The organism is Mesorhizobium liriopis (assembly GCF_024053505.1).
GTDB lineage: Bacteria > Pseudomonadota > Alphaproteobacteria > Rhizobiales > Rhizobiaceae > Mesorhizobium_B > Mesorhizobium_B liriopis.
Map to the genome: position 1 here is coordinate 506,024 of NZ_JAMXQS010000001.1, position 114,407 is coordinate 620,430.

The 114,407-nt window shown below is 64.2% G+C and carries 104 protein-coding genes, 3 tRNA genes and 1 pseudogene (2 of these 108 running past the window's edge); 62 read left to right on the forward strand and 46 right to left on the reverse strand.

The annotated features are described in order from the left end of the window. The 17 genes from NGM99_RS02410 to NGM99_RS02490 all read left to right on the forward strand — a co-directional run. On the forward strand, positions 1-240 hold the end of the coding sequence (locus NGM99_RS02410) for a DUF2460 domain-containing protein (protein WP_252815556.1). 405 nt of this gene lie to the left of the window's left edge; the window shows 240 of its 645 coding nt (coding positions 406-645); the start codon falls outside the window, past its left edge; it ends in the stop codon at positions 238-240. Then, complete coding sequence (locus NGM99_RS02415) at positions 237-1,064, forward strand: phage/gene transfer agent baseplate hub protein (protein WP_252815558.1); 828 nt, start codon at positions 237-239, stop codon at positions 1,062-1,064. The genes NGM99_RS02410 and NGM99_RS02415 overlap by 4 nt, the downstream gene beginning before the upstream one ends. A 47-nt stretch (positions 1,065-1,111) precedes the next feature. Next, entirely contained in the window at positions 1,112-1,537 is a 426-nt protein-coding gene (locus NGM99_RS02420) for an NlpC/P60 family protein (RefSeq protein WP_252815560.1), read from the forward strand. 26 nt (positions 1,538-1,563) lie between these two features. After that, complete coding sequence (locus NGM99_RS02425; protein ID WP_252815562.1) at positions 1,564-5,457, forward strand: baseplate multidomain protein megatron; 3,894 nt, start codon at positions 1,564-1,566, stop codon at positions 5,455-5,457. A 22-nt stretch (positions 5,458-5,479) separates the two neighbouring features. Then, complete coding sequence (locus tag NGM99_RS02430; RefSeq protein ID WP_252815564.1) at positions 5,480-5,686, forward strand: hypothetical protein; 207 nt, start codon at positions 5,480-5,482, stop codon at positions 5,684-5,686. Positions 5,687-5,779: 93 nt separating this feature from the next. After that, complete coding sequence (locus NGM99_RS02435) at positions 5,780-6,067, forward strand: hypothetical protein (RefSeq protein ID WP_252815566.1); 288 nt, start codon at positions 5,780-5,782, stop codon at positions 6,065-6,067. A 42-nt stretch (positions 6,068-6,109) separates the two neighbouring features. Further along, positions 6,110-6,775: a response regulator transcription factor gene (locus NGM99_RS02440; RefSeq protein WP_252815568.1), complete on the forward strand. Its 666-nt coding sequence runs from the start codon at positions 6,110-6,112 to the stop codon at positions 6,773-6,775. Between the two features lies 1 nt (position 6,776). Continuing rightward, a complete protein-coding gene (locus NGM99_RS02445) occupies positions 6,777-8,186 on the forward strand; it encodes an ATP-binding protein (protein ID WP_252815570.1) in 1,410 nt (469 codons plus the stop codon). Positions 8,187-8,274: 88 nt separating this feature from the next. After that, a complete protein-coding gene (locus NGM99_RS02450) occupies positions 8,275-8,706 on the forward strand; it encodes an RT0821/Lpp0805 family surface protein (protein WP_252815572.1) in 432 nt (143 codons plus the stop codon). A gap of 80 nt (positions 8,707-8,786) precedes the next feature. Further along, entirely contained in the window at positions 8,787-9,905 is a 1,119-nt protein-coding gene (gene ccmI / locus NGM99_RS02455) for a c-type cytochrome biogenesis protein CcmI (RefSeq protein ID WP_252815574.1), read from the forward strand. Further along, on the forward strand, positions 9,902-10,336 hold the full coding sequence (ccmE, locus tag NGM99_RS02460; RefSeq protein ID WP_252815576.1) for a cytochrome c maturation protein CcmE: 435 nt from the start codon (positions 9,902-9,904) through the stop codon (positions 10,334-10,336). The genes ccmI and ccmE overlap by 4 nt, the downstream gene beginning before the upstream one ends. Before the next feature lies 1 nt (position 10,337). Further along, positions 10,338-12,326: a heme lyase CcmF/NrfE family subunit gene (locus NGM99_RS02465; protein WP_252815579.1), complete on the forward strand. Its 1,989-nt coding sequence runs from the start codon at positions 10,338-10,340 to the stop codon at positions 12,324-12,326. Beyond that, a complete protein-coding gene (locus tag NGM99_RS02470) occupies positions 12,323-12,787 on the forward strand; it encodes a cytochrome c-type biogenesis protein (protein ID WP_252815581.1) in 465 nt (154 codons plus the stop codon). The genes NGM99_RS02465 and NGM99_RS02470 overlap by 4 nt, the downstream gene beginning before the upstream one ends. Before the next feature lie 122 nt (positions 12,788-12,909). Next, positions 12,910-14,433 (forward strand): DegQ family serine endoprotease, encoded by a 1,524-nt coding sequence (locus NGM99_RS02475; protein ID WP_252815583.1) that lies wholly within the window; start codon positions 12,910-12,912, stop codon positions 14,431-14,433. A 254-nt stretch (positions 14,434-14,687) separates the two neighbouring features. Continuing rightward, positions 14,688-15,362, forward strand: a complete 675-nt coding sequence (locus NGM99_RS02480) for a response regulator transcription factor (RefSeq protein WP_252815593.1) — start codon at positions 14,688-14,690, stop codon at positions 15,360-15,362. A gap of 5 nt (positions 15,363-15,367) precedes the next feature. Continuing rightward, positions 15,368-16,801, forward strand: coding sequence for a sensor histidine kinase (locus tag NGM99_RS02485; protein WP_252815595.1), 1,434 nt, complete (start codon positions 15,368-15,370; stop codon positions 16,799-16,801). Further along, complete coding sequence (locus NGM99_RS02490) at positions 16,798-19,725, forward strand: bifunctional [glutamine synthetase] adenylyltransferase/[glutamine synthetase]-adenylyl-L-tyrosine phosphorylase (RefSeq protein ID WP_252815597.1); 2,928 nt, start codon at positions 16,798-16,800, stop codon at positions 19,723-19,725. The genes NGM99_RS02485 and NGM99_RS02490 overlap by 4 nt, the downstream gene beginning before the upstream one ends. A 7-nt stretch (positions 19,726-19,732) precedes the next feature. Here the strand turns inward: NGM99_RS02490 and NGM99_RS02495 are convergent, their stop codons facing one another. Both NGM99_RS02495 and pepN read right to left on the reverse strand, forming a co-directional pair. Continuing rightward, complete coding sequence (locus NGM99_RS02495; protein ID WP_252815599.1) at positions 19,733-22,069, reverse strand: PAS domain-containing sensor histidine kinase; 2,337 nt, start codon at positions 22,067-22,069, stop codon at positions 19,733-19,735. Positions 22,070-22,304: 235 nt separating this feature from the next. After that, a complete protein-coding gene (pepN, locus tag NGM99_RS02500; protein ID WP_252815601.1) occupies positions 22,305-24,950 on the reverse strand; it encodes an aminopeptidase N in 2,646 nt (881 codons plus the stop codon). A gap of 196 nt (positions 24,951-25,146) precedes the next feature. On the opposite strand from pepN, the gene NGM99_RS02505 reads away from it, so the two are divergent. Beyond that, complete coding sequence (locus tag NGM99_RS02505; protein WP_252815603.1) at positions 25,147-26,085, forward strand: DMT family transporter; 939 nt, start codon at positions 25,147-25,149, stop codon at positions 26,083-26,085. Between the two features lie 2 nt (positions 26,086-26,087). Here NGM99_RS02505 and NGM99_RS02510 read toward each other — a convergent pair whose 3' ends face one another. Together NGM99_RS02510 and NGM99_RS02515 are read right to left on the reverse strand one after the other, a co-directional pair. Next, positions 26,088-26,933: a uracil-DNA glycosylase gene (locus NGM99_RS02510; RefSeq protein ID WP_252815606.1), complete on the reverse strand. Its 846-nt coding sequence runs from the start codon at positions 26,931-26,933 to the stop codon at positions 26,088-26,090. A gap of 37 nt (positions 26,934-26,970) precedes the next feature. Next, positions 26,971-27,570 carry a hypothetical protein gene (locus NGM99_RS02515; RefSeq protein ID WP_435371369.1) on the reverse strand — a complete coding sequence of 200 codons (600 nt, stop codon included), beginning with the start codon at positions 27,568-27,570 and terminating at the stop codon, positions 26,971-26,973. A 14-nt stretch (positions 27,571-27,584) separates the two neighbouring features. On the opposite strand from NGM99_RS02515, the gene NGM99_RS21565 reads away from it, so the two are divergent. The 3 genes from NGM99_RS21565 (at position 27,585) to NGM99_RS02525 (ending at position 30,238) form a co-directional block, all read left to right on the forward strand. Continuing rightward, entirely contained in the window at positions 27,585-27,719 is a 135-nt protein-coding gene (locus NGM99_RS21565) for a hypothetical protein (RefSeq protein ID WP_289852293.1), read from the forward strand. A gap of 113 nt (positions 27,720-27,832) precedes the next feature. Next, on the forward strand, positions 27,833-29,548 hold the full coding sequence (locus NGM99_RS02520) for an electron transfer flavoprotein-ubiquinone oxidoreductase (RefSeq protein ID WP_252815610.1): 1,716 nt from the start codon (positions 27,833-27,835) through the stop codon (positions 29,546-29,548). A 96-nt stretch (positions 29,549-29,644) separates the two neighbouring features. Then, positions 29,645-30,238, forward strand: a complete 594-nt coding sequence (locus NGM99_RS02525) for a DUF922 domain-containing protein (RefSeq protein WP_252815612.1) — start codon at positions 29,645-29,647, stop codon at positions 30,236-30,238. A 21-nt stretch (positions 30,239-30,259) separates the two neighbouring features. Here NGM99_RS02525 and NGM99_RS02530 read toward each other — a convergent pair whose 3' ends face one another. The 3 genes from NGM99_RS02530 to NGM99_RS02540 all read right to left on the reverse strand — a co-directional run bounded on the left by NGM99_RS02530 (position 30,260) and on the right by NGM99_RS02540 (position 32,474). Further along, complete coding sequence (locus NGM99_RS02530) at positions 30,260-31,762, reverse strand: AMP nucleosidase (protein WP_252815614.1); 1,503 nt, start codon at positions 31,760-31,762, stop codon at positions 30,260-30,262. 50 nt (positions 31,763-31,812) lie between these two features. Then, the gene (locus tag NGM99_RS02535) at positions 31,813-31,983 is read right to left on the reverse strand and encodes a hypothetical protein (protein WP_252815616.1); all 171 of its coding nucleotides are present in this window, start codon (positions 31,981-31,983) and stop codon (positions 31,813-31,815) included. Between the two features lie 149 nt (positions 31,984-32,132). Beyond that, entirely contained in the window at positions 32,133-32,474 is a 342-nt protein-coding gene (locus NGM99_RS02540) for a DUF2147 domain-containing protein (protein WP_252815618.1), read from the reverse strand. A gap of 325 nt (positions 32,475-32,799) precedes the next feature. On the opposite strand from NGM99_RS02540, the gene NGM99_RS02545 reads away from it, so the two are divergent. Further along, positions 32,800-33,066, forward strand: coding sequence for an SEL1-like repeat protein (locus NGM99_RS02545; RefSeq protein ID WP_252815619.1), 267 nt, complete (start codon positions 32,800-32,802; stop codon positions 33,064-33,066). 187 nt (positions 33,067-33,253) lie between these two features. Here NGM99_RS02545 and NGM99_RS02550 read toward each other — a convergent pair whose 3' ends face one another. Continuing rightward, positions 33,254-33,538, reverse strand: a complete 285-nt coding sequence (locus NGM99_RS02550) for a hypothetical protein (RefSeq protein WP_252815621.1) — start codon at positions 33,536-33,538, stop codon at positions 33,254-33,256. A gap of 305 nt (positions 33,539-33,843) precedes the next feature. On the opposite strand from NGM99_RS02550, the gene NGM99_RS02555 reads away from it, so the two are divergent. Together NGM99_RS02555 and NGM99_RS02560 are read left to right on the forward strand one after the other, a co-directional pair. Further along, a tRNA-Ser gene (locus NGM99_RS02555) sits at positions 33,844-33,933 on the forward strand. Positions 33,934-34,395: 462 nt separating this feature from the next. After that, positions 34,396-35,547: a porin gene (locus NGM99_RS02560; protein ID WP_252815623.1), complete on the forward strand. Its 1,152-nt coding sequence runs from the start codon at positions 34,396-34,398 to the stop codon at positions 35,545-35,547. A gap of 416 nt (positions 35,548-35,963) precedes the next feature. On the opposite strand, the gene NGM99_RS02565 is transcribed toward NGM99_RS02560, so the two are convergent. Continuing rightward, a complete protein-coding gene (locus NGM99_RS02565; RefSeq protein WP_252815625.1) occupies positions 35,964-37,991 on the reverse strand; it encodes a lytic transglycosylase domain-containing protein in 2,028 nt (675 codons plus the stop codon). Positions 37,992-38,221: 230 nt separating this feature from the next. Here NGM99_RS02565 and dapA point away from each other — a divergent pair, with 230 nt between their 5' ends. Together dapA and smpB are read left to right on the forward strand one after the other, a co-directional pair. Beyond that, positions 38,222-39,103, forward strand: coding sequence for a 4-hydroxy-tetrahydrodipicolinate synthase (dapA, locus tag NGM99_RS02570; protein WP_252815627.1), 882 nt, complete (start codon positions 38,222-38,224; stop codon positions 39,101-39,103). A 26-nt stretch (positions 39,104-39,129) separates the two neighbouring features. Beyond that, positions 39,130-39,603, forward strand: a complete 474-nt coding sequence (gene smpB, locus NGM99_RS02575; RefSeq protein WP_252815628.1) for an SsrA-binding protein SmpB — start codon at positions 39,130-39,132, stop codon at positions 39,601-39,603. Here smpB and NGM99_RS02580 read toward each other — a convergent pair. Further along, positions 39,600-40,262, reverse strand: coding sequence for a uracil-DNA glycosylase (locus NGM99_RS02580; RefSeq protein WP_252815629.1), 663 nt, complete (start codon positions 40,260-40,262; stop codon positions 39,600-39,602). The two genes, smpB and NGM99_RS02580, sit on opposite strands and share 4 nt — an antisense overlap. Further along, positions 40,259-40,846: a LabA-like NYN domain-containing protein gene (locus tag NGM99_RS02585; RefSeq protein WP_252815630.1), complete on the reverse strand. Its 588-nt coding sequence runs from the start codon at positions 40,844-40,846 to the stop codon at positions 40,259-40,261. The genes NGM99_RS02580 and NGM99_RS02585 overlap by 4 nt, the downstream gene beginning before the upstream one ends. Before the next feature lie 197 nt (positions 40,847-41,043). On the opposite strand from NGM99_RS02585, the gene rpoZ reads away from it, so the two are divergent. The 11 genes from rpoZ to NGM99_RS02640 all read left to right on the forward strand — a co-directional run bounded on the left by rpoZ (position 41,044) and on the right by NGM99_RS02640 (position 51,593). Further along, positions 41,044-41,436 carry a DNA-directed RNA polymerase subunit omega gene (gene rpoZ / locus NGM99_RS02590; protein WP_252815631.1) on the forward strand — a complete coding sequence of 131 codons (393 nt, stop codon included), beginning with the start codon at positions 41,044-41,046 and terminating at the stop codon, positions 41,434-41,436. A gap of 170 nt (positions 41,437-41,606) precedes the next feature. After that, positions 41,607-43,850 carry a RelA/SpoT family protein gene (locus tag NGM99_RS02595; RefSeq protein ID WP_252815632.1) on the forward strand — a complete coding sequence of 748 codons (2,244 nt, stop codon included), beginning with the start codon at positions 41,607-41,609 and terminating at the stop codon, positions 43,848-43,850. Positions 43,851-43,858: 8 nt separating this feature from the next. Then, complete coding sequence (gene pyrE, locus NGM99_RS02600; protein WP_252815633.1) at positions 43,859-44,437, forward strand: orotate phosphoribosyltransferase; 579 nt, start codon at positions 43,859-43,861, stop codon at positions 44,435-44,437. Then, entirely contained in the window at positions 44,437-44,835 is a 399-nt protein-coding gene (acpS, locus tag NGM99_RS02605; protein WP_252815634.1) for a holo-ACP synthase, read from the forward strand. Before pyrE ends, acpS begins: the two co-directional genes overlap by 1 nt. 106 nt (positions 44,836-44,941) lie before the next feature. Continuing rightward, on the forward strand, positions 44,942-45,691 hold the full coding sequence (gene lepB, locus NGM99_RS02610) for a signal peptidase I (protein ID WP_252815635.1): 750 nt from the start codon (positions 44,942-44,944) through the stop codon (positions 45,689-45,691). Between the two features lie 3 nt (positions 45,692-45,694). Then, complete coding sequence (rnc, locus tag NGM99_RS02615; RefSeq protein WP_252815636.1) at positions 45,695-46,423, forward strand: ribonuclease III; 729 nt, start codon at positions 45,695-45,697, stop codon at positions 46,421-46,423. Beyond that, entirely contained in the window at positions 46,420-47,346 is a 927-nt protein-coding gene (gene era / locus NGM99_RS02620; protein ID WP_252815637.1) for a GTPase Era, read from the forward strand. The genes rnc and era overlap by 4 nt, the downstream gene beginning before the upstream one ends. A gap of 15 nt (positions 47,347-47,361) precedes the next feature. After that, complete coding sequence (gene recO, locus NGM99_RS02625) at positions 47,362-48,102, forward strand: DNA repair protein RecO (RefSeq protein ID WP_252815638.1); 741 nt, start codon at positions 47,362-47,364, stop codon at positions 48,100-48,102. 95 nt (positions 48,103-48,197) lie between these two features. Further along, the gene (locus NGM99_RS02630) at positions 48,198-48,860 is read left to right on the forward strand and encodes a YiaD family glycine zipper/OmpA-like lipoprotein (protein WP_252815639.1); all 663 of its coding nucleotides are present in this window, start codon (positions 48,198-48,200) and stop codon (positions 48,858-48,860) included. Positions 48,861-49,267: 407 nt separating this feature from the next. Further along, positions 49,268-49,582 carry a hypothetical protein gene (locus tag NGM99_RS02635; RefSeq protein WP_252815653.1) on the forward strand — a complete coding sequence of 105 codons (315 nt, stop codon included), beginning with the start codon at positions 49,268-49,270 and terminating at the stop codon, positions 49,580-49,582. Positions 49,583-49,712: 130 nt separating this feature from the next. Then, the gene (locus NGM99_RS02640) at positions 49,713-51,593 is read left to right on the forward strand and encodes a L,D-transpeptidase family protein (protein ID WP_252815655.1); all 1,881 of its coding nucleotides are present in this window, start codon (positions 49,713-49,715) and stop codon (positions 51,591-51,593) included. A 150-nt stretch (positions 51,594-51,743) separates the two neighbouring features. Here NGM99_RS02640 and NGM99_RS02645 read toward each other — a convergent pair. Continuing rightward, positions 51,744-51,818 (reverse strand) — tRNA-Val (locus tag NGM99_RS02645). A 58-nt stretch (positions 51,819-51,876) separates the two neighbouring features. Further along, complete coding sequence (locus tag NGM99_RS02650) at positions 51,877-52,578, reverse strand: HAD family hydrolase (RefSeq protein WP_252815663.1); 702 nt, start codon at positions 52,576-52,578, stop codon at positions 51,877-51,879. Positions 52,579-52,707: 129 nt separating this feature from the next. On the opposite strand from NGM99_RS02650, the gene rpiA reads away from it, so the two are divergent. The 3 genes from rpiA to gor all read left to right on the forward strand — a co-directional run bounded on the left by rpiA (position 52,708) and on the right by gor (position 55,477). Beyond that, the gene (rpiA, locus tag NGM99_RS02655; RefSeq protein ID WP_252815665.1) at positions 52,708-53,406 is read left to right on the forward strand and encodes a ribose-5-phosphate isomerase RpiA; all 699 of its coding nucleotides are present in this window, start codon (positions 52,708-52,710) and stop codon (positions 53,404-53,406) included. A 16-nt stretch (positions 53,407-53,422) separates the two neighbouring features. After that, positions 53,423-54,004, forward strand: coding sequence for a DUF2059 domain-containing protein (locus NGM99_RS02660; protein WP_252815666.1), 582 nt, complete (start codon positions 53,423-53,425; stop codon positions 54,002-54,004). 78 nt (positions 54,005-54,082) lie between these two features. Beyond that, positions 54,083-55,477: a glutathione-disulfide reductase gene (gene gor, locus NGM99_RS02665; RefSeq protein WP_252815668.1), complete on the forward strand. Its 1,395-nt coding sequence runs from the start codon at positions 54,083-54,085 to the stop codon at positions 55,475-55,477. Between the two features lie 3 nt (positions 55,478-55,480). Here the strand turns inward: gor and NGM99_RS02670 are convergent, their stop codons facing one another. Both NGM99_RS02670 and NGM99_RS02675 read right to left on the reverse strand, forming a co-directional pair. After that, positions 55,481-55,828, reverse strand: coding sequence for a DUF3140 domain-containing protein (locus tag NGM99_RS02670; protein WP_252815670.1), 348 nt, complete (start codon positions 55,826-55,828; stop codon positions 55,481-55,483). After that, the gene (locus NGM99_RS02675; RefSeq protein ID WP_252815672.1) at positions 55,828-56,136 is read right to left on the reverse strand and encodes a plasmid stabilization protein; all 309 of its coding nucleotides are present in this window, start codon (positions 56,134-56,136) and stop codon (positions 55,828-55,830) included. Before NGM99_RS02675 ends, NGM99_RS02670 begins: the two co-directional genes overlap by 1 nt. 80 nt (positions 56,137-56,216) lie before the next feature. On the opposite strand from NGM99_RS02675, the gene NGM99_RS02680 reads away from it, so the two are divergent. Continuing rightward, on the forward strand, positions 56,217-56,582 hold the full coding sequence (locus NGM99_RS02680) for a GFA family protein (RefSeq protein WP_252815674.1): 366 nt from the start codon (positions 56,217-56,219) through the stop codon (positions 56,580-56,582). Between the two features lie 66 nt (positions 56,583-56,648). After that, positions 56,649-57,320 (forward strand): carbonic anhydrase, encoded by a 672-nt coding sequence (locus NGM99_RS02685; RefSeq protein WP_252815676.1) that lies wholly within the window; start codon positions 56,649-56,651, stop codon positions 57,318-57,320. Between the two features lie 68 nt (positions 57,321-57,388). Here NGM99_RS02685 and NGM99_RS02690 read toward each other — a convergent pair whose 3' ends face one another. After that, entirely contained in the window at positions 57,389-57,697 is a 309-nt protein-coding gene (locus NGM99_RS02690; RefSeq protein ID WP_252815678.1) for a DUF1236 domain-containing protein, read from the reverse strand. A gap of 301 nt (positions 57,698-57,998) precedes the next feature. Here NGM99_RS02690 and NGM99_RS02695 point away from each other — a divergent pair, with 301 nt between their 5' ends. Beyond that, the gene (locus NGM99_RS02695; RefSeq protein WP_252815680.1) at positions 57,999-59,033 is read left to right on the forward strand and encodes a glycoside hydrolase family 25 protein; all 1,035 of its coding nucleotides are present in this window, start codon (positions 57,999-58,001) and stop codon (positions 59,031-59,033) included. Positions 59,034-59,158: 125 nt separating this feature from the next. On the opposite strand, the gene NGM99_RS02700 is transcribed toward NGM99_RS02695, so the two are convergent. The 9 genes from NGM99_RS02700 to wrbA form a co-directional block, all read right to left on the reverse strand. Beyond that, the gene (locus NGM99_RS02700; RefSeq protein ID WP_252815682.1) at positions 59,159-60,865 is read right to left on the reverse strand and encodes a methyl-accepting chemotaxis protein; all 1,707 of its coding nucleotides are present in this window, start codon (positions 60,863-60,865) and stop codon (positions 59,159-59,161) included. A 594-nt stretch (positions 60,866-61,459) separates the two neighbouring features. After that, positions 61,460-62,416, reverse strand: coding sequence for a nucleoside hydrolase (locus tag NGM99_RS02705; protein ID WP_252815684.1), 957 nt, complete (start codon positions 62,414-62,416; stop codon positions 61,460-61,462). A 173-nt stretch (positions 62,417-62,589) separates the two neighbouring features. Beyond that, positions 62,590-63,663, reverse strand: a complete 1,074-nt coding sequence (locus tag NGM99_RS02710) for an ABC transporter ATP-binding protein (protein ID WP_252815686.1) — start codon at positions 63,661-63,663, stop codon at positions 62,590-62,592. Further along, entirely contained in the window at positions 63,660-65,228 is a 1,569-nt protein-coding gene (locus NGM99_RS02715; protein ID WP_252815688.1) for an ABC transporter permease, read from the reverse strand. The genes NGM99_RS02710 and NGM99_RS02715 overlap by 4 nt, the downstream gene beginning before the upstream one ends. Before the next feature lie 108 nt (positions 65,229-65,336). Continuing rightward, on the reverse strand, positions 65,337-66,350 hold the full coding sequence (locus NGM99_RS02720) for an iron ABC transporter substrate-binding protein (protein ID WP_252815690.1): 1,014 nt from the start codon (positions 66,348-66,350) through the stop codon (positions 65,337-65,339). Between the two features lie 217 nt (positions 66,351-66,567). Continuing rightward, on the reverse strand, positions 66,568-68,001 hold the full coding sequence (locus NGM99_RS02725) for an NAD(P)(+) transhydrogenase (Re/Si-specific) subunit beta (protein WP_252815691.1): 1,434 nt from the start codon (positions 67,999-68,001) through the stop codon (positions 66,568-66,570). A 16-nt stretch (positions 68,002-68,017) separates the two neighbouring features. After that, a complete protein-coding gene (locus NGM99_RS02730; RefSeq protein ID WP_252815692.1) occupies positions 68,018-69,586 on the reverse strand; it encodes a Re/Si-specific NAD(P)(+) transhydrogenase subunit alpha in 1,569 nt (522 codons plus the stop codon). Between the two features lie 173 nt (positions 69,587-69,759). Beyond that, positions 69,760-70,668, reverse strand: coding sequence for a myo-inosose-2 dehydratase (gene iolE, locus NGM99_RS02735; protein WP_252815695.1), 909 nt, complete (start codon positions 70,666-70,668; stop codon positions 69,760-69,762). Between the two features lie 225 nt (positions 70,669-70,893). Next, positions 70,894-71,493 carry an NAD(P)H:quinone oxidoreductase type IV gene (wrbA, locus tag NGM99_RS02740; RefSeq protein ID WP_252815698.1) on the reverse strand — a complete coding sequence of 200 codons (600 nt, stop codon included), beginning with the start codon at positions 71,491-71,493 and terminating at the stop codon, positions 70,894-70,896. A gap of 165 nt (positions 71,494-71,658) precedes the next feature. Between wrbA and NGM99_RS02745 the strand changes: the two genes are divergently transcribed. Continuing rightward, positions 71,659-72,399 carry a competence/damage-inducible protein A gene (locus tag NGM99_RS02745; protein WP_252815699.1) on the forward strand — a complete coding sequence of 247 codons (741 nt, stop codon included), beginning with the start codon at positions 71,659-71,661 and terminating at the stop codon, positions 72,397-72,399. On the opposite strand, the gene NGM99_RS02750 is transcribed toward NGM99_RS02745, so the two are convergent. Both NGM99_RS02750 and NGM99_RS02755 read right to left on the reverse strand, forming a co-directional pair. Then, a complete protein-coding gene (locus tag NGM99_RS02750) occupies positions 72,383-73,447 on the reverse strand; it encodes a DUF2156 domain-containing protein (protein WP_252815701.1) in 1,065 nt (354 codons plus the stop codon). The genes NGM99_RS02745 and NGM99_RS02750 overlap by 17 nt on opposite strands. Continuing rightward, positions 73,444-74,133, reverse strand: a complete 690-nt coding sequence (locus tag NGM99_RS02755; RefSeq protein WP_252815704.1) for a class I SAM-dependent methyltransferase — start codon at positions 74,131-74,133, stop codon at positions 73,444-73,446. The genes NGM99_RS02750 and NGM99_RS02755 overlap by 4 nt, the downstream gene beginning before the upstream one ends. 132 nt (positions 74,134-74,265) lie before the next feature. On the opposite strand from NGM99_RS02755, the gene NGM99_RS02760 reads away from it, so the two are divergent. Beyond that, on the forward strand, positions 74,266-75,522 hold the full coding sequence (locus NGM99_RS02760; RefSeq protein ID WP_252815706.1) for an FAD-dependent oxidoreductase: 1,257 nt from the start codon (positions 74,266-74,268) through the stop codon (positions 75,520-75,522). 9 nt (positions 75,523-75,531) lie between these two features. Here NGM99_RS02760 and NGM99_RS02765 read toward each other — a convergent pair whose 3' ends face one another. Together NGM99_RS02765 and NGM99_RS02770 are read right to left on the reverse strand one after the other, a co-directional pair. Further along, a complete protein-coding gene (locus NGM99_RS02765; protein WP_252815708.1) occupies positions 75,532-76,884 on the reverse strand; it encodes an LLM class flavin-dependent oxidoreductase in 1,353 nt (450 codons plus the stop codon). Positions 76,885-77,067: 183 nt separating this feature from the next. Continuing rightward, on the reverse strand, positions 77,068-78,114 hold the full coding sequence (locus NGM99_RS02770; RefSeq protein WP_252815710.1) for a zinc-dependent alcohol dehydrogenase family protein: 1,047 nt from the start codon (positions 78,112-78,114) through the stop codon (positions 77,068-77,070). Positions 78,115-78,312: 198 nt separating this feature from the next. Here NGM99_RS02770 and gpt point away from each other — a divergent pair, with 198 nt between their 5' ends. The 4 genes and pseudogenes from gpt (at position 78,313) to NGM99_RS02790 (ending at position 83,613) form a co-directional block, all read left to right on the forward strand. Beyond that, complete coding sequence (gpt, locus tag NGM99_RS02775) at positions 78,313-78,810, forward strand: xanthine phosphoribosyltransferase (RefSeq protein ID WP_252815712.1); 498 nt, start codon at positions 78,313-78,315, stop codon at positions 78,808-78,810. A gap of 614 nt (positions 78,811-79,424) precedes the next feature. Next, positions 79,425-83,198 (forward strand): vitamin B12-dependent ribonucleotide reductase, encoded by a 3,774-nt coding sequence (locus NGM99_RS02780; RefSeq protein ID WP_252815714.1) that lies wholly within the window; start codon positions 79,425-79,427, stop codon positions 83,196-83,198. A 3-nt stretch (positions 83,199-83,201) separates the two neighbouring features. Further along, a pseudogene (locus NGM99_RS02785) lies at positions 83,202-83,405 on the forward strand (type II toxin-antitoxin system HicA family toxin). Between the two features lies 1 nt (position 83,406). Continuing rightward, complete coding sequence (locus NGM99_RS02790; RefSeq protein ID WP_252815716.1) at positions 83,407-83,613, forward strand: type II toxin-antitoxin system HicB family antitoxin; 207 nt, start codon at positions 83,407-83,409, stop codon at positions 83,611-83,613. 3 nt (positions 83,614-83,616) lie between these two features. Here the strand turns inward: NGM99_RS02790 and NGM99_RS02795 are convergent, their stop codons facing one another. From NGM99_RS02795 to NGM99_RS02825, 8 genes are all read right to left on the reverse strand, one after another. Further along, positions 83,617-84,405, reverse strand: coding sequence for a DUF8758 domain-containing protein (locus NGM99_RS02795; RefSeq protein WP_252815718.1), 789 nt, complete (start codon positions 84,403-84,405; stop codon positions 83,617-83,619). Then, entirely contained in the window at positions 84,406-84,870 is a 465-nt protein-coding gene (locus NGM99_RS21685; protein WP_353937362.1) for a DUF488 domain-containing protein, read from the reverse strand. 238 nt (positions 84,871-85,108) lie between these two features. Further along, positions 85,109-85,194: transfer RNA gene (locus NGM99_RS02800), tRNA-Leu, on the reverse strand. Between the two features lie 51 nt (positions 85,195-85,245). After that, positions 85,246-85,704 carry a YbaK/EbsC family protein gene (locus NGM99_RS02805; protein WP_252815719.1) on the reverse strand — a complete coding sequence of 153 codons (459 nt, stop codon included), beginning with the start codon at positions 85,702-85,704 and terminating at the stop codon, positions 85,246-85,248. Positions 85,705-85,815: 111 nt separating this feature from the next. Then, complete coding sequence (locus NGM99_RS02810; RefSeq protein WP_252815721.1) at positions 85,816-87,324, reverse strand: tripartite tricarboxylate transporter permease; 1,509 nt, start codon at positions 87,322-87,324, stop codon at positions 85,816-85,818. An 11-nt stretch (positions 87,325-87,335) separates the two neighbouring features. After that, positions 87,336-87,848, reverse strand: a complete 513-nt coding sequence (locus NGM99_RS02815; RefSeq protein WP_252815723.1) for a tripartite tricarboxylate transporter TctB family protein — start codon at positions 87,846-87,848, stop codon at positions 87,336-87,338. A 139-nt stretch (positions 87,849-87,987) separates the two neighbouring features. Next, positions 87,988-88,965: a tripartite tricarboxylate transporter substrate binding protein BugD gene (locus NGM99_RS02820; protein WP_252815725.1), complete on the reverse strand. Its 978-nt coding sequence runs from the start codon at positions 88,963-88,965 to the stop codon at positions 87,988-87,990. Between the two features lie 476 nt (positions 88,966-89,441). After that, positions 89,442-90,611 carry an alpha/beta hydrolase gene (locus NGM99_RS02825; RefSeq protein WP_252815857.1) on the reverse strand — a complete coding sequence of 390 codons (1,170 nt, stop codon included), beginning with the start codon at positions 90,609-90,611 and terminating at the stop codon, positions 89,442-89,444. A gap of 115 nt (positions 90,612-90,726) precedes the next feature. Between NGM99_RS02825 and ilvA the strand changes: the two genes are divergently transcribed. Then, on the forward strand, positions 90,727-91,983 hold the full coding sequence (ilvA, locus tag NGM99_RS02830) for a threonine ammonia-lyase IlvA (protein ID WP_252815727.1): 1,257 nt from the start codon (positions 90,727-90,729) through the stop codon (positions 91,981-91,983). Positions 91,984-92,058: 75 nt separating this feature from the next. On the opposite strand, the gene NGM99_RS02835 is transcribed toward ilvA, so the two are convergent. From NGM99_RS02835 to NGM99_RS02855, 5 genes are all read right to left on the reverse strand, one after another. After that, a complete protein-coding gene (locus NGM99_RS02835) occupies positions 92,059-92,634 on the reverse strand; it encodes a GNAT family N-acetyltransferase (protein ID WP_252815729.1) in 576 nt (191 codons plus the stop codon). Further along, positions 92,631-93,494 (reverse strand): 3-mercaptopyruvate sulfurtransferase, encoded by an 864-nt coding sequence (sseA, locus tag NGM99_RS02840; protein WP_252815731.1) that lies wholly within the window; start codon positions 93,492-93,494, stop codon positions 92,631-92,633. The genes NGM99_RS02835 and sseA overlap by 4 nt, the downstream gene beginning before the upstream one ends. 9 nt (positions 93,495-93,503) lie before the next feature. Further along, complete coding sequence (locus NGM99_RS02845) at positions 93,504-94,247, reverse strand: alanyl-tRNA editing protein (RefSeq protein ID WP_252815733.1); 744 nt, start codon at positions 94,245-94,247, stop codon at positions 93,504-93,506. Then, complete coding sequence (locus NGM99_RS02850) at positions 94,244-95,296, reverse strand: cysteine synthase A (protein ID WP_252815734.1); 1,053 nt, start codon at positions 95,294-95,296, stop codon at positions 94,244-94,246. The genes NGM99_RS02845 and NGM99_RS02850 overlap by 4 nt, the downstream gene beginning before the upstream one ends. 186 nt (positions 95,297-95,482) lie before the next feature. Then, the gene (locus NGM99_RS02855; RefSeq protein ID WP_252815736.1) at positions 95,483-96,922 is read right to left on the reverse strand and encodes a DEAD/DEAH box helicase; all 1,440 of its coding nucleotides are present in this window, start codon (positions 96,920-96,922) and stop codon (positions 95,483-95,485) included. A gap of 627 nt (positions 96,923-97,549) precedes the next feature. Here NGM99_RS02855 and NGM99_RS02860 point away from each other — a divergent pair. After that, positions 97,550-98,017 (forward strand): DUF1203 domain-containing protein, encoded by a 468-nt coding sequence (locus NGM99_RS02860; RefSeq protein WP_252815737.1) that lies wholly within the window; start codon positions 97,550-97,552, stop codon positions 98,015-98,017. Positions 98,018-98,087: 70 nt separating this feature from the next. After that, positions 98,088-98,912 carry an alpha/beta fold hydrolase gene (locus NGM99_RS02865; RefSeq protein ID WP_252815739.1) on the forward strand — a complete coding sequence of 275 codons (825 nt, stop codon included), beginning with the start codon at positions 98,088-98,090 and terminating at the stop codon, positions 98,910-98,912. A gap of 54 nt (positions 98,913-98,966) precedes the next feature. Here NGM99_RS02865 and ald read toward each other — a convergent pair whose 3' ends face one another. After that, positions 98,967-100,082: an alanine dehydrogenase gene (gene ald / locus NGM99_RS02870; protein WP_252815740.1), complete on the reverse strand. Its 1,116-nt coding sequence runs from the start codon at positions 100,080-100,082 to the stop codon at positions 98,967-98,969. A gap of 158 nt (positions 100,083-100,240) precedes the next feature. Here ald and NGM99_RS02875 point away from each other — a divergent pair, with 158 nt between their 5' ends. Further along, on the forward strand, positions 100,241-100,708 hold the full coding sequence (locus tag NGM99_RS02875) for an Lrp/AsnC family transcriptional regulator (protein WP_252815742.1): 468 nt from the start codon (positions 100,241-100,243) through the stop codon (positions 100,706-100,708). Between the two features lie 133 nt (positions 100,709-100,841). After that, the gene (locus NGM99_RS02880) at positions 100,842-102,815 is read left to right on the forward strand and encodes a bifunctional 2',3'-cyclic-nucleotide 2'-phosphodiesterase/3'-nucleotidase (protein ID WP_252815744.1); all 1,974 of its coding nucleotides are present in this window, start codon (positions 100,842-100,844) and stop codon (positions 102,813-102,815) included. 84 nt (positions 102,816-102,899) lie between these two features. Here the strand turns inward: NGM99_RS02880 and tyrS are convergent, their stop codons facing one another. Further along, on the reverse strand, positions 102,900-104,144 hold the full coding sequence (tyrS, locus tag NGM99_RS02885) for a tyrosine--tRNA ligase (protein ID WP_252815746.1): 1,245 nt from the start codon (positions 104,142-104,144) through the stop codon (positions 102,900-102,902). Positions 104,145-104,210: 66 nt separating this feature from the next. Here tyrS and NGM99_RS02890 point away from each other — a divergent pair, with 66 nt between their 5' ends. Both NGM99_RS02890 and NGM99_RS02895 read left to right on the forward strand, forming a co-directional pair. Continuing rightward, positions 104,211-105,326 (forward strand): anhydro-N-acetylmuramic acid kinase, encoded by a 1,116-nt coding sequence (locus NGM99_RS02890; protein ID WP_252815748.1) that lies wholly within the window; start codon positions 104,211-104,213, stop codon positions 105,324-105,326. Between the two features lie 85 nt (positions 105,327-105,411). After that, positions 105,412-106,767, forward strand: a complete 1,356-nt coding sequence (locus NGM99_RS02895; RefSeq protein ID WP_252815750.1) for an esterase-like activity of phytase family protein — start codon at positions 105,412-105,414, stop codon at positions 106,765-106,767. A 54-nt stretch (positions 106,768-106,821) separates the two neighbouring features. On the opposite strand, the gene NGM99_RS02900 is transcribed toward NGM99_RS02895, so the two are convergent. Beyond that, complete coding sequence (locus NGM99_RS02900) at positions 106,822-107,016, reverse strand: YegP family protein (protein WP_252815752.1); 195 nt, start codon at positions 107,014-107,016, stop codon at positions 106,822-106,824. 88 nt (positions 107,017-107,104) lie between these two features. Further along, complete coding sequence (locus NGM99_RS02905) at positions 107,105-107,779, reverse strand: alpha/beta hydrolase (RefSeq protein ID WP_252815754.1); 675 nt, start codon at positions 107,777-107,779, stop codon at positions 107,105-107,107. Positions 107,780-107,999: 220 nt separating this feature from the next. Between NGM99_RS02905 and NGM99_RS02910 the strand changes: the two genes are divergently transcribed. The 6 genes from NGM99_RS02910 to NGM99_RS02935 form a co-directional block, all read left to right on the forward strand. Continuing rightward, on the forward strand, positions 108,000-109,157 hold the full coding sequence (locus NGM99_RS02910) for a cysteine desulfurase family protein (protein WP_252815756.1): 1,158 nt from the start codon (positions 108,000-108,002) through the stop codon (positions 109,155-109,157). 146 nt (positions 109,158-109,303) lie between these two features. Further along, the gene (gene sufB, locus NGM99_RS02915) at positions 109,304-110,839 is read left to right on the forward strand and encodes a Fe-S cluster assembly protein SufB (RefSeq protein WP_252815758.1); all 1,536 of its coding nucleotides are present in this window, start codon (positions 109,304-109,306) and stop codon (positions 110,837-110,839) included. A 39-nt stretch (positions 110,840-110,878) separates the two neighbouring features. Further along, a complete protein-coding gene (gene sufC / locus NGM99_RS02920) occupies positions 110,879-111,634 on the forward strand; it encodes a Fe-S cluster assembly ATPase SufC (RefSeq protein WP_252815760.1) in 756 nt (251 codons plus the stop codon). Then, complete coding sequence (gene sufD / locus NGM99_RS02925; RefSeq protein WP_252815859.1) at positions 111,606-112,919, forward strand: Fe-S cluster assembly protein SufD; 1,314 nt, start codon at positions 111,606-111,608, stop codon at positions 112,917-112,919. The genes sufC and sufD overlap by 29 nt, the downstream gene beginning before the upstream one ends. After that, complete coding sequence (locus NGM99_RS02930) at positions 112,912-113,301, forward strand: VOC family protein (RefSeq protein ID WP_252815762.1); 390 nt, start codon at positions 112,912-112,914, stop codon at positions 113,299-113,301. Before sufD ends, NGM99_RS02930 begins: the two co-directional genes overlap by 8 nt. Positions 113,302-113,442: 141 nt before the next feature. Further along, positions 113,443-114,407, forward strand: the 5' portion of a protein-coding gene (locus tag NGM99_RS02935) for a cysteine desulfurase (protein WP_252815765.1). 289 nt of this gene lie beyond the right edge of the window; 965 of the gene's 1,254 nt are visible here — the first part of the coding sequence; it begins with the start codon at positions 113,443-113,445; its stop codon lies beyond the right edge, outside the window.

Genomic DNA, 114,407 nt, shown 5'->3' on the forward strand with positions numbered 1-114,407 from the left:
GGGACGGTCAAGGTTGCGGTCGCTGGCGTCGAGAAGAGCGGCGCGGCGTTCACGCTGGATGCGGAGGCGGGCGCGGTCGTGTTTGCGGCCGGGCATGTGCCCTTGGCAGGACAGGTGGTGACGGCGGGCTTCGAGTTCGACGTGCCGGTGCGCTTCGACACGGAGCGGCTGGAGGCCAGCCTGACGGCGTTCAAGGCCGGCCAGGTGCCTGCCGTTCCGCTGGTCGAGGTGCAGGCATGATGCGGTTCCCGGAGACGTTCAGGGCGTCGCTGGCGGCCCCGGTAACGACGCTCTGCCATTGCTGGAGGGTCGAGCGGCGCGATGGCGTCGTGTTCGGGTTCACGGACCATGACCGTGCGCTGGAATGGGGCGGCGTGAGCTTTGCGCCGGAAAGCGGGTTTTCGGCAAGCGAGGCGAAGAGTTCGCTGGGGTTCGGGGCGAGCCGGGCCGAGGTCGAGGGCGCGCTGTCGTCTCTGGCGATCAGCGAGGCGGATATCGATGCCGGGCTTTATGACGGGGCGCGGGTCGAGACGTTTCTGGTGAACTGGCAGGAGCCCGGTGAGCATGGGCTGCTGCGGGTGGCGCATATCGGGCGGATCGTGCGCAGCGATGGAAGCTTCGTCGCGGAACTGGAAAGCCCGATGCGGGCGCTGGACCAGCCGAAAGGGCGGTTCGTGACGCGGACTTGCGACGCCGAATTGGGGGACGTGCGCTGCAAGGTCGGACTGGATGGCGACGCCTATCGTGCCGAAAGCACGGTGCTGGCGGTGGAGCCGATGGGGACCGTGCACCTTTCCGGGCTTGGCAGTTTCGAGGCCGGTTGGTTCGCTTACGGGACCGTGCGTTGGGGGGAGAAGAGATCGGCGCGGGTGCGGGAGCATCGGGGTGGAGACGGGTTCGCAACGCTTGTCTTGGAAAGGGGCACGTCCGGTTTGCCGGAAGCGGGCGATGCGGTCGTTGTCACGGCGGGGTGCGACAAGAGTTTCGGCACCTGCAAGGGGAAGTTCGGCAATGGACTGAACTTTCGCGGCTTTCCGCATCTGCCGGGCAATGACCGGGCCTAAGAATATGTTTCGGAAGGTGCCGTTTTCGACGGCGGGGCGCTGGTGCCATGAGCGCGGATCGGGTCGTGGCCGAGGCGATGAGCTGCGTAGGCACGCCTTATCGGCATCAGGGGCGGCGCAAGGGCGTGGGCTGTGACTGTCTGGGGCTGGTGCTGGGCGTCTGGCCGGCGGTGCAAGCGCAAGAGCCGCCGGAGCCGGGGCCTTATGCCATGGATTGGGCCGAGACCGGGGGCGCCGAGCGGATGCTCGACGCGGCACGGCTGCATCTGCGCGAGGTGCCGCCCGCGGAACGTGCGGCGGGGCATGTCGTCCTGTTCCGCTGGCGGCGGCATCTGCCGGCGCAGCATGCGGGCATTCTCCTTTCCGACGAGCGCTTCATCCATGCCTATCAGGGACATGCGGTGACGGTGTCGCCGCTTGGGCCGCACTGGTCGCGGCGCATCGCGGGCGTGTTCGCTTTCCCGTCCGATTAAACCTTTAAAAACCGAGCGGAGAACGCATGGCGACCATCATCTTGCAGGCCGCCGGTGCCTATCTCGGTGGGGCTCTGGGCGCGACGGGTGCCGCGATCGGCACGGCGGCGGGCGCACTTGCGGGCTATGCGGTGGACCGCGCGCTGCTTTCAGGCACGAAGCGGATCGAGGGTCCGCGACTGAGTGCGCAGAAGCCCTTCACGGCCGAGGAGGGGGCCGCCCTGCCGCGCGTTTACGGTTCGGTGCGGCTGAGCGGCACGCTGATTTGGGCGACGCGCTTCGAGGAAACGCGTGAAACGCGCCGGCAGGGCGGCAAAGGCGGGGGCGCCAAGGTTTCGGAATACTCCTATTTCGGCAATGCTGCTTTTGCCCTGTGCGAGGGGCCGATCGCGGGCGTGCGGCGGATTTGGGCGGACGGCAAGGAGATCGACCGCGAAAGCGTCGAGTTGCGCGTGCATGTGGGCAGCGAGACGCAAGCACCCGATCCGCTGATCGAAGTGAAGCAGGGCGCGGGCAATGCGCCGGCCTATCGCGGCACGGCGACGGTGGTGATCGAGCGGCTGGCGCTTGGAGCATACGGCAACCGCCTGCCGCAGATGCAGTTCGAGGTGCTGCGGCCGGTCGGGCTGCTGCACGAGCGCCTGCGCGCGGTGGCGCTGATTCCGGGTTCCACGGAGTACGGGCTCTCGCCGAAGCTCGTGACGCAGACCCTGCGGCCGGGCGAGACCGAGGCGGTGAACCGGCATGTGATGCATGCCGACACGGACCTCGCGGCGTCGCTCGACGAGTTGCAGATGCTATGTCCGAACCTCATGCATGTCGCGCTGGTAGTATCGTGGTTCGGCGACGATCTGCGGGCCGATCAGTGCCGCATCAGGCCGGGCGTGACGGATCGGGGGGCGCGCGGGTTTTCGGCAGACTGGTCGGTGTCGGGTGTGTCGCGAAGCGCCGCGCATGAGGTGAGCCGGCATCGCGGCAGCGCGGCCTATGGCGGAACGCCTTCCGACGAGAGCGTGGTGGCGGCGATCCGCGAGATCCGCTCGCGCGGGCTGAAGGTGACGCTTTATCCGTTCGTGATGATGGATGTGCCGGAGGGCAACGGGTTGCCCGATCCATATGGCGGGGCGGAGCAGGCGGCCTATCCTTGGCGCGGGCGGATCACGGTCAATCCGGCCCCGGGGCGCAGCGGGAGCCCGGACCGGACGGCAGCGGTGCGCGAGCTCGTTTCGGCGTTTTGCGGGGCGACGCGCGTTGCCGATTTCGATGTGTCGGATGATGCGGTTCGTTTCGGCGGCGGCAGCGAGGATTGGGGCTACCGCAGGCTGATCCTGCATTATGCGCATCTGGCCGAGGCTGCGGGCGGGGTGGATGCGTTTCTGGTCGGCTCGCAGCTGCGCGGGCTTTCGACGCTGCGCTCGGGCCCGCGTGCGTTTCCGTTCGTGGAAGAGCTTTGCAGGCTGGCGGGCGAGTGCCGCGCGGTCCTCGGGCCCGAGACGGCCATTACCTATGGCGCGGATTGGAGCGAGTATTTCGGGCATCAGCCGGCGGATGGCAGCGGGGACGTGCTGTTTCATCTCGACCCGCTCTGGTCGCATCCGGCGATCAGCGCGGTGGGCATCGACAACTATATGCCGCTCAGCGATTGGCGCGACGAGGACTATGCGGGTGGCAACCCGGATGGGGCACTCTCGCCTTCTGACGCTGGCGCGCTGCGGCGGGCGATCGCGGGCGGCGAAGGGTATGACTGGTTCTACACGAGTGCGGCGCACCGCGCAGCGCGCTTGCGCACGCCGATCACGGATGGGGCTTACGGCAAACCGTGGGTCTATCGTCCGAAGGATCTGTCGGGGTGGTGGAGCAATCTTCACCACGACCGGATCGGCGGTGTCGAGCATGCGGCGCCGACTGCCTGGCAACCGGGTTCGAAGCCGATCTGGCTGACGGAACTGGGCTGCCCGGCAGCCGACAAGGGCGCGAACCAGCCCAACGTGTTTCCCGATCCGAAATCGGCTGAAAGCGCGCGGCCATTTTTTTCGAATGGCGGGCGGTCGGACCTCGTGCAGCGGCGCTTTCTGGACGCGCATCTGGGCTGGTGGGATGCGGCGGATGAGGACTTCGAGGGTGCGGCTAATCCGGTTTCACCGATCTATGGCGGGCGGATGCTCGACGCGGAACGAATCTATGCCTGGGCATGGGATGCGCGGCCGTTTCCGGCCTTTCCGTTGAACGGCGACTATTGGGGCGACAGTGCGAACTGGCAGGCCGGGCACTGGCTGAACGGGCGCGTGGAGGCGCCGGCGCTGGGCGATCTGATCAGTGCCGTGCTGGCGGATCACGGCTTGCCGAGGGCGCGCAGTGAAGGCGTGGAAGGCAGCGTTCAGGGCTATCTGGTGGAGCCGGGCTCGGCGCGCGATGCGCTGGAGCCGCTGGTGGAGTTGTTCGATCTGTCGGTCACCGAAGGATCGGATGGCATCGAGGTCAGGGGCGGCGTACCTTCGGAGAGGCTTTCTGTCGCGGCCGGCGAGATCGTCGTCGAGGACGATGCGGCGGTGATGGTGGCGAGCCGCGAGGCGGACGGCGATCTGCCCGCCGAGGTGCTGCTGAATTTTCAGGACCTGCTGAAGGACTATCAGGGTTCGACGGTGCGGAGCATCCGCATGGGTGCGCCGGGGCGACGGCAGCAGGTGCTGAGCCTGCCGGTCGTGCTCGACCCCGGTGCGGCCGAGGCCATCGCCGAGGATTGGTTGCGCGGCCAATGGAGCAAGCGCGACGAACTGCGCTTTTCGCTCGCCCCGCAGGTTCCGATCGGACCGGGGGTAGTGATCGACGGCTTGGGGGGACCGTTGGTGGTGACGGATGTCGAGAGTGGATTGGTCCAGCGGGTAACAGCGCGGCGGCAAGCCGGTGCGATACCCGCACCCTGGCGAGGCGATGGTGTTGCAGGCGTGAGGGTTGCGACAATGCCTGCGGTCGGCACGCCGCATTTCCTCCTGCTCGACCTGCCATCGCTCTCGAGCGCGCAGCAGCCGGAAAGCCGTTTGCAGGTAGCACTCTACCAGAAGCCTTGGCGGAGCCAGACGGTTTCGGTTTCACCAGGCGAGAGCGGGTTCGAGGTTCGCACTCAGGTCGGACGGCAGGCCAATGTCGGGAGGCTGGTTTCCGCGCTGGCACCGGGCGTTTCGGGCCGATTTTCCCGAGGGAGCGCGCTCGAAGTCGAACTGTTTGCGGGCGAGGCAGCCAATGTTGCGATTCCGAACCTGTTGAACGGGGCGAATGTCGCCGCGGTTCGCAGTGCGAACGGGGCTTGGGAGGTTCTGCAATTCGGCGTGGCGGAAGAGATATCTGCCGGCACTTTCCGTCTCTCGACGCTTCTACGTGGGCAGCTCGGAACCGAGGACGCGATGATGGCGGGGTGCCCGGAGGGCGCCGATGTCGTGCTTCTCGACGATGCCGTGGTGCCGGCTGGGCTGCGGGCGACGGAACTGGGCTTGCAGCTCAACTGGCGCGCGACGCCATCGGGTGCCGATCTTTCGGCGCAGAATTCGGCGAGCGCGACAGGACCGGGCGGGGTTCGAGCGAGGCTGCCATTGTCTCCAGTGCATCTGCGCGCCGAGAAAGCGGCGGGTGGGATTTGCTTCTCCTGGACGAGGCGGGGAAGGCTGGATGCCGATGGCTGGGAGGGCCCGGATATCCCGCTGGGTGAGCAGCGCGAAATCTATCAGGCCGTTCTTGCGGGGCCGGCGGGCGTGATCGCGTCAGCCGAAGTGCGGGAGCAGGCATGGCTTTGCGAGAGCCAATTGCTCGAAGACGCGGACGTCGACGGGGAAACCGTCTCACTGAGCGTCCGCCAGGGCAGCGATGCTGTCGGCTGGGGCCTGCCCGCGAGCCGCAGTTTCGCGGTTCAAGAACTTATCATTTGATGACATGATGGAGTATGAGAGCATGCAGGACACCAAGCCTTGGTATCTGTCGCGGACGATCTGGGCGTCCGTGGTTACGGTGATGATGGCGCTGGCAGGATATCTGAACCTGCCCGTTCAGGACGGCGACCACGCGCTGGTGACCGAAGCGCTGTTCCAGATCGTATCGGCGCTGGCCGGGCTGACTGGAATCGCGGGACGTCTTTTGGCGCGGGACCGGATCGGCTAGAAGGCACTGGAAGTCGTCCCCATTTATGGGGGCAATGAGAGGGTTTAGGCAATGTTCATTGGACGTTCAGTTGGTCCGCTCTAGAACCGCTTCATGACGATCTTCCGCCCAACAACACGCTGGCTTTCAGGCTTTGCCGCCCTCGCGGCGGGTGTGCTGGTGTGCTCGGCGCCGGCTCGGGCGGAAGATCCCTCGCGGCAGATCGCGCAGGTGGATTGCTACTCGGTCGGCCTGCAGATCGCGCAGGAGAACGGCGGGCAACTGGCGCGCGCCGCTTCCGTGTCGCGGGGCGAGGACCGGGTCTGCATCATCGTCGTTCTCGTGCCCGGCAAGGATGGCGAGCGACCGCGCCGCGCCGAGTTCGAGGTGCCCGCGAAATGACGGCTGCTCTCAGCAGAACGTTCTGAGGAGCAGAGGGACACGATGCGCATTCTGGTTGTCGAAGACGACAAGAACCTCAACCGACAGATTTCCGACGCCCTGACCGATGCGGGCTATGTCGTAGACAAGGCCTTCGACGGTGAGGAGGGGCACTTTCTCGGCGACACGGAGCCTTACGACGCCGTGGTGCTCGACATCGGTCTGCCGCAGATGGACGGCATCAGCGTGATCGAGCGCTGGCGTCGCGCCGGGCGCAAGATGCCGGTGCTGATGCTCACCGCGCGCGACCGCTGGAGCGACAAGGTGGCCGGCATCGATGCGGGTGCGGACGATTATGTCGCGAAGCCCTTCCACATCGAGGAGGTGCTGGCGCGCCTGCGGGCTCTGATCCGCCGTGCGGCGGGGCATGCCTCGTCTGAACTCGTCTGCGGACCGCTGCGGCTCGATACCAAGAGTTCCAAGGCCGATCTCAACGGCGCGCCCCTGAAACTGACCTCGCACGAGTTCCGGTTGCTGGCCTACCTGATGCACCACATGGACGAGGTCGTGTCGCGCACGGAGCTGGTCGAGCATCTCTACGATCAGGACTTCGACCGCGATTCCAACACGATCGAGGTTTTTGTCGGCCGTTTGCGCAAGAAGATGGGCATCGACATCATCGAGACGGTGCGCGGCATGGGTTATCGCATGCGGGCGCCGCAGGCCTGACTTGACCATCCTCGAAGCGAAGGGGACACGAGGCTGGGTGGGCAACTTGTTCCGCTCGGTGGCGGCACGCGTTGTGGCGTTCTCCACCGTCTGGGCGGTGCTGGCGCTGGTGGTGATTTCGACCGTGATCGCCTCGCTCTACCGCGATGTGAGCGAGCGCGGCTTTCAAAGCCTTCTATCGGCACATCTGTTCAATTTGATCGGCTCGGTCGGCGTTTCTGAGAACGGGGTGCTGACGGGCAGTCCCGACCTGGGTGACCTGCGCTTCGCCGAGCCGCGTTCGGGATGGTACTGGTCGGTCGAGCCGGTGGGCGGTGGCATGATCGGCGAGCGGCGTTCGCTTTCGATGACGGCTGCCATTCCCGCGCCGCCCGAGAGCGAGGTGCCGTTCGACAGCGGCTTCACGCGAACCTATCGCGCCAAGGGCTTGAACGGCGAGGATTTGCAGGTTCTCGAAAACGAGTTCGTGCTCGACAGCCAGGACCGTGTCGCGCGGTTTCGCGTGATGGGGAATCATTCGGAGCTCGAATCGGAGATCGACGATTTCGAGCGGCAGTTGCTCACCTATCTCGGCATTTTCGGCTTCGGCATGATCGCCATCAATGCCTTTGCCATTCTCCTGGGGCTGCGACCGCTGATCAAGGTTCGCGCGGCACTGGCGACGGTGCGTGAAGGCACAGCATCGCGCCTGGATGGGCGTTTTCCGACCGAGATCGAACCTTTGGTGAGCGAAACCAATGCGCTGATCGACAGCAATCGCCGCATCGTGGAACGGGCGCGCACGCAGGTGGGCAATCTCGCGCATTCGCTGAAGACGCCGCTGGCGGTGCTGCTCAACGAAGGGCGGCAGATCGGCGGCGAGAAGGGCCAGCTGATTTCCGACCAGTCGAGCGCGATGCAGCGGCAGGTAGAATACTATCTTCAGCGCGCGCGGATGGCGGCGCAGCGGGAAACCACGGTGTTCCGTACGCCGGTGACGACCTCGATCGCGCGCATGGGACGCGTCATCGAAAAACTCTATCCCGACATCACGCTGGAAACCGTTCTACCTCCCGAGGAAGTGCTGTTCGCAGGCGAAAGGGAAGACCTGGAAGAGCTGGCAGGCAACCTGCTGGAAAATGGCGCCAAATGGGGCCGCAAGCGGTTGCGCGTTTCGGTAACGCCGATCAGGGACATCCCGGGCGAGGGGCGCTTCGAACTCGTGATCGAGGATGATGGGCCCGGCATTCCCGATGAGAAAACGCGCGAAGCGCTGATCCGCGGGCGGCGTCTGGACGAAACCAAGCCCGGCAGCGGTTTGGGGCTCGCCATCGTGACCGAACTCGTCAAGGAATATGCCGGCGAACTGTCGCTGGCGCGTTCCGATCTCGGCGGTCTGAAAGCCACAGTGCGTCTGCGAAGTGTGGATTGAGCGGCATAGAAGCTTGCGGCCGTAATGAAATCGGCTCTAGAGGATTCGCTCATCCACGGCATTATGACCAGCAGCCAAAGGGCGCACCGTGTCGCGAGCCTTCTCGAAAATTTCAGCTTCTCTTCTGGCGATCTCGCTTCTGGCCGGATGCTCGACCTTGGGCGGCAAGGAAGCATCCGTGGCGCCGGAAGGACCACAGCCGCTGACGCGCGACGCAATCATCGCGGCGCTGAATGGCGGTCTTGTCGGCGGACGCATCGGCACTGGCCTGAGCGACGGTGAAAAGCGCAAGGCGCTCGAGGCCGAGTATCGGGCGCTTGAGAACACGCCGAGCGGCCAACGCGTGGCATGGGCCGGCGACGGCTCGGGTCGTCGCGGCGAGGTGGTGGCCGCGCAACCCTATCGCGTCGGTTCGCAGGATTGCCGGCAATACAGCCAGACCGTCTTCACGCCGGCGGGATCGCAGACCGCGCGCGGCACGGCATGCCGCGACACCGGTGGAAGCTGGGAGCTTCTTTAGAGCACCCTCCTAAGGTCGTCATTCCGCCGCATGCCGAGCCCATTGGCAGCATTTGACGCTGCCTTTATGTGTTGGGCACCATGGTTTTCTGGTTCATCGCAGCCCTTTTGACGCTTGGAGCGAGCCTCGCCGTCCTGCTGCCGCTGTCGTCGCGCGCGGAGGCGGATGAAACGGACGCGGCCTATGATATCCAGGTCTATCGCGATCAGCTGGCCGAGGTTGACCGCGATCTTGCGCGTGGCACGATCAGCGCCGGCGACGCGGCAGAGGCCAAAGCTGAAATCGGCCGGCGCATCCTGCGGGTCGATCAGGAGGCAAAGGCCGAGAAAGGATTCGCCCGGTTTCGCGCATCGCGCTTGGTGGCTGCGGCGGCCGTGCTGTTCGTTCCAGTCTTCTCCTGGGGCGTCTACGCTGCCGTCGGCTCGCCCGATCTTCCTTCCGAGCCGCTCGAAGCACGGCTCACGAAACCGCCGGCGCAGAGCTCCGTGGACGAACTTGTCGCGCGCGCCGAGCGCCAGCTTCGCGCCAATCCAGAGGACGGCAAGGGCTGGGAGACGATCGCACCGGTCTATCTGAGGCTCGATCGCTTCGAGCAGGCGGAGACAGCCTTCGAACAATCAATTCGCCTGCTGGGTCCGAACAGCAGCCGCGAGCTGGGGCTGGCGGAAGCGATGGTAGGCGCGGCGCGCGGGCAGATTTCGGAAGAAGCCCGAGCAGCTTACCAGCGTGTGCTGGCACTCGATCCTCGGAATGCGCGGGCGCAGTTCCGGTTGGCGACCGCCTCGCTGCAGGCCGGCCGAAGCGATGAGGCGGCCGCAGGCTGGAACGCGATGCTTCAGACGCTGCCGCAGGGCTCGCCCTGGCGCGATGCCGCGCAGCAGGCGCTTGGCGCTCTTCAGCAACCGGCGCGTCCCGGTCCGACACAGCAGGATATCGCCGCGGCCGAAACCATGTCGGCGGCGGATCGCGGCCAGATGGTGGAAGGCATGGTCGCTTCGCTCGACCAGAAGCTTAGCGAGCAGCCGAACGACCTCGACGGTTGGCTGCGGCTGGTGCGGTCTTATGCGGTGCTCGGGCGCAGCAGTGATGCGGGTGCCGCTCTGCAGCGCGCCAATGTGGCGCTGAAGGGCAATGCGGACGCGGAGCGGCAATTGGCGCTTCTGGCGCAATCGCTCAATCTTCTGGTGGCCCAGCCATGACTCGTAAAGGCAAGCGGATCACGGTCATTGCTGGCGGGGCTATGTTTCTGACGGCGGCGGCGAGCCTCACCGTCTATGCCCTCGGCCAGCGGGCGTCCTACTTCTTCATGCCGACCGAATTGCAGGCAGCCCAGCTCGATCCGGGCCAGCGCATCCGGCTCGGTGGACTGGTGGAGACCGGCACGATCAAACATGGCGCGAGCACGGACGTGTTTTTCTCGGTGACCGACAATGAACGCTCGGTGCCCGTTTCCTTTCACGGCATCCTGCCCGACCTTTTCCGTGAGGGGCAGGGCGTCATTACCGAAGGAACGCTGGGGGCCGATGGCGTCTTCGTGGCCGACAGTGTGCTCGCCAAGCACGACGAGACCTACATGCCCAAGGAAGTCGCCGACGGACTGAAGGCCAAGGGCGTGTGGAAGGCCGAGTGAGATGAGCGTCGAAGCCGGCCATTTCGCGCTCGTTCTGGCGTTTGCCCTGGCGCTGATCCAATCGACGGTGCCGCTTCTCGGCACGCGCTGGAACGATCGGCGCATGATGGCGGCAAGCGGTCCGGTGGCCATCACCGGTTTCGTGCTGACGCTGATCGCTTTTGCTGCGCTGACGCTGGCCTATGCGCAGTCCGACTTCTCGCTGCAGAACGTCTATGAAAACTCGCACTCGCTGAAGCCCATGATCTTCAAGCTGAGCGGCGTCTGGGGCAACCATGAGGGCTCGATGCTTCTCTGGGTGCTGATCCTGACACTGTTCGGTGCGGCGGTCGCGGCCTTCGGCGAGAACCTGCCGCCGAGCCTGAAGGCCAATGTGCTGGCCGTGCAGGGCATGATCGGCGCGGCCTTCTTCCTGTTCATTCTCGTCACCTCCAATCCCTTCGCGCGGCTCGACCCGGCCCCGATCGAGGGGCAGGACCTCAATCCTGTCCTTCAGGATATCGGCCTCGCCATCCACCCGCCGCTTCTGTACCTCGGCTATGTCGGCTTCTCTGTCTGCTTCTCGTTTGCAGTCGCAGCGTTGATCGAGGGTCGGATCGATGCGGCATGGGCGCGCTGGGTGCGGCCCTGGACCCTGGCGGCGTGGGTGTTCCTGACCGGCGGCATCGCGATGGGGTCCTACTGGGCCTATTACGAGCTGGGTTGGGGCGGCTTCTGGTTCTGGGACCCGGTAGAGAACGCGTCCTTCATGCCCTGGCTCGCCGGCACGGCGCTGCTTCACTCCGCACTCGTGATGGAAAAGCGTTCGGCCCTGAAGGTCTGGACGATCCTGCTGGCCATTCTCACCTTCTCGCTTTCGCTGCTCGGCACATTCCTCGTGCGTTCGGGTGTGCTGACATCGGTCCACGCTTTCGCGACCGATCCGACGCGCGGTGTCTTCATTCTGGGAATCCTGTCGGTCTTTGTCGGCGGCTCGCTGGCGCTCTTCGCCTTTCGCGCGTCGGCTTTGACGACGGGTGGGCTGTTTCATCCGATCTCGCGCGAGGGATCGCTGGTTCTGAACAATCTGTTCCTGACGACTGCGACCGCGACCGTTCTGATCGGCACGCTCTACCCCTTGGCGCTGGAAGCCGTGACGGGCACCAAGATTTCGGTCGGCGCGCCGTTCTTCAATCTCACCTTCGGCCTCATCATCTTTCCGCTGCTTCTGCTCGTGCCTTTCGGCACGATGCTGGCGTGGAAACGGGGCGATGCACTGGCGGCGGCACAGCGCCTGTTGGGCGCGGCCGCGCTGGCGCTCGGTGCCATGCTGGTGACCGGGCTCGTTTCTGAGCCGCGTTCGATTTTTGCCGTGGTCGGCATCGGCATCGGCGTTTGGCTGCTGGCCGGCGTCGCGACCGATCTCGCTTTGCGGGCCGGTCTGCCGCGCGCGGGGTTCGGCACGGCCTTGCATCGTGTTGCCGGGTTGCCGCGCTCCGCCATCGGCACGATGCTCGCCCATGCCGGATTGGGCGTCACCGTGCTAGGGCTCGTCGGCGCGCTGGCTTTCGGGCGTGAGGCGGTGGTTGCCGTGAAGCCCGGCGAACAGGTTGCGGTGGGTGCCTACACCATGCGGTTCGAGGGCCTGTCCTCCGAGCCCGGCCCGAATTTTTCCTCGCGGATCGCACGCTTCTCCCTGCTCGATGCGGCGGGAAGCCCACACGCCACGATCGCATCCGCCAAGCGCTTTTATCCCGTGCGCCGCATGCCGACGACCGAGGCTGGCATCCGCACCATGTGGCTCGGCCAGCTCTATGTCTCGATCGGCGAGGAGAGGGCGGATGGCGCGCTGGTGGTGCATGCGTGGTGGAAGCCGCTGGTGACGCTGATCTGGGGCGGGGCCCTGCTGATGATGGCCGGCGGCACGCTTTCCCTGCTCGATCGCCGGCTTCGCGTCGGCGCACCCTCTCGCCGTGCGCGACCGGTTGCGGCACCGGTGCCGGCTGAATGAGACTGCGGACGGCATTCCTGCTGACTGGCCTGTGGCTGGCCTCGGCCGTTCCGGGCCTCGCCGTGCAGCCGGACGAAATCCTGGCCGACCCCGCGATGGAAACGCGCGCCCGCCAACTGTCGGCGCAACTTCGCTGCATGGTGTGTCAGAACCAGTCCATCGACGATTCCGATGCAGACCTCGCGCGCGACCTGCGCATTCTGGTGCGTGATCGCCTGAAGGCCGGCGACAGCGACGGGGCCGTGCTCGACTATGTGGTCTCGCGCTATGGCGAGTTCGTGTTGCTTAAGCCGCGCTGGAACTGGCGCAACGCGGCGCTCTGGGCGACGCCGGTGGTGATCCTTGTCCTCGGCGCAAGCTTTCTGCTTGCCTCCGCGCATCAACGGAAGGCCGCGAAGTCTCAAGGGCTGAACGCCGACGAGCGGACAAGGTTGGACGAAATCCTCGGGCGCGATGCGTGACGGCTCTTTTTCGATCCTTACGAAAGTTTCATCTGCCGGCCATCCTCATGTAATGTGAAGCTTCCTATCTCTGTCGGCGAAGGGTGATTGAGAGCACCCTGTTTCGTAAGGACAGAGCCACAATGAGCACGTCTCCCAACTCTTTGCGCACCCGTAGCCGTCTGATGGCTGCGGCTGCGTCCGTCGCCATCGCGGGCGCCATCGGCGTCGGTGCGGTGACATCCGGCGCGCTGCCCGTGCAGGCCGAGCCGGTTCGCGTCCAAGGCAACCTGAATGTTCCGAGCTTCGCCGATGTGGTGGACCGCGTGTCGCCCGCAGTCGTCAGCGTCCGCGTCGAGTCGCGCGCCACGCCCGCTTCCGACGATGGCAATCAGCTCGGTCAGGGCCTCGACCAGCTGCCCGACAACCACCCGCTGAAGCGCTTCTTCCGCGAGTTCGGTGGGCCGAACGGCCAGGATCGCCAGCAGGGCCGTCGCCCCCAGCAGCGCGCCGAGCGCACCCAGTCGCAGGGCTCGGGCTTCTTCATCTCCGAGGACGGCTACATCGTCACCAACAACCACGTCGTCGATGGCGGCACGACCTTCACCGTCGTGACCAACAAGGGCGACGAACTGACCGCCAAGCTGATCGGCACCGACCCGCGCACCGACCTCGCGCTGCTCAAGGTCGAGGCTAAGGAGAAGTTCACCTATGTGGACTTCGCAGATGACAGCAAGGTTCGCGTCGGCGACTGGGTCATGGCCGTCGGCAACCCGTTCGGCCTCGGTGGCACCGTGACCGCCGGCATCGTTTCGGCCCGTGGCCGTGACATCGGTGCAGGGCCCTATGACGACTTCCTCCAGATCGATGCTGCCGTGAACCGCGGCAATTCGGGGGGTCCGGCCTTCAACCTGAACGGCGAAGTGGTCGGCGTGAACACGGCGATCTTCTCGCCTTCGGGCGGCAATGTCGGCATCGCCTTCGCGATCCCCGCTTCGACGGTGAAGGAGGTGATCTCCGATCTCCGTCAGAACGGTTCGGTGCAGCGCGGCTGGCTGGGTGTTCAGATCCAGCCCGTGGACAAGGACATCGCCGACTCGCTCGGCCTCGCCGACGCCAAGGGCGCGCTGGTGAACGAACCTCAGGAAGGCAGCCCGGCGCTCAAGGCAGGCATCAAGACCGGTGACGTGATCACCAAGGTCGACGGCAAGGATGTTTCCGGCCCGCGTGACCTCGCCAAGCAGATCGCCGCGATCTCGCCCGACAAGCCGGTCGATCTGACGATCTGGCGCGACGGCAAGGAGCAGGTTGTGAAGGTGGATCTCGGCACCATGCCGAACACCGACAAGCAGGCGTCGAACAGCCGCGATAGCGGCCCGGCGCAGGCTGAACCGACCTCGCTCGCCGATCTCGGTCTCACCGTGACGCGCGCCGATGACGGCCGTGGCCTTGTGGTGACCGATGTCGATCCCGACAGCGCGGCTTCCGAGCGCGGCATCCAGCCGGGCGACGTGATTACCGCGGTCAACTCGAACGAGGTCAACGGAACCTCCGACGTGACCCGCGCCATCGCCGATGCCGAGAAGTCCGGCCGCAAGGCCGTTCTGATGCAGGTCCAGCGCGACGATGCGAGCCGCTTCGTGGCCTTGCCGGTGGACAAGGGCTGATCCCCTCACGCCCTCACACTGGCCCAACGCTTCCGGGCAAGATCATGTCCCCTCTCTCCCATCTTGCCCGGAAGCTTCATTCCCTTCTCCCCGACAGCGGCCTTCCGCACCCCCGTCCTGCCGTCGGAGAGATCCGCAACCCGGCGCATCCGTCCAGAGTCGCACCGGGTGTCGGCGGCGGCAGGCTCCCATCGCCTGCCGCCGATTTTCCTGCCTTGTCCGCCTCGGACGGACATGAGCATAAAGCGGGTGCGATGAAGATTCTCGTGATCGAAGACGACCGCGAAGCGGCCGAATATCTGCAGAAGGCCTTTTCCGAGGCCGGGCACACCGTGCATCTGGCGGGTGACGGCGACAGCGGCTTCGCCTTTGCCGAAAGCGGCGACTACGACGTTCTGGTCGTGGACCGCATGCTGCCGCGCCGCGACGGGCTTTCCGTGATTTCCGGCCTGCGGGCAAAAAGCGTCGCGACGCCTGTGCTCATTCTATCCGCGCTTGGCGAAGTCGATGACCGCGTGACGGGTCTGCGGGCCGGTGGCGACGACTACCTTACCAAGCCCTATGCCTTCACCGAACTTCTGGCCCGCGTGGAAGCGCTGGACCGCCGCTCTTCGCCGCGCGAGCAGGAAACGGTGCACAAGGTCGGCGATCTCGAACTCGACCGCCTGTCGCATTCCGTGCGCCGCGCCGGGCGCGACATCATCCTCCAGCCGCGCGAGTTCCGCCTGCTCGAATATCTGATGCGCCACGCGGGACAGGTGGTGACGCGCACCATGCTGCTCGAAAACGTCTGGGACTACCATTTCGACCCGCAGACCAATGTGATCGACGTCCACGTCTCGCGCCTGCGCGGCAAGATCGAGAAGGGGTTCGATGGCCCGCTGCTGCACACCGTTCGCGGCGCGGGCTACATCCTGAAAGCGTCCTGACGCCCATGGCGCTTCCCGCCATCATGCGCACCACGGCGGCGCGGCTTTCCGCGCTTTACGTGGTCCTCTTCAGCGTCTGCGCGCTGATCCTCGTGCTCTACATGACATCGATGTCCGAGCGGATGCTGACGGCGCAGACGCAGAGCACCATCAATGAGGAAATGGCGAGTCTCGGCCGCGCCTATCAGCGGGGAGGCCTGCCGACCCTGGTGCGCCTGGTCTCCATCCGCTCGCGTCAGCCGGGCGCCAACCTTTATTTGATCGCCGATCGCAACGGCGACATCCTCGCGGGCAACGTCCAGAACCTGAACCCTTCGATCCTGGGCAATGAGGGTTGGACGGAGGTGCCCTTCGCCTATCAGAGCTTCGCAGAAAACGGGGAGGCGGCGCAGCAGACGGCGGCCGATACGACTTCACCGCGCGACGCCATCGCGCTCGTTCTGCGCCTGCCGAACAGCATGACGGTGATGGTCGGCCGCGACCTGGGCGAGCCGAAGCGCTTCCGCACGGTGGTGCAGCGGGCGCTGATGGTTTCGCTCGGCACCATGGTGCTGGCGGCATTCCTGATCTGGCTGGTGGTCGGCCGGCGGGCTCTACGCCGCATCGACGAGCTTTCGGGGGCCAGTCGGCGCATCATCGGCGGCGATCTTGCCCAGCGCCTCCCGGTAGCCGGCACGGGCGACGAGTTCGACCGGCTGTCCGAAAGCCTGAATGCGATGATCGTGCGCATCGCGCAGCTGAACGAGGGTTTGAAGCAGGTTTCCGACAACATCGCGCATGATCTCAAGACGCCGCTGACGCGCCTGCGCAACCGTGCTGAGGCAGCACTCGCCGACGACGCTTCGCCGGAAGCACGGCGCGAGGCCTTGGAAAGCACGATCCAGGGCTCCGAGCAGTTGATCCGCACCTTCAATTCGATCCTGATGATCTCACGGCTGGAGGCGGGCCAGACCACGGTCGAGCCCTTCGTGCCGGTCGATCTGGCGGCGTCGGTTCTGGACGTGATCGACCTTTACGAGCCGGCGGCCGAGGAGGCCGGTGTCACGCTTTCGTCGGCGGTTGAGGCGGCCGTCTCCGTCAGCGGAAACCGCGAACTGATCGGCCAGGCTCTTGCGAACCTCATCGATAATGCCATCAAATATTCTCGCGCGGGCGAGGATCGGAAGGCCGAGGTTTCGGTTTCCGTTCGCAAGCAAGGGGAGGATGTGGTGATCGAAGTGGCCGACAACGGACCCGGCATTCCCGATGCGATCGACCGCGAACGCGCGAAAGAGCGCTTCGTGCGTCTGGACAAGAGTCGCTCACTGCCCGGTTCCGGCCTTGGTCTCTCGATCGCGCGGGCGGTGATGCTGTTTCACGGCGGGCGTCTGGACTTGCAGGCGAACAATCCCGGCCTGCGCGCCGCGATGGTGTTTCCGCATCCGAAGGAGGCCGCGTGAGCGGAGACGGAGGCGAGGCTCGGCCACGGGTGGAGTTGAAGCCGCTCGATCGATCTAATGCCGACCGCCTTCTGCGCGAGCTGGTCGAGGCGGCGGAGGCGAAGGAGGCGGTGGTCGCAGCCATGCTCGGGAAGCGGCCCGATCTTGCCCGCTGGCTCGCCGCCGTTTTCGACCTGTCGCCGCATCTTTTCAACACCGCGCGCAAACAACCCGCCGTGCTCCGCGCTTGGCTCGACGGAACGGCCGACGCGCGGTTGGATCAGCTCGAGAACCTGGCGCTGCAAGTCGCATTTCAGCCCGATGCCAGCGAGGCGTCTGTGATGCGCGAGCTGCGGCAGCTCAAGGCCGAAAGCCAGTTTCTCGTCGCGCTTCGCGACCTGTCCGGCGAGGCGGATGCGGAAGAAACCGTTCGCCGCCTGAGCCTCTTCGCGGAAGCCGCCGTGAGCGGTGCCGTCGATTTCCTGCTGCGCGACGCGCACCGGCAGAACAAGCTCAAGCTGCCTGACCCGGACAAGCCCTCCGAAGGATCGGGCCTGATCGTACTCGGCATGGGCAAGCTCGGCGGGCACGAGCTGAATTTTTCTTCCGACATCGACCTTATCGTCTTTTTCGAGCCGCACGCGCCGGCCGTACCCGACCCTTACGAAGCGGCGGATGTCTTCGCGCGCATCACGCGCCGGCTGGTGCGTATTCTTCAGGATCGCACCGAGCACGGTTATGTCTTTCGCACCGATTTGCGGCTGCGCCCCGATCCCGGCTCGACGCCGCTTGCGATCCCGGTCGAGGCGGCGCTGATCTATTACGAGGGCAGGGGGCAGAACTGGGAGCGTGCGGCGATGATCAAGGCGCGTCCCGTCGCGGGCGACCGCGCCGCCGGCCAGCGCTTCCTCAACGAACTTCGCCCTTATGTCTGGCGCAAGCATCTCGATTACGCGGCCATCGCCGACGTGCACTCGATCAAGCGCCAGATCCATGCGCATCGCGGCTTGGGCGCCATTGCCGTCGAAGGCCATAATGTGAAGCTCGGACGTGGTGGCATTCGCGAGATCGAGTTCTTCGTGCAGACCCAGCAGCTGATCGCCGGCGGACGCTTTCCCGAACTGCGCGGCAAGCAGACCGTGCCGATGCTCCATGAACTCGCCGCGCGCGGCTGGATCACGCCCGGTGCCGCCGAGGCGCTGGCCCACGACTACTGGTTCCTCCGCCGTGTCGAGCACGCGATCCAGATGGTGGCGGATGAGCAGAGCCACAGCCTTCCCGAAGACGACGCGGGCGTCGAGCGCATCGCTCACATGCTGGGCTTCGGAAGCCGTGATACGTTCGCCGAGCGCTTTCAGCGCACTCTAGGCGAGGTCGAGCATCACTATGCCGAACTTTTCGAAACCGCGCCGGAGCTTTCCTCCGGCATCGGGAACCTCGTCTTCACGGGGGAAGGCGACGACCCGGACACGTTGCAAACGCTGTCGTCGCTCGGCTTCAAACGCCCGGGCGATATCGCGCGCATCGTGCGCACCTGGCATTTCGGTCGCTACAAGGCGGTGCAATCCGCCGAAGCGCGCGAGCGGTTGACCGAACTGACGCCCGCCCTTCTGCGCGCCTTCGGTGCCACGGGGCGCGCCGATGAGACGGCGGTCGCATTCGACGCCTTTCTCGCTGGACTGCCGGCCGGCATCCAGCTTTTCTCGCTGCTGCAATCCAACCAGTCGCTGCTTCAGCTTCTCGTCACCACACTGAGCGCCGCGCCACGTCTTGCCGGCATCATCACGCGCCGCCCTCACGTGTTCGACGCGATGCTCGACCCCGCGCTGCTGAATGAACTGCCCGACCGCGCCTATCTGGCGGAGCGCCTCGACGCGTTCATGAGCGGCGTGCGCAGCCATGAAGAGAAGCTCGACCGCCTGCGCATCTTCACCGCCGAGCAGAAGTTCCTCATCGGCATGCGCCTGCTCGCAGGCGTGATCGATGCAAGGCGGGCAGGCGAACATTTTTCGGACCTTGCCGATCTCGTGATCGCCTTTGCGCTCGATGCCGTGACTGACGAGTTCGCGCTTCGCCATGGGTGTGTGGCGAGGGGCAGGGTGGCCCTTCTCGGCATGGGCAAGCTCGGCAGCCGCGAACTGACGGCCGGCTCCGATATCGACCTCATCCTGCTCTACGATCACGACCACGAGGCGCTGGAATCGGATGGGGCAAAGGGACTTGCGCCCGCCCATTACTACGCGCGTCTCACCCAACGCCTGATAGCCGCCCTTTCCGCGCCGACTGCCGAAGGCGTTCTTTACGAGATCGATCTGCGCCTGCGCCCGTCAGGCAACAAGGGACCCGTCGCCGTGCCGATCGATGCCTTCTCGCGCTATCAGCGCAGCGAGGCCTGGACGTGGGAGCACATGGCGCTGACGCGCGCGCGGCCGGTTGCGGGCGACGCATCGCTCTGCGCGCAATTGGATGCGGAGGTTGTCGCCATCGTCGCATCGCCGCGCGATACGAAGAAGGTTCGCAAGGACGCTGCCGAGATGCGCCGCATCCTGCTCGAAGAAAAGCCGCCGCGCGACCTTTGGGATATCAAGCTTGCTGCCGGCGGCCTCGTCGATCTGGAATTCATCGCACAGGTCGGGAAGCTTGTGGGGGAAGCGACAGGGGAAGGGCGGGTCAGTTCGACAGGCTTGGCGCTGTCCCGCCTTTCGCCCGAATTCGCCCCGGTCGACGTCCGGGAACAACTGGCGGAGGCTTTCGCGTTCTACAACACGCTGAGCCAGCTCACCCGCCTCTGTCTGACCGAGCCGCTGGACCCGAAGGATGTGCCGGTCGGCCTGATGGAGCGCCTGCTTGGCGCCACGCACAGCCCTGACAGAAACCACCTCGAAGCACGGTTGAAAGAAACGCAGCAGGCGGTCGCCCGGCACTTCCGGGCCCTGATCGGCTGAGCGGCGCTTACGCCGCCTCTTTCATCACACGCTCCGCGCGGCGGAACGCGGGGAGGCGGACGGACACGATGGTGCCCACGCCTTCCGTCGAGCGGATCTTGAGCGCGCCACCGTGGAGCTCGGCGAGCGAGCGCGAGATGGCGAGGCCGAGACCCGAGCCGGTATGGCTCTTGCTGAACTGGTTCTGCACCTGCTCGAAGGGCCGTCCGAGCTTGTTGAGCGCGCTTTTCGGAATGCCGCAGCCGGTATCCTCGATGGAGAGCATCATGGAGCGCGCGACTTTCCGCGCCCGCACCGTGATGTGCCCGCCCTGGTCGGTGAACTTCACCGCGTTGGAAAGCAGGTTGATGACGATCTGCTTGATCGCGCGGCGATCGGCGAAGACCTGCATCTCGTCGGAAATGTTGGTTTCCACCGTGATCCGCTTTTCGGCCGCTTGAAGCGCGACCACACGCACCGTCTCGTTGATCAGCGGGCAGAGATCGACCTCTTCCTGCTCCATCACGAACTGGCCCGCCTCGATCTTCGACATATCGAGAATGTCGTTGATGACGCCCAGCAGATATTCGCCGCTCGACTGGATGTCGCGCACATATTCGTCGTAGCGCGGGCTTCCGACGGGACCGAAAAGCTGCGAGCTCATCACTTCCGAAAAGCCGATTATGGCGTTGAGCGGCGTCCTTAGCTCATGGCTCATATTGGCGAGGAATTCGGACTTGGCGCGGTTGGCGGCCTCGGCGCGCTCGGTTTCCGCCAGATATTTCGTGTTCATCACGCCAAGTTCGCGGGCGCGCTCTTCTTCGGCGCGGCGGGCGAGGCTGAGATCGTGGATGGTCGCCATCAGACGGCGTTCGCTGTCCACCAGCTTTTCCTGATGCTGCTTGATCTGCGTGATGTCGGTGCCCACCGCCACGATGCCGCCGTCGCGCGTCTTGAGTTCGTTGACCTGCAGCCAGCGGCCGTCCGCATGCTGGCGTTCGAAGGTCGCGCCGCCGCGCGGACCATTGGCGTTGGCAAGGCGGCGCTCGGAAACGAAGGCGCGCATGTTCTGTTCGAGCACCGCGCGCGGCGTGCCGGGCATCACGTCGCGGTCGGAAAGGCCGCTATCCTGCTGGAACTTCGAGTTGCACATCACCAGCCGGTCCTGCGCATCCCACAGCACGAAGGATTCGGTGATGTTCTCGATGGCCGTGCGCAGGCGCATGTCCGAGGCTTCGGAGCGAAGCGCGAGGTTCTGCTGTTCGCTCACATCCACCGCGATGCCGATCAGGTGGATTTCATGTGCGTTCGGGTCGACGATCTGCGCGCGGGCGCGCATCCAGACCCATTGGCCGTCCGCACGGCGCATGCGGAAGATCTGGTCGATGTGATCGACTTCGCGCGCCACGATCTGGTTGGCAAGCGCGAAGAGGTCGCCATCCTCCGGGTGAATGATTTCGGCCACTTCGCCGAATGACAGCATCTGCTCGCTCGCCTCGTAGCCGAGCAGATCGTACATGGAGGGCGACCAGTACATCTTGCCGCGCACCATGTCCCAGTCCCAAAGGCCGCAGCGGCCGCGCAGGAGTGCCAGTTCGATGCGCTGATGGGCTTCGAGATAGATGCGGTCCGCCGTCTGCGCCCGCGAGGCCTGGCAGAAATAGGCGTAAAGGATGACGGCGAGCACCGAGGCGGTGAGTGCGAACAGCACGATGTTGAGCGACACCGCGCGGCGCCACTCGGCGAAGATGGCATCCTGCGGCACGAGTGCTGCCGCAGCCAAACCGCGGTCGGCGGTGAAATCGAGTGCGGCGAGCCACGTCTCGCCGCCGATCTGCACGTCGAGCACCCCGGCGCCCTTGCCGAAGAGGAAAAGCGGCTGCCCGTCAGCCACGAACTGATCGACGGGTTTCACCTGCCAGCCAGCGGCGTCGTGGCTTGCGGCCAGCACATTCAGCTTGTCATCGGTGAGGAGCAACACGTGATCCTTGCCGAGCAGGCCGAGCGAGCTTGTGGTGCTCAGGAGCTCACTGGCCTTGGCGGGCCGCAGGCCATCGCTGTCCACCACATCGTCGAGAGACGCCACGAGGCTCTGTACGGCCAAGCCGAGCGTGGTGCGGGCGGTCTGGTCGGCCTCGTCATGGGCGCTGACCAGGGTCATCGTGCGGGTAGCCGCGACGATCAGCAGGAAGATCAGGACAAGGGCAGGGATGGAGCGGCGGAAGATCGGTTCGGCTGCCAGAAGGCGCTTGTATGCCGGCTGCGCGATGATACGCGCATTGCCTGCCAAACCTCTGCGGGAAGCCCATTTGCCTTTGGCAAAAGCTCTCCCGCCGGGCGCGATCCACGCGTCCGCCTTGGCCATACGAGGGCCCCCTTCCCCGAATGAAGAATGAAAGTGATTCGACACCGCACATCCGAATCAAGGTTAAGAAACCAGACCCGATTCCGCTTGTCCAGCATCCACAGAAAAACTTGGGGCGCGTGTTGCTGTTTTATCAAATGGGGTAGGGCGGCGGTTTGATACTGCAAGACGGGTAGTCAGGAATTTATCTGATTTTCCGCAGGCTTATCGCAGCGAATCGATTCAGCACATGACGCTACGCGAGGGTGCGCTCCACGATATCGCGCACATCCGTCGAAAGGTTCTCCACAGCGGCAATGTGCAGAAGTGCTTCACGCGCTTTCGCTTGACGCTGGGGTTCGACCGATCGCCACGAGCGCAGCGCCGTCGCGAGCCGAGCAGCGAGTTGCGGGTTCTTTTGCTGCAGATCGATCACCACATCCGCGAGCAATCGATAGCCGGCGCCATCGGGCCGGTGAAAGCCGGTCTGGTTCCCGCTCGCGAAACTCCCGACAAGCGCGCGCACGCGGTTCGGGTTGTTGCCGGAATAGGCGGGGTGAGCCGTCAACGCGCGAACCCTGTCGACGGTCGAGGCACCCGGGACCATGGCCTGGATCGTGAACCATTTGTCCATGGCGAGCGGGTTGTCGCCAAAGCGCGCCTCGAATGCTTCGAGCGCTTGCTCGGCTTGTTCCGTGCCTGAGTGGCGATGAGCGAGTACGCTCAGGCCGGCGGCGCGATCCGTCATATTGGATGCACTGGTGAAATGCGCTGCCGCCCGCTCCTTACCGCCGGGCAGCGTTGCAAGATAGTCCAGGAGCGTATTGCGCAAGGCCCGGCGCCCAGCACTCGCCGCGTCGGGCGAAAACGGGCCCATGTCGGCAAGAGAGTCGTACACTGGCGCGAGCCGTTCGCCATTGGCCTGGGCTATGGCGAAGACCAGCCCGTTGCGGGCCGCGTGAACCGTGTCCGGGTCGATGTTCGATCCGATCTCGCGCGCGATATCGGCTTCCGACGGCAGGGACAGCGTCAGAGCGCGGAATGCCGCTTCGAGTTTCCCGTCTGTCGCGATGTCGCCTGCGAGCTGCAGAAGATCCGCGGGCCATTCTAAGGGCTTCTGCCCGCGCGAGCGACGGGAACCGTCGATCAGGGCGTCGGAAACGAGTTTGGTGAAAGCCTGCCAGCGCGAGAACGGGTCGCTGTCGTTGCGGGCAAGAAAGAGCTGGTCCTCGCGCTTCTGCTCGAGTGTCAGCGTGACGGGCGCCGAGAAGCCACGGTTGAGCGAAAGTGCCGGGCGCTCGTTCAAGCCTGAGAACCGGATCACATGCCGCCGCTTGCGCAAATGGATCACGCCGTTCTCGACAGTCGCGCCCTCGGCGGAGCGGTAGGTCACGTCCCGGCCATCCGTGCCCACGAGCCCGAAGGCGAGGGGGATATGCATCAGCCGCTTGCGGGTTTCGCCGGGTGTGGGCGGCACCGACTGCTCGATCTCGACAACCAGCTCACCGCGCTTGGGATCGTGGTTCGAGGTAACCGCAATGCTGGGCGTGCCCGCCTGATGATACCAGAGCGCGAACTGCGACAAGTCGCGGCCCGACACCTCTTCGAAGACTGTGATGAAATCCTCGATCGTCGCCGCGTCGCCGTCGTGACGCGCGAAATAAAGGTCCATGCCGAGCCGGAAATCGTCGGGGCCGAGAATGGTGCGGATCATGCGCACCACTTCCGATCCCTTTTCGTAGACGGTGGCCGTGTAGAAGTTGTTGATCTCGCGATAGCGGCGCGGGCGCACCGGATGGGCGAGCGGCCCTTGATCCTCGGGAAACTGGTGCGCGCGGAGCGTTCGCACATCGGCGATGCGCTCGACCGCGCGCGAGCGCTGGTCGGCCGAGAACTCATGATCGCGATAAACCGTCAGCCCTTCCTTCAGGCAGAGCTGGAACCAGTCGCGGCAAGTGATTCTATTGCCGGTCCAATTGTGGAAATATTCGTGGGCGATGATCGCCTCGATATTGGCGAAATCCGTGTCGGTCGCCGTTTCCTCGTCGGCCAGCACATATTTGTCATTGAAGATGTTGAGGCCCTTGTTCTCCATCGCCCCCATGTTGAAGTCGGATACGGCGACGATGTTGAACACGTCCAGATCGTATTCGCGACCGAACACCTCTTCGTCCCAGCGCATGGAACGGCGCAGCGCATCCATGGCATAGCCTGCCCGGTTCTCCTTGCCGTGCTCGACATAGATGCCGAGTTCGACCGGGCGGCCCGACATTGTGGTGAACCTGTCTCGCACCACGCCGAGATCGCCTGCCACGAGCGCGAAGAGGTACGACGGTTTTGGAAACGGGTCGTGCCAGACGGCATAGTGCCGTCCGCCGCCGAGATCACCGTTTTCGACAGGATTTCCATTCGACAGAAGCAGCGGCGCTTCGCTCTTCTTCGCCTCAATCCGAACCGTGTAGACCGAGAGCACATCCGGCCGGTCGAGATAGTACGTGATCCGGCGGAAGCCTTCCGCCTCGCATTGCGTGCAGTAATTGCCGCCTGAACGATAAAGCCCCATCAGCGTCGTGTTGCGCGAGGGCACGATGCGGGTGACGAGTTCCAGCGTAAAGCGGCCGCTCGCGGGCGGGGCCTTCAGTTCGAAGCGGTCGGGTGCGGCAGTGAAAGCGTCTGCCCCAAGCAATGCGCCATCCAGCCTCGCTTCGATCAGCTCGAGTTCATCGCCATCCAGCACCAGAGGCGCGTCGGCCCGCGTGTCGTCAGCCCGCTCGAAGAGCAGCTTGGCACGAACAACTGTCGCATCTGGCTCAAGTTCGAAGGTCAGATGCGATTCCGGTATACGGAACGGGCTCGGCCGGTAGTCTTCCAACCGGAAAACGCGGTTCTTCTCCTGGCGCATCAAGCTGCAATTCTCCGGCACGCAAGTGGCGCCGACACTGTTCCGGCGCAGGTTCGAAGGCGTCTAGCGCGTTTCACCCCTCGACAAAACCGCGCGTCGGCGTAATTGAGCACCGTCTCCCATCCCTGCCGAGCGTTGCGCGAAAGACCCGCGCTGCCAAGCGCTCTCCTTGCCGGGTCCGAAGAGGAAAAGGCTTTTGCCCAGACCAGCATCCCGTAGCGGTCCGCTATGGGGCATTACGCTCAAGATCGTTTCCGTTCTCGCTTTCGTGGGCATGCAATCCTGCCTCAAATATGCCGGCCCTCTGCCGCCGGGGCAGCTGGTCTTCTTCCGCTCCTTCTTCGCCGTCTTCCCGATCGTCGCAGTGCTGGCATGGCAGGGTAAGCTGTCGGGCGCCCTGAAAACCGACCATCCGATTTCTCACATCATGCGTGGCGGTGTCGGCGTCGTTTCCATGTGGCTGGGCTTCTACTCGCTCACGCTCCTTCCGCTGCCCGAATGGATCGCGCTCGGCTACGCGCAGCCGCTGATCATCGTGGTCGTGGGCGCGCTCTTCCTGGGCGAAACCGTTCGCATCTACCGCTGGAGCGCGGTGGCGGTCGGCTTCATCGGTGTTCTGGTGATCTCATGGCCGAAGCTCACGCTGCTTTCGGGCGGCACCGGTCTGGAGTCGAGCGAGACCATCGGTGTCATCGTGAGCCTGAGCGCCGCGGCGATCTCGGCCTGCGCGATCACGCTCGTGCGAAGGCTCGTGCAGACCGAGCGCACCGCGACCATCGTGCTCTGGTTCTCACTCAGCGCCTCCGCCGCCTCGCTGCTGACACTGCCTTTCGGCTGGCAGGCGCTCCAGCCTTGGCAGGCGGCAGTCCTCGTTCTCGGCGGCTTCTTCGGCGGGGCAGGGCAGATGCTGATGACGGAGGCCTATCGTCACGCCGATCTCTCCACAGTGGCGCCTTTCGAATACACCTCGATCCTGATCGGCATCGCGGTGGCCTTCGTCCTGTTCGGCGAGGTGCCCACCCTCTATGTCATCATCGGCAGCGCCATCGTGATCCTGTCGGGCCTCGTCATCATCTGGCGCGAGCGCAAATTGAACGTGCCGCAGCTGAAGGCGCGGGAAATCTCGCCGAAGTGAGGCTACTCGCCGCGTAGCTTGGCGCTGACTTCGAGAAAGTCGCGCCAGGCAAGCCGCTTATGCGCCGGCGTGCGCAGCAGATAGGCCGGATGCAGCGTCGGCATCAGCGGGATCTCGACGCCGCCCGGCGTCGTATAGGTTTTCCAGTTCCCGCGCAGCCGGAGGATGCCTTCCGCGGCACCGAGCAGCACCTTGGCGGAAGACCCACCGAGGGCCACCAGAACCTTGGGCGCGGCCAGCTCGATCTGGCGCTCGATGAAGGGCCGGCAGATTTCGGTTTCCTGCGGCGTTGGCGTGCGATTGCCCGGCGGGCGCCAAGGCAGGACGTTGGCGACATAAGCGGATGTGCGGTCGATGCCGATGGCCGCCAGCATGCGGTCGAGCAATTGCCCCGAGCGTCCGACGAAAGGCAGGCCCTCGATGTCCTCGTCGCGTCCCGGCGCTTCGCCGATCAGCATGAGATCGGCGGCCGGATTGCCGTCGGAAAAGACGATGTTCTTGGCCGTGAATTTGAGGTTGCAGCCATTGAATTCTTCCATCGCCGCCTTCAGCGCGTCGAGCGTCTGGGCGTTGGCCGCCTGCTCCCGCGCGAGCGCCGCCTGGCCCTCGTCGGGAACGCTGGGGCGTGAAACGGGCCGCGAGGGTGCCGGCTGCGATGGCGCCTTCAGCGGCGCGCGGGCCTGTTTCTCGAAGAGCGACGTCTGCGGGGGCTCCGGCTCGGCACGCACCGGCTCGGGCTCGTTGAAGCGGTCCAGCGGTACGTCCGCAAGCGCGTCCGTCACCCCCGCATCCTTGTAGAAGGACAGCAGGCTCAACAGATCGTCCCGGCTCATCTCCGCGGCTGACATCGTGCCTATGTCCGTCTCTCCGCGGTCGATTGCAAGATCAGGAGAACGGAATACGCGGGTCCTGAGCGAGATAGAAGGTCGCGCGCGGCGTGAAATACGTGATCAGGAAGTCGAAGCCGGCTGCCCTGGCCGGATCGACCTTGCCTTCGCTGAAGAGCAGGCGATCATAGGGCTCGAAGTCGCGGCTGTGGTGGCGAAACGCGCTCGAAGCCACGCTGGCGCTTTCCGTGCGGCGCTGATCGAAGGAGAGGCCGTCGCCGAACGTGCTCGGCACGCCGAAACGCTCCTGCAATTCGAACTCGAATTCCAGCCAGGCCTGCCCGCTGCCGTTTCGCGTTTCGAGGTGAAGCGATATGAAGCCGTTGGCACTGAGCCCCGGGCGGCCGAACGGCTGGAGGGGGCCGACCGCTCGGATCACGATCGTCACCGGGCTTGCGGAATGAAGCGTCTGCCGGATGACGACAGGGTCTGCCCGCGTGCCGATGCCGCTCACGCTCCAGATGGTGAACCCGCCGAGCTCGTCGGAAAACGAATAAGCGCCGGCGGTCCATTCATGCCGCGCCGAACGCACCTCGTCGCTTCGCGCGATCGGCACGATGCCGAGGGTGGCCGCGAGCACCGGCAAAACCGACCGCATTGAAGGCAGAGCGATTGGGCCGCACCGCATGGCACGGTCACTATGCCGCAGCGAAGGCGCTGGCGTCTCGTGAAATTGCGGGCTTGCATATTGACCTTCATGTGATCGCCGAGACATCGGCGCCCGTCGATGACGGCAGGCTGCTGTGAGATGTCGCTTAGGCGTATAACAAAGGAACTGCTTTCGCTTATTCCATCGATAAGCAGGCAAACGGAATTCAAGTGGAAGGGCGCGAGGCCGAAATGGCACTTGCGTATCGTGGATGACCGACATTGAACGCGAGAGCATGGAATTCGACGTTGTGATCGTGGGAGCTGGGCCTGCGGGTTTGGCGGCTGCGATCCGGCTCAAGCAGCTTGATCCCGACCTGTCGGTTGTGGTCTTGGAAAAGGGCGGCGAGGTTGGCGCGCATATCGTGTCGGGTGCGGTGGTCGATCCGATTGCGGTGGATCGTTTGCTGCCCGGCTGGCGTGAGGAAGAGGATCATCCCTTCAAGACGCCGGTGACGGACGACCAGTTCCTGTTTCTGGGTCATTCCGGCGCGCTCCGCCTGCCCAATTTCCTGATGCCGCCCTTGATGAGCAATCACGGCAACTTCGTCGTGAGCCTGGGCAATGTGTGCCGCTGGCTGGCGGGACACGCCGAGGCGCTGGGGGTGGAGATCTATCCGGGCTTTGCAGGCGCTGAGCTCGTCTACAACGAGGAGGGTGCCGTCACCGGCGTGATCACCGGCGACATGGGCGTGGAGCGCTCGGGCGAAGAGGGGCCGTCATTCACGCCGGGCATGGCGTTGATGGGCAAATATGTGCTGGTGGGTGAGGGCGCGCGTGGCTCGCTCGCCAAGAAGCTGATCGCGCGCTACGGGCTCGACAAGAACTGCGAGCCGGCGAAGTTCGGCATCGGCCTCAAGGAAGTGTGGCAGATCGATCCGACGAAGCACAAGGCCGGTCTCGTCCAGCATTCGTTCGGCTGGCCGCTCGATGGCCGCACGGGCGGCGGCTCGTTTCTCTACCACCTCGAAGGGGGCTTGGTGTCGGTGGGCTTTGTTGTCCACCTCAACTACAAGAACCCCTATCTCTCGCCCTTCGAAGAGTTCCAGCGCTTCAAGGACCACCCGGCCGTGCGCGCGGTCTTCGAAGGCGGCAAGCGCATCTCTTATGGCGCGCGTGCGATCACCGAAGGCGGCTACCAGTCGGTGCCCAGGCTCGTCTTCCCCGGGGGTGCCTTGATCGGCTGTTCGGCGGGCTTCGTGAACGTGCCGCGCATCAAGGGCTCGCACAATGCGATGCTGTCGGGCATGCAGGCGGCCGAGACCGTGGTGGCAGCCTTGGCGCAAGGCCGCACCAATGACGAGCTCACCGCTTATGAAGAAGGCTGGCGCCAAAGCGACATCGGCCGCGACCTCGAGCGCGTGCGCAACGTCAAGCCGCTCTGGTCCAGGTTCGGCACGCTTCTGGGCATCGGCTTGGGCGGTCTCGACATGTGGACCAACCAGCTCTTCGGCTTCTCGTTCTTCGGCACGCTCGGCCACGGCAAGCCCGACTATGCGGCTCTCGAGCCTGCGGAGAAGCACAAGCGCATCCATTACCCCAAGCCCGACGGCAAGGTGACCTTCGACCGTTTGTCGTCCGTCTTCTTGTCCTCGACCAACCACGAGGAGAACCAGCCGGTTCACCTTCAGGTCAGGGACATGGAATTGCAGAAGCGGTCCGAATACGAAGTCTTTGCCGGGCCTTCCACGCGCTACTGCCCGGCAGGCGTTTATGAATGGGTGGACAAGGACGGCAACGGGCTCACCGGCGGCCCGCTCTCGCCCGAGAAGGGCGCGGATGTCTCCCATCATGCCGCAGATGCGCGCTTCGTGATCAACGCGCAGAACTGCGTGCACTGCAAAACCTGCGACATCAAGGACCCCAACCAGAACATCAACTGGGTCCCACCCCAGGGCGGCGAAGGGCCGGTCTACGCGAATATGTAAAAAGTTACCGCCAAGTGGCCGCTCGGTAGTTGTCACATGCTTGCCAGCAAAGCACCTCTATGATCCTCTTGCTTCAAAAGAACCAAGGGGACTTCAATGAACAAAGTTGCGCTGGCAGTGGCGCTGGGGGCGGGTGTTGTTCTGGCCGCTCCCGCTCAGGCCGACACCAAAGTCGAAACCAAGACGAAGACCTATAGTATCTCCGGCAAGACCGGTGAGGCTCTGGTCGCGGCGATGGATCGCAAGGGACCACGCCAAGGTTTCACCACCCGCGCCATCGCACAGACCAAGTATACCGTCGGCTGGAAGTTCGAGTGGGAGACCCGGAACGGATCATGCCGCCTGGCGAAGGCCGATGGCCTTCTCAACATGACCTATACCTACCCGAAGATCGCCAACGATGTTTCGCCCGACCTGCAGCGTCGCTGGTCGAAGTTCTTTTCCGGCGTGAAGACGCATGAGGAGCATCATGGCGCGCTTGCGCAGCAGATGATGCGCACAGCCGAGAAATCCCTGATCGGTCTGTCGAGCCGGGACGACCCGAAATGCAAGAAGACCCTCGCTGCCGCCCAGCGCAAGATCAGCGCCGTCTATGCAAAATATGAGGCGCAGCAGGTCCGCTTCGACAAGGTCGAACATCGGGAAGGCGGCAATGTGCACCACCTGATCGGCGGACTGGTCCGCGACTAGCGCGGGCCTTCCGTTACCCGTTTATTGGAAAGCGGTTTCTGAGAAGGAGCGCAGCTTGCGCGAGTGCAACCGCTCCGGCGGCATCTCGGCCAGTTTCTCGACGGCGCGGATGCCGATCGCGAGATGCTGGTTGACCTGCCGCTTGTAGAAGTCGGTCGCCATGCCCGGCAGCTTCAGTTCCCCATGCAACGGCTTGTCGGACACGCAGAGAAGCGTCCCGTAGGGCACCCGGAAGCGGAAGCCGTTGGCCGCGATCGTGGCCGACTCCATGTCGAGCGCGATGGCGCGTGACTGCGAAAGCCGCTGCACCGGTCCGCGCTGCTCGCGCAGCTCCCAGTTCCGGTTGTCGATGGTCGCCACCGTACCCGTGCGCATGATGCGCTTGAGATCGTAGCCCGACAGCCCGGTGATTTCCGCCACCGCCTCCTGAAGCGCCACCTGAACCTCGGCCAGAGGCGGGATCGGCACCCACACGGGCAGGTCGTCATCCAGCACGTGGTCTTCACGCACATAGGCATGCGCCAGCACATAGTCGCCGAGCGCCTGCGTGTTCCGCAAACCGGCGCAGTGACCAAGCATCAGCCACGCATGCGGACGCAGCACCGCGATATGGTCGGTGATGGTCTTCGCGTTGGAGGGGCCGACGCCGATATTGACCATGGTGATGCCGCCCGAATCCGGCTTCACGAGGTGATAGGCCGGCATCTGAGGCATGCGCCCCGGCGTGGCCCCCTGTTCGGGACGCGTGCTGCCGGCCTGTGTGATCATGTTGCCGGGCTCGATGAAGGCCGAGTAGCCCTTGCCGCCCTCTGCCATCAGGTCGCGTGCGTAAAGGCAGAACTCGTCGATATAGAAGCCGTAATTGGTGAACAGCACGAAGTTCTGGAAATGCTTCGGGCTGGTCGCGGTGTAGTGGCTGAGGCGATGCAGGGAATAATCGATGCGCTGCGCGGTGAATGGCGCCAGGGGCATCGGCTCGCCCGCCATCGCTTCGAACGTGCCGTTGGCGATATGGTCGTCGGTGCCCTTGAGATCCGGCACATCGAAGATGTCACGCAGTGGCCGGTCGAGCCGCTCCGCGATCGCGCCATCGACCGATGCGCCTTCCAGGAAGGCGAAATGCAGCGGAATCGGCGTTTCCGATTCGCTGACGGTGATCGAGACGCCATGGTTGCGCATGATCAGCCGAAGCTGGTCGAGCAGGTAATTCTCGAAGAGGTCCGGCCGCGTGACCGTCGTCGCATAGATACCGGGCGCCGGCATGTGGCCATAGGCAAGACGCGAATCGACATTGGTATAGGAAACGCTTGCGACGCTGACTTCGGGGTAGAACGCGCGAAACCGCCGATGCGGCTGCGCCCCGTCCCGCAACGACTCGAACGCATCGCGCAAGAAGCCGGTGTTGCGATCATAGAGAGCCTTCAGCGCAGCGACGGCTTCTGCCGCATCGGTGAAGGTCTGGCGGGGGAAAGTCTCGGGTGTGACGATCGTTTCGATCGCTGTCGGATAAATACGCTTGTCCATGAGCCTTTATAAAGAAGCTCCGTGACAGCCGCGAGAGGGTCGGAGCGTTTTCAGGTCAGAGGCGTGCGCTTGACGCAATCGCCCGGCAGGCGGCTTTCACATGTTACCTCGCCCACCACCCAATGGTGCCGGCTGCGCGCATTGCGTTCGACGATCATCGACAAGGCGACACCGAAGAGCGCGGTGATCAAGCAGACGATGGTGAAGCGACGGGCGAGCATGGTTCGATCCGCTGAGAACGACGCCACTTTCTCGCCACGGAACTGAACTCGCTCTGATTCCCTCGTTCATCTGGCGTTCATGTTGTGGCCGCAGGCGAGGCTCGTAGCGACTTGCCCGCCTCGCAAACCAGACCGCTGGCAAGCTCGCCTCAGAGCCGTGACCAGTTCTCGTTTCGGCAGATGAGCCCACCGAGCACGCAGCCGCCCAGCTTCAGGTTGTTTCCGCTCAGGCTGGCTTTGCCGGAATAGGTCTTGTCGTTGGTCGGATCGGTGATTTCGCCCGCATAGGCGTTCTCACCGCTCGTCGAGAATGTGCCGATCTTCTTGCCGGCATGCTTGCCACTCTTGAGCACGATGCAAAACGCGCCGCCGCAGCTCGCGATGGCGGCCGTCGCGCCGCTCGTGGTGCGCCAGTTTCCTTCGATCGGGTCGGCATGGGCGAATGTCGCGGAAAGCAGCAGTCCGGCGGCGAGGGTGAAGATACGGGTCATGATGGTTCTCCTCCAGATCCGGCAACAGGCTAAAGCGGATCAGGCCCGCTTGGAAGAAGTCGCCTCCGCGAAAACACGGTAAGCGCGGCGTAAACGGCGGCACCAAGCATTCGAGGCGAATTTTACTCGAAGTCTAAGGTGAGCAAGGGGTGCGGTGCTTAACGAAAACTGAGCTTAACCTCCGCTTCATTGTTTGTTTTCAGTGAGTTAAGCACGGCGTTTAAGCCGGTGTTCAACCCGGTCGGGCATTCTCTGCCTATCGGAAACATCAGACTGCCAAGCAAAAAGGCGGCGGGTTTCCCGAGACAGGACAGGGAAAACAGCAATGGCACGTTTCGAAATTCTCGGACTTGATCACGGCGCTTCCGGCTCGGTCGCGCAAGCCGATATCCTGCTCGAACTGGGCATGATGTATGCGACGGGGCGCGACTGCGCGGTCGATCTCGTCTCGGCCCACAAATGGTTCAACATCGCCGCCATCAAGGGATCGTCCCGCGCAGCGGAACTCCGGGCTGAACTGTCGGCGACCATGAACAAGGGCGACATCGCCCGCGCTCTTAAAGAAGCACGCGACTGGATGACCGTTCACTAAGCTCAAGACGTGGGCTCGGAACTCCGGGCCGAGCGATCAGACCCATGGAACTCGTGAGGCGCGAGCAACCATGCGGCAATGCCGGGAAGAGGCTCCAAACTCTCTGGCAGGATAGATGAGATCGAAGCGAACAAACGAAAACGGCGGGCCTAGGCCCGCCGCATGGGAACTGTCTGCGGAGCAGAAGTTACATCTTGTTGTTTGCGGCGTTGAACGCGTCGCAGAAATTCGAATGTTGGGTGTTGGTGTTCTTGCATTCGTTGGAGATGGCTTCGCGGTCCTCCGACTTCAGGTTCTGCATGGCGGCCGAGAACTCGTCACCGGTCTTCATCGTCTTCATCTCAGAGTCGCTGTAGAACGAGCCCATCATCGTGGCGTCGTCCAGGCGCGGCGAACCGGTGGAGGATTGAGCGAAAGCGCTGCCGGAGATCGCAATGGCGACCGCGGCAATGGAGAGCATTTTGAGCTTCATGGCGATTCCTTCCTACATCCATTCTTGAACGATCGGCTTTGTCGCGATCGACAAACGAACGTGGGCTGAGAATCAAAGTTCCTCGACGTCGGTGTTCGTCGAACAAGTTTCCGCTTAGCGTCCGAATATTAGGATCGACACCTCGGCGCGCCCATTTTGGATCTCGTTGCGCCGACTGGTCAAAGCAGAAGGGATTCAGTCCTTTCGCATGCCCCTCCGTCACGCCTCGATCGAGAGCGAACGAAAACGAATCCTTGCAATGGCGGCTTGTGTCGCGCCCTCTTTGCGTTTAGCAGGGTGCCACCGGAGAGGTGGCCGAGTGGTCGAAGGCGCGCCCCTGCTAAGGGCGTAGAGGTGCAAGCTTCTCGAGGGTTCGAATCCCTTCCTCTCCGCCACGCAGCACAATCTCCTTCCAGTCATATCGCGATGATGCCCGAGCCGTTCGGCTGAGCGCCGGCTACGCTTAAGGATTCGTCGTGGCTCCGGCGCGATGGCTGTCTAATTGCGCAGTGCAATATCCGGGTGGCAGCACGATCGATGCGCTTCTTGTGGGTTGTTCTGGCTCGTTCCTTGGCTCCGGAGGCTGAAGCTTGAGCCAAACTTGCTTTAAATCTTAATGCTTTCCTAAGCCCTTCGCGAAAACGTGGCTTTTGCGCAACACGGATTTTCCAACCCCCCTCTGAGGGCCCCCCGAACGGTTGATTGCGATTGAACCGGCCAACCGCGCTGGTAAGTGTGGATCACGAAAGAGGGGCGGTGGCCCGCATCTTTTTCGAGAAGGGGATGGGGCAGGGAAAGCTGTCCTTCAGCAAGTGAAATCCCAGACCCGCTTTGAAACTTTGACTGGAGGTCAGAAAATGAACATCAAGAGCCTGCTCCTCGGCTCAGCTGCAGCTCTGGTTGCAGTTTCGGGTGCGCGCGCTGCTGACGCAGTGGTCGTGGCCGAGCCGGAGCCCATGGAATACGTTCGCGTTTGCGACGTTTACGGCACCGGTTACTTCTACATCCCCGGCACCGAGACCTGCCTGCGCGTCGGCGGCTATGTCCGTTTCGACATCAACGGCGGTGACCTGCTCGCTGGCCAGAGCGACACCTACAACACCAACGCCCGCTTCTCGCTCCAGGTTTCGACCGCTTCGGAGACCGAGCTCGGCACGCTGCGCACCTACGTTGAGACGCGTTTCAACTACGGCAACGGCGGCAACGACTCGGCCGGCATCCGCTTCAACGCTGCTGATCCGTTCGATGCGACCGACGACACGGGCGTTTCGCTCAACTTCGCCTGGATCCAGCTCGGTGGCTTCCGCGTCGGTAAGGACGAGTCGCTCTTCACCACGTTCCCCGGCTACGCTGGCAACGTGATCAAGGACGACCAGGTCGTTCCGTTCGGCCCGTATGACACGAACCTCATCTCCTACACCGCCGATTTCGGCAACGGCTTCTCGGCTGCAGTGTCGGTTGAAGAAGGCAATGGTTCGGACGAGATCGACTCCTACGTTCCGCACGTGGTTGGTGGTCTGAAGTACACCGGCGGCTGGGGTGGCATCACCGGCGTCGCCGCTTACGACGCCAACAACGAAGAATTCGCTGGCAAGGTCCGCGTTGACTTCACCGTCAACGACGCCTTCTCGCTCTTCGTGATGGGCGGCTACAAGACCGACGACGGCGACGTGGAAGGCGATCAGTTCGACTTCAACGACGGCTCGAACTTCTACGGCAACTGGCGTGGTGGTGACGACGATCAGGCTAACGGCGGTGACGGCTTCGCTGTCTGGGCTGGCGCTTCCTACGTCCTGACCCCGCAGGCCACGATCAACGGCCAGGTCTCGTATGACGAAGGCGAAGCCTTCCAGGCCAACCTGAACGTGTCGTACGAAGTCGTTCCGGGCTTCAAGATCACGCCTGAAGTCGTGTACGCCAACTACGGCAGCGACACCGACCCGCGTCGTGGCAGCAGCGACGACGACAACGAGTTCGGTGGCGTTCTCCGCTTCCAGCGCTCGTTCTAATCGAACGTTCGTTTAAAACAGAAAGCCCGGTGAGCAATCACCGGGCTTTTTGCTTTTGTGAGGATGATGTGCCTGACTGAAAACTGTTCGCCGAGCCGAGTGGCGGCGTGTTGTGTTCTTTCGAGCAAGCAGTGAGGGCGAGCGGCCAGCCGGCTCTCGTCGCCCACGCTAAGGTGGCCGGTCGTGATCGGCGCTCCGGCAACCTCAACAGCGTATATATCTCTCGAGAATCGAGCGCGCCGAGCGACCGTGATGGGTCGATGGCTTCAACTATTCTGTGGCTGAGTTGTCGGCAGTCATGCCCTCGATGACGGACGGGACTCATTCTTGGGACAGTCTCGACATCGAAAGCCCGACTATTCCCTTGATCGACAAGAAGCCGGTGGCCATTGGCAGATTCTGGCTTCCAGCCTCCGTTAGCCTTGTCGCCCCGAAACGAGATCTCGGCCGATATCCGCCTTGCCGGTCAGCTGCAATTTGTAGACCTGATAGTTTTCCATCACGCGCTGCACGTAAGCGCGCGTTTCTCCGTAGGGAATCCGCTCGATCCAATCCACGATCGCATCCAGATCTTGGCCGCGCGGATCGCCATACTTTCGAAGCCACCCGCGAACACGGCCGGGGCCGGCATTGTAGCTGGCGAAGGTGAGAATATAGGAGCCGCCGAAACGATCGAGTTGCTCCTGCAGGTATGCCGCGCCCAATGTCGCGTTGTAGCTCGGATCGGTCGTCAGGCGTGCCACCGCGAAAGGCAGGCCGGCCTTCAGCGCCACCTGTTTGGCCGTACTCGGCATGAGCTGAAGCAGCCCCTGTGCGCCGGCACCCGAAACGGCACCCGTGTTGAACTCGCTTTCCTGCCGCGCGATGGCGTAGGCCAAGGCCTTGCCCGCTGCCGTCACATCGGCGGTTTCAGGAATGGCACCGAGCGGGTGGGTGAGGGCACCGATCTCGAGGCCGCGTGCGGCACCGGCCTTGGCGATTCGCAAACCAAGGAAGTGATTACCCTCGCTTTCCGCCATGCCGGCGAGCAGCGCCAGATCGTTCGGATTCCCGATCTCGTCCGCCAGCCCGCGATAGAGCGCGTTCGCTAGCCGTGCTGAGCCGGCACTTTGAAGCCGCTCGATGGCACGGACGGGATCACGCTGTGAAAACTTTGAACGCTCTTCCGCGGATGGCGAGAGTGAGGGAAGCGCCGAGGGGCCCGTGCCAAGCTTCTCTGCTGCCAGCTGCCCGTAGAAGGTCGTGCCGAAGCCGGCGGCGCGCCGGTAGAGTTCGGTGCTGGTCGTGCTCCCGCTCGCCTCGGCTGCGCGTCCCATCCAGTAATAGGCGCGCGACAGGGAAATAGCGCCCGAGACGTTCGGCGCGATCCGCTCGAAATGGGTGGCCGCGAGTTTCGCGTCGTGAAGCCCGCGCAGCGCGTACCAGCCGGCATGAAACTCGGCGTCCGCAATATTGGCAGGGCTCTCGGCGGCATGAACGGCAACGAGACGGTAGGCCGTTTTGAAATCGCCGAGATCGACCAGTTCGCGCGAAAGCACCCGGCGTTCGATCCACCATGCATCGGGATCGACCAGGGCCGCAACGTCGGTCGGCGCCTGAAGCATCACCTGCGCGGCCGCTTCGTCCTTTCCCTGGCGACGCAAAAGCCGCGCCTTGGCGAACATGAACCCCGCGCCGCGTTGCGCGACAGGCACCGCGTCGAGCAGGGCGGATGCGTTCCTGTCGCTGCGCAGCACCGCGCCCCACGCCTCGGCGAGTGGCTCCGCATCGGCAAGCGAGGCGACGCGCAGGGCAGAATTGACGCGCTCCGCATAAAGCATGCGCTCCAAGCGCAGTCGATGATCGATCGGCTGAAGGACCGCGCCGAATTCCTTGAGGATCTGCGCTTCCTGTGGTGCTTCGAGCTTCGCGGTGCGCCAGTATGGCGAGAGCAGTTTTCGCGCCTGATCGGCTTTGCCGAGCGTCAAATAGGCGCGAGTCAGAAGAATCGTGCCCTCGTAAGTCTCAGGCTTTGTCGCGCCCAGAGTGGCGACCACATATGCGGCGTCGGGGCGTTCGCGAAAAAGCGCACGCTCGCTGTTGCGCTTGAACGTATCGGCACCCGGCCAGTCCGGCAGGCTCCGCGCCGCGTCCGCGATCACGCTGCTCGGCGCATTGCGCCCACCATAGGCAATGGCCCAGGTCAGGATTTTGCGGTCGAGCGCGTTCTTCCCCATCGCATCGCGTGCACTGAGCGCGTCGCCTACGCGGCCGGCGGCCAGCGCAGCGAGAGCGTCCCGCAGGGGTTCGATCGGGCCGGCCACCAAGACGGCGTCGAATGGGTTCTCGCGCGTGGGCACGCCAGAGGCAAAGCCGAGTGGCTCGACGGAGGCCACCACATAGGTGGCAGGCAGGATCAGCATGGTCGCAGCGCCCAGCGCGGCGAGCCGTCTTTTACGCAGCATTGTTCGCTTCATCTGAACCGTCCATACAGGAAACGGGAGGAAGGTCGCTTCAACAAACCGTAGGGAACCATGGTGAACGGAGGCTTAAGCCAAAATGCGACGGGCTCGTGACGGCGCTTGAACCGCCATCGACCCGCCATTATGGTGCCGCCGCTCCCTGCAGGCCGTCGGCAATGCGTGGGCCCCAACTTCGCGCTCGCGATGCCGCGCACCCCAAGGATTGCTTCCGCATGTTTCGAGGATCGATCACCGCACTTGTCACCCCGTTCGCCGCGGATGGTTCGGTGGATGAGGACGCGTTTCGCGCTTATGTCGAATGGCAGATCGGCGAAGGCACGAACGGCTTCGTGCCGGTCGGCACCACCGGCGAGTCGCCCACGCTCAGTCATGAAGAGCACGCCCGCGTCGTGAAGGCCTGCGTCGAAACGGCGAAGGGCCGCGTTCCGGTGATCGCGGGGGCGGGCTCGAACAACACGATCGAAGCCGTCAGCCTCGCCCGTCATGCCGAAGAAGTCGGCGCGGATGCCGTTCTGGTCGTCACCCCTTACTACAACAAGCCGACCCAGCGCGGCCTCTACGAGCACTTCGCCGCTGTGGCCAAGGCCGTGAAGCTGCCGATCGTGATCTACAACATTCCCGGCCGCTCGGTGATCGACATGCTGCCCGAAACCATGGGCCGCCTTGCCAAGGATTTTTCGAATATCGTCGGCGTGAAGGATTCGACCGGCAAGGTCGAGCGCGTCTCCGAACAGCGCATCACCTGCGGCCACGACTTCATCCAGCTGTCGGGCGAGGATGCTTCCGCGCTCGGCTTCAATGCCCATGGCGGACAGGGGGCAATCTCGGTGACCTCCAACGTCGCCCCGCGTCTTTGTGCCGAGTTCCAGCAAGCCTCGCTTTCGGGCGATCACGCCAAGGCGCTCGAGTTGCAGGACCGCTTGATGCCGCTGCACAAGGCGATCTTCATCGAGGCGGGTGTGTCGGGATCGAAATATGCGCTCGAAAAGCTTGGCAAGGTCGCGAACCGCGTGCGCTCGCCGCTGGTGACCGTCGAGAACTCCACGGCCGAGAAGATCGATGAGGCACTCGTCCATGCCGGGCTGATGAATTGAACAGGCCAGAGACCTATATCTGAGCCATGGCACCCAAGAAGGATCCCAACAACAAGACCGTGGCCGAGAACCGCAAGGCGCGCTTCGCCTATGAGGTGATCGACACGCTCGAAACCGGCCTCGTGCTCACCGGCACGGAGGTGAAGTCCCTGCGCGAGGGGCAGGCCAATATCGGCGAATCCTATGCCTCGGCCGAAGACGGCGAGATCTGGCTGATCAACTCGTACCTGCCCGAATATCTGCAGGGCAACCGCTTCAACCATGAGCCGCGCCGTCGCCGGAAGCTCCTGGTCAGCAAGCGCGAGAGGGCACGCTTGGCGCAAAGCGTCGAGCGAGAGGGCATGACCATGGTGCCGTTGAAGATCTACTTCAACGACCGTGGCCGCGCCAAGCTCCTGCTCGCCATTGCGCGAGGCAAGAAGCTGCACGACAAGCGCGAGACCGAAAAGCAGCGCGATTGGGGCCGGGAAAAGGCTCGTCTCCTAAAGGATCGCGGCTAAGCGGCTCCGTCGAGGAATGTCCTGATCTGCGCGAAAACGGCGCGGAACATGTCCGTGGTCAGCACGCCGGTATTGGTGTTGTAGCGCGAGCAGTGATAGCTGCCGAACAGCGTGATCCCGCCGATCTCGTGCCGCGAGCCATGCCCGAACTTTTCGCGCGAAACCTTTCCGCCGAGCGCGCGCACCGTCGATTGATGCGCGATCGAGCCGAGTGCCAGCACGGCACTGAGTTTCCCGAAGCGTGTGAATGCCGGTTCGAGGAATTGGCGGCATGTCGTGATTTCGGCGGGCGTCGGCTTGTTCTGCGGCGGCACGCAGCGAACGGCGTTGACGATAGCCGAACCCTTCAGCCGCAGACTGTCATCAGGGCGTGCCTCGAACACACCTGACGCGAAGCCGTATTCCAGCATGGTGCTGTAGAGAAGATCGCCCGCATAGTCTCCGGTGAAGGGACGGCCCGTACGGTTCGCACCGCGCAGACCCGGCGCCAAGCCGACGATCAGAAGCCGTACGCTTTGGTCGCCATCGGCTGTTGCCCAAAGCGGGACCGGCGCATTATGCCAGCTGGGCTCCTTCAGGCGCCACTCTTCGCGGAAGGCCACCAGCCTGGGGCATAGTGGGCAATCGCGCGAAGGCTCTCCCGCCTGCGCAGCGCTCAAGATGTGATCTCGTCAGCATCCTGCGCGACCGGCTCGGGCTTGCGCATCGGCCGTTCGGACGGGTCTCGCCCGACTTCGGATTTCAGCGAGTTGAGGTCGATGAAGTGATCGGCTTGCCGCCGCAGCTCGTCCGAGATCATCGGCGGCTGCGAGATGATGGTGGAGACCACGCTGACCTTGCGTCCCTTGCGCTGCAAGGCATCGACCAGGATGCGGAAATCGCCGTCGCCCGAAAAGATCACGTAATGATCCACGGAATCGGAGAGCTGGAGGGCGTCGATCACCAGCTCGATATCCATGTTGCCCTTGATCTTGCGACGCCCGAGCGCGTCCACGAACTCTTTCGCCGGTTTGGTCACGACCTTGTAGCCGTTATAGTCGAGCCAATCGATCAGCGGTCGGATCGAGGAATATTCCTGATCTTCCACGAGCGCGGTGTAGTAATAGGCCCTCAAAAGATAACCGCGCTTCTGGAAACTTCCGAGCAGCTTGCGATAGTCGATGTCGAACCCCAGCGCCCGCGAAGTCGCGTAAAGATTGGCTCCGTCGATGAAGAGCGCGATCTTTTCGCGGGGATCAAACATTCAAAAAACCTTCACGCGGCAATATGGAACAGAGAAGAGATCGAACTCTTCTTCGATATTGCGCGGCGGCTATGGGAAGCAAGAGGTTATCATACCATTGCGCGCATCAGCCACAGCTTCCACGCTTGTGTTAGAGAGCGTCTGACGCTATGTGAGCGGAAAATCCCAGACATTCCGATTGATGAAAGGGGCAGCCCATGGCCCGCGTCACCGTCGAAGATTGCATCGACAAGGTCAATAACCGTTTCGAGCTGGTTCTGCTCGCTGGCCATCGCGCCCGCCAGATCAGCCAGGGCGCGCAGATCACCGTGCCGCGTGACAACGACAAGAACCCAGTCGTCGCGCTGCGCGAGATTGCCGATGAATCCCTGTCGCCCGACGATCTGAAGGAAGACCTGATCCACTCGCTGCAGAAGCATGTCGAGGTGGACGAGCCGGAAGCACCCGCTGCCGAGATCGATGCGACCGCCGAGGTTGCGACGGCCGAAGTCGAGCGCGACGACGACATCGCCTTCGACCAGATGTCGGAAGAAGACCTGCTCGCCGGCATCGAAGGCCTCGTGCCGCCGGAAAAGACGGAAGACTACTAAGAGCCCGTTTGAGACTATCCTCGGCGGAGGGCCGGCGGGGAATTCTCAAAAGGTTCTCGATCGCGGCCTTCCGCGCTTCCCAGAAGCGTGGTTCGCGCCTATCTACCGACATGCGTCGTGCCGACCCGGCCGGCGCATGTTTTCGTTTATGAGAGGACTCCGCGCGCCCGATGATGCGCCAGTACGAGCTCGTGGAACGCGTCGGCCGCTACAAGGCCGATGTCAACGAAGCGCTTCTCAACAAGGCTTACGTTTATGCCATGCAGAAGCATGGCCATCAGAAGCGTGCTTCCGGCGACCCTTATTTCTCGCATCCGCTCGAGGTCGCCGCGATCCTGACCGACATGCATCTGGACGAGGCGACGATTGCCGTCGCACTCCTGCATGACACGATCGAGGACACGAGCGCCACGCGCGCCGAGATCGACGAGCTGTTTGGCGGCGACATGGGCAAGCTGGTCGAGGGGCTGACCAAGCTCAAGAAGCTTGATCTCGTTTCCAAGAAAGCCCAGCAGGCCGAGAACCTGCGCAAGCTGCTGCTCGCCATCTCGGACGATGTGCGCGTGCTGCTCGTCAAGCTCGCCGACCGTCTCCACAACATGCGCACCCTCGACCACGTGCCGCCCGAAAAGCGGCTTCGCATCGCCGAGGAAACCATGGATATCTATGCGCCGCTGGCCGGGCGCATGGGCATGCAGGGCATGCGCGAGGAGCTGGAGGAACTGTCCTTCCGCCATGTGAACCCCGACGCCTACAAGACCGTGACCTCGCGGCTGGCGGAGGTCGTCGCGCAGAACAAGGGCGTGATCGGTGACGTCGAAAAGGCACTGTGCAGCCTGTTCGAGCGCGAGGGCATCAAGGCCAAGGTCAAGGGACGTCAGAAGACGCCGTGGTCGGTCTTCCGCAAGATGGAATCCAAGGCACTCTCCTTCGAGCAGCTCTCCGACATCTTCGGGTTCCGCGTGATCGTCGACCGCGTCGAGGATTGCTACCGCGCGTTGGGTGCGGTGCATACCACGTGGTCGATGGTGCCCAACCGCTTCAAGGATTACATCTCGACGCCCAAGCAGAACGACTATCGTTCGATCCACACCACCATCGTGGGTCCCGCGCGCCAGCGTATCGAGTTGCAGATCCGCACGCTGGAAATGAACGAGATCGCCGAATACGGCGTGGCCGCGCACTCGATCTACAAGGACAAGGGATCGTCCGGCGCGAACGGCGTCGATCATGCGCTGTCCAAGGATACCAATGCCTATGCCTGGCTGCGTCGCACCATCGAGCAGTTGGCGGAAGGCGAGAACCCGGAGGACTTCCTCGAAAACACCAAGCTCGAACTGTTTCAGGACCAGGTCTTCTGCTTCACCCCCAAGGGCATGCTGATTGCACTGCCGAAAGGGGCCACGCCCATCGATTTCGCCTATGCGGTGCACACCGATGTCGGCGACACCTGCGTGGGCGTGAAGGTCAACGGCCGCATCATGCCATTGATGACCGAGCTGGAAAACGGCGACTCCGTCGAGATCATCCGTTCCAAGGCCCAGGTTCCGCCGGCCGCCTGGGAGTCGATGGTCGTCACCGCCAAGGCCCGCGCCGCCATCCGGCGCGCGACCAAGACGGCCATCCGCAAGCAATATTCGGGGCTTGGGATGCGCATCCTCGACCGCGCCTTCGAACGCGCGGGGCGCCGCTTCTCCAAGGAAGCGCTGAAGCCTGTTCTGCATCGTCTGGCGCGCAAGGATGTAGAGGACGTGATCGCCGCTGTCGGGCGCGGGGAATTGGCCTCCACCGATGTCGTCCGCGCCGTCTTCCCCGACTACAAGGAAGAGCGCGCCAAGCAGCAGGCGGCGCCCAAGGAGCGCGAGGAGGGGTGGTTCAACCTGCGCAACGCCGCCGGCATGCTGTTCCAGATACCAGGGCGTTCGAAAGGCAAGAAGTCCGAGAAGAATGGCGGCGGGAACGGCTCGGCCGTGCCCATCCGCGGCATTCGCGGCGATCTGCCGGTGCGCTTCGGACCGGAGGGGGCCGTGCCGGGCGACCGCATCGTCGGCATCATGGAGCCGGGCGTCGGCATCACCATCTACCCGATCCAGTCGCCGCTCCTGACGGAATTCGACGACCACACGGATCGCTGGATCGACGTGCGCTGGGATATCGATGAGTCGAGCGGCGAGCGCTTCCCGGCGCGTGTCGCGGTGACGGCGATCAATTCGCCGGGCTCGTTGGCCGAGATCGCTCAGGTCATTGCGTCGAACGACGCCAACATTCACAAGCTGACCATGACGCGCACGGCGCCCGACTTCACCGAGATGCAGTTCGATCTCGAAGTCTGGGGATTGAAGCACTTGAACCGTGTCATCTCCCGCCTGCGCGATGCACAGAGTGTGAGTGACGCGCGGCGCGTGAACGGGTGAGACGAGCGATGCAGAAAGACGATGTGCTGGACGTGTTCCGCGAAGCGGGCGCCATTCTCGAAGGTCACTTCATCCTGACCTCCGGCTTGCGTAGCCCGGTCTTTCTGCAGAAGGCCCGCGTCTTCATGCATCCCGACAAGACGGAAAAGCTCTGCCGCGCGCTGGCCGAGCGCATTCGCGCTGAAGTGGGCGAGGGGATCGACTACGTCGTCGGCCCTGCCATCGGCGGCCTGATCCCCGCTTATGAGACCGCGCGCCATCTGAAGGTTCCGGCCATCTGGGTCGAGCGTGAGGCGGGCGAGTTCCGTTTGCGCCGCTTCGAGATCGCGACAGGCGCGCGCGTCGTGATCGTGGAGGATATCGTGACAACGGGCCTTTCGATCCGTGAGACCGTGGATTGCCTGCGCGCGCTTGGGGCCGAAGTCGTGGCGGCTGCCTGCATCATCGACCGTTCCGCCGGCAAGGCCGAGATCGGCGTTCCGCTCATCGCGCTTGCCGAGCATGAGGTGCCGGCCTATCCCGCCGATGCGCTGCCACCCGAACTCGCAGCCATTCCCGCAGTCAAACCCGGCAGCCGGAACATCTGATGATCATCGGCATCGGCAGCGATTTGATCGATATCCGGCGCGTCGAGAAAACGCTGGAGCGTCATGGCGAGCGCTTCACCAGTCGCGTCTTCACCGAGATCGAGCGGCAGAAGTCCGATCGCCGCAAGGAGCGCGCCGCGTCCTACGCCAAACGCTTCGCGGCCAAGGAGGCCTGTTCCAAGGCGCTCGGTACCGGCCTGTCGCAAGGCGTGTTCTGGCGCGACATGGGCGTGGTCAACCTGCCCAGCGGGAAACCGACCATGCGGCTGACCAATGGGGCGGCGGAGCGGCTGGCCTCGATGGTGCCCGCCGGCAAGACGGCTGCGATCCATCTGACGATCACGGACGACTTCCCGCTCGCGCAGGCTTTTGTGATCATCGAAGCGCTGGATTCATAAGAACAACTTCGCGCCGCAATCGCAGCGAAGGAGTGCCGTTGCCGGGGGCTTGGCAAGTCGCTAAGACCCGCCCAAGCCCGATTTGACGGCCTGATTTGAGGAATGCATGAGCGTGGCGCAGAAAGAAGCAAAGAAAAGCGGTGGGCTGGGGGAGACCTTCAGCGTCATCATCCAGGCGCTCCTGCTCGCGCTGGTGATCCGCACCTTCCTGTTCCAGCCCTTCTCGATCCCTTCCGGTTCGATGCGTCCGACGCTGCTCGAAGGCGACTACCTCTTCGTGACGAAGTGGGCCTATGGCTATTCGCGTCACTCCTTCCCGTTCTCGCCGCCGCTGTTCTCCGGCCGCATCTTCGGCTCGGGCCCCGAGCGGGGCGATGTCGTGGTATTCAAGTTTCCGCCGAACCCGTCCATCGACTACATCAAGCGCGTGATCGGCTTGCCCGGGGACCGCATCCAGATGCGTCAGGGCCAGCTTTTCATCAACGACCAGCCCGTGCCGCGCGAGAAGGTCGGGCAGATCGACAATCCTGATGTCACCGAGGTGAATCGCCCGGTGGACGTTTACAAGGAAACGCTGCCCAACGGCGTGTCCTACGACACGCTCGACCTGACGCCCAATGGTGTTGGCGACGACACGCGCGAATTCATCGTGCCCGCCGGCCACTATTTCATGATGGGCGACAACCGCGACAACTCCACCGACAGCCGCTTCAATGTCGGCTATGTGCCGGAAGAGAACCTTGTCGGCCGCGCCAATATCATCTTCTTCTCGATCGCCGGCGGCGCGAGCCCGCTGGAAATCTGGAAGTGGCCGAGCCTGATGCGGCCGTCGCGCCTCTTCAACGGTGTGCACTAAGCGATGAATGGGCGGGGAAAGCGGCCCACGGGCGCAGTCCTCGCAGAGCGCCTTTTCGGCATCGCGGGCTATCGGGTTCGCGATGCGGCACTCATCGAGCGCGCGCTGACGCATTCCAGCGTGCGCGGCCGGGGCGAGGGCGATTACGAACGGCTGGAGTTCCTGGGCGACCGTGTGCTCGGTCTGCTCGTCGCCGACTGCCTGCTAAAGCGGTTCCCGGCGGCGACCGAGGGTGAGCTGGCGCTGCGGCTGAACGCTTTAGTGAGCCGCGAAGCCTGCGCCGAGATCGCCGAAGAGTCTGGTCTCACCGAACTGATCCGCGCCGATATCGGCTTGAAGGCGTTGCAAGGCCGCAAGGCGCGCAATGTGCGGGCCGATGTGGTCGAGGCGATGATCGCCGCCATCTATCTTGATGGTGGCCTGGAAGGTGTCAGACCCTTCATCGAGAAATACTGGACGAAACGCATGAATGCGCGCGAGGAAGCGCCGCGCGAAGCCAAGACTGCCTTGCAGGAATGGGCGGTGACCCGCGACGGCGCGGTGCCGGCCTATACGATCGAGGAGCGCAGCGGACCGGATCATGATCCGCTCTTCACCGTGTCCGTATCGGTTCCGGGTCTGGAGCCTACGAGCGGGCAGGGCGGGTCGCGGCGCAAGGCGGAACAGGCGGCAGCCGAGGCGCTTCTGGTGCGCGAGGGCGTTTGGCCCGCACAAGTGAAAGAAACGGCATGAGCGAGATCGAACAACCGGCAGGCGATGCGACAGAGACGCGCTCCGGCTTCGTGGCGCTGATCGGCGCGCCGAATGCCGGCAAGTCCACGCTGCTCAACCAGCTCGTCGGCGCCAAGGTGTCGATCGTCACGCACAAGGTGCAGACGACGCGCGCCATCGTGCGTGGCATCGTTTCGCGCGCGCAGACGCAGATCGTGTTCGTGGATACGCCGGGCATCTTCAACCCGAAGCGTCGCCTGGACGAGGCCATGGTGACGACCGCTTGGGGCGGGGCGAAGGACGCCGATCTCGTGCTGGTGCTGATCGATGCCGAGCGGGGCCTGAAAGGCGACGCGCAGGCGATCCTCGAAGGGCTCAGCGCCGTGCGCCAGCCCAAGTTCCTGGTGCTCAACAAGATCGACCGGGTGAAGCGCGAAACGCTGCTGGGCTTGGCAGCGGAAGCCAATGCCAAGGTGCAGTTCGAGGAAACCTTCATGGTGTCCGCACTGACGGGCTCTGGCTGCGACACGCTTCTCGACAAGCTCGCCACGCGCCTGCCTGTCGGTCCATGGTTCTATCCCGAGGATCAGATTTCCGATCTGCCGATGCGCCAGCTGGCCGCCGAGATCACGCGCGAAAAGCTGTTCCTGCGCCTGCATCAGGAACTGCCTTACTCGTCGCATGTCGAGACCGAGAAGTGGGAAGAGCGCAAGGACGGTTCGGTGCGCATCGAACAGGTCATCTATGTCGAGCGCGAAAGCCAGAAGAAGATCGTGCTCGGCGCCAAGGGCCAGACGATCCGCGCCATCGGCCAGGCGGCGCGGGGCGAGATCGCCGAGATCGCCGAGCAGCCGGTTCATCTCTTCCTGTTCGTAAAGGTTCGCGAGAACTGGAGCGAGGACCCCGAGCGCTTCCGCGCCATGGGGCTCGAGCGCCCGCGATGAGCCGCCACCGCTGACATGGAATGGCGCGACGAAGGCATTGTGCTGGGCACGCGCAAGCATGGCGAAACGGCGGCCATCGCTGAGGTGATGACCCGCGCGCATGGCCGTCATCTGGGCCTCGTCCATGGCGGTCGCTCGCGCCGTCAGCGCCCCGTTCTGCAGCCGGGCAACAAGGTCGATCTCGTTTGGCGTGCCCGCGTCGATGAGCAGTTGGGCACGTTTCAGGTCGAGCCGCTCGAACTGAACGCCGCGCAGTTCATGGAAAGTGCCGTCGCCGTCTATGCGCTCCAGACGTTGGCGGCGCATCTGCGTTTGTTGCCCGAGCGCGATCCGCATCCGGCGCTTTACGAAGCGCTTCTCGCCATCCTCGATCACCTCGGCGAACCGGCCGTTGCGGGAGAGCTCTTCGTTCGTTTCGAGCTGCTGCTGCTCGAAGAACTGGGCGTCGGCCTCGACCTGTCGCAATGCGCCGTGACCGGTTCGCGCCAGAGCCTGGCTTATGTTTCGCCGAAGTCGGGGCGAGCCGTTTCGCTTGCGGCCGGCGAGCAGTGGAAGGATCGGCTTTTGCCGTTGCCGAACTTTCTTCTGCTGCGGGCCGGCGAGGGCGCTTCGGCCTCGGCGGTCAATGACGGCTTCCGCCTGACCGACCATTTCCTTCTGCGCGACGTTTATAACCAGCGCGATCAGGCCGAGCCGGAATCACGCGCGAGCCTGCTCGGCGCACTCAACAAAACGTTGTCGTCCGCCGAGAACTAAGCCGTCCCCATTTTGTCGCAATCTCTGCTATGAGTTCCGCTCAGGGACAAACGTCAGCCGGCGCGAACAGCCGGGTTTCGAGAGAGGGATTGAGTATGATGAAGCGCGTGGGCGCCGTTGTGGCCGCGACCATTTTCCTTGGTGCGTGCACGACCGATCCGTACACCGGTGAGCAGAAGGTCTCGAACACGGCAGGGGGCGCTGCTCTGGGTGCTGGCCTCGGTGCGCTTGCGGGCCTGGCGGTCGGCGGCTCCAAGAACGCGCAGCGCAATGCGGTTCTGATCGGTGCCGGCATCGGCGCGCTGACGGGCGGCGCCGTCGGCAACTACATGGATCGCCAGGAAGCCGAGCTTCGTGCCCAGTTGCAGGGGACCGGCGTGAGCGTGACGCGTTCGGGCGACCAGATCATCCTCAACATGCCCTCCAACATCACCTTCGCGACCGACCAGGACAGCGTGAAGGCCGGCTTCTACCCGACGCTCAATTCGGTGGCGCTGGTGATCAAGAAGTTCAACCAGACCACGGTCGATGTGTACGGCCATACCGATGCTCAAGGCAGCGACAGCTACAATTACGACCTGTCCCAGCGCCGCGCGCTAGCGGTGGCCGATTACCTGTCCAGCCAGGGCATCGACTCGCGCCGCTTCGCTGTCACCGGCTTCGGCGAATCGCGCCCGATCGCGTCGAACAACACGGAAGACGGCCGCGCCCAGAACCGCCGCGTCGAGATCCAGCTTTCGCCTCTGACCGAGGGCTGATCAGCGGCCGATCTTGTCGCGAGGCGGGATCGGGATTATCTTGATGACTGGAGTGGGACCGAGCTTTCGCCCGGCCCCGTTTCCTCTACAGCATGATCTGGACCCGGAGGATGACTTGCCAGCCTCTCCGGGTCCTTTTCATAGTGAGAGTGACGCTAAGCGGCATAACCACATCGCGCACCTCCAGTTCGAGAGCGAGGCCGTCGCCACGGTCGGGGTGGCCTGTCCTCCCCGATGCGCCGGCTGGCTCGACGCAGCTGCTTCCGCTCTCGAATCCTCTGAGCCTACTGTTCGATGACTTTCCCGTCTGCTTCCAAATTACTCCTATTCGCGCCTGCGCTCGGCGCAACAATCGGCGTCGCGGTTCGTTGATTGCCAGACTGAAGCACTCGCAGAGGAGCGGATCCATGTCGGGCGATCCTGAGGGCGGAGACGACCGCAAGCGCGGTAACGAGCGTGATCATACCGGGAGTGGCGAGGGGGTGGACAAAACCCGGCGCTCCGGTGACCAGACAAGCGGACCGATCCATACCGGAAACGAGGTCGGGCGCGATGAACTGGCGCAGGCGGATTATGGCGGCACCGAGCGCGGACCTGCGCCGGATGCGGATGCGCCGCATGAGGGTGGGGTGAGCGACAGCACCGTCAAGAGTGAAGGGCGCAAGCCCACGGCGGAACGCGATCGTGACTACGACCCCGATGGCGACCGCACGGGTCGTTAACCTTTCGGGTGTTGTCTCGCAGCGGCCACAGCTGCGCCGATTCCGTTTGTCTGCCGCTTTCCCGGTCTATCAATGCCGTGACCGGGCAGTATGATTCTGTGACGCCGACCATAGCCTGGGGAAAATCTTCATGATCCGCTTTACGTGCCGCCTTGCCGTCAGCGCCGCGATCCTTGCGTCTGCCATGGGTGGTGCCAGCGCCAATGCGCTCGATGCGGCGCAGCGCGAAAGCTTTATGCGCGGCGGGTCTTCCACGGTTCGTGTCGCGCCGCGCGGATATTATTATGGCAATGATGTCGTGCAGCCGCGTCGTCGGGCGCCCACCGCCCCGGCTGCGGCTCCGGCAACGGTTCGCAGTGCAGCACCCGCGCCGAAGATCTCCTCGCCGACCTATTACGATTATCGCGCCGACAGGCTCGTGCCGGTAAATTTCACGACCCTCGCGAGCCAGGCCACGCTCGAGCAGGGCGATGGCGGGCAGGGCGCAGTCCATTCGATCGATTTCTCCGGTCTCGCCGATTTCCAGCTGATGGCCGAAAAGCCGGTCGCGGATGCTCTGGTGGGCTATTACGGCACGACCAGTTCGCCGTTGTGGATCGATGACGACGGCCAGCCGACCGAGCGCGCACGCGAGGCGATGCGGGTGATGGCTCAGGCCGACCAATATGGTCTCGACCCGGCCGAATATGCAGTCGCCGAACCGCTCGGCGCATCCAAGGTGGGCGCGGTGCGGTTCGAGATGGCGCTGTCGGCCAAGGTGTTGCGTTACCTGCGCGATGCGAGCGGCGGGCGCATCGATCCGAACAAGCTGTCCGGCTATCACGACTTCGCCGCCAAGCCTTTCGACGGCAAGGCCGAGCTGGCGCGCATGGGCCGGGCCAAGAAGATCGAGGCGGCCCTGCTCGCGGCACACCCGCAGATGCCGCAATATAAGGTGCTGAGCGCCGAACTTGCCAAGCTGCGCAACGAGCAGAAGAGCACGCCGCATGTCGATCCGGCATTTTCGCTCAAGCCTGGCGAGTCGAGCCCGGAACTGCCCGCTTTCATGCGCCTCGTCGCCGAGCGGTTGCCGGCGGACGACCTCGAGAACCGCGCTTTGGCGCTCGATTTCGGCAATGGCGAGACATATGGGCGCGAACTGATTCCGGCCATCAAAGCCGTGCAGGAAGCGCACGGGCTGCGGGGTGATGGTGTGATCGGGCCGCGCACCGTGCAGGCGCTGGCGGGCACACCGGTGGCCGACCGTGAGGAAAAGCTGAAGATCGCCATGGAGCAGCTGCGCTGGTTGCCGCGCACGCTCGGCGAAACCTATGTGTTCATCAACCAGCCGGCCTACACCGTTTCTTACGTCGAGGATGGCGCGGAAAAGCTGAGCATGCGCACCGTGATCGGCTCGGTGAAGAACCAGACGACCTTCTTCGTCGATGAGATCGAGCGCGTCGAATACAATCCTTATTGGGGTGTGCCGCAGTCGATCATCGTCAACGAGATGCTGCCGCGCCTGCGCAGTGATCCGGGCTATCTCGACCGCGCCGGCTACGAGGTAACGGATGCGAGCGGCCAGCGCGTACCGTCCTCTTCCGTGAACTGGGGCTCCTACGGCTCCAAAATCCCCTACAGTGTGCGTCAGACGCCGAGCGAGGAGAATGCGCTGGGCGAGTTGAAGATCATGTTCCCCAACAAGCATGCGATCTACATGCACGACACGCCGTCGAAGTCGCTGTTCAGCCGCGACATGCGTGCGGCGAGCCATGGCTGCGTGCGGCTTTCGCAGCCACGCGAGATGGCCGCTGCCGTGCTGGGTACCGATGTGGAGCATATCAAGGCGAAGCTGGCCAAGGGCCATTCCTCGGAAAAGGTAACGCGCAAGATCCCGATCTATATCGCCTATTTCACCGCCTGGCCGGCGGCCGATGGGACGGTGAAATATTTCGGCGACGTGTATGAGCGCGACAAGCATCTGGGCGAGGCGATCGCCGACACCGAGACGGCGCGCGCTGCGAGCAGCTGATCTTCTCCCATCCTCCCTGCCACCAAGCCCCTTCGGAGCGATCCGGAGGGGTTTTTCTTATGCCCGTTCCCCGTGCGCCTGCGCGAGAGGAAATATGGCCCCAGATTAAGTGAGGGCCCGGAGGGGGTGGATGAAATTATTTCTGGAAAATGGTGGGCGCGACAGGGATTGAACCTGTGACCCTTCGCGTGTGAAGCGAATGCTCTCCCGCTGAGCTACGCGCCCGGTTCGGTGCCTGAGCGCCGAAGCAGGGCCGCGATATAGTGTGCGCTTCGCCGACTCGTCAAGCGGGTTGGGCGACTCTTCCTCTCGACGCTGCGAGAAGCTTGTTCGAGAGCGCCAATGTAAGCTCGTCATAGGCCGAGATGACGACCGACGGATCGTATTCGGACACGTGCCGGTCGGTGTAGCCGAAATCGACCGCGACCACCGGAACACCCGCGTTCTGCGCGGTGTGAATGTCGGTCTTGGAATCGCCGACCATGATCGCGGCATCGGGCGAGCCGCCGGCACGGGCGATGGTTTCGAGTAGGTGACGCGCATCGGGCTTGCGGAAGGGAAAGGTGTCCGCGCCGCAGACCGCGCTGAAATAAGGAGCGAGACCGAGCGTCTCGATCAGCCGGAGGGCGAGTGCTTCGGGTTTGTTGGTGCAGATGGCGAAACCGAAGCCTGCCACCTTGTGGCGCTCGATGGCCTCGACCACGCCGGGATAGGGCTTGGACGTGCCGGGGATGTTGTCGGTGTAATGGGCGAGGAAGATGGCCGCGAGCTTTTCGAGCTCAATGGGGCTGAGGGTCCTTGCGCGCAAAGCATAGGCGCGCTCGATCATGGCGCGGCCGCCCATGCCGACATGGAAGCCAATGCTGTCGCGCTCGGCCGGCTCGACGCCCGCGCTGGCGAGAGAATGATTGAGGCTCGCGACGAGATCAGGCGCGGTATCAACCAGCGTTCCATCGAGATCGAAGACGAGCAGGGGCTGGGTCACGCGTGATCTTTCCGGGGTGAGGGGGCGGGCTGGACTGAGGCTGTCGCACAGGCTTGTCGCAAAGCGCTTCCGCTTTGCCAAGCCGGATGGCGGATGCTAGAGCGCGTGGCTCCAAGGGTCGGAGTGGGCATGGACGCAAGAGAACTCAAAGCGGAAGCCGCGCGCATTGCGCTGGGCCATGTCGAATCCGGCATGCGGCTCGGCATCGGCACGGGTTCGACCGCCGAAGAGTTCATCCGCGTGCTCGGCGCCAAGGTGGGCGAGGGGCTGAAGATCGTCGGCGTGCCGACCTCGGAGCGCACGGCTTCGCTGTGCCGCGCGCTGGGCATTCCGCTTTCCAATCTCGACGAGACGCCGGAACTCGATCTGGTCGTGGACGGCGCGGACGAGTTCGATCCCGCGCTGAACCTCATCAAGGGCGGCGGCGGCGCGCTGTTGCGCGAGAAGATCGTGGCGACGGCTGCGAGCCGCATGATCGTGATCGCTGACGCCTCCAAGCGGGTCGAGGCGCTGGGGCGCTTCCCCTTGCCGATCGAGGTCAACATCTTCGGGCGTCGGGCGACCGAGATCGCCATTCGCCGCGCGGCAGAAGAGCTCGGTCTTTCGGGCGAACTCAAGCTGCGCGAAAAGGATGGCGAGCCGTATCTGACCGATGGCGGACACCAGATTCTCGATGCATCTTTTGGCCGCATTCCCGATCCAAGAGCCCTTTCCTTGAGCCTCCACGCCATTCCCGGCGTGGTCGAGCACGGTCTTTTTCTCGATCTGGCCGATGCCGTCATCCTCGCCTCCGATGCAGGCGTGGAGACCATCGGCACCATCCGCTAGACAGGGAGTTTCGCGCATGATCCTCGCCACCCGCCTCAAGAGCCTTCGGGCCGTGGCATTTGCTTCCGCGCTTGCCTGCCTGACGGTGCCGGCGCTCGCGCAGGAGATTTCGGACACGCATCTCAAGGCCGCGCGCGAGGCCATCACGGCGTTGAACGCGACGGACGTGTTCGACGGCATCCTGCCCGGCGCCGCGGCGCAGCTGAAGCAGCAGCTGATCGGCCGCAATCCCGATCTCGAACAGCTGATCACGACGACCGTGGACGAGAAGGTGCTGGGTCTCGTGGGCCGTCGCGCCGACCTCGAGCGGGAAGCGGCACTCGCTTACGCCCGCGTCTTCACCGAGGACGAGCTGAAGCAGATGGCGACGTTCTTTTCCTCGCCGGCCGGCCAGAAGCTGATTTCGGACGGCGCCATCGCCAACCGTGAAGTCGCGAAGGCCGCGGAGATCTGGCAGCGCGGGATCGCGCGTGATCTGGCGGTTTCCGTGGCCGAGGTGATCGTCAAGGAAAAGCCGGACGCGGACACTTCGACGGCACCGGTCGCCAATCCCGACGACCAGCCGGCTGCGCCCGCGCCCGCCGCGACCGGAAACTGAGCGTAACCTCATGCGTTTCGAGAGCCCGGCCATGCCGGGCTTTTCTTTTGCCTCTTTCCCATAAGTTTGGAGCCCGCGATGCCGGATTATGACTACGACCTGTTCGTGATCGGTGGTGGTTCGGGCGGGGTACGCGCCGCGCGCGTTGCCGCTTCGCTCGGCAAGCGCGTCGGCATCGCGGAAGAGTATCGCTATGGCGGCACCTGCGTGATCCGGGGCTGCGTGCCCAAGAAGCTGTTCGTCTATGCCTCGCAGTTTCCCGAGCAGTTCGAGGACGCCAGGGGGTACGGCTGGACGGTCCCCGAAGCGAGTTTCGATTGGCCGACGCTGCTGGCCGCGAAGGACAAGGAGATCGCGCGGCTCGAAGGTATCTACCGCGCAGGCGTGGACAAGGCGGGCGGCGACACCTTCGCGTGCCGGGCCAACCTTCTGGATGCTCATACGATCCGGCTCGAAGGCGAGAACCGCACGGTGACGGCGGAGACGATCCTCGTGGCGACCGGCGGGCGGCCGAACCGGCATGAGTCGCTGCCGGGGCACGAACACTGCATTCTGTCCGATCAGGCTTTCGTTCTGCCGGAACTGCCGAAGAGCATCGTGATCGCGGGCGGCGGCTATATCGCGGTGGAGTTCGCCAACATCTTCCACGGGCTCGGCGTGGATACGACGCTGATCTATCGCGGCGTCGAGATCCTGCAGCATTTCGACATGGATGTGCGCACCGAACTGCACAAGGCGATGGAAGCGAAAGGCATCAAGATCCACTGCAAGACCGTGTTCGACCGCATCGCCAAGGAGCCCGACGGCAGGCTGCGCGCGCATCTGTCGGACGGCGCGGTGCTGGAAGTGGATCAGGCGATGCTGGCGCTGGGCCGCATCCCGAACACCAACGGCATGGGGCTGGAGGAGGCGGGCGTCGAGCTCGGCAAGGCGGGCGAGATCGTTGTGGACGATTATTCGCGCACCAATGTGCCGAATATCTATGCCGTGGGCGACGTGACCAATCGCGTGCAGCTGACGCCGGTCGCGATCCACGAGGCGATGTGCTTCATCGAGACCGTGTTCAAGAACAACCCGACGGTGCCCGACCACGATTGCGTGGCGACGGCGGTCTTCTCGCAGCCGGAACTCGGCACGGTGGGGCTGACCGAAGAAGAAGCGGCCAAGCAGTATGACGAGCTGGAGGTTTATCGCGCGCATTTCCGGCCGCTGCGGCATACGATTTCGGGCCGTGATGAGAAGGTGCTTCTGAAGCTGGTGGTGGATGCCGCGAGCCGCCGCGTGGTGGGCGCCCATATGCTCGGGCCGGATGCCGGCGAGATCGCGCAGCTGATCGGCGTGTCGGTGAAGGCGAAGCTGACCAAGGACGATTTCGACCGCACGATGGCGGTGCACCCCACGGCGGCAGAGGAACTGGTGACGATGTACCAGCCCTCTTATCGCGTGCGGAACGGCGAGAAGGTCGCCGCCTAGCGATCAGTCCTTCTTCATCGGGTCGTGGCCCCAGTTCATGAGGGAATGGCGCCAGTCGCTGTGTTCCTTGTCGGACTTGGGGCCGCCCTGCGCCATGTGGCGGCGCACATAGCCGACCACTTTCGCCATGTGCTGGTAGTCGTCGTCCGAAAGATCCGCCTTCTTCTTGTGCTTGATTTCGACGATGCGCTTGCCGCTCTTGTGGCCCACGCTTTCGCCTTCGCCGCTCTCCGACCAGCCGACGCGCTTCGAATCCTCGGTGTCGAGGAACGTCTCGAGGGCGGAGGGCGTCATGTTCACCACCTCGTTGAAGTCCTTGTAGGTCTGGTCGTGATCGGGCTTCTCGGCCATCAGGCATTCTCCTTGTTGCGCTTGCGGGTTTCGGCGGCCTTCTTGGCGGAAGCGGAGCGCTCGGCCGCGGTGCGGTTCGCGGAGGCCGCGCCGCCGCGTCTGCCGCCCTTCTCGGAAGAGGCATGGGTGTCGGGCTTGCCGCGTCCCGAGCCGGATTTGTTGCCGCCGCCGGACTCCTTGTTCACGGTCGCCCAGGCGCGGCGCTCGGCTTCGTCTTCGGGCACGCCACGGTTCTCGTAGCTTTCCTCGATATGCTCGGCCTTGGGCTTCTGCTTGTCGGTGTATTTGTCTTTATCCCCACGTGTCATGATGCTTTCCTCCGCTGATGATAAAGCGTTGCAACGCCTGCGTGGATGAAGCCGTTCCGCGCGGGGGGTCGGGAGGGACAATGAAGGTTCAGGGAAGCTGTCACTGCAAGGCGACGCGCTTCGAGGCGGCATTCGCGCCCGAAAGCGTCACACACTGCAACTGTTCGTTCTGCGCAAAAAGCGGGGCGCTTTGGGCCTACTACGATGTGGCAGATGTGGCGCTGGTCTCTCGGGAGGATGAGCGGACCTATCGGTGGAAGACAAAGACCGTCGCGCACAATTTCTGCGGAGTCTGCGGCTGTCGGACCTTTAGCGAAACGCCGGACTTCTCGACCGGCGAACCGAACTTCGAGAAACTGCGAATTTCCCTCAACGCGCGGCTGTTCGACGGCTTCGACCTCGATGCGGTGCGGGTGATCGAGATCGACGGCAAGAACGGCTGGTAGAGGACCGGTTGGGGACGAGTCCCCCGCACTCTTGCTGCGCCGCACGGGCGGCGCTAGAGCAGGCGCATGCTCGATCATCTCAAAGACAACAACCGTCGCTGGGCCGAGAAGAAGGTCGCTGCTGATCCCGGTTTCTTCAAGCGATTGGTGGCGCAGCAGGCGCCTGAATATCTCTGGATCGGCTGCTCGGACAGCCGCGTGCCCGCCAACGAGATCGTCGATCTCGATCCCGGCGAACTGTTCGTGCACCGCAACGTCGCGAACCTCGCACCGCCGCAGGACGCGAACTACTTGAGCGTGCTGCAATTCGCGGTGGACGTGTTGAAGGTGAAGCACATTCTCGTCGTCGGCCATTACGGCTGCGGCGGCGTGCGAGCCTCCGTCGATGGCCAGCGGCGTGGTCTGGTGGACCACTGGCTGCATCCGATCCGCGAAGTGGCGCATGAGCACCGGCATGAGCTGGAGGCGATCGCCGATGAAAGCCAGCGCATGGATCGGCTGACCGAGCTGAACGTGATCCGGCAGGTGAAGAACGTGTCCTCCGACGTGTTCGTGCAGGACGCGTGGAGCCGGGGCCAACCGCTGAGCGTGCATGGCTGGGTCTATTCGATCGAGACGGGGCTGGTGAACGATCTGGGCGTCACCGTCGCCAATCCCGAACAGCTCGAACAGCTGGAAGACGTCGCACCTGTGGCGGATCTCGCCGATCCGGCGAACTCGCCCGATCAGGCGCAATAGAAACAAAGGCAAAGGAAAAGCCCGCCGCGAACGGGTCGCGACGGGCTCTGCGTGAAAGACTGCTATGCTTAGTCGAGCACGCGGATGACGCGGCGCGTCTGAGGCTCGACCAGCACGGTGCGGTCGTCGATCACGACGTAACGGTACTGCGCATCCGGCACCTCGTCGATCGGGTAAAGCTCGACCGTTTCCGGCACCACCGTGCCGCTTTCGAAGGCGAAGTCGGGCACGGTCACCGATGTCACCGGGCGCTCGCGCACATATTCGCGCACGATCACTTCCTGTTCGGGCTGGATGATGATGTCCTGAGCGGACGCAGCTGCGGTGCCGGCGAGGATGAAGAGGCCGGCGGCAGCGGCGGCAAAACGAGATTTCATGGTCTTTCTCCATGTTGAGACGGATGATAGCGGGCTTCTGAGCGATCGATGTCCGGCATGGTCCCTCACATCCGGCTCGCAAAGCGTCCCGCGGCGGTAACGGAGCGGTGATTTGATGGTTCCCGCGCCGGACTTTGGTCTGGCGTGGCTGAATCTGGGCGATTTGGACGCGATGCAAAATTTCCGCAGGGTCTCCGGCATTCAGGCTTTGTTGGTAATCACCCTTTAGCAATAGGGTTTCGGCCAGAGCGTGCTCCGGCCGGCTCGCTGTTTGTGTTGTGATTCTTGCGTACGGGTCGTCATGCGGTCGAAGGGCGTCATCTCCACCCTCCTGTGTCTTGCACTGAGCGGCTGTTCGTCGAGCCTGGGCGGTGGTCTGGAAAGCTGGATGACGCCGACGCCGTCGCAGGAGCTGACCGGCTCGATCAAGCCGCAGACGCCGCCTGCCGCAATCGAGCGTGAGGTCGCCAAGGTGGAGGTCAAGCGCGAAGTGGCCAAGGCGGAAAGCGTGGCGACACGAACCGTCGCGGCTCCCATTGCCGAGGTCGAGAAGGTTGCGCCCGTTGCGGAAGCCATCGCGCTCGCGGCGGTGCCGACGCCGGTGGGGGCTGCGGCGGCACTTCTGCGCATCAAGCCGCAGCAGTTCCGCGACGCCAAGCCCATCAATTTCGGCAAGAGCCTCGCGCCCAAGCTCCTCACGGTTCACGGCGTCGATGTTTCGCGCTGGCAGGGCGACATCGACTGGGTGAAGCTGCGCGCGCAAGGCGCCAATTTCGCGTTCATCAAGGCGACCGACGGCGGCGACCATCTCGACCCCATGTTCAAGACCAACTGGCGCGGCGCGCATGAGGCGGGCCTCAAGCGCGGCGCGTACCACTTCTTCTACTGGTGCCGTACTGCAGGTGAACAAGCCGACTGGTTCATCCGCAACGTTCCGCGCGTGGACGGCGCGCTGCCGCCGGTGATCGATGTGGAATATAACGGCGAAAGCAAGTGCAAACGCCGGCTTTCCAAGGCGCGCGTGGTCGAGAAGATGCAGGTCTTCATGGACAAGCTGGAAGCCTATTACGGCCAGCGCCCGATCATCTATACCGCACCCGACTTCTATGCCGACAATCTCGAAGGCGAGTTCCTCGATTATCCGTTCTGGCTGCGCGCCGTGGCGCAGCATCCGTCCAAGGTTTATCCGGGCCGCAAATGGGTGTTCTGGCAGTATTCGGGCTCGGGACTGAGCCACGGCGTGGAAGGCAAGATCGACCTGAACGCGTTCCACGGCAGCGAGAAACAATGGCGCGCCTGGTTGCAGGGGCAATCGACCGTGGCGAGCGCGGATTGAGCCCGGTGCACTTGTCCCGCGCACGAGGCTGACAGGGCTCGGCCACGCCCCTGACTCCCAAGCGATAAACGAACGCCCCGCCATCTTGCGATGGCGGGGCGTTTGGCTTTTGGGGGAAGGGCTGTTCAGCGAGCGGCGGCTGCTCTTCCGAACGGAATCACATCGCCTGACAACTCGCTGCTGCCGGTGGTGCGGAAGCGGGCGACCAACTGGTTGAGCGCGTTGCTTTCCTTGGCGAGATCCTGGCTGGCAGCCGCCGTTTCCTCGACCATCGCGGCGTTCTGCTGGGTGACGCGGTCCATCTGGTTGACGGCGACGTTGACGGCCTGAAGTGCGGAGGCCTGCTCGTGTGCGGCGCCCGCCATGTCGGACACGATCGCGTCGATCTCGCTGACCTGCGCGATGATGCGCTGGAGCGCCTTGCCCGCTTCCGCGACCTGGCCGACGCCTTCGTTGACCTGCGTGGCCGATGCCGAGATCAGGCTCTTGATGGTCTTGGCTTCCTCAGCCGAGCGCTGGGAGAGGGCGCGCACTTCCTGGGCGACCACCGCGAAGCCCTTGCCGGCCTCGCCCGCGCGTGCGGCCTCGACGCCCGCATTCAGCGCCAGAAGGTTGGTCTGGAACGCGATCTCGTCGATCACGCCGATGACCTGACCGATCTTGCGCGAAGAGGCCTCGATCATGTTCATCGAGTTCACCGCGCGGCCCACCACTTCACCCGAGGCTTCCGCGTTCTTGCACGCGGCGGCGACGACTTCGCGCGCATGCGCCGCGCCTTCCGCAGCTTTCTTGACGGTGGAGGTGATCTGATCCAGCGCGGCGGCGGTTTCCTCGAGGCTGGCAGCCTGCGTTTCGGTGCGGCGCGCCAGGTCGTTCGTCGCGCCGGAGATTTCGCTGGTGCTGCTCTGGATCGCGAGCGTGGTGGCGGCGATCTGCTTCACGACGCCGTCAAACTTCGACATGGACGCGTTGTAGTCGGTGCGCAGCTGCTCGAAGGCAGGGACGAATTCGGTGCCGATGCGGTGAGCGAGATTGTCTCGCGTGACTTGGGCCAGACCGTTGGCAATCTCGCTGACCGCGCGGACGCGTTCGGATACATCGGTCGCGAACTTGACGATCTTGACGACCTCGCCGTTCAGACCGAAGACCGGGTTGTAGGAAGCCTGGATCCAGACTTCCTTGCCGCCTTTGCCGACGCGGCGAAATTCGGACGCGACATATTCGCCGGCGTTCAGCCGACGCCACAGATCGCGATATTCGGGTGACTGCGCGAAAACCGGCTCGACGAAGATGCGGTGGTGTCTGCCGACAATCTCGTCGAGGCGGTAGCCGAGCGCCTGGAAGAAGTTGTCGTTGGCGGTGATGATCTCGCCCGAGGGCGTGAACTCGATCACGGCCTGGGCGCGCAAAACGGCCGACATCTTGGCTTCGGTTTCGCTGTTGCGCAGCTTTTCGGGCGTCACATCGGTCGCCTGCTTGATGATCGAGACGAGTTTGCCGCGGCTGTTGCGAACGGGATTGTAGGAGGCCTTGATCCAGACCTCGCGGCCGCCCTTGGCGATGCGGCGATACTCGCCCGTATCGTGCTCGCCGCGCCCGAGCTTCTGCCAGAACGCCTTGTATTCCGGATTGCGGGCGTGGTCGGGCGGCATGAAGATGGAGTGGTGCCGACCTTTCACCTCGTCGAGCGTGTAGCCCATCTTGGCGAGAAAGAGTTCGTTGGCGTAGCGGATCTTGCCATCGAGATCGAACTCGATGATGGCGAGCGAGCGGGCGAGCCCGGCAAGCGCATCGGCGGCGTTGGCGTGGAACGGAGATGAAGTGCCGAACAAGCGGGTGCCTTTCAGGCGAATCGAGTGGGAGGCGCTGCGCGTGAGGCAGCGGAGGGGTCGGTCCGTCGTCGCACAATCAGCGCAATATGACCTGCGTAAGTTGCGCAAAACTTTCTCATCCGCGAAATAGTCGTATTATTCGGGGTTCAAGGGTCTCGGCCTTCGGCGGCGTGGCGTTTCGAGATGCTGCGTCACGAAATGCCGGATGCGCGTCGTCGCTGCCGCGCTCGGGTTTCGAGCCGGGGTATGGGGTGGTTCGGGTTCAGGAGACGGCGCATGGCGCTGGCCTCTGGACTTGAGTGAAGTGCATGACCCGCGCCATGCGCCGCTTTCGGTGTTCTTGCCCTAGGTCCACAGAACGGGGCGTCACCCACCGCTCCTCACTTGGGGCCCGGACTTAGGGGCTCATCACCCAGCCACGCTACGTTGGCACGACCAGTCCGGCACCGTCCGCCCCACAGATGCGCCGTCGCGACCTGGCTCCCGATGAAGCGGTGAGGGGAAATTAGCGGAAAGCGCGGAGGGGGTGGACGAAGAAAAAGCGGAAACGCGCGGATGCGGGGGATAGCTGCGGTGCGGCCGTGATTTCGTCCATCACTGCGCGCGTGCGAGCGTTTCCGTGATCAGCGCCATGACCGCGCTTGCCGCGACGCCGACCGCGACCGTCTGTTCGGGCAGACCGTCCCATTCGCCCGGCGGGAAACGGCGACCAGCCGGCTTGAGGATGGTCTGGCCATCGGCGATGCCGCCGCAGACGACGCGCACCGCACCTTGCACGGTTTGGAAAAGGTCGGGCCGAACGAGGGCGACGCAGGCGCAGGTGTCGTGGACGAGCATGCCGTCTTCGAGGAGGTGGCCGTAGAAGCGGATGTAATCTTGCGAAAGCGCGTCGAGCAAAGCGAGGTCGGAGCCGCCGGCATCGCTCAAGGCGGCGAGTTCCGCGCGGGTCATCACCGTCTGGCCGGTGACGTCGAGGCCGATGACAGTCAGTTTCCACGGCGCTGTCGTGACCGCATCCGCCGCTTCCGGGTCGCCATGGATATTGGCTTCGGCCGCCGGCGACACGTTGCCGGGAACATGGAAGCTGCCGCCCATGATGACGACCTGTTTGACCAGGCCGGCGATGGCCGGGTCACGCCGCAAGGCATTGGCGAGGTTGGTCATGCGGCCCACGGCGACGACCGAAACCTCGCCGGGATGGGCGTGGACGGTGTCGATGATGAATTGCGCGGCGTCTTCGTGATCGAGCGGGCGCGATGGCGGCGTGTCGGGAATGGGAATGTCGCCGAGGCCGTTTTCGCCGTGGACCATTACCGGATAGGCGTGCGGGATGCGGGCCGGGTCGTAAGGCGTGCCGGCGCCGCGCGCGACCGGCGCGTCGATCCCGAAGGCTTCGCGTAAAAACAGCGCGTTGCGCGTGGTGTTCTCGATCGAGGCATTGCCGAAAACGGTGGTGACGCCGAGAAGCTCGACCTCGGGATGGCGATGCAGAAAGAGCAGCGCCATCGCGTCATCGACGCCGGGATCGGTGTCGAAGATGACCTTATGCATGAAAGGTGGCCTTTGGGGACGAGGGAAAGGAGGCCGACCGGTGCTCGGGTATCATCATGTCCTTTCGGGAGATCGGTGCGCTGACGCTGGAGTGCCGTGCTGTCAATAGCGCGAGCGTGTATCAGTCTGACGCTTGCGGCTCGTTCGGGCGCGAGGCAGGCGCGCGGTTCGGCCTATGCCAGGGGATGAGCGCGGCCCGACACGGATACGCGCACGACCGCGCCCGTCTCGATGCCGTCGAAGCCGGCGCGGCGCAGGGTGAACCGCGGGGGGACGGCGCCGTTCGCTTCTCTCGGGTTCAGGATGTGCAGAACGAGCACCGTGGAGGCGCCGGCGAACTCGCAGGCGCAAACCTCGGCATAGATGCCGGTGGAGGCGGCCTGCGCCTCGGCGCGGGTGGCGGGCTCCAGCGCGATCTGCTCGGGGCGCAGCATGATGCGGGCATGGGCGCCATTGGCCGGCGCGTGGGTGGCGAGGCGGCCGAGCGCGCAGTTGGCGCAGCCGTCCGCCACATGCGCGGGCAAGAGGATGGTTTCGCCCAGGAACTCGGCGACGGTGGCATCCGTGGGACGGAAATAAAGATCGCGCGGGGTGCCCACCTGCGCGAACCGGCCATCGCGCATGACCGCGACCTGATCGGCGAAGGACAGCGCTTCGGCCTGATCGTGGGTGACGAGGATGGTGGTGACGCCGGCCTTTTCCAGAAGCTCGGCGACGACCTTGCGCATGGCGGCGCGAAGGCTGGTGTCGAGCGCGGAGAAGGGCTCGTCGAGCAGCATCAGGTGCGGCTTGCGGGCGAGCGCGCGGGCGAGCGCGACGCGCTGTTGCTGGCCGCCGGACAGTTCGTGCGGCCAGCGGGACAGCATGGCGCTTTTCAGGCCGACGGTCTCGGCGAGCTCGGCAATGCGGGCGGCGCGGTCGGGCTCTGATTTCGGGATGCCGAAGCCGATATTCTCGGCGATGGTGAGATGCGGAAAGAGTGCGCCGTCCTGCGACACCACGCCGACGCCGCGCATATGTGCAGGCAGAGCGGTGCGGTTCTCGGCGAGCGCCTGGCCATCGAGCAGGATGCGGCCGCTGTCAGGCGTCTCGAAGCCGGCGATGAGGCGCAGAAGCGTGGTCTTTCCGCAGCCCGAGGGACCGACAATGGCCGTGCGCGTGCCGCTGCGGACATGAAGGTCGATGCCGTCGAGCGCCTTGACGGGGCCGTAGGCTTTGGCGAGGCCGGAAACGTCCAGAACGCTCATCGGCCGGCCATGCGTTTGGACTGGTGAAACAGAAGAGCCGTGAGCGGCAGCGAAAGCACGACCATGGCAAGCGCGTAAGGCGCGGCCGCCGCGTAGTCGAGTTCGCCCGACAGCGACCAGAACTGCATGGCGAGCGTGCGCGTGCCGTTGGGCGCGAGCATCTGGGTCGCGGTCAGCTCGTTGACGATGCCGAGCGCCACCAGCGCCATGCCGGCCGCCGCGCCGGGCGCGGACAGGCGGATCGTGGTGATCCAGAGCGACGACCATGGGCGTCGGCCGAGGCTGGCCGCCGCCTGTTCGAGCTCGACGGGCGCCTGCGCGATGCTGGCACGCAAGGAAAGGATCGCGCGCGGCAGAAACATCAGCGCGTAGGCGACGAGGATCGTGAAGACGGTCTGGTAGAGTGGATGAAGGAAGCGCACGGCGACCGAGACGAGGGCGAGCGCGAAGACCGCACTCGGCAGCGCACCGACGAGGTAGTTGCAGGCTTCCGCGAAACGCGACAGGCGGCCGGGACGGCGGACGGTGAGCCATGCTGTGGGGATGGCCGCCGTGATCGCGAGCAACCCGCCGAGGACGGCGAGAAGCAGGGTCTGGCCGAGCGTGGAAAGGATCAGGCTCCACTGCCAGATCTCGCTGCCGCCTTTTTCGAGCCAGCCCAAGATGGTGACGAAGGGTACGCCGAGGGCGAGGGCAGTCGTGAGAAGCGGCAAGGCGAGGCAGGGCAGGGTGAAGCGGCCCAGCCGCGCGCGGGGTGCGGTGCGGGCAGCACCCGAACCGACGCGCGCATAGCGCTCATCGCCGCGCCAAAGGGTGTCGAGCGCCAGCAGGCCGAGGCAGCAGGTGACGAGCACGCCGGCCAGCATGTTGCCCGCAGCACCATTGAAGGTGGACTGGAACTGGTCGACGATGGCGGTCGTGAAGGTGTCGAACCGGATCATCGCGAAGAGCCCGTATTCGGCCAGCAGATGCAGCGCCACAAGCAGCGCGCCGCCGGAAAGTGCCAGGCGCAGTTGCGGCAGCGTCACGCGGCGAAAGACTTCAAAGGGCGACAGGCCGAGCGAGGCGGCGCTGTCTTCCAAAGCGGGATCGAGCCGGCGGAAAGTGGCGGCGAGCGGCAGATACATGAAGGGGAAGTAGGCAAGCACGGAAACGAGCACGCCGCCGGCCAGACCGTGGAGGCCGGGCGCGAGGCTGACCCAGGCATAGCTCTGCACGAAGGCGGGAACGGCGAGCGGGGCGACCGCGAGCCATGCCCAGAGCTTCGCGGCGGGCAGGTCGCTGCGCTCGGTGAGCCATGCGAGGGCAAGCGCGAGGCTGCCGGAAAGCGGCACGGCGAGGAGGATCAGCAGGACCGTGTTGACGAGCAGTTCGCCGACGCGGGCGCGGAAGATCAGCGTGGCGGCGGTCGCCCAGCCGGTCTCAGCCGCCGACCAGAGAATGAAGGCGAAGGGCAGAAGCGCAACGAGCGTGACGAGGAGTGCGGCAAGCGCCATCCACGGCATGCGAAGGGTGCGCAGGCGCGGAGCGGGAAGGGGGGCGAGAGCGAGTTCGGCGGCGGGCATGGTCAGGCGCTCCATGCCGGTCCACAAGCCGACATGGCAAGACCGCAGCGGGCACAAGCCGCTGCGGTCCGGTTCGTTGGGGGGAAAGTGATCACCGGCGGTGACGTGTTACAGGATGCCTGCCGCGTTCATCAGCTCGATCACCTTCGGGCTGTTGAGCTTGGAGGGCTCGACCTTCGGCGCGTCGAGCTGGTCGAGCGGCACGAGCTTGGGGTTGGAGGCGGCGCCATTGCCGACCGCATATTCAAAGGACGTGCCGTTCTTCAGGATCTCCTGGCCGCCCTTGCCCGAGACCCATTTCAGGAAGGCCTGCGCCTCCTTGGGGTGCTTGGAGGTGGCGAGCACGCCCCCGCCCGAGATCGAGACGAAGGCGCCCGGATCCTGGTTGCGGAAATAATGCAGGCCGACATTGCCGCTGTTCTCGCCGGTCTTCGCCTGATCGCCGAACCAGTAGTAATGATAGATCACGCCGCCTTCGATCTGGCCGGCATTCACCGCCTTCATGACGGTGCTGTTGCCGCGATAAGGCTTGAAGTTGGCCTTCATGCCCTTGAGCCAGGCGGCGGTCGCCTCCTCGCCCTTCAGTTCGAGTAGCGCGGAAACGATCGCCTGGAAGTCGGCACCGGCCGGTGAGGCGGCCCAGCGGCCGTTCCATGCCGGATCGGCCAGCTCCACCAGCGATTTCGGCAGCTTGTCCTCGGAGAGCTTGGTCTTGTCATAGGCGAACACGGTGGAACGCGCGGCGATGCCGATCCATTTGCCGCTCGCGGGGCGGAACTGTTCGGGCACCTGCGCGAGCGTGTCGGCGTCCACCGGTGCGAAAAGGCCTGCCGCCTCGACCTGCGCCATGGCGGGTGAGTTCTCGGTCAGGAAGATGTCGGCTGGCGAAAGATCGGCTTCGGCGACGATCTGGTTGGCGAACTCGCTGTCGCCGCCATCGCGCACCGTGACCTTGATGCCGGTCTCCTTGGTGAACGCATCGGTCCACTCCTTGGTGAGGCTCTGGTGCTGGGCGTTGTAGATGACGAGGCCCCCGGGGGCATCCGAGGCGTCCTGCGCAAGCGCGGCCGATACGAGAGCGCTCGACGCGAGCGCGATGGTGAGCGTAAAAAGGGATTTCAAAGGCAGACCCTCAAGCGAGCGTGAAATGCCCGGCCGTTAAAACCACGATTTGATGACAAAGCAAGTCAACTTACGTCGAACGCAGCGGCAAATTTCGCTGTGGGGCGGAAAGAGGTCGTCGCGTCGGTGCCGGCCGAGGGGGCGGCTCCGGGTCACAACCGGTCTCGCGTGACAGGCGCGACCGGAAGCGATTGTTCGGAAGGGAGGGCGGTCGCCGTCACACGAGCTTGAGCAACTCGTCGAGCGACTTCTTGGCGTCGCCGTAGAACATGCGGGTGTTCTCCTTGAAGAAGAGCGGATTCTCGATGCCGGAATAGCCGGTGCCCTGGCCGCGTTTGGATACGAAGACGCGCCGCGCCTTCCACACCTCGATGACGGGCATGCCGGCAATGGGCGAGTTCGGATCTTCCTCGGCGGCTGGATTGACGATGTCGTTCGCACCGATGACGATGGCGACATCGGTCGAGGGGAAGTCCTCGTTGATCTCGTCCATTTCGAGAACGATGTCGTAGGGCACCTTGGCTTCGGCGAGGAGCACGTTCATGTGGCCCGGCAGGCGCCCGGCGACAGGGTGGATGGCGAAGCGCACGGTCTTGCCTTTGGCGCGCAGGCGGCGCGTCAGTTCCGAGATCGACCCTTGCGCCTGCGCCACGGCGAGCCCGTAACCGGGCACGATGACGACCGAATCCGCATCGTCTAGCGCTTGGGCGACGCCGTCGGCGTCGATAGCGACCTGTTCGCCTGAGATCTCCTGCGCCGGACCCGCCGTGCCGCCCCAGCCGCCGAGAATGACGGACACGAAGTTGCGGTTCATGGCACGGCACATGATGTAGGACAGGATCGCGCCCGACGAGCCGACCAGCGCGCCCGTGACGATCAGAAGATCGTTGGACAGGGTGAAGCCGATGGCCGCCGCCGCCCAGCCGGAATAGCTGTTGAGCATCGACACGACGACCGGCATGTCCGCGCCGCCGATCGCCATGATCAGGTGCCAGCCCAGCGCGCCGGCGAGCAGGGCGACGAGCAGCAGCGTCCAGAGGCCCGCGCCGTTGAAGTAGAGGATGCCGAGAAGGAGCGCGATCGCCACGCCGCCAAGGTTGATCGCGTGCCGGTTGGGCAGCACCAGCGCCTTGGAGTCGAGGCGTCCCGACAGTTTGCCATAGGCGACCACGGAGCCGGAAAAGGTGAGCGCGCCGATGAAGACGCCGAGAAAGACCTCGACGCGCATGATCGCGAGCTCGACCGGCGTCTTGTGCGCGAGGGTCGCGGCGAAGCCGGTCAGCGTTTCGGCCGTGCCCGTGCCGAGCGCGTAGGCCGCGCGGCCGGCTTCGATGTCTGCATTGAAGCCGATGACGACGGCGGCCAGCCCGACGAATGAGTGGAGTGCCGCGACGAGCTCGGGCATCTGCGTCATCTGTACCCGGCCGGCAAGCCAGCCGCCGGAGACGGCGCCGATGACGATGAGCGGAGCGACCAGCCAGACCGCGCCGACCCCCGGACCGGTGATCGTGGCGACGACAGCGAGCGCCATGCCCGCGATGCCGTACCAGACGGCGCGCTTCGCACTTTCCTGGTTCGACAAGCCGCCCAGTGACAGGATGAAGAGAATGGAGGCGACGAGATAGGACGCGCCGACGAGACCTTGGCTCATGGGAGAGGCTCCGCGCTCAGCTTTTCTGGAACATCTTCAGCATCCGGCGGGTGACCAGAAAGCCGCCGAAGATGTTGACCGATGCCATGAGGATCGAAAGTCCCGCCAGGATCGACACGATCCAGCTGGAAGAGCCGAACTGCAGCAATGCGCCGAGGATGATGATGGACGACACCGCGTTGGTCACCGCCATCAGCGGCGTGTGCAGCGCGTGGGAAACGTTCCAGATCACGTGATAGCCGACAAAGCAGGACAGCGCGAACACGACGAGATGCTGAAGGAAGCTGGGCGGCGCGACGAGGCCGATCAGCATCAGGATCACCGCTCCCACGACCAGCAGGAGGATCTGATTTTGCCCGGCCTTGCGGGCCTGTGCGGCCTCGCGTGCGGCTTTCGCGGCTGGCGTTTCCTCGACGGCCTTCCTGGGTGCCTGTTTGGCGATGGCCTGGATTTTGGACGGCGGGGGCGGATAGGTGATCGCGCCCGCATGGGTGACGACCGCGCCGCGGATCACGTCATCGTCCATGTCGACCACCGGAACGCCGTTCTTGGCAGGCGTCAGGTCGTCCATCATGTGGCGGATATTGGTGGCGTAGAGCGTGGAGGCCTGCGTGGCCATGCGGCTGGGATAGTCGGTGTAGCCGACGACGCGCACGCCGTTCGGCGTCTCGATGACCTCGCCGGGCACCGTCAGGTCGCAGTTGCCGCCGCGTTCGGCCGCGAGATCGACGACGACCGAGCCGGGCTTCATCAGCGCCACCATGTCGGCCAGCCAGAGCTTGGGCGCATCGCGGCCGGGGATCAGGGCAGTGGTGATGACGATATCGACTTCCGGGGCCTGCGCGCGAAAAAGCTCCAGCTGCTTGGCGCGGAATTCAGGGCTCGACGGGGCCGCATAGCCACCGGTCGCCGCGCCATCCGTGGCTTCGGCAAAATCGAGAAAAAGGAACTCGGCGCCCATGGACTGGATCTGCTCGGCCACTTCTGGCCGGACGTCGAAGGCGCGCACCTGTGCGCCGAGCGACTGCGCCGTGCCGATGGCCGCAAGGCCTGCGACACCGGCACCGATGACGAGCACGCGGGCGGGCGGCACTTTGCCTGCCGCTGTGATCTGGCCGGTGAAGAAGCGCCCGAACTGGTTGCCGGCCTCGATCACCGCGCGATAGCCGGCGATGTTGGCCATGGAGGACAGTGCATCCATCTTCTGCGCGCGGCTGATGCGCGGCACCATGTCCATGGCGATGGCCGTGACGCCGCGCGCACTCAGGGATTCCAGCAGATCGGGATTCTGCGCGGGATAAAGAAACGAGATCAGGATCTGCCCGTCCCGGGTTCTCTCGACCTCTTCGCTGTCGGGGGCGCGGACCTTGGCGACGATGTCGGCTTCGGCCCAGAGCGTGGCGGCATCGGGCACGACGCGCGCGCCGGCCGCCTCATAGGCCGCATCGGGAATACGCGCCTCCGAGCCCGCACCGGTCTCGACGAGGCATTCATAGCCGAGTTTGGTGAGCCTGCCGACGCTTTCAGGCGTCAGCGCGACGCGCCGCTCGCCTTCGCTCCGTTCCTTGGGCGCTCCGAACTTCATTCTGTTGTCCGTTGGTTCGGCGCGCGGCATCACCCTGCTGAAGGCGTCGCGTGCGGTCTGATAAATCGGTCAAGGTCTTTTAAGCAGGCGGGAGCCTCGGTCAACCGATTGCCCACGACTATCAACGGTTCGCTTGTGCCGCGACGCGAAAGCGCCAGTTGCATGGCGCCGTTTCAGCGGCCGGGTCGTTCCACCACATAGCCTGCCGCTGCCATGACGCGCAGCAGTTCCTTGTGACCGACCTTGGCCATTTCGAGCGGCGGGTTGGCGATGGGGTCCTGCTCGGCTTCGACCACGAACCAGCCTTCGTAACCGTAGGAAGCGAGCTTCTTGACGATCGCCTCGAAATCGAGCGATCCGTCGCCCGGCACGGTGAAGGCACCCTTGACCACTGCGTCTAGGAAGCTGTCGCGCGACCAGTCGAGGCCGTCCAGAACGGACTGGCGGACATCCTTGGTATGCACGTGGCTGATGCGGGCATGGTGGTTGTCGATCATGCGGAGCACGTCGCCGCCGGCAAAGGCCATGTGGCCGGCATCGTAGAGAAGCGGCAGGGCCTCGCCCGAATGCTTCATCAGAAGATCGACATCCTGTTCGGATTCGATGGGGGCCGCCATGTGGTGGTGGTAGGAGATCGGCATGCCTTCTCCTGCGCACCATTCGGCAAAGGCGGTCAGCTTGCGGCCATAGGCCTTGATCTCGTCCTCGGAAAGCTTGCGGCGCGTGGCAAGCGGAGCCGAGCGGTCGCCCTGGATGGTGCCGGCAGTTTCGCCGTAGACGATGCACGGTGCACTGACCGCCTTGAACAGCGCCATCTGCGGCGCGATGCGGTCCTTTTCCCGCTCGATGTCGCCATCGAGCAAAAGGCCCGAGAACCAGCCACCGCAGACCGCCATGCCATGGGCATCGAGAATGGGCTTGAGAACGGCGGGATCCAAGGGAAAACGACGGCCTGTCTCCATGCCGGTGAAGCCCGCCTCGCGCGCCTCGCTGAGGCATCCCTCCAACGAGATGTCGCCGCTCAATTCGGCAAGATCGTCGTTCCACCACGCGATGGGCGCAATTCCGAGTTTCGCCTTCATATCACTCCTCCCGATACTGTCGGGCTCTTATGGAATGCACACCGACAAATCAATCTGAGCGGACGAGACGTTGCGAAAATAAGTGGAATGAAACGTGTGGTTCGTTTGAATGGCGAACTGCTGACCCCTGAGGGCCGAAAGAAAAACGGCTGCGAGCTTCACAACGCGCAGCCGCTTGGTCGTGTGCAGTCTTCGACCCGCTCGAAAGCGGGGCGGGGGGTAGGCTCAGCCGACCAGCTTGGCGGTGATCTCCGCGAGGCGGCGGCCCTGGAACTTTGCGCCGTCCAGCTCCTGCGCGGAGGGCTGGCGCGAACCGTCGCCGTCCGAGGTGGTGGTCATGCCGTAAGGTGCGCCGCCGCGGACGACATCGTTGCCCATCTGGTCCTGATAGGCATAGGACAGCGGCACGACGATGATGCCGTGGTGCTGGAAGAAGATCTGCGTGTTGATCAGAGCCACTTCCGCGCCGCCGTGCTGGGTGGCGGTGGAAACCATCACCGTGCCGGTCTTGTTGACCAGCGCGCCCTTGGCCCAGAGCGGACCGGTCTGGTCCATGAAGTTCTTGAACTGCGCTGCGGGCGCGCCGTAGCGGGTCGAAACACCGAAGATGAAGCCGTCATAGTCGGCGAGCTCGAGCGGGTCGGCGATGGGCGCCTCCTGGTCGAGCTTGTAATGCGCGGCCTTCGCGACCTCTTCCGGCACCAGCTCGGCCACGCGCTTGATCGTGACATCGGCGCCCGCCTCGCGCGCGCCTTCGGTCGCGGCCTTGGCCATGGCTTCCATGTGGCCCCAGCTCGAATAATAAAGCGTCAGAATCTTCGCCATTGCCTCTGTCTCCTTGTGCTTGCGGTTGGGGCGCAACCTAGTGCGGCGAGGCGCTCTCGCCCACTCCCCAACCGCGCGACGCATCGTTCACCGAAACAGAGCCATTGCCTTGGGTGGCCTTGAGCGCGATATGAGTGCCCGCATCGCACTGAAGGACAATCGCGCATGACCGACACCGTTTCCGCAGGCATGGTGGTGATCGGCGACGAGATCCTTTCGGGACGGACCAAGGACAAGAATATCGGCCATCTGGCCGATATGCTGACCGCTGTCGGCATCGACCTGCGCGAAGTGCGCATCGTGGCCGACGACGAGGATGCGATCGTGGAAGCGATCAACGCGCTGCGCAACCGCCTCGACTACGTGTTCACCACCGGCGGCATCGGCCCGACGCATGACGACATCACGGCGGATGCCGTCGCCAAGGCGTTCGGCGTGCCGATCGGCTACGAGGACCGCGCCTACAAGATGCTGGAGGCCGATTACGCCAAGCGCGATCTGCCCTTCACCGAGGCGCGCAAGCGCATGGCAAGGCTGCCGGAAGGGGCCGAGCATATCGACAACCCCGTTTCGCTGGCGCCCGGCTTCTCGGTCGGCAACGTGCATGTGATGGCGGGCGTGCCGAAGATTTTCCAGGCGATGCTCGACAATGTGCTGCCGAAGCTTCGCACCGGCACCAAGTTGAAGTCGGAAACGATCCACTGCCCATTCGGCGAGGGCACGATCGGCGGACCCTTGGGCGAGATCCAGAAGGCCCATCCCGACACGATCATCGGCTCCTATCCGAAATACGAGGACGGCAAGTTCTGGACCGAGCTCGTGGTCCGCGCGCGTGACCCAGAGGTGCTGAGCGCCGCAGCGGACGCCGTCCGCGCCATGCTGGACGATCTCAGAACGCGCGGCTGAGCCTGAGAAGCGCCGTGAAGGGCAGGAGGGGGAGCCCCTTCTTCCAAGCGAAATAGCGCGGTTCCTCACGCCCGTGGAAACGGCGCTTGAAGGCGGCGTGGCCCTGCAGGTTGAAGATGCGCCGGTTGACGACTGGCGACGCGTAGAACCGCTGCATCAGCGCGCGGAACCGGGCCGACTCCGCGAAGCCGCTGGGCTCGACGTCGAGCAGCGGGGAGAGGCCGAGCATCACTTTCTCCACGCCCTCGCGCGTGAAGCGGTCCACGGCATGCTTGGTCAGGCCGATTTCGGCATGGGAGGTGGCGTTCGTCACGCGGCGCTTGAAAGCGGTGAGGTAGCCGATCACGCGCCCGTCGCGGCAGAGCGGATCGAAGTAAAGCACCGAGACCGGCGTGCCGTCCGGCCCCACCAGCACGAAGCGACGCGACAACGGCTCATCCTCGCGCGGGAAAGGCCGGTTGAGGAAGCCCATCTCGCGCCGATGCACGATGCGCTCCTTGCGCCAGTCCTTGGCGAGCGACTTGATGGCAGGTGCGAGTTCGGGAAACTGCCACGTCTCGCCGATGCTGTAGCCGTTCTTCAAAAGCCAGCGTTCGGAATAGCGCACGGTTTCCTTGCGGCCGCCGGAAAAGTCGTAGGAGGCGAGGTCGAGCACGGTGTCCACGCCCATCCGCATCACGCGATAGCCGTGGCGCGCGAGGATGGCGGCGGTCGGCTCGGAGATTTCCGCGAAGCTGGGTGCTGCGGCAGCCTCGATGAACCGCGCGATCAACGCTTCCCGCGCGAGGGGAGCCGCTATCGGATCACCAAGCGCGAGCGCCTGTCCCATCATCTGCCCGTAAGCAATGAACCCCTGGCTGTCGCCCCAATGCAGCAGGTCTTTTTGTACCGTCGCCGAATAGGCGAGGGAATGATCGCCGAAGCGGCGGAAGGCATCGAGGCGCATTTCGAGCGGCAGGTCGGCCGGCGCCAGTTCGCGCAGGCGGCGATCCATGAAGGTGTCGAAAGCGCGACGGAGGATGGCGTGCGGCATGGAAGCTTGAATCAAGCCGTCTCGGGGCGGCGCATCACGACCGTGCGATAAAGCGGCATGCCGAGCTTGCGCAGGCCGAAGTCGCGCACTGCTTCCGTGGTCAGGCCTTCACGCTCGCCATAAAGGCGGAAGTCGTAGATCGGATGCTGTGATGCGAGCCGCAGCAGCCAGAAGAAGGACAGGCCGAATTTCAGGTAGCTCCAGGTCAGGAGCCCGCGCAGGCCGCCCGGCGGAGGCGCCATGTCGGCGACCATCAGCCTGCCGCCCGGTTTCACCAGCCCGATGGCATGGCGCAGGACGAGCGGCATGTCGGCCGGTCCGAACACGTTGAAGAAGTAGTTGCCGCAGACCGCATCATAGGCCTCGCGTGGCTGATGCAGGAGCGCGTCGCCCACGATCAGTTCCGCGCTCAATCCCTTTCGCGCCAGCCGGGCGCGCAGGCGTTCGATCATGGCCGAGGAAAGATCGAGCGCGGTCACTTCAAGACCCTTGCGCGCGGCTGCAACCGCTTCCTCGCCCGAGCCGACGCCCAGATAAAGCACGCGCTGACCGGGCTTGAGATATTTGAACTCGATCATCTTGGCCCGGCGTATCAGGCCGAAGGAATAGGCATTCGCCAGAAGCTCATAGAAGGACGCCACCGCATCGTAGTTGCGGCTTTTGACGTCCCCACTTCTTGTCTCGAAAGATCGCTGCGACACGCGCCGGCTTCTCCCACCCAAGCCTGCCGCTGTAGCGGGAGGCATCTATTCCGGCAAGGCGGGGCGGTGGATAGCTGTTCACAGTGGTGAGAACGCCTCCGTGCGGCTAAACTGCCTTCCGGAGGCGCGAGGATGGGACAAATCATCGAGGCCGATTGCTGCGTGGTGGGCGGCGGCCCCGCCGGCATGATGGCGGGGTTCCTGATGGCCCGCGCCGGCCTGCGCACCGTCGTGCTGGAGAAACATCGCGACTTCCTGCGCGACTTTCGCGGCGACACGGTTCACCCCTCGACCATGCAGGTCATGAAGGAGCTGGGCCTGCTCGACGCCTTCCTGCAACTGCCGCACCAGCGCCTCGAGCGCCTTTTCGGGCAGTTCGGCGGCGAGAGGCTGGAAATCGTTTCCTTCGGCGGCACAGGCCTTTCCGCGCCCTTCATCGCGTTGATGCCGCAATGGGACTTCCTCGATTTCCTGGCCGACCAAGCCCGCGCATTGCCGAATTTCACTCTGCTGATGAGCACCACCGGCCTCGACCTCATCCGCGAAGGCGGCCGCGTCGCCGGTGTCCTGGCGCGCGATGTCGAGGATGAGATCGAAATCCGCGCCACGCTCACGCTCGCGGCGGACGGCCGTGACTCGCGCCTGCGCAAGAAGGCCGCGCTCGCGGTTCAGGAGTTCGGCGTGCCCATCGATATCCTCTGGTTTCGCATCACGAAGGATCCGGCGCAGACGGAAACGACTCTGTTCAATGCGGGTGCGGGCGGCATCGTCGTCACGATCGATCGCGGTGACTACTGGCAATGCGCCTGCGTCATTCCGAAAGGCGGCGCCGAGCAGATCCGCGCCGAAGGTCTCGAGAGTTTCAGGGCGCGCATCGCCCGCATCGTTCCGGGCCTGAGCGCCCGGGTCGGCGAGATCGAAAGCTGGGACGGGGTGAAGCTGCTGACTGTTGCCGTCAACCGCCTCGAAACCTGGCACCGCCCCGGCTTCGTCTGCATCGGCGACGCGGCGCACGCCATGTCGCCCATCGGCGGCGTCGGCATCAACCTCGCCATTCAGGACGCGGTTGCCGCCGCCAATCTCTTCGCCGCGCCGCTCGCCGCCGGCCGGCTTTCCGATGCCGAACTCGCCAAACTCGCGCGGCGTCGGCTGTTCCCGGTGCGCGCCACGCAGTTCGTTCAGCGCACCATGCAGGAGCGGCTTCTGTCGCCGATTCTGGGCGACCCGGACAGTGTGCCGGCACCGCCCGCTCTGCTGCGTCTCCTTTCCCGGTTCGCCTTCGCCCGCCGCCTGCTCGCGCGCGTTCTGGGCATGGGCGTGCGACCTGAGCACGTGCGCTCGCCCCAACTTGCGACGCACGGCCCCTGTCTCAGGCAGGCTGAGCGCTGATGGGGCGGCTCAGCGAGCGGCGATGGCCCGGGCGGCCGCGAACCTGTTCTCCGGCCGCTTCAGCCCGAGACGGTCTCGCAATGTGCCGGCCTCATATTCCGTCCTGAACAAGCCGCGCCGCTGCAGTTCCGGGATCACACCTTGCATGAAGCGCAGCCAGTCGTCGGGCAGAAGCGGAAACATCAGGTTGAACCCGTCGGCGGCTCCGGACAGAAACCACGATTCCATCTGGTCGGCGATCTCGGACGGCGTTCCGGCCACCATCGGGACCGATCCCGTATTGGCGATGTTCCGCGCGACCTGCCGAATGGTCAGGCCCTTGTTCTTCTCGTCGTGGACGATCTTCAGCCACGTCTTCCAGCCTTCGAAACTGTTCTGGTCGGGCAGATCGGGAAGAGGCCCGTCGAGCGGAAAGCTGCTGAGATCGATGCCGGCCCAGCTCGAAAGAAGGTCGAGGCCGATCCTGTCCGGCATCAGCGCCTCTAGTTCCGCCTGCCGGTCCTCCGCCTCCTTGCGGGACGGGGCGACGACCGGCAGGATGCCGGGCAGGATCTTCAGGCTTTCGGGCGCACGGCCGCGCCGGGCGAGGCGGGCATCGAGGTCGGCACGATAGCGTCGGCCTTCCTCTTCGCTGCGCAAAACGGCGAAGTGGACATCAGCATGCGCCGCCGCGAGTTCCTTGCCGGGATCGGACGAGCCGGCCTGAACCACCAGCGGATGCCCCTGCGGCCCGCGTGGCACGTTGAGCGGGCCCCTGACGCGGAAATGGGCGCCCTGATGATCGAGCGTGGCGACACGTGCGGGGTCTGCGAAGGCGCCCGAGGCCTTGTCGATCAGGAGCGCGTCATCCGCCCACGAGTCCCAGAGCGCCTTCGCGACTTCGAGGAATTCGGCTGCGCGCTGGTAGCGTACGGCATGGTCGATGACGGCATCGCGCCCGAAATTCGCGGCCTCTTCGGCCAGCGCCGAAGTCACCACATTCCATCCGATGCGCCCGTTGCTGATGTGATCGACCGACGCGAACATGCGGGCCAGATTGTAGGGCTCGCTGTAGGAGGTGGATGCGGTGACCATCAGGCCGATATTCTTCGTCACAGCCGCGAGCGCCGTTGCCAGAGTGAGCGGCTCGAGCCGGGCATTGGCATAGTGAAGCATGCCGCTCGGATAGGTGTCCCACACGCCCAGATGGTCGGCGATGAAGATCGCGTCGAGCTTGGCCTGTTCGGCCGCCTCGGCCAGGCTTCGGTAATAGTCCAGTCCGAACACTTCCCGTTCCGGCGCATCGGGATGGCGCCAGGACATGCGGTGATCGCCTTGCGGGTTGTAGAAGAAGCCGGCGAGGATCATGTGTCTGCGGCTCATGGCGATGGCACTTTCTTTTGGTTCGAACGGGCGGTGAGGGGCGGCGCGGTGCCGTGCGGGGAAGTCCCGTCCGCCAGCCGCCCCGACGGAGCGTGCGGACGACATTTGCCTCAGGAGGATGGGCGTCATCAACAGCGGATGCGCATCGATCCTATGCGCTCGCTCTTGGCGCAGCGTGTTTCGCTAGCTTCGCTTGGGATCGATGATGGCGATTCCGTCCGGTGCCTGGCGGTCCATGTTCATGAGAGCCGGAATGGCGTTGGCGAGAGACAATGTCTCGCCGATGAGCCGCTGCGGCTGCAGCCGCCCACTCATGATCATGCCGAGCATGGCGTCATAGCGCCACGACTGCATGCCGTGACTGCCATAGATCTCGAGTTCATGGGCGATCACGCGATCCATGGGGATTTGCGGCCGGGAATGGTCGCCGAGCATGAGCCCGACCTGAACATGCCGCCCGCGCCGCCGCAAGTTCCCGATGGAGTTGAAGCAGGTTTCGGGATGTCCGAGCGCGTCGATCGAGACATGCGCGCCGCCGCCTGTGAGTTCACGCACGGCATCGACCACCGAAGTCGCCTTGCGACTGTTCACCGTTTCCGCCGCGCCCATGGCGCGTGCCAGCGCAAGCTTGCTGTCAGTGACATCCACGGCGACCACCTTTGCGCCCAGCGCCGCGGCGATCATGATGGCCGAAAGCCCGACGCCGCCCGCGCCGTGAACCGCGACCCACTCGCCGCCACGCACCCGTCCCTGATCCACCACCGCCCGGAAAGAGGTGGCGAAGCGACAGCCGAGGCTCGCGGCCGTCGCGTCGTCCAACTCGTCAGGCAGGCTGACGAGGTTGAGGTCGGCGCGGTCGATCGCCACGAACTCCGCGAACGATCCCCAATGCGTGAAACCGGGCTGAAACTGCTGTTCGCAAACCTGCTGATGCCCGGCATGGCATTCCGCGCAGCGACCGCATGCGGCGATGAAGGGCACCGTCACACGGTCACCAGGGCGAAAGCGCGTCACCTGCGAGCCGGTTGCCGCGACCACGCCTGCGAATTCGTGGCCGGGAACATGCGGCAGTCGGATATCGGTGTCGTGGCCCCTCCATCCGTGCCAGTCGCTCCGGCACAGGCCGGTCGCGATGACCTCGATCACCACGCCGTCCGGGGACGGAACCGGGTCCGGCACGTCGCTGATCGTCGGCTCCTGGCCGAAAGACTCGAAGATCATCGCTTTCATCACGTCACCATCATCAGGCGCGGGCGGGCCGTGCCGCACGGCATTCCGTGTTTTCCCGACACGTCAGGCGCGAAAAATGCAAGGCCATCCTGCCCGGTGGGCGCGGCCGGCGGTTTGCTTCGCCATTCCCACTTGTCATCGCGTTTCTCTTCCCATTAGAGGGTGCGGCTTCCGCCAGCCACTGTGGAGCGCGCTTCCATGTCCCTGCCCGAAAAGGCCTTCCCCGTTTCCTGGGACCAGTTCCACCGCGACTCGCGCGCGCTCGCCTGGCGGCTGGCCGGCATCAACGGCAAGTGGCGAGCCATCGTCTGCATCACGCGCGGCGGGCTCGTGCCTGCGGCCATCATCTCGCGCGAGCTCGGCGTGCGCCTGATCGATACGGCCTGTGTCGCGAGCTATCACGACTACACCGACCAGGGCGAGTTGCAGGTGATCAAGGAAATCTCGCCCGAGATCCTCGCGGATGGCGGGGAGGGCGTGCTGATCGTGGACGACCTCACCGATACCGGCAAGACCGCGCAGGTGGTGCGCGCGATGCTGCCGAAAGCGCATTTCGCCACGATCTATGCCAAGCCCAAGGGGCGCCCGCTGGTGGACACGTTCGTCACGGAAGTGTCGCAGGACACGTGGATCTATTTCCCGTGGGACATGGGCTTCACCTACCAGAAGCCGATCGCCGACGACCACCGGGGTTGAGCCAAAAGAGGGCGCACAAACTGCGACGCCGACGAATGGTTCCACAGCGTGAGCCGGCTTCCCCAGCTTTCAAACACAACATCTAGATTTTTTGCCTTGCCTCGACCGAATCGTTGACGGCTCGGTGCGACTCGCCGCAACGTCCGACGTGCGCTCGTTTTTGCTCGCGCGTTGACGCGAGGTATCGCGCGATACCGCGCATTTCGGCGCTTTCGGGAGCCTCGAGCCCCACATATGCCAGCCGTTAACGGCCGCGTTTACCCGCAATAAAATTTCTTCGCCGATAGTGGGAACCAAACCGGGCAGGCCTCATTGGTAGCCACAAGATGTTGTATGAAAACGTCTTGCGGACACCAAATGATGTGTTATTGTCTGTTCGGTAGGGATGACGGAATCGATGGCAAGTCTCATATTCCGTTTGTCCCCGATCATCGGACACCCTGTTGATAGCGTGCGCAGCGGCACAAGCCGGCTAGCGACAAGCGCCCGCTCTCGGCACAGTTGATTCAATTACGGCGGACCGCTTTCGAGGCGGTCCGTCGCCCCTGCGGTGCGCTCGGCAGAGCTTGGCCGCCAACACAATATGTAGCTTTCGACCCCCAAGGATCAGGCCCATGCGTATCGAACGGCACTTCACCAAGCCAGGCCATTCTCCCTATGCCGAGATCCCGTTCCGCAAGGCGGTGAGCGAGATCAAGAACCCCGATGGCTCGGTCGTCTTCCGCCTGGCGGACATCGACGTGCCGGAGCAGTTCTCGCAGGTCGCGGCCGACATTCTGGCGCAGAAATATTTCCGCAAGGCCGGCGTGCCCGCGCGCCTGAAGAAGGTCGAGGAAAACGCCGTTCCATCCTTCCTGTGGCGCTCGGTCGCCGATGAGGCGGCGCTTGCCGCGCTTCCGGAAGACGAGCGCTATGGCTCCGAAACCGACGCGCGCCAGGTCTTCGGCCGCCTCGCCGGCACTTGGACCTATTGGGGCTGGAAGGGCGGCTATTTCGCTTCGGAAGAAGACGCGCAGGCGTTCAAGGACGAACTATCCTTCATGCTCGCGACCCAGCGTACCGCGCCCAACTCGCCGCAGTGGTTCAACACCGGCCTGCACTGGGCCTATGGCATCGATGGTCCCGGCCAGGGCCATTTCTATGTCGATCCGTTCACCGGCAAGCTGACCGCGTCGAAGTCGGCATACGAGCACCCGCAGCCGCATGCCTGCTTCATTCAGGGCGTGGCCGACGATCTCGTCAACGAAGGCGGCATCATGGATCTCTGGGTGCGCGAGGCGCGCCTGTTCAAATACGGCTCGGGCACCGGCTCCAACTTCTCGCGCCTGCGCGGCGAAGGCGAGAAGCTGTCGGGCGGCGGCAAGTCTTCTGGCCTGATGTCCTTCCTCAAGATCGGTGACCGCGCGGCGGGCGCCATCAAGTCGGGCGGCACCACCCGTCGCGCGGCCAAGATGGTCGTGGTCGATGCCGACCATCCCGATATCGAAGCCTATATCGACTGGAAGGTGAACGAGGAGCAGAAGGTCGCTTCGCTCGTCACCGGCTCCAAGATCGTCAAGCAGCACATGGCGGCCGTGATGAAGGCCTGCGTCAACTGCGAGGGCGAGGGCGATGACTGCTTCGACCCGGCCAAGAACCCTGCTCTCAAGCGCGCCATCAAGGACGCCAAGAAGAACGCGGTGCCGGAAAACTACGTCAAGCGCGTCATCCAGTTCGCACGCCAGGGCTACACCCAGATCGAGTTCAAGACCTACGACACCGACTGGGATTCGGATGCCTATCTCACCGTGTCGGGCCAGAACTCGAACAATTCGGTTTCGCTCAAGGACGACTTCCTGCGCGCGGTCGAAACCGATGCCGAATGGAGCCTGATCCGCCGCACCGACGGCAAGGTTCACAAGACGCTGCAGGCGCGCGATCTGTGGGAAAAGATCGGCTATGCCGCCTGGGCCTCGGCCGATCCGGGCCTGCACTTCAACACGACCATGAACGACTGGCACACCTGCACGAGCGCAGGCGCCATCCGCGCGTCGAACCCGTGCTCGGAATACATGTTCCTGGACGACACGGCCTGCAACCTGGCCTCGATCAACCTCTTGCCCTACCGCAACAAGGACGGCTCGATCGACATCGCGGCCTACGAGCACACCGTCCGCCTTTGGACCGTGGTTCTCGAAGTCTCGGTGATGATGGCGCAGTTCCCGAGCCGCGAGATCGCGCGTCTCTCCTACGAGTACCGCACGCTGGGCCTGGGCTACGCCAATATCGGCGGCTTGCTGATGACCTCCGGCATTCCTTACGACTCGGCCGAAGGCCGTGCGATTGCCGGTGCGCTGACCGCCATCATGACGGGCGTGTCCTATGCGACCTCGGCTGAAATGGCGTCCGAACTCGGCACCTTCCCCGATTACAAGCGCAACGCGCAGTCGATGCTGCGCGTCATCCGCAACCATCGCCGTGCGGCCCATGGCGAGGCGGGGGGCTATGAGAAGCTCGCCGTCGACCCGGTGCCGCTGCATGCCGAGGAATGCCCGCATCCCGAGCTCATCGCCCATGCCCGCGCGGCCTGGGATCGCGCGCTCGAGCTCGGCGAGAAGCACGGTTTCCGCAATGCGCAGGCGACCGTGATCGCGCCCACCGGCACGATCGGCCTTGTGATGGATTGCGACACCACCGGCATCGAGCCCGACTTCGCACTGGTGAAGTTCAAGAAGCTGGCCGGCGGCGGCTACTTCAAGATCATCAACCGCGCGGTGCCGGAAGCCCTGCGCACGCTCGGCTATTCGGAAGCGCAGATCGCCGAGATCGAGGCTTACGCCGTCGGCCACGGCAATCTGAACCAGGCGCCGGCCGTGAACCCCGGCACGCTTCGTGCCAAGGGCTTCACCGACGAGAAGATCGCCACCGTCAACGCGGCGTTGAAGTCGGCCTTTGACATCAAGTTCGTGTTCAACAAGTGGACGCTCGGCGAAGACTTCTGCCGCGATGTTCTGGGCTTCACCGACGAGCAGCTCAACGATTTCTCGTTCGAGATGCTGCCCGCCCTCGGTTTCTCGAAGAAGGACGTCGAGGCCGCGAACATCCATGTCTGCGGAGCGATGACGCTGGAAGGCGCGCCCTTCCTCAAGGACGAGCACTTGGCCGTGTTCGACTGCGCCAACCCCTGCGGCAAGATCGGCAAGCGGTATCTGTCGGTGGAAAGCCACATCCGCATGATGGCCGCCGCCCAGCCTTTCATCTCGGGCGCCATCTCCAAGACCATCAACATGCCCAACGACGCCACCGTCGAGGACTGCAAGTCGGCCTACTTCCTGTCCTGGAAGCTGGCGCTCAAGGCCAACGCGCTCTACCGCGACGGCTCCAAGCTCTCGCAGCCGCTCAACGCCTCGCTTCTGGCCGATGCGGATGACGACGAGGACGACGCGATCGAGGCGCTGGCCGCAGCCCCGGCTGCCCAGCAGGCGGTGCAGGTGACCGAGAAGATCATCGAGCGCATCGTCGAGAAGGTCGTGCGCTCGCAGGAGAAGCTGCCGGGACGCCGCAAGGGCTATACCCAGAAGGCCAAGATCGGCGGCAACACGATCTTCCTGCGCACCGGCGAATATGATGACGGCCGCATCGGTGAGATTTTCATCGACATGAACAAGGAGGGCGCGACCCTCCGGGGCCTGCTCAACAACTTCGCCATCGCGATTTCGCTCGGCCTGCAATATGGCGTGCCGCTCGAGGAATATGTGCAGGCCTTCACCTTCACGAAGTTCGAGCCGGCGGGCATCGTGATCGGCAACGACGCGATCAAAAGCGCGACCTCGATCCTCGACTATGTGTTCCGTGAGCTGGCCGTGTCCTATCTCGGCCGCAACGACCTGGCGCATGTGGACCAGTCGGACTTCGACAACACCACGCTCGGCCGTGGCATTTCCGAAGGCCGCTTCCAGCCAGTCTCCTCGGGCCTCACCCGCGGCGCGACGCTGAAGGTGGTGACCGGCGGGGCAGGGGGTGACGCGAAGGGTTCGGCCGGTGCCGCCACCGCGCGCGCCGGCTCGGGCAGCCTCTTCGCCAACTCCAACATCCGGCCGCTCGCCGGACTGGGCGGAAGTGCGGCTCTGGCTCTCAAGGAAGACAGCGCCTTCATGCGCGACTACCAGGACCGCCAGACCGAGCTCGCCGAGGAGATCGCGGAAGAAGAAGCCACGACGGCCCTCTTCACCGAGGACGCATCGGCCGCCGCCGCCGAAGCCAAAAAGAAAAGCGCCGCCCGCCGCGCCCAGGCCGTGATGCAAGGCTACACCGGCAACGAATGCTCGGAGTGCCACAACTTCACGATGGTGCGGAATGGGACGTGTGAGAAGTGCGACACGTGTGGTTCGACGAGCGGGTGCTCCTGACCCATGCCGCCCCGGCTTTCGGTTCGCGACATCATTCGCCTGCTGGAAGCCGATGGCTGGGCCTTGGTTGCAACCCGCGGCAGCCATCGCCGATAGTGGCATCCGAACAAAGCCGGCCGCGTCACCGTGGCCGGCAGATCGTCTGATCAGCTCGCGCCGGGAACGCTCGACAGCATCCTCAAGCAAGCCGGCCTGAAGGAGGTGTGAGATGCGCTATGCCGTGGTGATCGAAAGAGCCGGCGACGACTGCTCGGCCTATGTTCCCGACCTGCCGGGTTGCGTCGCGACGGGCACCACAATCTCCGAGGTTGAAGAGGAGATGCGACTTGCGATCCGGTTCCATGTCGATGGCTTGCGGGAGGATGGGGAGAGTGTGCCGGAGGGCTTGAGTGTTGTGGAGTATTTGGACGCTTGATGACTACAAAAGGCTGCCCTGAACTTCATTCTCGGCACCGTGGTCGAGCCTGATAATTCCATTTATCAACCACTGCGGGTACGCCTTGTGCGTGCCCATCGCGAGCACAAAGCCAGCTTTCGGGTATTCAACGCCGAACCGTTGAGTCATTTTTTGCAGGGTGTCCCGCTCGCCATACCGGCTCGACCATCTGAGGTATGTTGCCTCTATCTCCCAATCTTGGCATGTACCCTCACGAGCTTTGCCATCCATTTCGTATTGATACCTGAAGGCATATGGAGCCGGCTCATAAGGTACTAAATCTTTGCTAAGATGACCGAACAGACCCTCAACATCCCGATGATGCCATTCTCTAAATAGATCTCGCTCTTGCTCGAAGAGATCCGTCTTCTTCTTCTCAATAATGAATTTCGGATTTTCTGGTCTGAGAAGCGCTAAGCTCTTTCCGGAGTCGATAAGTCCCTCCAAGCTGGAAACGACGTGTTTCGCGAGAAACTGCCTTTTACTCTCCTGCTTTAAGGTTGATACGATTTCTAGAGACGTGTGCTCAATGCGGCGGCTTTCTGATCGATTGTCTCCCTTTGGTAACTTCCAATCATATTCAACAATATCCCATCGGCCGAACTTTTTTGCATCGTCTAACGTGCGGAAAATTACGGGGTAAAGACGTACCCAGTGACCGTTTTCATCGATCCCGGCACAGCATACGGTTTCGCCGTGCTTCGCGCCAACGCGAGGAGCTGCTTTAACTAGAATAACAACTCGGCTTCTAGAAGGCAGTTCAATGGACAATCAGGCAGCCTTTAGCGCATAATCTTTTGGAACGCCTAAATGCCTAACCGGCATCGCAGATAAACTTAATATTTCTTCGCACAATATCTGCCTGTGACAAAATTTATGGTCTCTCTCAAAGCACATAAGGCAGATGCTGTTCTGGCTATCCTCGTTGGCTAAAGATCGAATGGCAGCGCTAGCTTCCAGGTTGCTGATATGCTCCCTGAAAATTCTCTCGAAGCGATTCTTATCCCCTGCACGCGCTGCCAGACGGCCCTCCCTAGGGTCGCCTAATACCTTCACGTGACTGTACTGAATGCCGGTGCTTACAAGTCGATCTCGCAACGAGTTCTTGGAGAAGCCGGCTTTTCGCGACGACGGCAAATCGCGCACGTCAACTAGGTGTCGCACTCCAACTTCGGTCAGAACCGCGAGGAAGTCATCGACCGTAGACCCCTCATATCCTATGGTGAATAGTGGCATTCGGTGCTCTTCCCGCTGTGTAGTTCGGAGTAGTTCGGAATTCTCATATTCCGCGAGGCTGGCTCTAACCCGCCAACCGACCTTTACCAACTCAAGGCATTGCAACTGCTCCGCCTCATACGTCCGTTGGCACTTTCTTACGACAAGGAGAAGGTGGGCCGAGGGAAGTTATGGCGCGCGCAGTGTTTGATAATGTCCGAGATCAGGCCAAACCGCGCAATCCCTCTCGCCTCGTATCTGGTGCGGACGACGGGGATCGAACCCGTATGGGCAAGGCCCGAGAGATTTTAAGTCTCTTGCGTCTACCAGTTTCGCCACGTCCGCCTGGGGTGGTCTCGTAGCGGAGCGGGGGGCGCTTGCAAAGGGTGAAGATCGTTACTGGCAGACATCGATCCATTCGGCTTGCGTGAGCGCCGCAAGGCGGTCGGGCGCGATGCGCAGGGCGGAATTGGTGCTGCCGGCGGCGGGCAGGACCTCGGCGAAACCTTTGAGGCTTTCGTCGCAGAAGACGGGCAGGGTCGTGGCGAGGCCGAAGGGGCAGACGCCGCCGACGGGGTGGCCGGTCAGGGCTTCGGCGCGGGGCCCGTCGAGCATGCGGGGCTTGGCGCCGAAACGGTCCTTGAACTTGCGGTTGTCGAGACGCGCGGTGCCGGATGTGACCAGCAGAATCACCGTGTCGCGGGCTTCTAGCGCGATGGTCTTGGCGATCTCCGCCGGCGTGACGCCATGGGCCTCGGCGGCTTGCGCAACCGTGGCGGAAGAGGCTTCGGTTTCGATAATGGAGAGGTCGGGGGCCCGGGTTTGGAGGTAGAGGCGGACGGAGGCGAGGGACATGGGGAATTTGGCACGCGTGAGTGGGGCGGGGAGTTTGGCGCGTCGGTGAGGCTGGGGTCAAACGGCGTGGGGTGGAGGTGATATCTCCACCCGCTCGACGCGTCGGAACTCTCAGTCCTCCTCGACGAACACTTCCTCGCGCTTCTTGCGCACGGCGGGCAGGAGCACGACGACCAGGACGCCGAGGGCCATCAGGAGAAGCACGGCGCTGATGGGGCGTTCGAGGAAGGTCATGGGGTCACCGCGCGACAGACGCATGGCGCGGCGGAGGTTTTCTTCGAGCAGGGGCCCGAGCACGAAGCCGAGCAGCAGCGGTGCGGGCTCGCAGCGGAGCTTGACGAGCACGTAGCCGAGCAGGCCGAACAGCGCGACGGCGTAGAGGTCGTAGGGGTTGGACGAGACCGAATAAACGCCGATCGAGCAGAAGGCCATGATGGCGGGGAAGAGCACGTAATAGGGCACGGTGAGGAGCTTCACCCAGAGCCCGATCAGCGGCAGGTTCAGCACGATCAGCATCAGGTTGCCGATCCACATCGAGGCGATGATGCCCCAGAAGAGTTCGGGGTTGGAACTGGCGACCTCGGGGCCCGGCACGATGCCCTGGATGATCATCGCGCCGATCATCAGCGCCATCACCGGATTGGCCGGGATGCCGAGCGTGAGCATCGGGATGAACGAGGTCTGCGCGCCGGCATTGTTGGCCGATTCGGGACCGGCAACGCCTTCGATGGCGCCGCGCCCGAATTCCTGCGGACGCTTCGAAAGGCGCTTTTCCATCGTGTAGGAGGCGAAGGAGGCGAGGATGGCGCCGCCGCCGGGCAGGATGCCGAGCGCGGAGCCGAGTGCAGTGCCGCGCAGAATCGGCGCGGTCATGCGCTTCCAGTCGTCGCGCGTGGGGAAAAGGCCGCTCACATGGCGGATGAGGGCGGTGCGGGTCTGCTCGTTTTCCAGGTTGCGCAGGATTTCGGCGATGCCGAACACGCCGATGGCGACCGCCACGAAATTGAGCCCATCCGCATATTCGCGGATGCCGAGCGTAAAGCGCGGCGTGCCCGAGAAGATGTCGGTGCCGACAAGGCCGAGCAGCAGGCCGAGCACCACCATGGCCAGCGCCTTGACGATGGAGCCGTGCGCGAGCGCGATCGACGAGACGAGGCCGACCACCATCAGCGAGAAATATTCCGCCGCACCGAACTGCAGCGCGATGGCCGTGAGCGGCGGGGCGAAGACGGCGACGAGCACGGTGGAAACGGTGCCGGCGAAGAACGAGCCGATGGCAGCGATGGCGAGGGCCGCGCCTGCGCGGCCCTGGCGCGCCATCTGGTAGCCGTCGATGGCCGTGACGGCGGAGGAGGATTCGCCCGGCATGTTGATCAGGATCGCCGTGGTCGAGCCGCCATATTGCGCGCCGTAATAGATGCCGGCGAGCATGATCAGCGAAGAGGTGGCGTCGCCGATCTGGAAGGTGATCGGCAACAGCATGGCGATGGTGGCCGTCGCCCCGATGCCGGGCAGTACGCCGATCAGCGTGCCGAGCAGCACGCCGATGAGGCAGAAGCCGAGATTGGCGAGCGACGTGGCGGTCGAGAAGCCGAGCGCAAGATTGGAGAAGAGATCCATCGCGTCAAACCTCAGAACGGCGCGCGGAAGGGCAGCCACGGCCCGAAGCGCTGGAAAGGCAGTTCGAGCGCGTAGGAAAAGACCAGCGTGCAGAACACGGAGAGCACCAACGCAAGGATGAGCGCGAGGCCCACCGTCATGCGGCGCGAGGCGAAGGCGGCGATGAGGCCGGTGAAGAAGAGGGTCGGCACGAAGCCGAGGCTACGGACGGTGATGCCGAAGAAGATGGGGGCCGCGAGGATGAAGAGGATGCCGCGCCAGGCGAAACCGCCGACGGGCTCACCGCTGGTGCGCAGCGCCTGAACGAGGATGATCGCGCCGAAAAGGAACAGCAGGCCGGCGAGAGCGAGTGGAAAGTAGCCTGGCCCCATATTGCGCGCCGTGCCGAGTTCGAGGCCGAGCGATTGGTAACCGAAGAACAGGGCGAACAGGATGAAGAGCGCGCCACAGGCGAGGTTGACGGTATCAGCAGTTTGGGCGCTCGACGCGGGTGGCGATGGCAGGCCGCCTGATGGCTCGCTCATGAAAAACTCCGGTTAGCGGATGCCGACCCGCCGGCTCCGGGGCCGGCAGGAAGGCATAGGATCGGATTGGGTGCGACGGAGCGGGCAGGGCGCCGGCTCTGATAGCTGGGTGCGGACGCGGTTCCGCATCGGCCTTCTATCAGTCGGCGTACTGGCCGGCCGCTTCGATGATCGGCTTCCAGCGCGTGATCTCGCCTTCGAGCTTGGCCTTGAGCGCGGCGGGCGTCGCGTCCGAGGCGGGCGAGGGCACGGTGCCGAGTTCGGCGAAACGGGCGACGACGTTGGGGTCGGCCAGCGCCTTCTGCAGCGACTGCGAGAGCTTCTCGACCACTTCGGGCGGCGTACCCTTGGGCGCGTAGAGTCCGTGCCAGATCGACACCTGCATGCCGGGCAGGCCGGCTTCGTCGGTGGTCGGCAGGTCGGGGAACACGTCGAGGCGCTGGGGCGTGGTCACCGCATAGGCCTTGATGGTGCCGCCCTTGATCTGCTTGGTCGTGTTGGTGGTCTGGTCGCACATGATATCGACCTGGGAGCCGAGCAGGTCGGTCATGGCCGGGCCGGTGCCCTTGTAGGGGACGGTGACGAGCGGCGTCTGGATGGCGCTCATGAAGAGCATGCCGCAAAGATGCGAGGCGGCACCGATGCCGGCATTCGCAACCGTCACCTTGTCGGCATTGGCCCTGGCGTATTCGACGAGACCCTTGAGGTCGGTCGGCTCGAAATCCTTGCGCGCGACGATGGTCATCGGCACTTCGGTGACGAGGCCGACATAGTCGAAGGCGTTCAGCGTGTCATAAGCGAGCTTGCGGTAGAGCGTAGCGCTTGTGGCCATGCCGATATGGTGCAGAAGCAGCGTGTAGCCGTCCGGATCGGCCGAGGCGACACGGCCCGCGCCCAGCGTGCCGCCGGCACCGCCGACATTCTCGACCACGATCTGCTGGCCGAGATCCTTGGACATGGATTCGGCGACGAGCCGCGTGACGGTATCGGTCGGACCGCCCGCCGCGAAGGGCACGACCACGGTGACGGTGCGCTCAGGATATGACGACTGTGCCCATGCGGACGACGTGAATGCGAGTGCTGCGGCGGCCAAAAGCGCGCCTGCGAATTTCTTCAACGATATGCCTCCCGTTCGAGCCGGTTTGCCCGGCAGCAGGTCCCTTGCCTGATCCGGGCACTCCTCAGAGCTCGGACTTGTGTATCGGAGGGGAGAGGGGAGTGGATGTCAAGTAAGAGGGGGAAGAATGGGGAATATAGCGAAGTGTGCTTCGGGGATTATTGCAGGGTGCCCGGTTGAGCGGGAGATCACCCGCGCCTCGCAGCAGCCTCTGGCATGGCACAAGGCTTTCATGCGCATGAGGTGGGTTGAGTTTGCTTACTGGGAAGTTTGCGCGGCGGCTACGTCACCCCCACCCCTTACCCCTCCCCACAAGGAGGAGGGGGACGTCAGCGCCGCGCGTCCTCCCGAAGCTTGTTGCCCGGCTTGAAAGAAGCGGCGCAACGTGCATGTCCCCTCCCACCTGTGGGAGGGGTATGGGGTGGGGCTGACGTGGCCGCTCCCGCAGCCTTGCCGCAGACGTGCCTCGAGCCCCCCTACCGTCCGACCGCGATCCTGAGCACATCGACGGGCGTGGTGATGATGATATCGGCGGCGCTGCCGAGGGTCTGGCCGATGCCGCGGGCGAGGTTGTTGACGCGTTCGGTGATCTGGCCCTGGCCGGTTCCCGGCGACTCGTCCTCGGCGAGGCGTTGGCCGAGAAGGCGGAGGAGCTCGGGGTTGTCGGCGAATTTGGTGTGGGCGAGCGAATCGTTGGCGCGGACATTCGAGAGATCGACGATGGTGACGCCGAGCTTTGCGAGGTCGGCGGCCTGGGAATAGTCGCCCAGACGCGGCTTGCGGCCGGCGATGAGGCCCGACAGGCGCAGGGCCTGGTCGTCGGCGGACACGATCACGGCGAATTCGCGCCTGGGCTTGCCGTAGCGCTGCATCTGGGAGCGGAAGACATCGACGTCGATGTCGGGCGAGGCGAGGACGACGTCGCCCAGGCGGCCGCCGAGATCCTTGTCGTGGCCGATGGCGAGCTGACGCAGCGCTTCCACCGTCACCCAGTTGCCCATGGAATGCGCGATCACGTCGATCTTGGTGGCGCCGGCATCGGCCAGAGTGCGAAGCGTGTATTCCAGCTCGTCGCGCGCCGCAGTAGCGCTGTTGCTGTCATAGACATATTCGAGCGTGCTGCCTGCCGACGCCCAGGAAAACAGGACGGGCGTGCCGCTATAGCCGGAATCCTGCACGATCTGGGTCAGGCGATAGACGGCGTCGTCGAAATTGTTGCGATAGCCGTGGATGAAGACCAGCGCGCGGCCGCCATGGCGTCGGATGTCCTCGCGCAGGGCGGCTTTGAAGACGGCGCCCGTCTTGTAGCCGACCACGCGCTCGGCGTTGAAGAATTTGTCCGGTTCGGCGACGCTGCCATATCGACGCTCGATGGTGCCGGGTTCGTGGGCCTTGGGCACGGTCATGTCCACGCGGGCGTAATGCGTGGCATCGCTGCGGCCGCCGCCGAACACATAGCCGGGGCGTGGGTCTTCCGCGCGGGTGGTGGCGACGAAGATCCGGTGACGGCCTGCGATGGCTGATGGCGCGGATGGCCCGGCCTCGGCGGTGCGCGCCACGAGCGGCAGGGCCTGTCCGCCGGCGCAGCCGCCGAGGGCGAGCAGAGAGGCGAGGCCGAGAAGCGAAAGCAGTGCGCGGGGTGGCATCATGCAGCGCTTATGCCTGAGTACAGGGTGATAACAAGGACGCGGCTGCAACAGCGGTGGCGCGATCCGGTGCGATGTGAGATGTGCCCTTGCCCGAACACGAAAGGACCCATCCATGACCGAGCGCTTCACCGACCGCGTGCGCGAGGCCGTGGAGGCAATCCGGCCGCTTTTCGCGCCGACGCCCTTGCAGGAGAACGCGTTTCTTTCGCGCAAATATGGTGCGCGCATCCTGTTGAAGCGCGAGGACCTCTCGCCGGTACGCTCCTACAAGATCCGGGGGGCGCACAATTTCTTCCGCAAGGCGCTGGCGCGCGGCGAGGGCGCCAACCACTTCGTCTGCGCATCCGCCGGCAATCATGCGCAGGGTTTCGCCTATGCCTGCCGTTTCTTCGAGAAGCAGGGCGTGGTGTTCATGCCGGTGACCACGCCACAGCAGAAGATCGACAAGACGCGGCTGTTCGGCGGGCCGTTCATCGAGATCAGGCTCATCGGCGATTTCTTCGACAGCTGTTTGCGCGCGGCGCTGGACTACGCGGCGTCGAGCGGGGGCACGATGGTGCCGCCTTTCGACCATCCCGACATCATCGAGGGACAGGCTGGCGTGGCCTGCGAGATCGCCGACGAGATCGGCGCGGACGGGTTCGACATGCTGGTGCTGCCCGTGGGCGGCGGCGGGCTGGCTTCGGGCAGCGTGCGCTTCCTGCGCGAGATGGGGGCCGATCCGCGCTTCGTGTTCACCGAGCCCGTCGGCGCGCCGAGCCTGAAGACGGCCTTGCAGGAAGGGCGGCGGGTGAAGCTGCCGCGCATCGACAATTTCGTGGATGGGGCGGCGGTGGCCGAGATCGGCGAGGCGCCGCTGGAGGTTTTGCAGGGGTTTGGTTCGGACAGCGTGCGGCTGGTGCCGGAGAACCGGCTTTGCGCGACCATGGTCGAGATGCTGAATGTGGAAGGCGTGGTGCTGGAGCCGGCAGGCGCGCTGTCGATCGATGTGCTGAAGGATTTCGAGCCGCACGAGATCGCGGGCAAGACCGTCGTGCTGGTGGTTTCGGGCGGCAACTTCGATTTCGAGCGGCTGCCGGATGTGAAGGAACGGGCGCTGAGGTTCGAGGGGCTGAAGAAGTATTTCGTGTTCCGGTTTCCTCAAAGGCCGGGGGCGCTGCGGGACTTTCTCGACCTGCTCGGGCCGGACGACGACATCACGCGCTTCGAGTATCTCAAGAAGTCGGCGCGGAATTTCGGCTCGGTGCTGATCGGGATCGAGACAAAGGATCGCGGGAATTTCGCGGTGCTGGCCGAGCGGTTCGAGGCCGCGGGGTGGGCATATGAGGACATCACCGAAAACGAGACGATCGCGGCGCTGGTGATTTGAGGGACGGGTTCGCGTCGCGGCTGAGGGCGACATCGATGAAGATCGTCGCACCTCGCAATGCAGCCTGTGCCCAGCTCACCCTCGCATGACGCTCACCTGCCGCTCGGTTTCCGTCATGGGGCGCACCACTTCCTGAACCTGGCCGACCGGATGGAAGCCCATCTTCTGGTAGAGCGGGAGTGCGGCCGGGTGGTCGAGCGTGCAGGTCTGGACGATGACGGCGTTCGGGGCGTGCGCCCAGGCCGCCTCGATGGCAGCACCCAGGAACCACTTGCCGATCCGCTGACCCACCGCATGAGGCATCAGTCCGAAATAGGCGAGTTCGACCGTTGCCGGCAGGTTCGGCTTCAACTCGAAGAACCCCGCCGGCGAGCCGTCGAGATAAAGGACGCGGATCTCGCGTTCGGGCTCCTCGAGCCGCGCGGCCAGCGTTTCGTCGTCCAGCCGCAGCGCGTTGACCCAGTGCCATTTGCGGCCCACGCGATCCATCAGATAGCGGTAGAAATGCAATGGCGGATTCTTGGCGCGCAAAAGCGCCAGCTGGCGCCCTACGGGCAGCGGCGGATAGTGCTTGGGCTGTTCCGTCATTTCCAGAAAGGTGACGGTGACGCCGATCGGGTCGGGCGTTTCCTCGAGCGAAAGCCGGGTCATGCCGTTGCCCCTTTCGCCGGGCCGGTTTCGACCGGTGTGTCGGCTTGCGACCCCCATTCCGACCACGAGCCGTCATAAAGCCGGTTATCGGTCTGCCCGAGCGTTTCGAGCGCGAGCGTGAGGATCGCCGCCGTCACGCCCGACCCGCAGGAGGTCACGACCGGACCGTTGAGATCGACGCCCGCCTTGGCGAACGCCTCGCGCAGCTTGTCGGGCGGCAAGAGCTTGCCGTCTTCCGAAAGGCTCGAAGCGGGCAGGCTCGCGGCACCGGGCATATGCCCGCCGCGCACGCCCGCACGGGGCTCGGGCTCGTCGGCGCTGAACCGGCCGGCCGGCCGCGCATCCACCACGCGGACCGAGCCATCGTCCACCACGCGCCGCATATCGGCGAGGCTTGCGACGCGGGCTTGGTCGAAGTCGGTCTCGAACAGGCAGGGCGCGATCTTGGTCGGCTCAGCGGTCACGGGGCGTCCCGCCGCCTTCCAGCGGTCGAAGCCGCCATCGAGAACGAACACCTCTTTCGCGCCCATGACGCGAAACATCCACCACGCGCGCGGGGCCGAGAACAGGCCCGGCCCGTCATAGACCACGATCGTGTCGTCGGCTGATATCCCCATCGAGCCCGCGAACTGCGCGAACAGCTTTTCGTTCGGCAGCGTGTGGGGCAGGCCGGTGTCGGGTTCCACGATCAGGTCGTGGTCGAAAAAGACCGCGCCGGTAATATGGGCCGCATCATACTCGGCCTTGCCGTTGCGATTCTGTGCGGGGAGATACCAGGAGGCATCGACCACCACGAGGCCCGGCGAGCCCAGCCGTTCTTCCAGCCAATCGGGTGAAACGGTGAAGGAGCGCTCTGCCATGGGTGTTCCTCAGTTCTGCGGCGCCGGACCGAAGCGAAGGCGGAAGCGACGGTTCTCGCGCCCCTTCTTCTCGATCTTGCCGACATGCACCGCGCCGATCTCGCCGGTGTTGGCGACATGCGTGCCGCCGCAGGGCTGGCTGTCGACAGAGCCGTCCTCGCCGATCAGCACCAGCCTGACCCGGCCCATGCCTGACGGCGGGCGCACATTCTTGGATTTGACGAGACCCGGATTGCTGGCCAGTTCCTCGTCCGTGATCCAGCGCGTGAAGACCGGGTGGCCGGCTTCGATCAGCGCCATCATGTCGGCCGTCGCTTCTTCCTTGGTCTTGCCGCCCTCGGGATAGTCGAAATCGACGCGCGACTCGTCCTCGCCCACGGAAGCCCCGGTCACAGGGTAGGGGCACACGACGCTGAGGATATGGCAGGCCGTGTGCATCCGCATCAGTTTCAGCCGCCGTTCCCAGTCGAGGGTGAGATGGACCGCCTCGCCGACTTCGAGCGATGCGGCGCCTTCGGCCGGTTGGTGGATGATCTCGTCCTTGGTCTCGCCCGTCACCGTGCCGGCGATGCGAATCTCCGAACCATCCGCGCGGCGCAAACTGCCGGTGTCGCCCGGCTGCCCGCCGGAGGTCGCGTAGAAGATCGTCCGGTCGAGCACGATGCCGCCATCCTCGCGCACCGCGACGACGCTCGCATCCGCCTCGCGCAGATAGGCATCCTCGCGGAACAGAGGCTCGGTCCTCAAGGTCACGATGCGGTCTCGTAAGGGATGTCAAAGCGCGGCTCGGCCCCCATCCATTCCGGCACCGGCAGGTTTTTGGTGCGCAGGAATTCCGGATTGAAGAGCTTGGATTGATAGCGCGTGCCGTAGTCGCACAGGATCGTCACGATCGTATGCCCGGGCCCGAGCTCGCGGGCGAGCCGGATCGCGCCTGCGATGTTGATACCCGACGACCCGCCGAGGCAGAGACCTTCCTCCTCGACCAGCCGGAACACGATCGGCAGCGCTTCCTCGTCCGGCACCTGGAACGAGAAATCTGGCGTGAAGCCTTCGAGATTGGCCGTGATCCGGCCTTGCCCGATGCCTTCGGTGATCGAGGAGCCTTCGCTCTTCAGCTCGCCTTGCGTGTAATAGCTGTGGAGTGCGGCCCCGAGAGGGTCGGCCAGCGCGATCTTCACGTCGGCCCGCTTCTCGCGCAGGCCGGCCGCCACGCCCGCAAGCGTGCCGCCCGTTCCGACAGCCGACACGAAGCCATCCACCTTGCCGCCGGTCTGCTCCCAGATTTCCTGCGCGGTGGTCTCGATATGGCCGTCACGGTTGGCGACATTGTCGAACTGGTTGGCCCAGATGGCGCCCTCCGGCTCGCTCTGCGCCAAGCGCTCCGCCAGCCGGCCCGAAAGCTTCACATAGTTGTTCGGGTTCTTGTAGGGCACCGCCGGAACCTCGATCAGCTCGGCACCGAGAACGCGCAGCGCGTCCTTCTTTTCCTGGCTCTGCGTGTCGGGGATGACGATTGCCGTGCGATAGCCGAGCGCCTTGGCGACCACGGTCAGCCCGATCCCGGTGTTTCCGGCGGTGCCTTCCACGATCAGCCCGCCGGGCCGCAACAGCCCGCGCCGTTCCGCATCGCGAATGATGAAGAGCCCCGCACGGTCCTTGACCGACTGGCCGGGGTTCATGAACTCCGCCTTGCCCAGGATTTCGCAGCCCGTTTCCTCGGAAGCCCGTCTCAAACGGATCAGCGGCGTGTTGCCGATGGCTTCGAGGGCGGAGGGGAGAACGGCGGAGGAATATGTCATGCGGGGCAAACCGTAGAAATCGGAGAACAGCAATTCAAGCGGGATTTGGCCCTAGCCGGCTCAAGCCGAAGCTTTAGCCACAGGCGGCGCGTCCCAACGCAGAGATAGTGTCTTGCTCAAAACGAAAAACCCGGCCCCGGCGCGAAAGCCGGGACCGGGTTTTCGGCAAACCCTATGCGGGAAAGCTCAGGCCGCCTTGGCCGGACGGCGGCGCGGGGCGCGATTGGGGCGGAAGCGCTTGGGCTTGCCCGCATTGTTGCGCGACGGCTGACCGTCATGGGCATGCGCGGGCTTGTTCTCGCCGCCCCCGAAACGCGGGCGCTCGCCACCGCCATTGCCGCCCGACCGGGGCTTGTGGCGCTGCTGGTTCTGGCGCGGACGCTCTGAACGTTCCGAGCGCTCCGTCTGCTCACCACGCGGCGCGTGGTTCTGCGGGTTGCGCGGCTGGGCCGGGTCGGGCTCGCCCGTGACATCGCGCGTCACGGAAAGCTTCTTGCGGATCACCTTCTCGACCGCGCGCAGCTTCGCGTTTTCCGCCGGCTCGCAAAGCGTGATCGCCACGCCCGACGCGCCGTTGCGGCCCGTGCGGCCGATGCGGTGAACGTAGGATTCGGCCTCGTCCGGCAGGTCGAAATTCACCACATGGGTGATGCCCGGCACGTCGATGCCGCGCGCGGCGATATCGGTCGCAACCAGAATGCGCACCGAGCCGTCGCGGAAGCTGTTCAGAGCCTTCTGGCGCGCGTTCTGGCTCTTGTTGCCGTGGATCACGCCGGCTTCGATGCCGTCGCGCTCGAGATCACGCGCCACGCGGTCCGCGCCATGCTTGGTACGCGCGAACACGATCACCGATTTCATCGCCTCGTCGCGCAGGAGTTCGGTCAGCAGCATGCGCTTCTGCTTGATGCGCGCCATGATCACGCTCTGCTCGATCTCGCCTGCCGTTGTGCCCTGCGGCGCGACTTCGACGCGCACCGGCATGTGCAGGAGACCTTCCGCGAGTTCGGCGATCTCACCCGGCATGGTGGCCGAGAAGAGTGCCGTCTGGCGGTCGCGCGCGGTAGCCTTGGCGAGGCGCTTCACCTGATGGATGAAGCCCATGTCGAGCATGCGGTCGGCCTCGTCCAGCACCAGCCATTTGGTGTCGGCGAGCACGCAGTCATTGGTCTGCACGAGATCGTGCAAACGGCCGGGGGTGGCGATCAGCACGTCCACGCCGGGTGCGATCTTCTTCACTTGGCTGAAGCGCGACACACCGCCCAGCACGAGCGCGGTCGAGATATGCGCGCCCTTGGAAAGCAGGCGGAAGGTTTCCTCGATCTGCACGGCAAGCTCGCGCGTCGGCACGAGGATCAGCGCGCGTGCGGTCTTCGGACGGCGCTTGGTGCCGAGAGCCATGATCTTGGACAGAATGGGCAGGGCGAAGGCCGCCGTCTTGCCGGAACCGGTCTGCGCGATGCCGAGAATATCGCGGCCTTCGAGCTGCGGCCCGATGGCCTGGTCCTGGATCGGCTTGGGCTCGGCGAAGCCTGCCGCATCCAGCGCCTTCAGCACGACCGCAGGCAGCGCGAAACGAGCGAAACCGGTTGCCTCAGCCTGGGCTTCGATGGTGTTTTCTTCAGTCAATTCAATCAACTTTCACGCGGCATTCGAGCCGCATCACAAGCACCCGCAAGGCGCAACCTTCGGGCACATAACTTGTTTGGAAACGACGAGGCGACGCGAGCCGTGAAGGCCCCATCTGCTCCTGCGCTGTCGCGCCCGCCGCAAATCGGCAGGACTTCCTCACGAGTTCTCGGAGGATCGGACGCGACCAGTCCCTCTTTGGGGAAAGCCGGAAAGTCCGGCCCAAGCGCCTCGATGGGCGGGATATGGAGGCAAACCGGGCAAAATGCAATCGGAAACTGGCAGCGCACATCGTTCGGGACGATGGGGCCGCAGGTCATCGGGTTGCTGTTCATTTCATGCGGGTCGCTGCGCGGAGGCGAGCAGATCAAAGTGAGGATCGAGTTCTGCACTGTCGTTGACCTGTCATGGAACGCCTGTAGGTTGCGATTGCTGAACAGGATCGACCGCGGATGAACCGGCGATCGGCTTTGGCAAGGCAGAGAAGCGGGTTCGGTCGAGCCCGCTTTTTTCGTGCGCGGTGGTGAGGAACGGAATGCTGCCCGCCGCGAATTTCACAGCAAGAAACGGAGTTCGTGGGTGGTTGGATGGGCCTAGAGGTCGAGGCTCTAAACGGAGCTCGACCCGATGCAACCTGTCTTTACTGCGCTTGAAACCCAGGACGTTCGCCGCCTGCAGGAAGGTGGTACAGACTCTTACGGGCTGGTTCCCGAAGCTTTTTCGTCCGATGGCGACGGCGTTCCCTGTCGGCATTGCCTGAGGCATGTCGAGGCGGGCGATGACTATCTGGTTCTCGCGTTCCGACCGTTTCCAACGGTCCAAGCCTATGCCGAAACGGGCCCGATCTTTCTGCATTGTCAAAAGTGCGAAAGAACGGAAAGCGGGCATGAACTGCCCGAGATCCTTTCGTCGGAGAATTACATCCTACGCGGTTACGACGAGCGGCACCGCATCGTTTACGGCACGGGACGGGTGACGCCGCTTGGTGAGATGACGCGCTACGCGGCCGAACTGCTCGCACGCGACGAGATCGCCTATATCCATGTGCGCTCGGCGCGCAACAACTGCTATCAGTGCCGGATCGAGCGCGGTTGATGTCGGGTGGAAGTCGTGCGCGCGGCGTGCGAAATTTCCATGACGCGTTTCGCGACCGATGAGGCACGGCATGTTGGAGCTCGACCGCAGTTTCCGCTTCGAAGGCGAGAGGGTCGCCTGGACGCGTTTCGGGGAAGGCCCTCCACTCGTCTTGATCCATGGCACGCCGTTCTCGTCTCAGGTCTGGCGGCGCATCGCGCCGCTGCTTGCCCGGCATTGGACGGTTCACCTCTTCGATCTGCTGGGCTACGGCCGATCCGAAATGCGGGACGGGCAGGATGTCTCGCTGGGTGTCCAAAACCGTTTGCTTGCCGCGCTGTTCGCCGAGTGGCGGCTGGATCGGCCCGATGTGCTCGCCCACGACTTCGGCGGTGCGACCGCGCTCAGGAGCTATTTCATCGACGGCCTGCGCTACCGCTCGCTGACCCTGTTCGACGCGGTTGCGCTGGCACCTTGGGGCTCGCCCTTCGTCGCGCATGTGAGAAAGCACGAAGAGGCCTTTGCCGGGCTCCCGGCCTATGCCCATGAAGCCCTGCTGAAGGCCTATCTGCAGGGCGCGGCCTGTCGGACGCTGGATGAGGAAGCCATGCGGCTTTACATGGCGCCATGGCACGGCGAGGTGGGGCAGGCGGCCTTCTATCGGCAGATCGCGCAGATGGACCAGCGGTTCACCGACGAGATCGAGCCGCTCTACCGTCCGCTCGATTGCCCGGTCACGGTTCTGTGGGGCGAAGAGGACCAGTGGATTCCAATCGCGCAGGGCGAAAGACTTGCGTCGCTGATTTCGACGCGGCCCCTGACCAGGGTGGCGAAGGCCGGGCACCTCATGCAGGACGATGCGCCGGAAGTCATCGTCGCGGCGATGCTCGCACAGTATATGCCGAATGAAGGCTGACAAAGAAAAAGCCCGCCGGGATGAGCGGCGGGCTTTGTTCGGAGAGGGCTGGGATCAGGCGGCGAGCACGAGCTTCGGTTCGGCCATCTCGTAGCCGAGCGCTTCGGCCACCGCCGCGTTGGTGATGCGGCCGCGATGGACGTTGAGGCCGTTGCGCAGGTGCGGGTTGTCGACGAGCGCCTTCAAGCCGTGATCGGCGAGAGCCAGGCCGTATTGCAGCGTGGCATTGTTGAGTGCGTGCGCGGAGGTGACGGGCACCGCGCCGGGCATGTTCGCGACGCAATAGTGGATGATGCCATCGACCTCATAGGTCGGATCCGCATGGGTCGTGGCATGGCTGGTCTCGAAGCAGCCGCCCTGGTCGATGGCGACATCGACGAGAACCGCGCCCTTCTTCATGCCGGACAGCATCTCGCGCGAAACGAGCTTGGGGGCGGCGGCACCGGGGATCAGCACCGCGCCGACGATCAGGTCGGCCGAGAAACACTCTTCTTCCAGCGCTTCGACGGTAGAGTAGCGGGTGTGGACGCGGCCGTTGAAGATATCGTCGAGCTGGCGCAGACGCGGGATCGAGCGGTCGATGATGGTGACATCGGCGCCGAGACCGACCGCCATCTTGGCGGCATGGAGACCGACGACGCCGCCGCCGATGACCGCGACCTTGCCCGGCAACACGCCCGGCACCCCGCCGAGCAGCACGCCGCGCCCGCCATTGGCCTTCTGCAGCGAGGTGGCACCCGCCTGAATGGAGAGACGGCCGGCGACTTCAGACATCGGCGCCAAGAGCGGCAGGCCGCCGCGCTCGTCGGTGACGGTCTCATAGGCGACGGCGGTGACGCCGGACTCGATCAGGCCCTTGGTCTGGTCCGGATCCGGAGCGAGGTGGAGATAGGTGTAGAGGATCTGGTTCTCGCGCAGCTGCGCCCATTCCTGGGGCTGCGGCTCCTTGACCTTCACCACCATGTCCGACTTCTCGAACACTTCGGCGGCGGTCTTGGCGATCTTGGCGCCGGCCGCGCGATAAGCGTTGTCGTCGGCACCGATGCCGGCACCGGCGCCAGTTTCCACCAGCACATCATGGCCGTGGGTGACGTATTCGCGAACCGAACCGGGCGTCAGGCCGACGCGGTATTCGTGGTTCTTGATTTCCTTCGGGCAACCGACACGCATTCTCACTCCTCCTCGCCACGTTCCGGGCGTTTGTTTGAGCCTCGTCGGAGATCAGATCACCTTTAAAGTTGAATGTGTTTGCGAGTTCAGTTGTTCCAACAGCGCCGGATCGTTAGAGTTTGCGTGAGAATATTGGTTCTTCGAAGGAATCGCGAAAAATGTCTCCGGACCGGATCGATCTTGCGATCATGGATGCGCTTCAACGCGATGGGCGGATGTCGAACGCGGCGCTGGCCGAAAAGGTCGGTCTGTCGCAATCGGCCTGTTCGCGGCGGTTGGACATTCTGGAGCGGTCGGGGATGATCACGGGCTATCATGCGCGTATCTCGCCCACTGCGATGGGCAACCGCATGACGGCCATCGTGCACATCTCGCTGTCGGGGCAGTTCGAGAAGACGCTGTCGGATTTCGAGGCGGCCGTGAAGCGCTGCCCGAACGTGTTGTCGTGCCATCTGATGTCGGGCGAATACGACTACATCCTGCGCATCGCGGCGCGCGACCTGCAGGACTATGAGCGCATCCACAAGGAATGGCTGACGGCCATGCCGCATGTGACGAAGATCAATTCGAGCTTCGCGCTGCGGGAGGTGGTGGACCGGACCGTGGTGGGGGTCGAGGTGGGGTGAGGGGCCGGTCGGCTCACACGATCCAAGCAGAACGGTTGAATAGGGAAGTATCGCACAGCAACGCTTGTCATATGCGGTGGACATCATTCCGCGAGACGGCCAGTCTTTTGTTCGTCAATTGAAGGATTCGCCGATGACTGCCCCGCACAACCTTTCGCGCCGATCCGTTCTTGCCGGGATGGGGGCCGCGTCGATGATCGCACTTCATCCGTTCGCGGCGCGTGCGCAAGGAAATCAGGCGCATTTGCGGTTGATCGAGACGACCGACCTGCACGTCAATCTGCTGCCCTACGATTACTATGCCGACAAGCCGAACGACACGATGGGCCTGTCGCGCACGGCTTCGCTGATCGAGGCGGTGCGGAAGGAGGCGGGAAATACGCTTCTGCTCGACAATGGCGATCTGTTGCAGGGTAGCCCGATGGGCGACTGGGTGGCTTACGAGCGGGGGATGAAGGAGGGCGATCTTCATCCGATCATCAAGGGCATGAACCTTTTGGGCTACGAGGCCTCGACGCTCGGCAACCACGAATTCAATTACGGGCTCTCGTTTCTCGACAAGGTGCTGTCGGGGGCGAACTTCCCGTTCGTCTGCGCCAATCTGGTGCGTGGCACGGTGCTGGCGTCGAACCCGCGCGAGGACAAGCTCTACCTCAAGCCCTATGTGATCCTCGACAAGCGGATCGTGGACGGGGCGGGCGCCGAGCATCCGATCAAGGTCGGCGTGATCGGCTTCGTGCCGCCGCAGATCATGCAGTGGGACGCGAAGAACCTTTCCGGCAATGTCGTGGTGCGCGACATCGTGCAGGCCGCCGAAGCCTGGGTGCCGCAGATGAAGGAGGAGGGCGCGGATATCGTGGTCGCGCTGTCGCATTCCGGCATCGACGTGGAGAAGACCGAGAACATGGAGAACGCGGCATTCTTCGTGGCCGGCGTGCCGGGCGTCGATGCGGTGTTCACGGGGCACCAGCACCTGATCTTTCCGGGCAGGAAGGATTTCCAGGGGCTCGAAGGCGTCGATCCGCAGAAGGGCACCTTGCAGGGCAAGCCGGCGGTGATGGCGGGTTTCTGGGGCTCGCATATGGGCCTGATCGACCTGTTGCTCGAACGCGATGGTGGCAAGTGGCGCGTGGCCTCGGCCACGTCCGAAGCGCGGCCGATCTATGAGCGCAAGGACAAGGCGAATGTCGCGACCGTGGACGACGACCGACGCGTGGCGGCCGCCATCCAGCCTGAGCATGAGGCGACGCTGGCCTATGTGCGCCGGCCGGTCGGCAAGACATCCGCTCCGCTCTATTCCTATTTCGCACTGGTCGCGGACGACCCGTCGGTGCAGATCGTGAACCAGGCGCAGACCTGGTACATCAAGGATTTGCTGAAGGAGACCGAATGGAAGGATCTTCCGGTGCTTTCGGCCGCCGCACCCTTCAAGTCGGGCGGGCGCGGCGGGCCGGATTATTATACGGACGTGCCGGCGGGCGACATCGCCATCAAGAACGTGGCCGATCTCTATCTCTACCCCAACACGGTGCGGGCACTGGAAATCACCGGCGCGCAGGTGAAGGAATGGCTCGAGATGTCGGCGGGCATCTTCAAGAGCGTCGAGCCGGGCAAGGCGGACCAGCCACTGATCAATCTCGACTTTCCGGCCTATAATTTCGATGTGATCGACGGCGTCACATATAAAATCGACCTGTCGCAGCCGCCAAAATACGACCCGAAGGGTGTGGTGCTGAACGCGTCGAGCAACCGGATTCGGGATCTGAGCTTCGGAGGCAAACCCATTGATCCTCAGGCGAAATTCGTGGTCGCCTCGAACAATTACCGCGCGGGTGGCGGCGGCAATTTCCCCGAGATCAACGAGAGCAAGGTGATCTTCGAGGCCCCTGACACGAACCGCGACGTGATCGTGCGCTTCATCGTGGAAGAGGGCACAATCAATCCGACGGCGGATGCGAATTGGAGCTTCATCGGTTTGCCGGACACGAGCGTGGTGTTCGACACCGGACCGAAGGCCAAGGCGTTTCTCGATGCGGTGAAGGGCGTGAAGATCGAGACTGCGGGCGAGGGCGAGAACGGCTTTTCGCGATACCGGATCCTGCTGTGAGAAGCTGAATCGGTTTGCGCAGAAGATTCGCTAAGTCTCGGATATGAAAGGGTCGCGCCGGGCAGAGCCCGGCGCGGAAACGCCTCAGATCGGGCGCACCAGAACGTGCTTCTTCTTGCCGAGCGAGAGCTTGACCACGCCGCCGGCGAGGTCGGCTGAGGTCACGCTGCGGCGTTCGTCCGTCACGGGCTGGTCGTTGAGGCGCAGGCCGCCGCCCTGCACGCTGCGGCGGGCTTCGCTGTTGGACGCGGCCAAGCCGGCTTTGACGGCAAGCGCGAGCACGCCGATGCCGGCTTCGAGCTCGGACGAGGCAATCTCGATGGTCGGCAGCGTATCGGCCAAAGCGCCTTCCTCGAAGGCGATGCGGGCGGTTTCTGCCGCCTGGATAGCGGCTTCGCGGCCGTGGACGATGGCCGTGGCTTCCGTCGCCAGAACCTTCTTCGCCTCGTTGATCTCGGAGCCGCCGAGGGCAGCGAGCTTGGCGATTTCGTCGAGCGGCAGGCGGGTGAAGATTTTCAGGAAGCGGCCCACATCGGCATCCTCCGTGTTCCGCCAGTACTGCCAGAAATCGTAAGGCGAGAAGAGGTCGCCGTTGAGCCACACGGCGCCGGATGCCGACTTGCCCATCTTCTCGCCCGAGGATTTAGTGAGAAGTGGGGTCGTCAGCGCATAGAGCTGCGGACCGCCCATGCGGTGAGAGAGGTCCACGCCGTTGATGATGTTGCCCCACTGGTCGGAGCCGCCCATCTGCAGAACCGTGCCGTAGCGGCGGTTGAGCTCGGTGAAGTCGTAGCCCTGCATGATCATGTAGTTGAATTCGAGAAAGGACAGCGACTGCTCGCGGTCGAGCCTCAGCTTCACCGAATCGAAGGAGAGCATGCGGTTGACCGAGAAGTGGCGGCCGACATCGCGCAGGAACTCGACATAGTTCAGCTTCATCAGCCAATCGGCATTGTTGACCATGATGGCCGGGTTCGAGCCCTCATAGTTCAGGATATTGCCGAAGACGCGCTTGATGCCGGCGATGTTGGTGTCGATCTGTTCCGGCGTCAGCAGGCCGCGCTGGTCGTCGCGGAAGGAGGGGTCGCCCACCATCGAGGTGCCGCCGCCCATCAGGCTGATTGCCTTGTGGCCGGTTTCCTGCAACCAGTAGAGCATCGTGACGGTGATCAGATTGCCGATATGGATCGACGTCGCGGTGGCGTCGTATCCGACATAGCCGGTGATCGGGCCCTTGAGCGCAAGCGCGTCGAGACCTTCCGGGTCGGAAATCTGGTGAATGAAGCCGCGTTCGTCGAGGACGCGCAGGAAGTCGGACTTGAAACGCATGACCTTCTCATTTCGTGAAGGTTTCGGCGTTTAGCATCCGGTCTGCATCTGCGAAAGGAGTGAGTGATGATCGCACTCGGCCTGATGAGCGGCACGTCGATGGACGGCATCGATGGCGCGCTGGTGGATACGGATGGCGAAAAGGCGGTGGAGCGCGGGCCATCCTTTTTCGTGCCCTATGACGACGCCTTTCGCGCGAAGCTGACGGCTGCGCTCGAAACGGCGAAGCGGATCAGGACGCGGGAGGAGCGTCCGGGTGAACTGGCGGCGCTGGAGCGCGAGATCACGCTGCGCCATGCGGATGCGGTGGCGCAGTTTCTGGACGGGTTGCCGGCGCGCTGGCGTGACGTTTCGGTGGTCGGCTTCCACGGACAAACCGTGCTTCATCGCCCGGCGGAGGGCGTAACGGTGCAGCTGGGCGAGGGCGCGCTGCTGAGCGAGCGGGTCGGGCTGCCGGTCGTGTGGGACATGCGCGCAGCCGACATGGAAGCGGGCGGGCAGGGGGCGCCACTGGTGTCGGCCTATCATGCGGCGCTGGCGCGTTCGCTGTTTCCGGACCGCTTGCCGGCGGTGATCGTCAATATCGGGGGGATCTCGAACATCTCCTTCGTGCCCGCGAAGGGCGAGCCGATTGCGTTCGACACGGGCCCGGGCAATGCACTGATCGACCAGTGGGTAGCGCGGAGCGGGCTGGCCTATGATGCGGATGGGGCCGTGGCAGCGAAGGGCAGGGTCGCGGAGGCGGCACAAGACGCTTATCTCGCCAAGCCGTTCTTCAGCCAGCCGGGGCCGAAATCGCTGGATCGGCTGGACTTCACGCTTGCCGAAGCGGAAGGGCTGGGCCTCGAGGACGGGGCGCGAACACTGGCCGCGGTCTCGGCCGGGGCGATCCTGCGCGCGGTGGAGCATCTGCCGGAAGCGCCGAAGCTTTGGGTGATCTGCGGAGGCGGGCGAAAGAACCCGCATATCGTGGGTGACTTGCGCGCCGGGGCCTCCGTGCCGGTGATAGTGGCGGAAGAGGTCGGGCTCGATGGCGATGCGACGGAAGCGGAAGCCTGGGGCTATCTCGCGGTACGCTCGCTGCGCGGGTTGCCGCTGACCTATCCGGGCACGACGGGTTGCCGCGAAGCGGTGACAGGCGGGGTACATTCGGTGCCGAAGGGTAAATCGGAGGCGGCCTGAAGTTCATCGTTACGTCACCGGCCTGTCAGCCGAGTGACATGGGCGGGCGCTAGCTCGCGGCGGTTACTCATGAGGGGCCGCCACCATGCGCCAGTTTGTTCTTTCCACCGCAGCGCTCGCGCTGCTCGCCACATCCGCCTTCGCGCAGGAAAAGCAATTTCCGGCGAAGCTCGTCGGCCATGCGATCCTGCCGGCCGCCACGACGATTCCCGCTCCCGAAGATGCGCCCGAATACCTGCGCCATGCAGGCAAGTTCACGACCGCCGACCGCAAGCGGGCCGACACGCTCGGCTCGGTGCCCGGCAAGGATGGCGTGCGTCTTACCGGTCTGTCACTGCCTTTCGACGGGCAGGCGGTGCAGGGCTTTTCGGGCATCAAGGCGGTGGGCGACGGCACCTACTGGACGCTGTCCGACAATGGATTCGGCAACAAGCTGAACTCTTCCGACGCCATGCTGATGCTACATCACGTGGCCTTCGACTGGGACAAGGGCACGATGGACCGGAAGCAGACGATCTTCCTGTCCGACCCCGACCGCAAGGCGCCGTTTCCGATTGCCATGGAAGGCAGCGACCAGCGCTACCTGACGGGGGCGGACTTCGACGTGGAATCGATCCAGCCGGTGGCCGATGGTTTCTGGGTGGGCGAGGAGTTCGGGCCTTACCTGCTGCACTTCGACAAGACGGGCAAGCTCACGGACGTGATCGAAACAACCGTGGACGGCAAAGCGGTGAAGTCGCCCGACCATCCGACCTTGACGCTGCAGGCCAATCCGACGCTGCCGATGCCGGCCTTCAACCTCCAGCGCTCGGGCGGCTTCGAGGGGTTGGCACAGTCGAAGGACGGTTCCAAGCTTTACGGACTGCTCGAAGGTGCGCTGTTCAAGGAAGACGGCACGATGGAGCAGGCGGACGGCAAGCGCGCGCTTCGCGTGATCGAGTTCGACGTCGCTTCCAAGGCCTGGACCGGGCGTTCCTGGCTCTACCCGCTGTCGGACGGTGGCGATGCCATCGGCGATTTCAACATGATCGATGCGGACACGGCACTCGTCATCGAGCGCGATCAGGGCGCGGGCAGCAAGGACAAGGCCTGCGCGAACCCGAAGGAGCCGAAGCCGGACTGCTTCGCGCAGCCGGCCCTGTTCAAGCGGATCTACAAGATCGAAATGACTGAGGCGAATGTCGGCAAGGCCGTGCGCAAGATCGGCTATATCGATCTGATGAACATCGCCGACCCGGACAAGAAGAAGCGCCAGGGCGGCGGCGAGGGCTTCTACGACATGCCGTTCAACACGATCGAGAATGTCGATGTGGTGGACGCCACGCACATCATCGTGGGCGACGACAACAACCTGCCCTTCTCGGCGGGCCGTTCGCTCGACAAGGCCGACGACAACGAGTTCGTCATGCTGGAAGTGCGCGAGCTGCTCGCCGCGAAGTAAGCGGAGGCTCCAAACGAAGCGGGCGGCTCGCGCCGCCCGTTCTGCTTTATGAGGTCAGGCTACTCTGGTTTCGACCGTGGTGTCCTTTACCTCGGCGCCCGCTGCGCGCTCCTTGATCGACTTGATGGCATTCAGGGCCGACGCCTTGGCGCTGTAGCTTTCGGACGAGAACATGGTCTCGCCATTGCTCGCCTTGAAGCGGAAGCGAAAACCGCCGGACTTGTCCTTGTAGACTTCGAAGTGATGCATCGCAGTTCTCCACGAAGATGAACAATTGCGATGCAGGAGTTTCCACGGCTGGAAGCCAGTGTCCAGCCGCCGTTAACATATGTTGTTATTAACGCAGTCGCTTGGGCCGCACATCCGCCAGTTCGCCGTTCAGGCGCCGGTCGAGATAGTCCGAGCATTCGGCGATCAGCTCCGGCTCGTCCTTTCCGAAGAAGTGATTCGCGCCCGCCATCGTCTTCTGGGTGATGGTGATGCCCTTTTGCGTGTGGAGCTTGTCGACCAGCGTCTGCACATCCTTCGGAGGCGCCACCTTGTCGGCGTCGCCGTGGATGATCAGGCCCGAGGACGGGCAGGGGGCGAGGAAGGAGAAATCGTAGATGTTGGGCTGCGGCGCGACCGAGATGAAGCCCTCGATCTCCGGACGGCGCATCAGAAGCTGCATGCCGATCCAAGCACCGAAGGAGTAGCCGGCGACCCAGCAGGTCTTGGAATCGGGATGGAGCGATTGCACCCAGTCGAGTGCGGCTGCTGCGTCCGACAACTCGCCGATGCCGTGGTCGAACACGCCCTGCGAGCGGCCGATGCCGCGGAAATTGAAGCGCAGCGTGGTGAAGTTGCGCTGCTGGAACATGTAGAACAGATCGTAGACGATCTTGTTGTTCATCGTGCCGCCGAACTGCGGATGCGGATGAAGCACGATCGCGATCGGCGCGCCCTTGTCGGTCGAGGGCTGGTAGCGGCCTTCGAGCCGGCCTTCCGGACCGGCGAAGATGACCTCGGGCATACGCATTATCTCCAGTTGGCGCGGGAAGTTGAACCATCCGGCGCGCTCGCGGGTTGACGCGTCCGCGCGCTCTCCCTACAAGCCAGTTTAGAATTATTCAAAACTACGCTGGTCTTGGTGCCAGCGGCGCGTAGATAGGACGGCAGGGCTCGCCGTTTCAAGGAAATTGCGCGTTGGGCCGCATTTGTGGCCGATAGAGGATCGAGGCAAAGCGAATCGGATGGCGCCCACTCGCGCATATCTGGACTGGAATGCGAGCGCGCCGCTTCGGCCCGCCGCACGCGATGCCATGCTTCATGCCATGGAAAACGCGGCCAACCCGTCATCCGTGCATGCCGAGGGCCGCGCCGCGCGGGCGCTGATCGAGAGCGCGCGAAAGACCGTGGCGGGTTTCGTCGGCATGCCAGGCGCGGGCGTGGTGTTCACGTCCGGTGCCACGGAGGCCGCCTCGTACCTTTTGACGCCGGACTGGCGAGATGGGCGCACGCCGCTTCGCTATTCCCGGCTTTATGTGTGCGACGCCGATCATCCCTGCACGCGCAATGGCGGGCGGTTTCTGGCCGAGCGCGTGACGCTTCTTCCCATTGATTATCGCGGGCTGCTCGATCTCGATGCGCTCGCCCAAGCGCTCGCCGCGCATGATGCGAGCGAGGGTTTGCCGCTCGTCGCCTGCCATGCGGCGAACAATGAGACGGGCGTGGTGCAGGATTGGGCGAAGATCGGCCGGATCGTGCGGACTGCCAATGGACGCTTCGTGCTGGATGCGGTGCAGGCGGCAGGGCGCTTGCCGCTCGATCTGTCCTCGGTGCAGGTCGATCACCTGATCCTCAGCGCGCATAAGCTGGGCGGGCCGAAGGGCGTGGGCGCGGTGGTTTCGCAATCACCGAACGTGATGCCGGTGCCGCTCGTTTCGGGCGGCGGGCAGGAAAAGGGGTTTCGGGCAGGCACGGAGAACGTGCCGGCCATCGCGGGGTTTGCGGCAGCACTCGTTGAGGCCGCTGGCGAGATTGGGCGGACGGCGGAAATCGCTGCGCTGCGCGACCGCTTCGAGGCGGTGCTTTTGGAGCGCGCGCCTGATGCGGTGATCCACGGGCGGGAAGCCGTGCGCCTGCCCAATACGACGTTCTTCACGATTCCGACCTTACGCGCGGAAACCGCGCAGATCGGGTTCGATCTGGCGGGCCTGGCGCTTTCGGCTGGCTCGGCCTGCTCGTCGGGCAAGGTCGGCCCGAGCCATGTGCTGCGCGCGATGGGCGTGGCGGATGGTGGCGGGGCGCTGCGTGTCTCGATCGGCATTGCCACCGGCCAGCGCGAGCTGGACGCCTTTGCCAAGGCATTGGATCGCGTCGTTGCCAACAGGGCGCGGGCAGCGGCCTGAACATAGGAGATTTGCGGGAATGGGCGTGGAAAACCAGCACGTTTCCCCGTGAAAAACGCGGCGCGGCACATTACATGAGCGGCACGCGAAGAATTTGAGTGAATGCAGGCCGGGCGCCTCTTGCCCGGCACGGATGGAGAGTTGCGATGCCTGCCGTGCAGGATACGATCGACCGGGTCCGCAAGATCGATGTGGACCAGTATAAATACGGCTTCTCGACCGAGATCGAGACGGACAAGGCGCCCAAGGGTCTCACCGAAGACACGATCCGTCTGATCTCGGCCAAGAAGGGCGAGCCGGAATGGATGCTCGAATGGCGCCTCGACGCCTTCAAGCGCTGGCAGACGCTGGAAGAGCCGACCTGGGCGCGCGTGGCGTACCCGAAGATCGATTTCCAGGACATCCACTACTATGCGGCGCCCAAGACGCAGGCCGGCCCGAGCTCGCTCGACGAGGTCGATCCCGAACTGCTCAAGGTCTATGAGAAGCTCGGCATTCCGCTGAAGGAACAGGAAATCCTCGCCGGCGTGAAGAAGCCGGGCCATGAGGCCGAGGCCGAAGGCATCATCAATGAGATGGCCGAGGACAATGTCTACAAGTCCGGCCGTGTCGCGGTGGATGCCGTGTTCGATTCGGTTTCCGTCGTCACCACCTTCAAGAAGGAGCTGGCACAGGCCGGCGTGATCTTCTGCTCGATCTCGGAAGCCATTCGCGACCATCCGGACCTGATCAAGAAGTATCTCGGCTCGGTCGTGCCGACCACGGACAACTTCTATGCCACGCTGAACGCCGCCGTGTTCACCGACGGCTCCTTCGTGTTCGTACCGAAGGGCGTGCGCTGCCCGATGGAGCTTTCGACCTATTTCCGCATCAACGAGAAGAACACCGGCCAGTTCGAGCGCACGCTGATCATCGCCGAGGAGGGGGCTTACGTCTCCTATCTCGAAGGCTGCACCGCACCCCAGCGCGACGAGAACCAGCTGCATGCGGCGGTGGTCGAGTTGGTGGCGCTCGACGATGCCGAGATCAAGTATTCGACCGTCCAGAACTGGTATCCGGGCGACGCGCAGGGCAAGGGCGGCATCTACAATTTCGTCACCAAGCGCGGCGACTGCCGAGGCCACCGCTCGAAGATTTCGTGGACGCAGGTGGAGACCGGGTCGGCCATCACCTGGAAGTACCCCTCCTGTATCCTGCGCGGCGACGACAGCCGCGGCGAGTTCTACTCGATCGCGGTGTCGAACGGCTACCAGCAGGTGGATTCGGGCACCAAGATGATCCATCTCGGCAAGAACACGTCGAGCCGCATCATCTCCAAGGGCATCGCGGCCGGATTCTCGCAGAACACCTATCGCGGTCAGGTCTCGGCTCACCGCAAGGCGACCGGCGCGCGCAACTTCACCAACTGCGACTCGTTGCTGATCGGAGACCAGTGCGGCGCGCACACCGTGCCCTACATGGAAGCCAAGAACTCGTCGGCCAAGTTCGAGCACGAGGCGACCACCTCGAAGATCTCGGAAGACGCCAAGTTCTACGTGATGCAGCGCGGTATTCCGGAAGAGGAAGCCGTGGCGCTCATCGTGAACGGCTTCGTGCGCGAGGTCATTCAGGAGCTTCCGATGGAATTCGCCGTTGAGGCCCAGAAGCTGATCGGCATTTCCCTTGAGGGCAGCGTCGGCTGATCTCGCCGCGCCATTTATTGATATTCTGGAACGAACCGTATGCTTGAGATCAAGAACCTTCACGCCCGCATCGCCGACACCGAGACCGAGATCATCCGTGGCCTGAACCTGACCGTCCGTGACGGCGAAGTGGCGGCCATCATGGGGCCCAACGGCTCGGGCAAGTCGACGCTGTCCTATATCCTCGCCGGTCGTGACGACTATGAAGTGACCGAGGGCGACATCCTGTTCAATGGCGAGTCGATCCTCGAGATGGACCCTGCCGAGCGCGCCGCCGCAGGCGTCTTCCTCGCCTTCCAGTACCCGATGGAGATACCGGGCGTGGCGACCATGGAGTTCCTGAAGGTCGCGATGAACTCACAGCGCAAGGCGCGCGGTGAGCCGGAGCTGAAGATCCCCGACCTGCTCAAGCGGGTGCGTGTCGCGGCCGACGAGCTTTCGATGGATATGTCCATGCTCAAGCGTCCGCTCAATGTCGGCTTCTCGGGCGGCGAGAAGAAGCGCGCCGAAATCCTGCAGATGAAGCTGCTGGAGCCCAAGCTCTGCGTGCTCGACGAAACGGATTCAGGCCTCGACATCGACGCGCTGAAGATCGTGGCGGACGGCGTGAACGCGCTGCGCTCGCCGGACCGTTCGGTGGTCGTGATCACCCACTACCAGCGCCTGCTCGACTATATCGTGCCGGATTCGGTCCATGTGCTCTACAAGGGCCAGGTGATCCGGTCGGGCTCCAAGGAGCTGGCGCATGAGCTCGAGGCCAACGGTTATGCCGGGGTCATCGGCGAGGCCGCGTGAGGAAAACGCGATGAACATTCATCCCACGATCCAGAAGAGAACGCCGGCCGAAGACGCGCTCGTCGCGAGCTTCGAAGACCGTTTCTCGCGCCTGCCCGGTGACCCGGAGGTCTCGGTCAAGCGCGATGCGGCTATCGAGCAGCTCAAGGCGGGCTTGCCGACGCGCCATGTCGAGGCGTGGCATTACACGGATCTGCGCCGTCTCCTGACCCATGTGCCGGAAAGCACGGCGGCGAAAGGTGGCGCGGTGGCGGTCGAGCCCCTGCTCGACGGCTCGGTGGTGACGGCGCTCTTCGATGGTGTCCATGCGCGCCGCCTGCCCACCCTCGACGGCGTGAAGTTCGAGGCGGTCGCCGACAAGCTGAGCGACGGCAGCCTGGCACCGGCGCTCGGTGCGAGCGGCGATGACGACGCGGTCGGCGCGCTGAACACGGCGCTGGTCGGCGACGGCGTGTTCGTCGATGTCAGCGAAAACACGTCGCTCGAAGTGCCGATCGAGATCCAGAACATCCACACGGGCGGCCAGACGCATACGCGCAATGCCGTGCGCGTTGGCAATGGCGCATCGGCCATCGTGATCGAGCGCCAGACGGGCACCAACCCGGCGCTGGTCAGCCACGTCTCCAACCTTTCGGTCGGCGACGGGGCCGAGGTCACCTGGGTGATCGTGCAGGAGCAGCCTGATACGGTGACGCATCTCGCGCAGTTCAACGCCTATATCGGCGCGAATGCCAAGCTGACCCTGTTCGTGATGAATGCCGGCGGCAAGCTCGTGCGGCAGGAGATCAAGGTCAAGACGGTGGGCGAGGGCTCGGACTTCCAGCTGCGCGGCGTGAACCTTCTGGCCGGCGACACGCATTCCGACACGACCATGGTGCTGGACCATGCCGTGCCGCATTGCGGCTCGCGCGAACTGGTGCGCAATGTGGTGACGGGCAAGGCGCGCGGCGTCTTCCAGGGCCGCATCAACGTGCACCAGATCGCGCAGAAGACCGACGCGAAGATGGCCTGCAACACGCTGCTTCTGTCGGACGATGCCGAGTTCCTGACCAAGCCCGAGCTCGAGATCTTCGCCGATGACGTGGCCTGCGGCCACGGCGCGACAGTGACCGAGATCGATCGCAACCACCTTTTCTACCTCATGGCGCGCGGCGTGCCGGAGAAGGAAGGGCGCGGCATGCTGGTCAAGGCTTTCCTGGCCGAAGTCATCGAGGAGCTGGAGCATCCCGCACTCGTCGAGGCGCTGGAAGCCAAGCTGGACGAGTGGTTCCGCGTGAATGTCTGACACACGCATCAGCCTCGATCATTGCGTGATCCACGTCTCCGACTGGGATCGGGCGGTGGATTTCTACGCGCGGGTGGTCGGGGCGGAGGCGGTGAAGCAGGGCGCGGGCTGGGTGTTTCGGCTTGGAGGCCAGCAGCTCAACGTGCATGGGCCGGGCGTAAAGGCCGAGCCTGTCGCACGCGTGCCGGTGGCGCCCGGCAACAGCGATTTGTGCTTTCGCTGGCATGGGCCGGTCGCCGACGCCGTCGCGCATCTGGAGCGCGAGGGTGCTTCGGTCGAGTTGGGACCGGTCAAGCGTCACGGCGCTGGCGGCGAGGGCACGAGCGTTTATTTCCGCGACCCGGACGGCTCATTGATGGAGTTCATCTCGTATCATGCCTGAGAGACCATTTGAGAACATCCTCGGGTCGGCCCAACGGGTCTTTTCGCCGCCTGCTTCGTTGTCGAGCCTCGCCGATGCCGCTGGCATCGCCTGCGTTCGCCGCCTCGCATGCAACAAAAATCCCTCGCTGGTCCTCAGCCGATGAATTCTCAAACAGTCTCTTTGAAACCCGCCCCCGCATTCGACGTCGAGGCCGTGCGGCGGGATTTCCCGATCCTGTCGCGCGAAGTCTATGGCAAGCCGCTGGTCTATCTCGACAATGCGGCGTCGTCGCAGAAACCACAGGCTGTGATCGACGCCATCGCGCACGCCTATTCCAACGAATATGCCAATGTGCATCGCGGGCTGCATTTCCTGTCGAACGTGGCGACGGATGCCTATGAGGGCGCGCGCGAAAAGGTTCGCCGCTTTCTGAATGCGGGCAGCGTGGACGAGATCGTCTTCACCAAGTCCTCGACGGAGGCCATCAACACGGTCGCCTACGGCTATGGCATGCCTCACATCGGTGAGGGCGACGAGATCGTTCTTTCGGTCATGGAGCACCATTCCAACATCGTGCCGTGGCATTTCATCCGCGAGCGGCAGGGTGCGAAGCTCGGCTGGGTGCCGGTAGACGAGGAAGGCAACTTCCACATCGAAGAGTTCGAAAAGCGTCTCTCCGAGCGGACCAAGCTCGTCGCCATCACGCATATGTCGAACATGCTCGGCACGATCACGCCGATCAAGGACATCTGCCGCATCGCGCATGAGCGCGGCATTCCGGTGCTGGTCGATGGCAGCCAGAGTGCGGTGCATATGCCGATCGACGTGGCTGATCTGGGTTGCGATTTCTTCGTGATGACCGGCCACAAGCTCTACGGGCCGTCCGGCATCGGCGTGCTTTATGGCCGCAAGGAAATGCTGGAGCGGATGCGTCCGTTTCAGGGCGGCGGCGAGATGATTTTCGAGGTGACGGAAGACAGCGTCACCTATAACGACCCGCCGCATCGCTTCGAGGCGGGCACGCCGCCGATCGTGCAGGCGATCGGCTTGGGTCATGCGCTCGATTACATGGAGAGCGTGGGCCGCGCGGAGGCTGCGGCCCATGAGGGCATGCTCAAGGATTA

Coding starts and splice junctions, on each gene's coding strand:
- NGM99_RS02890 (WP_252815748.1), top strand. CDS start 104,211: ATGATCGCACTCGGCCTGATGAGCGGCACGTCGATGGACGGCATCGAT.
- NGM99_RS02480 (WP_252815593.1), top strand. CDS start 14,688: ATGAAGATTCTCGTGATCGAAGACGACCGCGAAGCGGCCGAATATCTG.
- NGM99_RS02425 (WP_252815562.1), top strand. CDS start 1,564: ATGGCGACCATCATCTTGCAGGCCGCCGGTGCCTATCTCGGTGGGGCT.
- lepB (WP_252815635.1), top strand. CDS start 44,942: ATGAGCGTGGCGCAGAAAGAAGCAAAGAAAAGCGGTGGGCTGGGGGAG.
- NGM99_RS02495 (WP_252815599.1), bottom strand. CDS start 22,069: ATGGCCAAGGCGGACGCGTGGATCGCGCCCGGCGGGAGAGCTTTTGCC.
- NGM99_RS02730 (WP_252815692.1), bottom strand. CDS start 69,586: ATGAAGTTCGGAGCGCCCAAGGAACGGAGCGAAGGCGAGCGGCGCGTC.
- NGM99_RS02790 (WP_252815716.1), top strand. CDS start 83,407: ATGCGCTATGCCGTGGTGATCGAAAGAGCCGGCGACGACTGCTCGGCC.
- sseA (WP_252815731.1), bottom strand. CDS start 93,494: ATGGCAGAGCGCTCCTTCACCGTTTCACCCGATTGGCTGGAAGAACGG.
- ccmE (WP_252815576.1), top strand. CDS start 9,902: ATGACTCGTAAAGGCAAGCGGATCACGGTCATTGCTGGCGGGGCTATG.
- gor (WP_252815668.1), top strand. CDS start 54,083: ATGCCGGATTATGACTACGACCTGTTCGTGATCGGTGGTGGTTCGGGC.
- NGM99_RS02515 (WP_435371369.1), bottom strand. CDS start 27,570: ATGCGGTCGGTTTTGCCGGTGCTCGCGGCCACCCTCGGCATCGTGCCG.
- NGM99_RS02550 (WP_252815621.1), bottom strand. CDS start 33,538: ATGAAGCTCAAAATGCTCTCCATTGCCGCGGTCGCCATTGCGATCTCC.
- NGM99_RS02560 (WP_252815623.1), top strand. CDS start 34,396: ATGAACATCAAGAGCCTGCTCCTCGGCTCAGCTGCAGCTCTGGTTGCA.
- NGM99_RS02435 (WP_252815566.1), top strand. CDS start 5,780: ATGACGATCTTCCGCCCAACAACACGCTGGCTTTCAGGCTTTGCCGCC.
- NGM99_RS02765 (WP_252815708.1), bottom strand. CDS start 76,884: ATGAGCCGCAGACACATGATCCTCGCCGGCTTCTTCTACAACCCGCAA.
- NGM99_RS02640 (WP_252815655.1), top strand. CDS start 49,713: ATGATCCGCTTTACGTGCCGCCTTGCCGTCAGCGCCGCGATCCTTGCG.
- NGM99_RS02475 (WP_252815583.1), top strand. CDS start 12,910: ATGAGCACGTCTCCCAACTCTTTGCGCACCCGTAGCCGTCTGATGGCT.
- recO (WP_252815638.1), top strand. CDS start 47,362: ATGGAATGGCGCGACGAAGGCATTGTGCTGGGCACGCGCAAGCATGGC.
- NGM99_RS02860 (WP_252815737.1), top strand. CDS start 97,550: ATGCAACCTGTCTTTACTGCGCTTGAAACCCAGGACGTTCGCCGCCTG.
- NGM99_RS02865 (WP_252815739.1), top strand. CDS start 98,088: ATGTTGGAGCTCGACCGCAGTTTCCGCTTCGAAGGCGAGAGGGTCGCC.
- NGM99_RS02910 (WP_252815756.1), top strand. CDS start 108,000: ATGGCGCCCACTCGCGCATATCTGGACTGGAATGCGAGCGCGCCGCTT.
- NGM99_RS02485 (WP_252815595.1), top strand. CDS start 15,368: ATGGCGCTTCCCGCCATCATGCGCACCACGGCGGCGCGGCTTTCCGCG.
- NGM99_RS02745 (WP_252815699.1), top strand. CDS start 71,659: ATGACCGACACCGTTTCCGCAGGCATGGTGGTGATCGGCGACGAGATC.
- NGM99_RS02690 (WP_252815678.1), bottom strand. CDS start 57,697: ATGAAATCTCGTTTTGCCGCCGCTGCCGCCGGCCTCTTCATCCTCGCC.
- NGM99_RS02810 (WP_252815721.1), bottom strand. CDS start 87,324: ATGGATCTCTTCTCCAATCTTGCGCTCGGCTTCTCGACCGCCACGTCG.
- pepN (WP_252815601.1), bottom strand. CDS start 24,950: ATGCGCCAGGAGAAGAACCGCGTTTTCCGGTTGGAAGACTACCGGCCG.
- NGM99_RS02815 (WP_252815723.1), bottom strand. CDS start 87,848: ATGAGCGAGCCATCAGGCGGCCTGCCATCGCCACCCGCGTCGAGCGCC.
- NGM99_RS02595 (WP_252815632.1), top strand. CDS start 41,607: ATGATGCGCCAGTACGAGCTCGTGGAACGCGTCGGCCGCTACAAGGCC.
- ilvA (WP_252815727.1), top strand. CDS start 90,727: ATGACCGAGCGCTTCACCGACCGCGTGCGCGAGGCCGTGGAGGCAATC.
- NGM99_RS02805 (WP_252815719.1), bottom strand. CDS start 85,704: ATGTCCCTCGCCTCCGTCCGCCTCTACCTCCAAACCCGGGCCCCCGAC.
- NGM99_RS02880 (WP_252815744.1), top strand. CDS start 100,842: ATGACTGCCCCGCACAACCTTTCGCGCCGATCCGTTCTTGCCGGGATG.
- NGM99_RS02685 (WP_252815676.1), top strand. CDS start 56,649: ATGCTCGATCATCTCAAAGACAACAACCGTCGCTGGGCCGAGAAGAAG.
- NGM99_RS02520 (WP_252815610.1), top strand. CDS start 27,833: ATGACCGACATTGAACGCGAGAGCATGGAATTCGACGTTGTGATCGTG.
- NGM99_RS02895 (WP_252815750.1), top strand. CDS start 105,412: ATGCGCCAGTTTGTTCTTTCCACCGCAGCGCTCGCGCTGCTCGCCACA.
- NGM99_RS02760 (WP_252815706.1), top strand. CDS start 74,266: ATGGGACAAATCATCGAGGCCGATTGCTGCGTGGTGGGCGGCGGCCCC.
- NGM99_RS02670 (WP_252815670.1), bottom strand. CDS start 55,828: ATGGCCGAGAAGCCCGATCACGACCAGACCTACAAGGACTTCAACGAG.
- NGM99_RS02430 (WP_252815564.1), top strand. CDS start 5,480: ATGCAGGACACCAAGCCTTGGTATCTGTCGCGGACGATCTGGGCGTCC.
- NGM99_RS02695 (WP_252815680.1), top strand. CDS start 57,999: ATGCGGTCGAAGGGCGTCATCTCCACCCTCCTGTGTCTTGCACTGAGC.
- NGM99_RS02440 (WP_252815568.1), top strand. CDS start 6,110: ATGCGCATTCTGGTTGTCGAAGACGACAAGAACCTCAACCGACAGATT.
- NGM99_RS02900 (WP_252815752.1), bottom strand. CDS start 107,016: ATGCATCACTTCGAAGTCTACAAGGACAAGTCCGGCGGTTTTCGCTTC.
- NGM99_RS02825 (WP_252815857.1), bottom strand. CDS start 90,611: ATGCCACCCCGCGCACTGCTTTCGCTTCTCGGCCTCGCCTCTCTGCTC.
- NGM99_RS02540 (WP_252815618.1), bottom strand. CDS start 32,474: ATGACCCGTATCTTCACCCTCGCCGCCGGACTGCTGCTTTCCGCGACA.
- NGM99_RS02710 (WP_252815686.1), bottom strand. CDS start 63,663: ATGAGCGTTCTGGACGTTTCCGGCCTCGCCAAAGCCTACGGCCCCGTC.
- NGM99_RS02415 (WP_252815558.1), top strand. CDS start 237: ATGATGCGGTTCCCGGAGACGTTCAGGGCGTCGCTGGCGGCCCCGGTA.
- NGM99_RS02660 (WP_252815666.1), top strand. CDS start 53,423: ATGATCCTCGCCACCCGCCTCAAGAGCCTTCGGGCCGTGGCATTTGCT.
- sufD (WP_252815859.1), top strand. CDS start 111,606: ATGCCGGGGTCATCGGCGAGGCCGCGTGAGGAAAACGCGATGAACATT.
- rpoZ (WP_252815631.1), top strand. CDS start 41,044: ATGGCCCGCGTCACCGTCGAAGATTGCATCGACAAGGTCAATAACCGT.
- ccmI (WP_252815574.1), top strand. CDS start 8,787: ATGGTTTTCTGGTTCATCGCAGCCCTTTTGACGCTTGGAGCGAGCCTC.
- NGM99_RS02630 (WP_252815639.1), top strand. CDS start 48,198: ATGATGAAGCGCGTGGGCGCCGTTGTGGCCGCGACCATTTTCCTTGGT.
- NGM99_RS02470 (WP_252815581.1), top strand. CDS start 12,323: ATGAGACTGCGGACGGCATTCCTGCTGACTGGCCTGTGGCTGGCCTCG.
- wrbA (WP_252815698.1), bottom strand. CDS start 71,493: ATGGCGAAGATTCTGACGCTTTATTATTCGAGCTGGGGCCACATGGAA.
- NGM99_RS02715 (WP_252815688.1), bottom strand. CDS start 65,228: ATGCCCGCCGCCGAACTCGCTCTCGCCCCCCTTCCCGCTCCGCGCCTG.
- NGM99_RS02835 (WP_252815729.1), bottom strand. CDS start 92,634: ATGACCCGGCTTTCGCTCGAGGAAACGCCCGACCCGATCGGCGTCACC.
- NGM99_RS02850 (WP_252815734.1), bottom strand. CDS start 95,296: ATGACATATTCCTCCGCCGTTCTCCCCTCCGCCCTCGAAGCCATCGGC.
- NGM99_RS02585 (WP_252815630.1), bottom strand. CDS start 40,846: ATGTTTGATCCCCGCGAAAAGATCGCGCTCTTCATCGACGGAGCCAAT.
- NGM99_RS02510 (WP_252815606.1), bottom strand. CDS start 26,933: ATGTCAGCCGCGGAGATGAGCCGGGACGATCTGTTGAGCCTGCTGTCC.
- sufB (WP_252815758.1), top strand. CDS start 109,304: ATGCCTGCCGTGCAGGATACGATCGACCGGGTCCGCAAGATCGATGTG.
- iolE (WP_252815695.1), bottom strand. CDS start 70,668: ATGAAGGCGAAACTCGGAATTGCGCCCATCGCGTGGTGGAACGACGAT.
- NGM99_RS02465 (WP_252815579.1), top strand. CDS start 10,338: ATGAGCGTCGAAGCCGGCCATTTCGCGCTCGTTCTGGCGTTTGCCCTG.
- rnc (WP_252815636.1), top strand. CDS start 45,695: ATGAATGGGCGGGGAAAGCGGCCCACGGGCGCAGTCCTCGCAGAGCGC.
- sufC (WP_252815760.1), top strand. CDS start 110,879: ATGCTTGAGATCAAGAACCTTCACGCCCGCATCGCCGACACCGAGACC.
- NGM99_RS02875 (WP_252815742.1), top strand. CDS start 100,241: ATGTCTCCGGACCGGATCGATCTTGCGATCATGGATGCGCTTCAACGC.
- tyrS (WP_252815746.1), bottom strand. CDS start 104,144: ATGCGTTTCAAGTCCGACTTCCTGCGCGTCCTCGACGAACGCGGCTTC.
- NGM99_RS02725 (WP_252815691.1), bottom strand. CDS start 68,001: ATGAGCCAAGGTCTCGTCGGCGCGTCCTATCTCGTCGCCTCCATTCTC.
- NGM99_RS02525 (WP_252815612.1), top strand. CDS start 29,645: ATGAACAAAGTTGCGCTGGCAGTGGCGCTGGGGGCGGGTGTTGTTCTG.
- NGM99_RS02905 (WP_252815754.1), bottom strand. CDS start 107,779: ATGCCCGAGGTCATCTTCGCCGGTCCGGAAGGCCGGCTCGAAGGCCGC.
- rpiA (WP_252815665.1), top strand. CDS start 52,708: ATGGACGCAAGAGAACTCAAAGCGGAAGCCGCGCGCATTGCGCTGGGC.
- acpS (WP_252815634.1), top strand. CDS start 44,437: ATGATCATCGGCATCGGCAGCGATTTGATCGATATCCGGCGCGTCGAG.
- ald (WP_252815740.1), bottom strand. CDS start 100,082: ATGCGTGTCGGTTGCCCGAAGGAAATCAAGAACCACGAATACCGCGTC.
- smpB (WP_252815628.1), top strand. CDS start 39,130: ATGGCACCCAAGAAGGATCCCAACAACAAGACCGTGGCCGAGAACCGC.
- NGM99_RS02675 (WP_252815672.1), bottom strand. CDS start 56,136: ATGACACGTGGGGATAAAGACAAATACACCGACAAGCAGAAGCCCAAG.
- NGM99_RS02530 (WP_252815614.1), bottom strand. CDS start 31,762: ATGGACAAGCGTATTTATCCGACAGCGATCGAAACGATCGTCACACCC.
- era (WP_252815637.1), top strand. CDS start 46,420: ATGAGCGAGATCGAACAACCGGCAGGCGATGCGACAGAGACGCGCTCC.
- dapA (WP_252815627.1), top strand. CDS start 38,222: ATGTTTCGAGGATCGATCACCGCACTTGTCACCCCGTTCGCCGCGGAT.
- NGM99_RS02420 (WP_252815560.1), top strand. CDS start 1,112: ATGAGCGCGGATCGGGTCGTGGCCGAGGCGATGAGCTGCGTAGGCACG.
- NGM99_RS02635 (WP_252815653.1), top strand. CDS start 49,268: ATGTCGGGCGATCCTGAGGGCGGAGACGACCGCAAGCGCGGTAACGAG.
- gpt (WP_252815712.1), top strand. CDS start 78,313: ATGTCCCTGCCCGAAAAGGCCTTCCCCGTTTCCTGGGACCAGTTCCAC.
- NGM99_RS21685 (WP_353937362.1), bottom strand. CDS start 84,870: ATGCCACTATTCACCATAGGATATGAGGGGTCTACGGTCGATGACTTC.
- NGM99_RS02930 (WP_252815762.1), top strand. CDS start 112,912: ATGTCTGACACACGCATCAGCCTCGATCATTGCGTGATCCACGTCTCC.
- NGM99_RS02535 (WP_252815616.1), bottom strand. CDS start 31,983: ATGCTCGCCCGTCGCTTCACCATCGTCTGCTTGATCACCGCGCTCTTC.
- NGM99_RS02770 (WP_252815710.1), bottom strand. CDS start 78,114: ATGAAAGCGATGATCTTCGAGTCTTTCGGCCAGGAGCCGACGATCAGC.
- NGM99_RS02680 (WP_252815674.1), top strand. CDS start 56,217: ATGAAGGTTCAGGGAAGCTGTCACTGCAAGGCGACGCGCTTCGAGGCG.
- NGM99_RS02565 (WP_252815625.1), bottom strand. CDS start 37,991: ATGCTGCGTAAAAGACGGCTCGCCGCGCTGGGCGCTGCGACCATGCTG.
- NGM99_RS02780 (WP_252815714.1), top strand. CDS start 79,425: ATGCGTATCGAACGGCACTTCACCAAGCCAGGCCATTCTCCCTATGCC.
- NGM99_RS02545 (WP_252815619.1), top strand. CDS start 32,800: ATGGCACGTTTCGAAATTCTCGGACTTGATCACGGCGCTTCCGGCTCG.
- NGM99_RS02705 (WP_252815684.1), bottom strand. CDS start 62,416: ATGCATAAGGTCATCTTCGACACCGATCCCGGCGTCGATGACGCGATG.
- pyrE (WP_252815633.1), top strand. CDS start 43,859: ATGCAGAAAGACGATGTGCTGGACGTGTTCCGCGAAGCGGGCGCCATT.